The 113,268-nt window shown below is 70.3% G+C and carries 108 protein-coding genes and 1 tRNA gene (2 of these 109 running past the window's edge); 64 read left to right on the top strand and 45 right to left on the bottom strand.

Going from position 1 to position 113,268, the window contains the following annotated elements; translation table 11 throughout:
* The 3 genes in view from GCG21_RS04185 to GCG21_RS04175 are tightly spaced (at most 56 nt apart) and all read left to right on the top strand, a layout consistent with a single transcriptional unit that may run on beyond the window.
* Window positions 1-1,077 carry the 3' portion of a peptidoglycan-binding domain-containing protein gene (locus GCG21_RS04185; RefSeq protein ID WP_194164929.1) on the top strand. The gene continues 60 nt to the left of window position 1, outside the view, so only the last 1,077 of its 1,137 coding nucleotides appear in the window; its start codon lies off the left edge, out of view; it ends in the stop codon at window positions 1,075-1,077.
* Between the two features lie 56 nt (window positions 1,078-1,133).
* On the top strand, window positions 1,134-1,817 hold the full coding sequence (locus GCG21_RS04180; RefSeq protein ID WP_370517269.1) for an ABC transporter ATP-binding protein: 684 nt from the start codon (window positions 1,134-1,136) through the stop codon (window positions 1,815-1,817).
* A complete protein-coding gene (locus GCG21_RS04175; protein ID WP_152817976.1) occupies window positions 1,814-3,028 on the top strand; it encodes an ABC transporter permease in 1,215 nt (404 codons plus the stop codon). The genes GCG21_RS04180 and GCG21_RS04175 overlap by 4 nt, the downstream gene beginning before the upstream one ends.
* 133 nt (window positions 3,029-3,161) lie before the next feature.
* Here the strand turns inward: GCG21_RS04175 and GCG21_RS04170 are convergent, their stop codons facing one another.
* Complete coding sequence (locus tag GCG21_RS04170) at window positions 3,162-3,764, bottom strand: TetR/AcrR family transcriptional regulator (protein WP_152817975.1); 603 nt, start codon at window positions 3,762-3,764, stop codon at window positions 3,162-3,164.
* A gap of 176 nt (window positions 3,765-3,940) precedes the next feature.
* On the opposite strand from GCG21_RS04170, the gene GCG21_RS04165 reads away from it, so the two are divergent.
* From GCG21_RS04165 to GCG21_RS04145, 5 genes are read left to right on the top strand one after another with little or no spacing between them, the layout of a single operon-like run.
* The gene (locus GCG21_RS04165) at window positions 3,941-5,281 is read left to right on the top strand and encodes an extracellular solute-binding protein (protein ID WP_152817974.1); all 1,341 of its coding nucleotides are present in this window, start codon (window positions 3,941-3,943) and stop codon (window positions 5,279-5,281) included.
* On the top strand, window positions 5,278-6,213 hold the full coding sequence (locus GCG21_RS04160; protein WP_152817973.1) for a carbohydrate ABC transporter permease: 936 nt from the start codon (window positions 5,278-5,280) through the stop codon (window positions 6,211-6,213). Before GCG21_RS04165 ends, GCG21_RS04160 begins: the two co-directional genes overlap by 4 nt.
* Window positions 6,214-6,243: 30 nt before the next feature.
* Window positions 6,244-7,149: a carbohydrate ABC transporter permease gene (locus GCG21_RS04155; RefSeq protein ID WP_152818052.1), complete on the top strand. Its 906-nt coding sequence runs from the start codon at window positions 6,244-6,246 to the stop codon at window positions 7,147-7,149.
* Entirely contained in the window at window positions 7,146-10,232 is a 3,087-nt protein-coding gene (locus GCG21_RS04150) for a glycoside hydrolase family 2 TIM barrel-domain containing protein (protein ID WP_152817972.1), read from the top strand. Before GCG21_RS04155 ends, GCG21_RS04150 begins: the two co-directional genes overlap by 4 nt.
* 57 nt (window positions 10,233-10,289) lie before the next feature.
* Entirely contained in the window at window positions 10,290-10,760 is a 471-nt protein-coding gene (locus GCG21_RS04145; RefSeq protein ID WP_152817971.1) for a VOC family protein, read from the top strand.
* A gap of 71 nt (window positions 10,761-10,831) precedes the next feature.
* Here the strand turns inward: GCG21_RS04145 and GCG21_RS04140 are convergent, their stop codons facing one another.
* Together GCG21_RS04140 and trpB are read right to left on the bottom strand one after the other, a co-directional pair.
* Window positions 10,832-11,416 carry an NYN domain-containing protein gene (locus tag GCG21_RS04140; RefSeq protein WP_370517265.1) on the bottom strand — a complete coding sequence of 195 codons (585 nt, stop codon included), beginning with the start codon at window positions 11,414-11,416 and terminating at the stop codon, window positions 10,832-10,834.
* Between the two features lie 153 nt (window positions 11,417-11,569).
* The gene (gene trpB / locus GCG21_RS04135; protein ID WP_152817970.1) at window positions 11,570-12,769 is read right to left on the bottom strand and encodes a tryptophan synthase subunit beta; all 1,200 of its coding nucleotides are present in this window, start codon (window positions 12,767-12,769) and stop codon (window positions 11,570-11,572) included.
* A gap of 150 nt (window positions 12,770-12,919) precedes the next feature.
* Between trpB and GCG21_RS04130 the strand changes: the two genes are divergently transcribed.
* Together GCG21_RS04130 and GCG21_RS04120 are read left to right on the top strand one after the other, a co-directional pair.
* Window positions 12,920-13,525 (top strand): TMEM175 family protein, encoded by a 606-nt coding sequence (locus GCG21_RS04130; RefSeq protein WP_152817969.1) that lies wholly within the window; start codon window positions 12,920-12,922, stop codon window positions 13,523-13,525.
* Complete coding sequence (locus GCG21_RS04120) at window positions 13,522-14,313, top strand: CPBP family intramembrane glutamic endopeptidase (RefSeq protein WP_194164927.1); 792 nt, start codon at window positions 13,522-13,524, stop codon at window positions 14,311-14,313. The genes GCG21_RS04130 and GCG21_RS04120 overlap by 4 nt, the downstream gene beginning before the upstream one ends.
* 7 nt (window positions 14,314-14,320) lie before the next feature.
* Here the strand turns inward: GCG21_RS04120 and GCG21_RS04115 are convergent, their stop codons facing one another.
* The 3 genes from GCG21_RS04115 to GCG21_RS16135 all read right to left on the bottom strand — a co-directional run bounded on the left by GCG21_RS04115 (window position 14,321) and on the right by GCG21_RS16135 (window position 17,890).
* Window positions 14,321-15,235 (bottom strand): cation diffusion facilitator family transporter, encoded by a 915-nt coding sequence (locus GCG21_RS04115; RefSeq protein WP_370460160.1) that lies wholly within the window; start codon window positions 15,233-15,235, stop codon window positions 14,321-14,323.
* 10 nt (window positions 15,236-15,245) lie between these two features.
* Window positions 15,246-17,033 carry an arginine--tRNA ligase gene (argS, locus tag GCG21_RS04110; RefSeq protein WP_370517264.1) on the bottom strand — a complete coding sequence of 596 codons (1,788 nt, stop codon included), beginning with the start codon at window positions 17,031-17,033 and terminating at the stop codon, window positions 15,246-15,248.
* A 134-nt stretch (window positions 17,034-17,167) separates the two neighbouring features.
* Window positions 17,168-17,890, bottom strand: a complete 723-nt coding sequence (locus GCG21_RS16135; RefSeq protein ID WP_194164926.1) for a hypothetical protein — start codon at window positions 17,888-17,890, stop codon at window positions 17,168-17,170.
* 228 nt (window positions 17,891-18,118) lie between these two features.
* Here GCG21_RS16135 and GCG21_RS04100 point away from each other — a divergent pair, with 228 nt between their 5' ends.
* Window positions 18,119-18,640 carry a peptidylprolyl isomerase gene (locus tag GCG21_RS04100; RefSeq protein WP_152817965.1) on the top strand — a complete coding sequence of 174 codons (522 nt, stop codon included), beginning with the start codon at window positions 18,119-18,121 and terminating at the stop codon, window positions 18,638-18,640.
* Between the two features lie 13 nt (window positions 18,641-18,653).
* A complete protein-coding gene (locus GCG21_RS17195; RefSeq protein ID WP_153876970.1) occupies window positions 18,654-19,595 on the top strand; it encodes a rhomboid family intramembrane serine protease in 942 nt (313 codons plus the stop codon).
* A gap of 653 nt (window positions 19,596-20,248) precedes the next feature.
* On the opposite strand, the gene GCG21_RS04090 is transcribed toward GCG21_RS17195, so the two are convergent.
* Window positions 20,249-20,494 (bottom strand): cell division protein CrgA, encoded by a 246-nt coding sequence (locus GCG21_RS04090; protein WP_152817964.1) that lies wholly within the window; start codon window positions 20,492-20,494, stop codon window positions 20,249-20,251.
* A 93-nt stretch (window positions 20,495-20,587) separates the two neighbouring features.
* Here GCG21_RS04090 and GCG21_RS04085 point away from each other — a divergent pair, with 93 nt between their 5' ends.
* The 7 genes from GCG21_RS04085 (at window position 20,588) to GCG21_RS16120 (ending at window position 24,810) form a co-directional block, all read left to right on the top strand.
* Window positions 20,588-21,379, top strand: a complete 792-nt coding sequence (locus GCG21_RS04085; protein ID WP_152817963.1) for a DUF881 domain-containing protein — start codon at window positions 20,588-20,590, stop codon at window positions 21,377-21,379.
* A complete protein-coding gene (locus tag GCG21_RS04080) occupies window positions 21,376-22,161 on the top strand; it encodes a class E sortase (protein WP_152817962.1) in 786 nt (261 codons plus the stop codon). Before GCG21_RS04085 ends, GCG21_RS04080 begins: the two co-directional genes overlap by 4 nt.
* Entirely contained in the window at window positions 22,162-22,323 is a 162-nt protein-coding gene (locus GCG21_RS16130) for a hypothetical protein (RefSeq protein ID WP_194164925.1), read from the top strand.
* Window positions 22,320-22,949 (top strand): aminodeoxychorismate/anthranilate synthase component II, encoded by a 630-nt coding sequence (locus GCG21_RS04075; protein ID WP_152817961.1) that lies wholly within the window; start codon window positions 22,320-22,322, stop codon window positions 22,947-22,949. Before GCG21_RS16130 ends, GCG21_RS04075 begins: the two co-directional genes overlap by 4 nt.
* Before the next feature lie 192 nt (window positions 22,950-23,141).
* The gene (locus GCG21_RS04070) at window positions 23,142-24,044 is read left to right on the top strand and encodes an Abi family protein (protein WP_370517263.1); all 903 of its coding nucleotides are present in this window, start codon (window positions 23,142-23,144) and stop codon (window positions 24,042-24,044) included.
* A gap of 397 nt (window positions 24,045-24,441) precedes the next feature.
* A complete protein-coding gene (locus GCG21_RS16125; protein ID WP_194164924.1) occupies window positions 24,442-24,609 on the top strand; it encodes a hypothetical protein in 168 nt (55 codons plus the stop codon).
* A gap of 24 nt (window positions 24,610-24,633) precedes the next feature.
* Entirely contained in the window at window positions 24,634-24,810 is a 177-nt protein-coding gene (locus GCG21_RS16120; protein WP_194164923.1) for a hypothetical protein, read from the top strand.
* Here the strand turns inward: GCG21_RS16120 and pknB are convergent.
* The 7 genes from pknB to GCG21_RS04030 are packed head-to-tail and all read right to left on the bottom strand — an operon-like array spanning window position 24,807 to window position 33,223.
* Window positions 24,807-26,639, bottom strand: coding sequence for a Stk1 family PASTA domain-containing Ser/Thr kinase (gene pknB / locus GCG21_RS04060; RefSeq protein WP_370517262.1), 1,833 nt, complete (start codon window positions 26,637-26,639; stop codon window positions 24,807-24,809). The genes GCG21_RS16120 and pknB overlap by 4 nt on opposite strands.
* Entirely contained in the window at window positions 26,632-27,870 is a 1,239-nt protein-coding gene (locus GCG21_RS04055) for a serine/threonine-protein kinase (protein ID WP_370517261.1), read from the bottom strand. The genes pknB and GCG21_RS04055 overlap by 8 nt, the downstream gene beginning before the upstream one ends.
* Entirely contained in the window at window positions 27,867-29,321 is a 1,455-nt protein-coding gene (locus tag GCG21_RS04050; protein ID WP_152817958.1) for a penicillin-binding protein 2, read from the bottom strand. The genes GCG21_RS04055 and GCG21_RS04050 overlap by 4 nt, the downstream gene beginning before the upstream one ends.
* Window positions 29,318-30,814, bottom strand: a complete 1,497-nt coding sequence (locus GCG21_RS04045) for an FtsW/RodA/SpoVE family cell cycle protein (protein ID WP_152817957.1) — start codon at window positions 30,812-30,814, stop codon at window positions 29,318-29,320. The genes GCG21_RS04050 and GCG21_RS04045 overlap by 4 nt, the downstream gene beginning before the upstream one ends.
* A complete protein-coding gene (locus GCG21_RS04040; RefSeq protein WP_152818042.1) occupies window positions 30,814-32,031 on the bottom strand; it encodes a Stp1/IreP family PP2C-type Ser/Thr phosphatase in 1,218 nt (405 codons plus the stop codon). The genes GCG21_RS04045 and GCG21_RS04040 overlap by 1 nt, the downstream gene beginning before the upstream one ends.
* A 2-nt stretch (window positions 32,032-32,033) precedes the next feature.
* Entirely contained in the window at window positions 32,034-32,525 is a 492-nt protein-coding gene (locus GCG21_RS04035; protein WP_152817956.1) for an FHA domain-containing protein, read from the bottom strand.
* Window positions 32,522-33,223, bottom strand: a complete 702-nt coding sequence (locus tag GCG21_RS04030) for a DUF3662 and FHA domain-containing protein (RefSeq protein ID WP_153876980.1) — start codon at window positions 33,221-33,223, stop codon at window positions 32,522-32,524. Before GCG21_RS04030 ends, GCG21_RS04035 begins: the two co-directional genes overlap by 4 nt.
* 266 nt (window positions 33,224-33,489) lie before the next feature.
* Here GCG21_RS04030 and GCG21_RS04025 point away from each other — a divergent pair.
* A tRNA-Leu gene (locus GCG21_RS04025) sits at window positions 33,490-33,573 on the top strand.
* A 148-nt stretch (window positions 33,574-33,721) separates the two neighbouring features.
* Here the strand turns inward: GCG21_RS04025 and GCG21_RS16600 are convergent.
* Window positions 33,722-34,264, bottom strand: coding sequence for a DUF433 domain-containing protein (locus GCG21_RS16600; RefSeq protein ID WP_227993110.1), 543 nt, complete (start codon window positions 34,262-34,264; stop codon window positions 33,722-33,724).
* Between the two features lie 60 nt (window positions 34,265-34,324).
* Between GCG21_RS16600 and GCG21_RS04015 the strand changes: the two genes are divergently transcribed.
* From GCG21_RS04015 to GCG21_RS04000, 4 genes are all read left to right on the top strand, one after another.
* Window positions 34,325-34,663, top strand: coding sequence for an SPW repeat protein (locus tag GCG21_RS04015; protein WP_370517260.1), 339 nt, complete (start codon window positions 34,325-34,327; stop codon window positions 34,661-34,663).
* A gap of 107 nt (window positions 34,664-34,770) precedes the next feature.
* Complete coding sequence (locus tag GCG21_RS04010) at window positions 34,771-35,364, top strand: TetR/AcrR family transcriptional regulator (RefSeq protein ID WP_152817953.1); 594 nt, start codon at window positions 34,771-34,773, stop codon at window positions 35,362-35,364.
* 44 nt (window positions 35,365-35,408) lie between these two features.
* Window positions 35,409-36,047 carry a hypothetical protein gene (locus GCG21_RS04005; protein WP_152817952.1) on the top strand — a complete coding sequence of 213 codons (639 nt, stop codon included), beginning with the start codon at window positions 35,409-35,411 and terminating at the stop codon, window positions 36,045-36,047.
* Window positions 36,038-36,232, top strand: a complete 195-nt coding sequence (locus tag GCG21_RS04000; protein WP_152817951.1) for a DUF6186 family protein — start codon at window positions 36,038-36,040, stop codon at window positions 36,230-36,232. The genes GCG21_RS04005 and GCG21_RS04000 overlap by 10 nt, the downstream gene beginning before the upstream one ends.
* Window positions 36,233-36,602: 370 nt before the next feature.
* Here the strand turns inward: GCG21_RS04000 and GCG21_RS03995 are convergent, their stop codons facing one another.
* From GCG21_RS03995 to GCG21_RS03985, 3 genes are read right to left on the bottom strand one after another with little or no spacing between them, the layout of a single operon-like run.
* Window positions 36,603-37,238 carry a class II aldolase/adducin family protein gene (locus GCG21_RS03995; RefSeq protein ID WP_227993107.1) on the bottom strand — a complete coding sequence of 212 codons (636 nt, stop codon included), beginning with the start codon at window positions 37,236-37,238 and terminating at the stop codon, window positions 36,603-36,605.
* 56 nt (window positions 37,239-37,294) lie between these two features.
* A complete protein-coding gene (locus GCG21_RS03990; protein ID WP_194164922.1) occupies window positions 37,295-38,095 on the bottom strand; it encodes a DeoR/GlpR family DNA-binding transcription regulator in 801 nt (266 codons plus the stop codon).
* Between the two features lie 52 nt (window positions 38,096-38,147).
* Window positions 38,148-39,095 carry a carbohydrate kinase family protein gene (locus GCG21_RS03985; RefSeq protein ID WP_152817949.1) on the bottom strand — a complete coding sequence of 316 codons (948 nt, stop codon included), beginning with the start codon at window positions 39,093-39,095 and terminating at the stop codon, window positions 38,148-38,150.
* 343 nt (window positions 39,096-39,438) lie between these two features.
* Between GCG21_RS03985 and GCG21_RS03980 the strand changes: the two genes are divergently transcribed.
* From GCG21_RS03980 to GCG21_RS03945, 8 genes are all read left to right on the top strand, one after another.
* Window positions 39,439-40,488, top strand: coding sequence for a substrate-binding domain-containing protein (locus GCG21_RS03980; RefSeq protein ID WP_152817948.1), 1,050 nt, complete (start codon window positions 39,439-39,441; stop codon window positions 40,486-40,488).
* A 93-nt stretch (window positions 40,489-40,581) separates the two neighbouring features.
* Complete coding sequence (locus tag GCG21_RS03975; protein ID WP_152817947.1) at window positions 40,582-42,132, top strand: sugar ABC transporter ATP-binding protein; 1,551 nt, start codon at window positions 40,582-40,584, stop codon at window positions 42,130-42,132.
* Window positions 42,129-43,157 (top strand): ABC transporter permease, encoded by a 1,029-nt coding sequence (locus GCG21_RS03970; RefSeq protein WP_152817946.1) that lies wholly within the window; start codon window positions 42,129-42,131, stop codon window positions 43,155-43,157. The genes GCG21_RS03975 and GCG21_RS03970 overlap by 4 nt, the downstream gene beginning before the upstream one ends.
* Before the next feature lie 20 nt (window positions 43,158-43,177).
* Window positions 43,178-44,236, top strand: a complete 1,059-nt coding sequence (locus tag GCG21_RS03965) for an ABC transporter permease (protein WP_152817945.1) — start codon at window positions 43,178-43,180, stop codon at window positions 44,234-44,236.
* A gap of 1 nt (window position 44,237) precedes the next feature.
* Entirely contained in the window at window positions 44,238-44,798 is a 561-nt protein-coding gene (locus GCG21_RS03960) for an SIS domain-containing protein (protein WP_152817944.1), read from the top strand.
* Between the two features lie 38 nt (window positions 44,799-44,836).
* Window positions 44,837-46,576, top strand: coding sequence for a dihydroxyacetone kinase family protein (locus GCG21_RS03955; protein ID WP_152817943.1), 1,740 nt, complete (start codon window positions 44,837-44,839; stop codon window positions 46,574-46,576).
* Entirely contained in the window at window positions 46,570-47,682 is a 1,113-nt protein-coding gene (locus GCG21_RS03950) for a RuBisCO large subunit C-terminal-like domain-containing protein (RefSeq protein ID WP_152817942.1), read from the top strand. Before GCG21_RS03955 ends, GCG21_RS03950 begins: the two co-directional genes overlap by 7 nt.
* A 55-nt stretch (window positions 47,683-47,737) precedes the next feature.
* Window positions 47,738-48,196, top strand: coding sequence for a ribose-5-phosphate isomerase (locus GCG21_RS03945; protein WP_152818036.1), 459 nt, complete (start codon window positions 47,738-47,740; stop codon window positions 48,194-48,196).
* Window positions 48,197-48,572: 376 nt separating this feature from the next.
* On the opposite strand, the gene GCG21_RS03940 is transcribed toward GCG21_RS03945, so the two are convergent.
* From GCG21_RS03940 to GCG21_RS03930, 3 genes are all read right to left on the bottom strand, one after another.
* The gene (locus tag GCG21_RS03940; protein WP_370517259.1) at window positions 48,573-50,672 is read right to left on the bottom strand and encodes an ABC transporter ATP-binding protein; all 2,100 of its coding nucleotides are present in this window, start codon (window positions 50,670-50,672) and stop codon (window positions 48,573-48,575) included.
* Complete coding sequence (locus GCG21_RS03935; protein WP_370517258.1) at window positions 50,669-52,423, bottom strand: ABC transporter ATP-binding protein; 1,755 nt, start codon at window positions 52,421-52,423, stop codon at window positions 50,669-50,671. Before GCG21_RS03935 ends, GCG21_RS03940 begins: the two co-directional genes overlap by 4 nt.
* A gap of 145 nt (window positions 52,424-52,568) precedes the next feature.
* Window positions 52,569-53,282 (bottom strand): TetR/AcrR family transcriptional regulator, encoded by a 714-nt coding sequence (locus tag GCG21_RS03930; protein ID WP_152817940.1) that lies wholly within the window; start codon window positions 53,280-53,282, stop codon window positions 52,569-52,571.
* A 94-nt stretch (window positions 53,283-53,376) separates the two neighbouring features.
* Here GCG21_RS03930 and GCG21_RS03925 point away from each other — a divergent pair, with 94 nt between their 5' ends.
* Together GCG21_RS03925 and GCG21_RS03920 are read left to right on the top strand one after the other, a co-directional pair.
* Window positions 53,377-55,197 (top strand): MDR family MFS transporter, encoded by a 1,821-nt coding sequence (locus GCG21_RS03925; protein ID WP_370517257.1) that lies wholly within the window; start codon window positions 53,377-53,379, stop codon window positions 55,195-55,197.
* Between the two features lie 306 nt (window positions 55,198-55,503).
* Window positions 55,504-56,166 carry an ASCH domain-containing protein gene (locus GCG21_RS03920; protein ID WP_152817939.1) on the top strand — a complete coding sequence of 221 codons (663 nt, stop codon included), beginning with the start codon at window positions 55,504-55,506 and terminating at the stop codon, window positions 56,164-56,166.
* 3 nt (window positions 56,167-56,169) lie between these two features.
* On the opposite strand, the gene GCG21_RS03915 is transcribed toward GCG21_RS03920, so the two are convergent.
* Window positions 56,170-56,721, bottom strand: coding sequence for a phosphoribosyltransferase (locus GCG21_RS03915; protein ID WP_152817938.1), 552 nt, complete (start codon window positions 56,719-56,721; stop codon window positions 56,170-56,172).
* A gap of 163 nt (window positions 56,722-56,884) precedes the next feature.
* On the opposite strand from GCG21_RS03915, the gene GCG21_RS03910 reads away from it, so the two are divergent.
* The 8 genes from GCG21_RS03910 to GCG21_RS03875 all read left to right on the top strand — a co-directional run bounded on the left by GCG21_RS03910 (window position 56,885) and on the right by GCG21_RS03875 (window position 64,587).
* Window positions 56,885-57,139, top strand: coding sequence for a DUF6458 family protein (locus GCG21_RS03910; protein ID WP_370517256.1), 255 nt, complete (start codon window positions 56,885-56,887; stop codon window positions 57,137-57,139).
* Between the two features lie 146 nt (window positions 57,140-57,285).
* On the top strand, window positions 57,286-59,544 hold the full coding sequence (locus GCG21_RS03905) for an HAD-IB family hydrolase (RefSeq protein WP_152817937.1): 2,259 nt from the start codon (window positions 57,286-57,288) through the stop codon (window positions 59,542-59,544).
* Window positions 59,541-60,338, top strand: a complete 798-nt coding sequence (locus tag GCG21_RS03900; protein WP_228760031.1) for an SDR family oxidoreductase — start codon at window positions 59,541-59,543, stop codon at window positions 60,336-60,338. Before GCG21_RS03905 ends, GCG21_RS03900 begins: the two co-directional genes overlap by 4 nt.
* The gene (locus tag GCG21_RS03895) at window positions 60,328-61,053 is read left to right on the top strand and encodes a lysophospholipid acyltransferase family protein (protein WP_152817936.1); all 726 of its coding nucleotides are present in this window, start codon (window positions 60,328-60,330) and stop codon (window positions 61,051-61,053) included. The genes GCG21_RS03900 and GCG21_RS03895 overlap by 11 nt, the downstream gene beginning before the upstream one ends.
* The gene (locus tag GCG21_RS03890) at window positions 61,050-62,753 is read left to right on the top strand and encodes an FAD-binding oxidoreductase (protein WP_152817935.1); all 1,704 of its coding nucleotides are present in this window, start codon (window positions 61,050-61,052) and stop codon (window positions 62,751-62,753) included. Before GCG21_RS03895 ends, GCG21_RS03890 begins: the two co-directional genes overlap by 4 nt.
* Before the next feature lie 23 nt (window positions 62,754-62,776).
* Complete coding sequence (locus tag GCG21_RS17190) at window positions 62,777-63,439, top strand: pentapeptide repeat-containing protein (protein WP_370517255.1); 663 nt, start codon at window positions 62,777-62,779, stop codon at window positions 63,437-63,439.
* 201 nt (window positions 63,440-63,640) lie between these two features.
* The gene (locus GCG21_RS03880) at window positions 63,641-63,829 is read left to right on the top strand and encodes a hypothetical protein (protein WP_152817934.1); all 189 of its coding nucleotides are present in this window, start codon (window positions 63,641-63,643) and stop codon (window positions 63,827-63,829) included.
* Complete coding sequence (locus tag GCG21_RS03875; RefSeq protein WP_152817933.1) at window positions 63,826-64,587, top strand: hypothetical protein; 762 nt, start codon at window positions 63,826-63,828, stop codon at window positions 64,585-64,587. Before GCG21_RS03880 ends, GCG21_RS03875 begins: the two co-directional genes overlap by 4 nt.
* A 100-nt stretch (window positions 64,588-64,687) precedes the next feature.
* Here GCG21_RS03875 and GCG21_RS03870 read toward each other — a convergent pair whose 3' ends face one another.
* The 4 genes from GCG21_RS03870 to GCG21_RS16965 form a co-directional block, all read right to left on the bottom strand.
* Window positions 64,688-65,278: a GNAT family N-acetyltransferase gene (locus GCG21_RS03870; protein ID WP_152817932.1), complete on the bottom strand. Its 591-nt coding sequence runs from the start codon at window positions 65,276-65,278 to the stop codon at window positions 64,688-64,690.
* 45 nt (window positions 65,279-65,323) lie between these two features.
* The gene (locus tag GCG21_RS03865; protein ID WP_152817931.1) at window positions 65,324-66,352 is read right to left on the bottom strand and encodes an LLM class flavin-dependent oxidoreductase; all 1,029 of its coding nucleotides are present in this window, start codon (window positions 66,350-66,352) and stop codon (window positions 65,324-65,326) included.
* A gap of 128 nt (window positions 66,353-66,480) precedes the next feature.
* Window positions 66,481-68,022, bottom strand: coding sequence for a UDP-N-acetylglucosamine 1-carboxyvinyltransferase (locus tag GCG21_RS03860; protein WP_152817930.1), 1,542 nt, complete (start codon window positions 68,020-68,022; stop codon window positions 66,481-66,483).
* A 63-nt stretch (window positions 68,023-68,085) separates the two neighbouring features.
* Window positions 68,086-68,622, bottom strand: coding sequence for a TetR/AcrR family transcriptional regulator (locus GCG21_RS16965; protein WP_152817929.1), 537 nt, complete (start codon window positions 68,620-68,622; stop codon window positions 68,086-68,088).
* Window positions 68,623-68,682: 60 nt separating this feature from the next.
* Here GCG21_RS16965 and GCG21_RS03850 point away from each other — a divergent pair, with 60 nt between their 5' ends.
* From GCG21_RS03850 to GCG21_RS16115, 8 genes are all read left to right on the top strand, one after another.
* On the top strand, window positions 68,683-70,317 hold the full coding sequence (locus GCG21_RS03850) for an MFS transporter (RefSeq protein ID WP_152817928.1): 1,635 nt from the start codon (window positions 68,683-68,685) through the stop codon (window positions 70,315-70,317).
* Between the two features lie 540 nt (window positions 70,318-70,857).
* Window positions 70,858-71,118 carry a glutaredoxin-like protein NrdH gene (nrdH, locus tag GCG21_RS03845; RefSeq protein ID WP_152817927.1) on the top strand — a complete coding sequence of 87 codons (261 nt, stop codon included), beginning with the start codon at window positions 70,858-70,860 and terminating at the stop codon, window positions 71,116-71,118.
* A gap of 163 nt (window positions 71,119-71,281) precedes the next feature.
* A complete protein-coding gene (nrdI, locus tag GCG21_RS03840) occupies window positions 71,282-71,683 on the top strand; it encodes a class Ib ribonucleoside-diphosphate reductase assembly flavoprotein NrdI (protein WP_153877006.1) in 402 nt (133 codons plus the stop codon).
* A gap of 71 nt (window positions 71,684-71,754) precedes the next feature.
* A complete protein-coding gene (nrdE, locus tag GCG21_RS03835; protein WP_370517268.1) occupies window positions 71,755-73,878 on the top strand; it encodes a class 1b ribonucleoside-diphosphate reductase subunit alpha in 2,124 nt (707 codons plus the stop codon).
* 78 nt (window positions 73,879-73,956) lie between these two features.
* On the top strand, window positions 73,957-74,922 hold the full coding sequence (nrdF, locus tag GCG21_RS03830; RefSeq protein WP_370517254.1) for a class 1b ribonucleoside-diphosphate reductase subunit beta: 966 nt from the start codon (window positions 73,957-73,959) through the stop codon (window positions 74,920-74,922).
* Between the two features lie 293 nt (window positions 74,923-75,215).
* Window positions 75,216-75,752, top strand: coding sequence for an excisionase family DNA-binding protein (locus GCG21_RS03825; RefSeq protein WP_152817924.1), 537 nt, complete (start codon window positions 75,216-75,218; stop codon window positions 75,750-75,752).
* A 501-nt stretch (window positions 75,753-76,253) separates the two neighbouring features.
* Entirely contained in the window at window positions 76,254-77,180 is a 927-nt protein-coding gene (locus GCG21_RS03815) for a Ppx/GppA family phosphatase (protein WP_152817923.1), read from the top strand.
* Window positions 77,181-77,237: 57 nt separating this feature from the next.
* On the top strand, window positions 77,238-77,399 hold the full coding sequence (locus GCG21_RS16115) for a hypothetical protein (RefSeq protein ID WP_194164920.1): 162 nt from the start codon (window positions 77,238-77,240) through the stop codon (window positions 77,397-77,399).
* A gap of 30 nt (window positions 77,400-77,429) precedes the next feature.
* Here the strand turns inward: GCG21_RS16115 and GCG21_RS03810 are convergent, their stop codons facing one another.
* On the bottom strand, window positions 77,430-79,484 hold the full coding sequence (locus tag GCG21_RS03810; protein ID WP_370517253.1) for a bifunctional UDP-sugar hydrolase/5'-nucleotidase: 2,055 nt from the start codon (window positions 79,482-79,484) through the stop codon (window positions 77,430-77,432).
* A gap of 118 nt (window positions 79,485-79,602) precedes the next feature.
* Between GCG21_RS03810 and GCG21_RS03805 the strand changes: the two genes are divergently transcribed.
* Window positions 79,603-80,673 (top strand): tellurite resistance/C4-dicarboxylate transporter family protein, encoded by a 1,071-nt coding sequence (locus GCG21_RS03805; protein WP_370517252.1) that lies wholly within the window; start codon window positions 79,603-79,605, stop codon window positions 80,671-80,673.
* A 92-nt stretch (window positions 80,674-80,765) separates the two neighbouring features.
* Window positions 80,766-82,157 (top strand): mycothione reductase, encoded by a 1,392-nt coding sequence (locus tag GCG21_RS03800; RefSeq protein WP_370517251.1) that lies wholly within the window; start codon window positions 80,766-80,768, stop codon window positions 82,155-82,157.
* A 33-nt stretch (window positions 82,158-82,190) separates the two neighbouring features.
* Here GCG21_RS03800 and GCG21_RS03795 read toward each other — a convergent pair whose 3' ends face one another.
* The 3 genes from GCG21_RS03795 to GCG21_RS03785 all read right to left on the bottom strand — a co-directional run bounded on the left by GCG21_RS03795 (window position 82,191) and on the right by GCG21_RS03785 (window position 84,479).
* Entirely contained in the window at window positions 82,191-82,985 is a 795-nt protein-coding gene (locus GCG21_RS03795; protein ID WP_152817921.1) for a VOC family protein, read from the bottom strand.
* 214 nt (window positions 82,986-83,199) lie between these two features.
* Window positions 83,200-83,997: a siderophore-interacting protein gene (locus GCG21_RS03790; protein WP_152817920.1), complete on the bottom strand. Its 798-nt coding sequence runs from the start codon at window positions 83,995-83,997 to the stop codon at window positions 83,200-83,202.
* On the bottom strand, window positions 83,994-84,479 hold the full coding sequence (locus tag GCG21_RS03785) for an ATP-binding protein (protein ID WP_152817919.1): 486 nt from the start codon (window positions 84,477-84,479) through the stop codon (window positions 83,994-83,996). The genes GCG21_RS03790 and GCG21_RS03785 overlap by 4 nt, the downstream gene beginning before the upstream one ends.
* Before the next feature lie 361 nt (window positions 84,480-84,840).
* Between GCG21_RS03785 and GCG21_RS03780 the strand changes: the two genes are divergently transcribed.
* The 3 genes from GCG21_RS03780 to GCG21_RS03770 all read left to right on the top strand — a co-directional run bounded on the left by GCG21_RS03780 (window position 84,841) and on the right by GCG21_RS03770 (window position 88,418).
* A complete protein-coding gene (locus GCG21_RS03780; RefSeq protein ID WP_152817918.1) occupies window positions 84,841-85,401 on the top strand; it encodes a DUF6580 family putative transport protein in 561 nt (186 codons plus the stop codon).
* Between the two features lie 66 nt (window positions 85,402-85,467).
* Window positions 85,468-87,591, top strand: a complete 2,124-nt coding sequence (locus GCG21_RS03775) for a fused protease/ribonucleoside-triphosphate reductase (protein WP_152817917.1) — start codon at window positions 85,468-85,470, stop codon at window positions 87,589-87,591.
* An 86-nt stretch (window positions 87,592-87,677) separates the two neighbouring features.
* Complete coding sequence (locus GCG21_RS03770) at window positions 87,678-88,418, top strand: copper homeostasis protein CutC (protein WP_194164918.1); 741 nt, start codon at window positions 87,678-87,680, stop codon at window positions 88,416-88,418.
* Between the two features lie 88 nt (window positions 88,419-88,506).
* Here the strand turns inward: GCG21_RS03770 and GCG21_RS03765 are convergent, their stop codons facing one another.
* Window positions 88,507-89,421, bottom strand: a complete 915-nt coding sequence (locus tag GCG21_RS03765; RefSeq protein WP_152817916.1) for an LLM class F420-dependent oxidoreductase — start codon at window positions 89,419-89,421, stop codon at window positions 88,507-88,509.
* 58 nt (window positions 89,422-89,479) lie between these two features.
* Here GCG21_RS03765 and GCG21_RS03760 point away from each other — a divergent pair, with 58 nt between their 5' ends.
* Window positions 89,480-90,514, top strand: a complete 1,035-nt coding sequence (locus GCG21_RS03760) for an LLM class F420-dependent oxidoreductase (protein ID WP_152817915.1) — start codon at window positions 89,480-89,482, stop codon at window positions 90,512-90,514.
* Window positions 90,515-90,767: 253 nt separating this feature from the next.
* Here GCG21_RS03760 and GCG21_RS03755 read toward each other — a convergent pair whose 3' ends face one another.
* Window positions 90,768-91,448 (bottom strand): metalloregulator ArsR/SmtB family transcription factor, encoded by a 681-nt coding sequence (locus GCG21_RS03755; RefSeq protein ID WP_152817914.1) that lies wholly within the window; start codon window positions 91,446-91,448, stop codon window positions 90,768-90,770.
* Window positions 91,449-91,539: 91 nt separating this feature from the next.
* Here GCG21_RS03755 and GCG21_RS16590 point away from each other — a divergent pair, with 91 nt between their 5' ends.
* Window positions 91,540-92,124 (top strand): hypothetical protein, encoded by a 585-nt coding sequence (locus tag GCG21_RS16590; protein WP_227993104.1) that lies wholly within the window; start codon window positions 91,540-91,542, stop codon window positions 92,122-92,124.
* Window positions 92,121-92,723 (top strand): GTP cyclohydrolase I, encoded by a 603-nt coding sequence (gene folE, locus GCG21_RS03745; RefSeq protein ID WP_152817913.1) that lies wholly within the window; start codon window positions 92,121-92,123, stop codon window positions 92,721-92,723. Before GCG21_RS16590 ends, folE begins: the two co-directional genes overlap by 4 nt.
* A 158-nt stretch (window positions 92,724-92,881) precedes the next feature.
* Here the strand turns inward: folE and GCG21_RS03740 are convergent, their stop codons facing one another.
* Both GCG21_RS03740 and GCG21_RS03735 read right to left on the bottom strand, forming a co-directional pair.
* The gene (locus tag GCG21_RS03740) at window positions 92,882-93,445 is read right to left on the bottom strand and encodes an NADPH-dependent FMN reductase (RefSeq protein WP_370517250.1); all 564 of its coding nucleotides are present in this window, start codon (window positions 93,443-93,445) and stop codon (window positions 92,882-92,884) included.
* A gap of 28 nt (window positions 93,446-93,473) precedes the next feature.
* Window positions 93,474-94,154 carry a DNA-3-methyladenine glycosylase I gene (locus GCG21_RS03735; RefSeq protein ID WP_152817912.1) on the bottom strand — a complete coding sequence of 227 codons (681 nt, stop codon included), beginning with the start codon at window positions 94,152-94,154 and terminating at the stop codon, window positions 93,474-93,476.
* 85 nt (window positions 94,155-94,239) lie between these two features.
* Here GCG21_RS03735 and GCG21_RS03730 point away from each other — a divergent pair, with 85 nt between their 5' ends.
* Window positions 94,240-95,040: a deoxyribonuclease IV gene (locus GCG21_RS03730; RefSeq protein ID WP_152817911.1), complete on the top strand. Its 801-nt coding sequence runs from the start codon at window positions 94,240-94,242 to the stop codon at window positions 95,038-95,040.
* 118 nt (window positions 95,041-95,158) lie between these two features.
* Window positions 95,159-95,569, top strand: a complete 411-nt coding sequence (locus tag GCG21_RS03725) for a PPOX class F420-dependent oxidoreductase (protein ID WP_152817910.1) — start codon at window positions 95,159-95,161, stop codon at window positions 95,567-95,569.
* Between the two features lie 57 nt (window positions 95,570-95,626).
* Here the strand turns inward: GCG21_RS03725 and GCG21_RS03720 are convergent, their stop codons facing one another.
* The 10 genes from GCG21_RS03720 to GCG21_RS03675 form a co-directional block, all read right to left on the bottom strand.
* Entirely contained in the window at window positions 95,627-96,964 is a 1,338-nt protein-coding gene (locus GCG21_RS03720; RefSeq protein ID WP_152817909.1) for a sugar ABC transporter substrate-binding protein, read from the bottom strand.
* A 273-nt stretch (window positions 96,965-97,237) separates the two neighbouring features.
* Window positions 97,238-98,815 carry a leucine-rich repeat domain-containing protein gene (locus tag GCG21_RS03715; RefSeq protein ID WP_194164917.1) on the bottom strand — a complete coding sequence of 526 codons (1,578 nt, stop codon included), beginning with the start codon at window positions 98,813-98,815 and terminating at the stop codon, window positions 97,238-97,240.
* A gap of 178 nt (window positions 98,816-98,993) precedes the next feature.
* Window positions 98,994-99,947, bottom strand: coding sequence for a carbohydrate ABC transporter permease (locus GCG21_RS03710; RefSeq protein WP_152817907.1), 954 nt, complete (start codon window positions 99,945-99,947; stop codon window positions 98,994-98,996).
* A gap of 4 nt (window positions 99,948-99,951) precedes the next feature.
* Window positions 99,952-100,824: a carbohydrate ABC transporter permease gene (locus GCG21_RS03705; RefSeq protein WP_153877032.1), complete on the bottom strand. Its 873-nt coding sequence runs from the start codon at window positions 100,822-100,824 to the stop codon at window positions 99,952-99,954.
* 43 nt (window positions 100,825-100,867) lie between these two features.
* Window positions 100,868-101,752 (bottom strand): DUF1684 domain-containing protein, encoded by an 885-nt coding sequence (locus GCG21_RS03700; RefSeq protein ID WP_152817906.1) that lies wholly within the window; start codon window positions 101,750-101,752, stop codon window positions 100,868-100,870.
* A gap of 101 nt (window positions 101,753-101,853) precedes the next feature.
* Window positions 101,854-103,221 (bottom strand): acyl-CoA thioester hydrolase/BAAT C-terminal domain-containing protein, encoded by a 1,368-nt coding sequence (locus GCG21_RS03695; RefSeq protein ID WP_152817905.1) that lies wholly within the window; start codon window positions 103,219-103,221, stop codon window positions 101,854-101,856.
* Window positions 103,218-104,372: an Ldh family oxidoreductase gene (locus tag GCG21_RS03690; protein WP_152817904.1), complete on the bottom strand. Its 1,155-nt coding sequence runs from the start codon at window positions 104,370-104,372 to the stop codon at window positions 103,218-103,220. Before GCG21_RS03690 ends, GCG21_RS03695 begins: the two co-directional genes overlap by 4 nt.
* A gap of 5 nt (window positions 104,373-104,377) precedes the next feature.
* Window positions 104,378-105,271 carry an ABC transporter permease gene (locus GCG21_RS03685; protein WP_152817903.1) on the bottom strand — a complete coding sequence of 298 codons (894 nt, stop codon included), beginning with the start codon at window positions 105,269-105,271 and terminating at the stop codon, window positions 104,378-104,380.
* A 1-nt stretch (window position 105,272) separates the two neighbouring features.
* On the bottom strand, window positions 105,273-106,043 hold the full coding sequence (locus tag GCG21_RS03680; RefSeq protein ID WP_152817902.1) for an ABC transporter ATP-binding protein: 771 nt from the start codon (window positions 106,041-106,043) through the stop codon (window positions 105,273-105,275).
* Window positions 106,043-107,083 carry an ABC transporter substrate-binding protein gene (locus GCG21_RS03675; RefSeq protein ID WP_194164916.1) on the bottom strand — a complete coding sequence of 347 codons (1,041 nt, stop codon included), beginning with the start codon at window positions 107,081-107,083 and terminating at the stop codon, window positions 106,043-106,045. The genes GCG21_RS03680 and GCG21_RS03675 overlap by 1 nt, the downstream gene beginning before the upstream one ends.
* Window positions 107,084-107,280: 197 nt before the next feature.
* On the opposite strand from GCG21_RS03675, the gene GCG21_RS03670 reads away from it, so the two are divergent.
* From GCG21_RS03670 to GCG21_RS03655, 4 genes are all read left to right on the top strand, one after another.
* Complete coding sequence (locus tag GCG21_RS03670; RefSeq protein ID WP_152817900.1) at window positions 107,281-107,514, top strand: heavy-metal-associated domain-containing protein; 234 nt, start codon at window positions 107,281-107,283, stop codon at window positions 107,512-107,514.
* A gap of 1 nt (window position 107,515) precedes the next feature.
* A complete protein-coding gene (locus GCG21_RS03665) occupies window positions 107,516-109,582 on the top strand; it encodes a cation-translocating P-type ATPase (RefSeq protein WP_152817899.1) in 2,067 nt (688 codons plus the stop codon).
* Complete coding sequence (locus GCG21_RS03660) at window positions 109,575-110,324, top strand: Crp/Fnr family transcriptional regulator (RefSeq protein ID WP_370517249.1); 750 nt, start codon at window positions 109,575-109,577, stop codon at window positions 110,322-110,324. Before GCG21_RS03665 ends, GCG21_RS03660 begins: the two co-directional genes overlap by 8 nt.
* Before the next feature lie 116 nt (window positions 110,325-110,440).
* Window positions 110,441-111,325 (top strand): universal stress protein, encoded by an 885-nt coding sequence (locus GCG21_RS03655; RefSeq protein WP_152817898.1) that lies wholly within the window; start codon window positions 110,441-110,443, stop codon window positions 111,323-111,325.
* Here GCG21_RS03655 and hrpA read toward each other — a convergent pair whose 3' ends face one another.
* A protein-coding gene (hrpA, locus tag GCG21_RS03650) for an ATP-dependent RNA helicase HrpA (protein WP_370517248.1) crosses the window boundary here: on the bottom strand, window positions 111,326-113,268 show its final stretch. 2,419 nt of this gene lie beyond the right edge of the window; only the last 1,943 of its 4,362 coding nucleotides appear in the window; its start codon lies off the right edge, out of view — the gene reads right to left on this strand; its stop codon occupies window positions 111,326-111,328.

The following is a 113,268-nucleotide window of genomic DNA, read 5'->3' as shown; positions in this document are numbered from 1 at the left end:
ACTGTTACACCGGAGAATGCCATTGTACCGGAATCGATTCCAGAGCCTGTATGGGCTGAAGTGACGAATGGCACCTTGTCTGGGAGCCACACCGGGACTGGCACGGTAGTCGCGCCTGAGCAGGTCCCTATCAATATTCGCGCGGGTGAGAGAACACCAGTTGTCACTTCTCAAGCTTTGGCTCCGGGGGAGCAGGTTCGGGCGTGCGGGATCCTCGTCGAAATTTCGGACCGTCCACTGTTCGCACTCCCAGGCGAGATCCCTGCATACCGGGATCTGGTGCAGGGCGACGGAGGTGAAGACGTAGCTCGCCTCCAAAGCGCGCTGCGTGAATGCGGATATCAGATCGCTGCAGACGGTGTGTTCGGTCCCGAAACCGCCGCCACGGTACGTTTGTGGTATCGGGATAACGGGTACCGCGTGGTGGAGCGCGAGGAGATGATCGAGTTATCCGAACCGGCTATGGATGGCGTGGCAATCGAAACAGACGATGCTCCGGCCAGCCGAGCATCCGCGGCGCGAAAACTCGTCGTCGTCCCAGCGAACGAAATCGAATACATCCGCGAAGGAGCGGTCGTTACTGAGGTCGTCCCGGTTGGGACTGTCGTGGATGATCCAGTCCTTCACGTATCTGACGGTTCATACCTCTTTGAAGTCGAGCTGAAACCAGCTGTTCGTTTTGACCTCCAAGAGGGTCAAGAGACGGTGCTCGATCTTGGCGGCACCTCGATCACGGTTCCACTTCCCACGCTGCCCTCAGAGCCAACCACGGGTAGCGCCGGCGAGCCTGTCTTCGTACTACGTTTGCAACTACCGCAAGAGCTTGATCCAGGCTCGGTAGGTTCGACTGGGACCTACACGGTAGCCACCGGTACAGATGAAGTCTTCGATCGGATCGTTCCGGTGACCGCTGTCCGAACCGATCCTTCTGGGCGAACCTATGTTGTCAAGGCAGTGGCAGGATCCGATCCTGTCGCAGTGGAGGTGACCGGCGTTGCGGCTGAAGGCGGGTACGTGGCAGTCGACGGCGACTTGCAGTACGGTGACCGGCTCTGGCTTACTAACGAGATTCATTAGCAGTGGGGCCGATCCGAGCGGGCTTGTTTGCCAGGCAGGGAGTGCCTGAAGGGGTGATGATACAAGCGCCTGAGCTTATGCTGAGGGGGGTTGGTCGAAGCTATTGGCAAGGTGATACGCAGGTCAAGGCCCTCGAGAGTGTCGACCTTCGGATTGAACCGGCCGATTACGTAGCAGTGACTGGTCGTTCCGGTTCTGGAAAGTCGACACTTCTTAACCTGATCGGCCTTCTGGACCAGCCGACTGCGGGAAGATACTCGGTAGCGGACCGTGAGACGACTACGATGAGCGTACAGGCTACTGATGTGCTTCGCAGTCGGGTTTTTGGCCTGGTGTTCCAGTCCTTTCATCTGGTGGACTATCTGACCGTTTCTGAGAATGTGGAAGCCGGTCTCACGTACACCGGCTGGTCGAGATCGACGTGCCAAACGCAGATTTCCGAATCGATCATCAATGTAGGACTGCAACACCGAAGTTCAGCGAGAGCGAGCACCCTTTCCGGTGGCGAGCGTCAGCGTGTTGCCATCGCCAGGACCCTCGCCCGGTGCCCAAGCGTCCTTCTAGCTGACGAACCAACAGGCAACCTCGACCAGGCGAACGCTGACATAGTGCTTGACCTGTTCGAGATGATTCGGGCGAGTGGCGTGACAGTGCTCATGGTGACGCACGATGAAGAGACGGCGGCACGGGCGGATAGACGCCTGCGGATGCGCGACGGGCGAATCGACAATGACGCATGAGGCAAGGAGGTAATACTAGGAGACCGCGACGGATCTACTCGGCGATATCACGCCTGAGCCTGCGAACGGTCACCAGGAACCCCCTGCGGACGCTCCTTGCGACACTCGGGGTTGCCCTTGGGGTTGCCGTGTTGGTGGCATCTGTCGGGATGGCAGCGACTCTCAACGCACAGGTGAACGCCACCTTCGACAGCCTGCGTGCAACACGGATCGTGGTCCAGGACAACCGCGTGATCGTCAGTGACCCGCTCTTCGATCTTCACGGTGTTGACGATCAGCTCGCCGGGGTGCCAGGAGTTATTGCGGGCGGGTATCTGAGCACCGATCAGCAATCTGCATCAGTGCCGGTGAGCTCAAGCCTGTTTGGGCCACGGGAACAGTTCACCATCGTCTTTGCCACACCGGGGGCGTTACCAGCGTCCTTGGCAACCTTGAACGCTGGAATCTTCTACGACGCGACCTCCGCAGCTCTTAGCCAGCCGATCGTTGTGCTGGGCCCTGTGGTAGCTGAACGGCTCGGCATTACCGAAGTGACCGCAGACTCAGGTCTCATCGTTGCGGGACAACCTGTTGCGGTGGGAGGGATTCTTGCCAGTACCGGCTCTGAGCCTCAGCTGTCCGAGGCAATTATCGTGGATCCGCGTGTGGCTGCCGAACTTGGACTCCGGGTTCCGGAGGAGTATACCGCTTTGGTGCGCACCGAAGTTGGGTCAGTACGGGCTGTTGCACTTTCGCTGCCACTCACGTTGCGACCGTTTGACCCTGTGAGCGTCGGGATCTCCTACCCGCCCGAGCCCCGCGATTTGAGAGGGGGTATTCAAGAGTCACTCAACACCCTGGCGCTCGTCGCCGCAGGGTTGGCGATCTTCATCGGCGGTGTTGGCATCATGAGTGTGATGGTATCGGCTGTTGCACAGCGCACCGGTGAGATTGGTCTACAGCGCTCCATCGGCGCTCGCCCGCGTCACATCGCGGTGCAGATTCTTCTCGAAGGAAGCCTTATTGGTCTGCTCGGTGCCGTGACTGGAGCAATCTTGGGTGTCGCGGTACTTATCTGTATCTGCTTGATCAACGGGTGGCAGGCTGTTGTGCCCACCTGGGCGTGGTGGGCACCCACGTGCGGGGGCTTCCTGACTGGAGCTTTGGCCGGTCTCTACCCGGCATCCCGTGCCGTGAGGCTTAGCCCGGCGGAAGCACTTCGTACGAACTAGCGTGCGTCGCGATCGAAACACGGGGGCGCTGGTAGTACCGGGGCAAGGGAGCGGGTGCCTAACACATTCGGTGGGGTTCTCGTGCAAGGCTGTGTCGCCCAACTTGATCACAATTGGTCTTGCCCCGGCGTGCTCAGCGCTCCGGCAGGATGATGAGGGCGAGATAGTCGGCGAGGCAGCCGGCCATGTCGATCGCGGGGTCGAGGAGCCACTGATCCTGGAGGCCGTCCCACATCGCGATGATCGTCGCGGCGGCGCGCTCGGGGTCGGTGCCGGAGCGCAGCCGGCCCTGGTCGCGGAGCTCGCGCAGTTGGTCGGCGTAGGCGGTGCGCAGCCCGGCGAAGCGGGCCGTGAAGTAGTCCCGGGCCGGGTGCCCCTCGGTCATGGCCTCCCCGCACAGCACCGAGTAGAGCTCTATGAGCGAGGGGGTCGCCTCGTTGATGCGGGCCCGTCGCACGAGCGCCGAAGGGAAGTCGTGTGCCTCCTCCTCGGGCAGGCGCTCGCCGTCGATCTCGTCGCGCCGGTCGAGCACCGCGACGAGTAGATGGCGCTTCGTGGGGAAGTGGTGGAGCAGGCTCGTCTGGCTCATCCCGACCCGGTCGGCCACCTCCTGCAGGGATCCGCCGTGGTAGCCGCGGGCCGCGAACACGTCGAAGGCGGCGTCCACGATGCTGCGTCGGCGCTCGGCCGACTTCGCGTACGGTCCACGCCTGCGCCCCGTCACCCGAGTCTCCATGGCGACCACGCTACCCGGGACATGTGATCCATTCGAATCTTGAGTACTCACTCGAAATTGACGTAGGGTGGGTGCACGGGCCACCGCAGGGGGTCCGAAACCGAACGGGCTCCGGGATCACGCACCTGGCCGATGGGCAGCACCGATTCCTCCGCCCCACAACGAAGTGGCCTCACATGACATCACTGACACGAAGGCAGTTGTTGACCTTCGGCCTCGGTGCGACCGCAGCCGGCGCGCTCGCCGCCTGCGCGACCCCCGGGACGACCTCGGTCAACGCCGCACCCACGATCCCGCCGGAGCCCTCCGGCGATCCCGTCCGGCTCACGTACTGGGCCTGGCTCAAGGACCTGCAGCAGGTCGCCGACATCTGGAACGCCCAGAATCCGCACATCCAGGTCGAGACCGTCTGGATCCCGGGCGGCAACGAGGGCGGATATCAGAAGCTGTACTCCGCGCTCGCCGCCGGCGGCGGCCCGGACCTCGCCCAGGTCGAGCTGCGCGCCGTGCCCGAGTTCATGCTCGTGAACGGGCTCGTGGACCTCTCCCGCTACGGCGCCGACGCCGCCGCGCCGACCTTCGATCCCACGCTGTGGAATCAGGTGTCGTTCACCGGCGGGGTCTACGGGATCCCGCAGGACTCGGGCCCGATGGCGACGTTCTACCAGACCGAGCTGTTCGAGAAGATCGGCGCGAGGCCGCCCGACACCTGGTCGCAGTGGGCGGAGGTCGCCGCCGAGTTCCGCACGGCGGGCGCCTATATCGACGTCTTCCCGATCGCCGATCCGAGCTCATTCGTGGCGTATGCCACCCAGGCCGGCGCGACCTGGCTCACCCCGACCGACGACGGCTGGGTCATCGACATGACCGGGGAGGCCACGCTCACCGTGGCCCGCTTCTTCGACCACGCGATCGACTCCGACCTCGTGACCACGGACTACGGCCTCTACTCCCCGCCCTGGTTCGCGGCCGCCGCAGCCGGCGGGCTCGCCTCGCTCACGGACGCGAGCTGGGCCGACGCCCTCCTCGAGGGCGTCTCCGGCGCCGAGGGGAAATGGCGGGTCGCGCCCATGCCCCGGTGGGAGCACGGCGGCTTCGGCTCGAGCTTCCGCGGGGGATCCACGACCACCGTGCTCGCCCACAGCGCCCACCCGGCCGAGGCCCTCGAGTTCGCCACCTGGCTCAACGGATCGCGCGCGGGCATCGACGGGCTGATCGAGCACTGCGGCATCGGCTGGTCGGCGAATCCCGACTACATCGGCGCCTCCCGCATGCAGCCCTCGCCGTTCTTCGGCGGGCAGGACTACAACACCGACGTGTTCCTCCCGGCGTCCACGGAGCAGAACCCCGACTGGTCCTGGTGGCCGATCACCCAGCAATCCCTCAACATCCTCGCCGACGAGTTCCGGCGCAAGCCCTCCGGGCAGAGCCTCGTCGACGCCGTCGCGAACGCCGAGCGGCAGATCATCAGCGCCTTCGAGAACAAGGGCCTGAGCATCCGGAAGGAGACGGCATGAGCACCTCGACCACCACCCGTACCCCGCGAACGCGCACCGGGGCCGCCACGACCTCCGGCGGCCGCAAGCGCGCCCCGTGGCTGCTGCTCGCCCCGTTCCTGGCCGTCTTCGTGTTCACGTTCGTGCTGCCCATCGCGGCCGCGGTCGGCTCGAGCTTCGTCAAGGTCACCCGCTCGGGACTCTTCGGCGAGGCGGGGGTCACGAGCGAGTTCGCCTGGTTCCACAACTACGCCCAAGCCCTCTCCGACGGCAGCTTCCTCGCCTCGATCGGGCGGATGTTCCTCTTCGGCATCGTGCAGGTGCCCGTGATGATCGTGGCGGCAACGGTGCTGGCGTTCCTGCTCGAGTCCGCCTCGGCCCGCTGGCCCAGCGCGTTCCGGGCCGCCTTCTTCCTGCCCTACGGCGTGCCGGGCGTCATCGCCACGATCCTGTGGACGTTCCTGTACGTGCCGGGCCTGAGCCCGATCGTCGACGTCGCCTCCTGGATGGGCGTCGACATCGACTTCCTCGGCGGCGGCACGGTGCTGTGGTCGATCGCGAACATCGTCACCTGGTCCTACACCGGCTACAACATGCTCATCATCATCGCCCAGCTCAAGTCGATCCCGGTCGAGCTGTACGAGGCGGCGCGGGTCGACGGCGCCTCCCCGCTGCGGATCGCCCGGAGCATCCAGCTTCCGCTTATCGCGCCGGCGCTCATGCTCACGACCATCTTCTCGATCATCGGCACCCTGCAGCTCTTCGCCGAACCGCAGGTGCTCCAGGCGGTCTCCCCGGCGATCGACAGCCAGTACACGCCGAACCTGAGCGCGTACACCACCGCCTTCGCCTACAACGACTACAACGTCGCCGCGGCGCAGGCGGTCCTCATCGCGCTCGCCGCGTTCCTCCTCTCCTTCGCATTCCTGCGCCTGACGAACCGGAAGGGCTGACCCATGAGCACCCTCGAGACCGGCACGAACATGAGCACGACCGCCAGTCCCATCACGCCCCGCCCGCGGCCGGGGAAGGTCCGGCGGATGGCGGGCACGAAGGCCTCGACCACGATCATCGTCACCGCGATCCTGGTCCTCGTCGCGCTGTACTTCCTCATCCCCGTCTACTGGGTCATCGTCGCCGCCACGAAGACGACCGGTGACCTGTTCTCCACGAACGGCCTCTGGTTCGGCAGCGAGTTCTCGCTGTGGGCCAACCTGCGGGAGGTGCTCACCTACGACGGCAGCATCTACATCCGCTGGTTCGCCAATTCGATCCTCTACGCGGGCGTCGGCGCCGTGTTGGCGACGTACTTCGCCGCGGCCGGCGGCTACGCGCTGGCGAAGTACAGATTCCGCGGGAACACGCTCATCTTCGGCACGATCCTCGGCGGGGTGCTCGTGCCCGCCACGGCCACGGCCCTGCCGTTGTTCCTGCTGTTCAGCCAGCTCGGCATGGCGAACACCTACTGGAGCGTGCTCATCCCCTCGCTCGTCTCCCCGTTCGGGCTGTTCCTGTGCCGGATCTACGCGGATGCGACCGTGAGCGACTCGCTGCTGGAGGCGGCCCGCCTCGACGGCGCCGGGGAGATCCGGATCTTCCACGTGGTCGGTCTGCGGATCCTCACCCCCGCGCTCGTGACCGTGTTCCTCTTCCAGCTCGTGGGCATCTGGAACAATTACTTCCTGCCCCTGGTCATGCTCTCCGACACGACGCTGTACCCGATCACACTCGGCCTGAACACGTGGCTGAGCCAGGTGAACAGGCTGCCGGAGTTCTACCAACTCACCACCGGCGGCGTGCTGCTGTCGGTCATCCCGCTCGGCATCGCCATGATCGTGCTGCAGCGCTTCTGGCGCGGCGGCCTCACCGAAGGAGCAGTCAAGGAATGACGTATGTGACCGCGATCGGCCCCGGCTCGGGTCCCCGCCGCCCGGCCCGCTCGTGGCTGCACACCGACGCGCCCTCGCTCAGCCTCAACGGCAGCTGGCGCTTCCGGCTTCTGGACGGCGCCCCCGGCTCGCCCGGGGCGGGCGGCGTGCTGCCCGAGGGGGAGGAGCCGGAGGCGATGGCGCGCGAGTCCTACGACGACGGCACTGCCAACGGCTGGGGCGAGCTCACCGTGCCCTCGCACTGGGTGCTCGACCCCCGCCACGGCGCCCCCGCCTACACGAACGTGCAGTACCCGTTCCCACTCGACGTGCCGCACGTGCCCGACGAGAACCCGACCGGGGACTACCGGCGCACGTTCGAGGTGCCCGAGTCCTGGAGGGATGCGCAGTGGGTCGAGGCGATCGTGCTGCGCTTCGACGGCGTGGAGTCCCGCTACAAGGTGTGGATCAACGGCGCCGAGATCGGGGTCGGCACCGGCAGCCGCCTCGCCACCGAGTTCGACGTGACCGCCCACGTGCGGGCGGGCCGCAACACGATCGCGGTGCGGGTCCACCAGTGGTCGGCCGACTCCTACGTGGAGGATCAGGACCAGTGGTGGCTCCCGGGGATCTTCCGCGACGTCACCCTCCTCGCCCGCCCGGTCGGCGGGATCGAGGACGTGTGGATCCGCGCCGACTACGCCGCGCTGGACGAGGGCGCCGGAACGATCACCCCGGAGGTCACGGCCGGCGCGGGCGCCTGGCCGCTCACCCTGAGCGTGCCGGAACTCGGGATCTCCCAGCGCTGGGAGGGTCCCGGCGACGTGGCCCCGCTCGCGGTCGGCCCGGTCGAGCCCTGGTCGGCCGAGTCGCCCCGCCTGTACGAGGCGAGCATCGCGAGCGCCGGCGAGGAGGTCTCGCTGCGGCTCGGGTTCCGCACCGTCTCGATCGAGGGCGGTCGCCTCCTGGTGAACGGGCGCCGGGTCGTCTTCCACGGGGTCAACCGGCACGAGACCCATCCGGACCGCGGGCGGGTCTTCGACGAGGAGTTCTCCCGCACCGATCTGGCGATGATGAAGCGGCACAACGTCAACGCGATCCGCACGTCCCACTACCCGCCCCACCCGCGCCTGCTCGACCTCGCCGACGAGCTCGGCCTCTGGGTCGTGCTCGAATGCGATCTCGAGACCCACGGGTTCCAGCGCGAGGGGTGGATCGGGAACCCGAGCGACGATCCCGCCTGGGCGGAGGTCTACCTCGACCGGATGGCCCGCACCCTCGAACGCGACAAGAACCACCCGAGCATCGTCATGTGGTCGCTCGGGAACGAGTCCGGCACGGGGGCGAACCTGGCCGCCATGGCCGCCTGGGTCCGCACCCGCGACCCGCAGCGCCCCGTGCACTACGAGGGCGACCACGCCGGCGCCTACACGGACGTGTACTCGCGCATGTACGCCACGGTCCCCGAGGTCGCGGCCATCGGCAGCGACGACGATCGCTCCCTCCTGCTCGGGGCCACGGCCGCGGAGTCGGCGCGCCAGCGCACGAAGCCGTTCCTGCTGTGCGAGTACGCCCACGCCATGGGCAACGGTCCCGGCGGGCTCGACCAATACGAGGAGCTCACGCGCGCGCACGAGCGCGTGCACGGCGGATTCGTGTGGGAATGGCGCGACCACGGGCTGCGCACCCGCACCGCCGACGGCACCGAGTTCCTCGGCTACGGCGGCGACTTCGGCGAGGTCGTCCACGACGGCAACTTCGTCATGGACGGGCTCGTGCTCTCCGATTCCACCCCGACCCCGGGGCTGGCCGAGTTCAAGCAGGTCTCCTCCCCGGTCCGGCTGGCGATCGAGGAATCCGGCGGCCTGCGGGTGCAGGTGACGAACCGTCGCCACAGCACCGACACGAGCGACCTCGAGCTGCGCTGGTTCCTCGAGCGGGACGGGGAGCCGGTCACCGGCGGAACCGTGCACGCCGGCCCGGTTCCCGCCGGCGGCGAGGGCGTGTTCCCGCTTCCCGCCATGCGCATGGACGACGCCGGGCCGGGTGAGTTGTGGCTCACCGTCGAGGCCGTGCTCGCCCGGGCGAGTTCGTGGGCCCCGGCGGGCCATCCGCTCGTGTTCACCCAGCACGAGCTCGCCGCCGACTCCGGCGCCGGGGGCTCGCCCACCGGTCCCTCGGCGGCGGGCGCGCCGGCGGTCGCGACCCGGGCGGGCGCCGTCCATACGCCCGTACCGGAGCTGCTCGAGCTCGGACCGGCCACGTTCCGTCACGGGCGACTCGTCGAGCTCGCCGGCCGGCCCGTGCGCGGGCCGCGGCTGGAGCTGTGGCGGGCGCCGACCGACAACGACCGGCTCACGGGGCTCGGATCGTACGAGCACGTCGATCCGTGGACGAGCCCGCCCGATGCGGACGCCCCGGCTCACGCCGACCGGTGGCGGGCGGCGGGCCTGGACCGGATGAACGCCCGGCTGCTCGAGGCGCGCGCCGGCCGCGACGAACTGGTGGTCCGGCGCCGCTGGGCCGCGGCGAACGAGCGGGCGAGCGTCGAGACGCAGGAGCACTGGCGGCTTGCGGGCGGTGAGCTGTGGCTGCGGGCCGAGATCGTGCCGAGCACCGGCTGGGACATGCTCTGGCCGCGGATCGGTCTGCGATTCGACCTGCCGCGCGAGATCGACGCCGCGAGCTGGTTCGGCACCGGGCCGCTCGAGTCCTATCCGGACAGCCGCCGCGCCGCCCGGGTGGGGCGGTTCAGCGCCGACCTGGCGGGCCTCGCGCCGGCGTACGCCCGCCCGCAGGAGTCCGGCCACCGCAGCGACCTGCGCTCGCTCACCCTCCGGGCGGGGGACGTGGACTGGCTGCGGATCGACGCCGCCGCCGACGCGCGCGGACGTCGCCCCGGCTTCACGCTCACCCCGCACACCGCCCAGGAGCTCGACCGGGCCCGGCACCCGCACGAGCTGCCCGCGCCGGGAGCGACGTACCTGTACCTGGACGCCGCGCAGAACGGGCTCGGCTCCCGCTCGTGCGGCCCGGACGTGTGGCCCGACCACCAGCTGCGGCCGGAGGCGCGCACGCTCACGCTGTGCTTCCGGCCCGCGTGAGCGGAGCGGGGGCTATCGTCGGAGCGAGGAGCCGATGAGCCGACGAAGGGCCACGCCATGCCGGGATTCCAGGGAATCTCCCACCTCGACCTGACCGTGTCGGACGTCGAGGCGAGTGCCGACTGGTACGCGCGCGTGCTCGGCCTGAGGCGGCTCAAGCGGGCCGAGTTCGCCGACCGGATCATGATCGTGCTGCGCCACGAGGCCACCGGCCTGATCATCGGCCTCAACCAGCATGCCGACTCCCGCGCCGACGCCTTCGACGAGCGCCGGCCCGGGCTCGACCATGTGGGCCTCACCGTGGCGGACCGGGCCGAGCTCGACTCGTGGGAGCGGCACCTGACCGAGCACGGCGTCGACCACTCGCCCGTGACCGATGCCGCCTCCGGTGCGGGCACGGCGCTCGTGTTCCGCGATCCCGACAACATCCAGCTCGAGTTCTGGTGGAGCCGGCTCAGTCCATCCTGGCCTGCATTCGCCGCATCGGGCGGGACAAAGAAAAGACCCGGCCCACGAGGGGCCGGGTGAGTAAGTACTACTACGTTAGCGCATGAACAGTCCGGACGCCAGAAGCGGGAAGTTCAGAGCTGAGGCGCTCACTACCAGCCATCGGGTCTCGTCACGTTCCCGACCCGATCTGGAAGTTGATTCCGCGTGAATGTCTCTTCGTTGAGTCTCCACCACCAGTGATCGCCGACCCCATCGGACTTGTGGCCGGCGAGGTCTCCGGCCGTCCTACCGCCCCGCGGATTGACGAGTCCGACCGGGACTCGCTGACGGGCTGCCCTGATAGGAAATGCCAGGTCGCTGTCATTCGACACCACGACGGCGCCATCGATGCTGCCGGAGAGTACGTCGAGTAGCAGGTGTGCTGCGACGTTCACATCGCTGCCCTTCTCCTCGATGTGCAGGTATTGGACCATGAAGCGTGCGTCGTGAACGGACTTCCCGGATGAGTCGCGCACCATCACGGGCCACGCCGATTGCGTCACGACCGGTCGGCGGCTGACAGGGTCATTCGTGGCAAGCAGACCCATCTTGGTGCGAACGACGTAGTTTCCATACTCGATGTGGTCGACGGATCCGCTCGAGACCAAGGCCTTGAGGTACAGATCCTGATCGAAGTGGGCTGATGGATCCAGCTTTGAATCAACGCGTGCCGTGCAGTAGACGATCTTGGTCACGCACGTGTCCTGCCATGCGCCCTGCGTTCGGATCACACTCTCGACGAGTCCTCGGACATCGAGCCAACGCCACCCTTCGGTGCCGCGGCCGCAGGTCGAACGTCCGCCGTAGTACAAGTTGTAGCCGTCGACGTAGACCCCGATCCGCACGGCTCAGTCCATCCCGAGCCGCTCGGCCACGAAGTCCAGATCCTTGTCGCCGCGGCCGGAGAGGTTGACCACGAGCACATCTTCGGGGCCGAGCTCCGGTGCCATCCGGATCGCGTGCACGAGCGCGTGGCTCGACTCGATCGCGGGGATGATGCCGTCCGTGGCGCACAGCAGCTGGAACGCCTCGAGGGTCTCCTCATCCGTCGCGGTCACGTACTCGACCCGGCCGACGTCGCGCAGGTGGGCGTGCTGAGGGCCGACGCCGGGATAGTCGAGCCCGGAGGCGATCGAGTGCACCGGCCACGGCTCCCCGGCCTCGTCCTGGAGCAGGCGGGTCTGCATGCCGTGGATGACGCCGGTGCTGCCGAGGGTCATCGTGGCGGCGTGATCCCCCGGCTGCTCCAGTCCACGCCCCGCCGGCTCGACCCCGTAGATCGCGACGTCGGCGTCGTCCAGGAATGCGCTGAACAGGCCGATGGCGTTCGAGCCACCCCCGACCGAGGCGATGAGCGCGGTGGGCAGGCGGCCCTCCTTCTCGAGCACCTGCGCGCGCGCCTCCCGGCCCACGATCGCCTGGAAGTCGCGCACCATCGACGGGAACGGATCCGGGCCCACGACCGATCCGATCGCGAACATCGTGTCGGCGAAGTCGTTCGCCCACACCCCGAACGCCGAGTCGACCGCATCCTTGAGGCACCGGCCCCCGGACTCCACCGGCACGACCGTGGCCCCGAGCAGGCGCATCCGCACGACGTTGGGGTGCTGCTTGGCGATGTCGATCGCGCCCATGTGGATCTCGCACTCGAGCCCGAGCAGCGCCGCCGCGGTCGCGAGCGCCACGCCGTGCTGGCCCGCGCCGGTCTCGGCGATGAGCTTGCGCTTGCCCATGCGCTTGGCCAGCAGCGCCTCCCCGAGCGTGTGGTTGATCTTGTGCGCGCCCGTGTGGTTGAGATCCTCGCGCTTGAGGTAGATCTTCGCGCCGCCGAGCCGGGCGGTGAGGCCGCGAGCAAGGAACAGCGGCGAGGGCCGGCCCACGAAGTCGGCGAGCAGGGCCTCGTATTCGGCGTGGAAGGCCGGGTCGTCCTTGGCCTGGGCGTAGGCGGCGGCGACCTCGGCGATCGGGGCCTCGAGGTGCGGGGGCAGGAAGCGGCCGCCATAGGAACCGAAGAAGCCGGACTCATCGGCGGTGGTGAGTGACGTCATGGCCGAAGCGTAGCGCCCGGGCGAGCGTCGTCCAGCGGTGGACGTGAATCGGGGATAGCGGTGCCGGGGACCGTGTGCGAAGATTTGCGCGTGGCCACGAGTGCCGCACGTGACCGGTCCGACGGGCCGGGGCGCACGCGCATAATCTCCTTGACGGACGCGATCGTCGCGATTGCGATGACGCTGCTCGTGCTTCCGGTCGTCGACGTGGCGGACCAGTGGGATGTCGCGCATCCGGGACGATGGTTCGCCGTCCACGGGGATCTGATGCTCTCGTTCGTCCTCAGCTTTCTCGTGATCTACGTCTTCTGGGCCGCTCACGCGGCCGCATTGCGCGCTGCCGGAGACCGCTCCACGATGGGGGCCGTGCGCGTGCTCACGATGCTGTGGCTCCTCGTCATTGCGTTCCTGCCGTTCCCGACGGCGGTCGTGGGACATGAGCTCGACACGACCTCGGCCCCCTTCTATATCGGCACCATGTTTGTGCTCTCCGTGCTCACATCGACCATCGTGACCATCGCCGGTCATCACCGGAACGAGGACGACAACATCGGGTCGGATCATCGACTCGGCTGGGCATGGGTCACCACGGCCGTCTTCGGGGCGTGTGCCCTGATCAGCGCCGTGCACGCGGAGCTTGGGCTGTTCGCCCTGCTCATTCTCCTGCTCCTGCGCATCATCGAGGTCGTCGGCAGGTACCGATCGACCGCTATCCGGTTGGCGGAGACCGGACCCCGTGAGGAGGATCCATCATGAGCGTTCAACAACCGGGCTTCATCCGGGAGTCGACTCTCCAGTCACAGCCGGGAACGGCGCCCTGGTGGGTGGGGAGAAGACATCCGGTGTGGCTGGCTGTCGGTCTTGCGGCGGTGACGATGCTCCTGACGGCGGCGATCGGAGTCGGCGGACGGGTCTTTGCTCCGACCGCGGATCCGATATCGGTCCGGCTCGCCGCCGTGCTGTTCCTGGCCGTCGGTGCGTGCGTCGTCGTCGGCGGGGCCGGCGCCTGGCGCCGGGTCGGTGCGGGAGGCCCCGCCGGGTGGCGGCAGCCTGGCCTGCTCATCGTGCCCGGGATCATCGCCCTGGCCCCCATCGTGACCGGAATCGAGCTACCGGGCGGGAGCCTGCTGATTGTGCTTGTGGTCGGCTACGTGGCGACGGGCGTCTTCGAGGAGCTCTGGCATCGCGGCCTGATCCTGGATGTGCTCCGTGGGCTCGGAGTGCGCCGATCGGCCATTCTCGGTGGCGCCCTGTTCGCGGGCACCCACCTGGCGAACGTCGTGTTCGGGCAACCGATCGCCGTCACCTTGGCCCAGGCTGTCGGTGCGTTCTGCTTCGGCGTGGGATTCTCGCTCATGCGGTGGCGCACCAACGCCATCTGGCTGTTGATCGCGATCCATGCTACGGGTGACCTGCTCCTCCACATCACCGGGCTGCACGGCGGACTGCTGTGGGTCTTCCTCGTGGGCCATGACATCGCCATGGGCCTGTGGGGCCTGTGGTGCCTGCGTGGGCTCAGGGATGAGGCGAGGGTTCTCGCCTGATCACGGCTCAGCAGCCGGGCTCGACCTCGTGGGCGGCATGGCCCACGGGTTCGAGCTGGAGGGTCGTGTGGCCGAGGTCGAAATGCTGCTCGAGGCAGGCGGTCACCCGATCGAGCACGGGCCCGCACTCGGCCAGGTACTCCGGTTCGACCACGACGTGCGCCGTGAGCGCGGGCATCCCGGAGGTGATGGTCCACGCGTGCAGGTCGTGCACGTCGATCACGCCCTCGACCGATCGGATGTGCTCGCGCACGCGGGCCAGGTCGAGGCCCTTGGGGGTCGCCTCGAGGAGGATGTGGGTGACCTCGCGCAGCAGCGACCACGCCCGCGGCAGGATGAACAGCCCGATCCCGAGCGAGGCGAAGATGTCCGCCCGCTGATAGCCGGTCGTGGCGATGACGATCCCGGCCACGATCACGGCCACGGAGCCCACGAGATCCCCGAGCACCTCGAGGTAGGCCCCGCGCATGTTGACCGATTCGCGGTGGGAGCCGTGCAGGAACGTCAGCGAGATCGCGTTGGCGACCAGGCCCGCCCCGGCCGCGATGAGCATCGGGGTGGTGGCGACCTCCGGCGGCGAATCCCAGCGCGCCAGGGCCGTGACGATCACGTACACGCCCATGCCGCCGAGGATGACCGCGTTGACCAGCGCCGCGAGGATCTCCGCGCGCATGAGCCCCCATGTGCGCGAATCGGTGGCGGGCCGGCTCGCGAGCGTGATCGCCACGAGCGCGATGAGCACCCCGGTGGCATCGGTGAGCATGTGCCCGGCGTCCGCGAGCAGCGCGAGCGAGGAGGAGACGATCGCCCCGACGAGCTGGAACACCACCACCACGCCGGTGATGACCAGCACGACGATCAGCCGGGACCGGTGCTGCCCGGCGGCGGTCCCGGCTGTGGGAGTGCCGTGCGAATGGGCCATCGACATCCGCCTACATTCGCTCGGGGGCGGCGATGCCGAGCAGGTCGAGCGCGCGCGCCAGGGTCCGGCGGGTCAGGTCCACGAGCAGCAGCCGCCGCTCCCGCACCGCCCCGGAGGAGGCGAGCACCGGGCACTGGTCGTAGAACTCGGTGAACGTGCGTGCCAGCTCGTAGGCGTAGGTGCACAGCGTGTGTGGTTCGAGCGTGCCGGCCACGGTCTCGACCGCGGCCCCGAACTGGTCCAGCTGGAGCGCGAGGGCCCGCTCGGCGCTCTCGAGCGGTTCGGTCAGCGCATGGACGGCGGCGCTCGCCTCGACCTCGAGGCCTCGCTCGGCCGCCTTCCGCAGGATCGATGCGAGCCGGGTGTGCGCGTACTGCAGATAGACGCCGGTGTTGCCGTGGAAGGAGACCATCCGCTCGGGGTCGAACGTGTAGTCCTTGATCCGGTTGGAGGAGAGGTCGGCGTACTTGATCGCCGCGATCCCGGCCTGCTCGGCGATGAGGTCGAGGGCGGGGTCGTCGGGGTCGGCGCCCTTCTCCTCGGCGGCCTCGCGCACGACCGCACGGGCGGCGTCGACGGCCGCCGAGAGCAGGTCCATGAGCTTGGCCGAGACCCCCGCGCGGGTCTTGAAGGGCTTGCCGTCGGCGCCGAGCACGGATCCGAAGGGGACGTGGGCCGCGCCGACACCGTCGTGCAGCCAGCCGGCCTTCGTGGCGGCCTCGAAGACGAGCCGGAAGTGGAGCGCCTGCGGCGCGCCCACCACGTAGAGGATGCGGTCGGCCCCGAGTTCACGCACGCGGTAGCGCAGGGTCGCCAGGTCGGTCGTGTCGTAGCCGTAGCCGCCGTCGGACTTGCGCACCATGAGGGCGGCGGGCTTGTCGTCCGGGCCCGTGACCTCCTCGGAGAGGAACACGAGCGCGCCGTCGGATTCCACCGCCACGCCCGCGTCGGCGAGCTCGGCGGCCACGACGGGCAGCATCGGGTTGTAGATCGACTCCCCGGCGGCGTCGGCCGGCGTGAGCTGGAGCCCGAGCCGGCCGTACACCTCGGAGAAGAAGCGCTGCGACTGGTCCACGATCTCGCGCCAGGTGGCCAGGGTGGCCGGGTCGCCGGCCTGCAGGGCCACGACGCGGGCCCGGGCGCGGTCGGCGAAGGCGTCGTCGGCGTCGAAGCGGGCGCGGGCCCGCTTGTAGAGGCCGTCGAGCGCCGAGACCGGGGAGGTGTCGCTCAGCTCCTCGGCGCGCCAGGCGACGTCGGGGTTCTCGTCGATGAACTGGATGAGCATCCCGAACTGGGTGCCCCAGTCCCCCAGGTGGTTCTGCCGCACGACGTCGGAGCCGAGGAAGCCGAGGATGCGGGCGATGGAGTCGCCGATGATCGAGGAGCGCAGGTGCCCGACGTGCATCTCCTTGGCGATGTTCGGCCCCGAGTAGTCGACGACCGTGCGGGTCCCCGCCCGGCTCGCCGGCACGCCGAGGCGGTCGTCGTCCAGCCGTTCGCGCACCTGGTCCCACAGGGCGGCGTCGGAGAGGGTGAGGTTGAGGAAGCCGGGTCCGGAGATCTCGACCGATCCGATGAGGCCGGCCTGGCCGAGCTCCTCGACGATCCGGGTGGCGACCTGCCGCGGGTTCGCCCCGACCTTCTTCGCCAGCGCCAGGGCCGCGTTGGCCTGGAGGTCGGCGTGATCCGAGGGTCGCACGAGCGGATCGGCACCGGCCTGCTCGGGGTAGGCCGCGGCGATGGCGCGGGCGAGGGTGTCATCGAGGCGCTGGGCGAGGGAGGGCACGGAGGAGGTCACGCGACCATTCTTCCATCGCCCGGCGACCTCGCGCGCTGGGCCGACCTGCCCGTCGACCTGCCGGCCGGCACGCCGGAGGCGGCGGCCCCGGGGGGACCGCCGCCTCGCGGGGCCGGGCCGCGACCTGCCCGGGGTCAGGCCTTCTTGTCTCGGCGGGTGGCCCCGGTCGCCTTGTCGGCGGCGTCCTTCACGTCCGCGGCGGCCGCCTTCGCGTCGCCGGCGACCTCGGCGGCCTTGTCCGCGGCATCGCTGGTCTTCTCCGCCACGGCCCCGGCCGCCTTGTCGGCGGCGTCCTTGGCCTCGACCGCGGGCTCCGCGGCCGGGGCGGCGGGGACGTCGTCCCAGTACTCCTCCGCCCACGGGTCGTCGACCGGCTGGGTGCGGCGCCAGATGAGCACGCCGGCCCCGGCGACGGCCGCGCCGACGGCGGTCCAGCCGAGCACCTTGCCCACGCTGCTCTTCTTCTTGGTCTGCTCGTTCGCGGCCTTCTCCACGATGCTCAGCGCGGACGCGGCCTTGTCGGCCGCCTTGTCGGCGGCGGCGTCGGCCCCGGCCTTGGCCGCGTTCGCGGCGTCCTCCATCGCGGTGACCACGCGCGGAAGCACGGAGTCGACGAGCTTGTCATGGGCGATGTCGACCGCGCCCCTGCTCTTCTCGGCCAGCTCGGCGACCTTCGGGGCGGTCACCTCGACGCCGCTGCGCCACGCCTTGTCGACCCGCGGCCCGGCCCACTCGATCGCGGCCTCCACCTTGGGGCCCGCCCACTCCTTCGCGTCGTCGGCGAACTGCCGAGCAGCCTTGCCGGCCTCGTTCGCACCATCGCGGACCTGATCGGTGGAGAGCTTCTTCTGCGACATATCTGCCCCTTGCGTTGTCCGCCGCGTGGTCGCGGGGAGCGGTCGATTCTGTGGAACTCTCCCTATCGTGCCATCTGGAGTGTTCTTTCGCATACGGCTATCGGCGGATGCCCGCGCAGCGGACACGCGGACCCGAGCGCATCGCGGTGCCGATCGGCGGGGCCGGCGGTGTGTCGCCCGTGTGCCGCTGGTGTGCCGTCCGCGGTGGTGGATGCGAGAATAGGCGGCATGGACGCTATCTTTCACACTTCCGAAGGCGACATCGTCGTCGAGCTGCTGCCCAACCACGCCCCCAAGACGGTGCAGAACTTCGTCGAGCTGGCGCGCGGTGACCGCAGCTGGACCCACCCCGGAACCGGTGTGGAGAGCACCGAGCCGCTCTACGACGGCACGATCTTCCATCGCATCATCCCGAACTTCATGATCCAGGGCGGCGACCCGCTCGGCTCCGGCACCGGCGGCCCCGGCTACACCTTCGACGACGAGATCCACCCCGAGCTCGACTTCACCCAGCCGTACATCCTCGCCATGGCGAATGCCGGCAAGCGGATGGGCAAGGGCACGAACGGCTCCCAGTTCTTCATCACCACCGCACCGACCACGTGGCTGCAGGGCAAGCACACCATCTTCGGCAAGGTGAAGGACCAGGCCTCGACGGCCGTCGTCGACACGATCGGCAACGCCGCCACGGGACGCAACGACCGCCCCGTGCAGGACATCGTCATCAACTCGATCGAGATCGTCGACTGATTCGGCGGATCAGGTGACCGACTACCCCTCCGCCCCCAATCCCGGGTGGCGCCCCGAGCAGCCGGGCCAGGTTCCGCCGCCGTCGGCGGGATGGTCCGGCGGCCCGGGCGGCGGCACTCCGGGGTCCCCGGGGCAGGGGCAGCCGGTCTGCCCGCGTCACCCCGACCGGGTCAGCTTCGTGCGCTGCCAGCGCTGCGGCCGGCCGGTCTGCCCGGAGTGCCAGCGGCAGGCGCCGGTCGGCGTGCACTGCATCGACTGCGTGCGTGCCGCCCAGAAGCAGGTGCCCGCCCAGCGCACGGTGCTCGGCGGCCGGATCACGCCGAGCCGTCACCCCGTGGTCACCCAGGTGATCATCGGGATCAACGTGGCCCTGTTCCTGCTCGGCTACGTCGTTCCCGGCCTCACGTGGAACCTGATGTTCGCGCCCGTGGTCGGTGAGACCGAGCCCTGGCGGATCGTCACGAGCGGGTTCCTGCACGCGGGCATCTTCCACATCGCGTTCAACATGTACGCGCTGTGGATCGTGGGCCCGTTCCTGGAGAAGATGCTCGGGCGTTGGCGGTTCATCGCCCTGTACCTCCTCAGCCTCATCGGCGGCAGCCTCGCGGTCGTGGTCTTCTCGGCGGGCCCCTCGGCAGACAGCTGGTATCAGGGCGTCGTCGGCGCGTCCGGGGCCGTGTTCGGGCTGTTCGGGGCGATCGCGCTCGTGCTGCGCAAGACCGGGCGCAATGCCCAACAGATCCTCGTGGTCATCGGGATCAACGTGGTGATCTCCTTCGTGATCGCGGGGATCTCCTGGCAGGCGCACGTCGGCGGCCTCATCACCGGTGGCGTGCTCGGGCTCCTGTTCACCAAGCTGCCGCGCGAGCGTCAGCACGTCGGCGGCGTCATCGGTGTCGTCGCCGTCGCGGCCGCCCTCGTCGCGGGCTTCGTCGCGATGTACGCCGTGAAGTAGCACCCGCTCCTCGACGGCCGGCCTCCGCATCCGTGCGGGGGCCGGCCGTTCGTCGTGCGCGAGGACGGCGACCGGTCGCCTCGACGCCGTCCACAGGGTTGTCCACAGCTGTCCACAGAGACCCATGCTTATCCACAGGTTGAGGCGTCATCCTCAGGTTCATCCACGGCGACGCGGCGGATATCCACCGGTGGGCCCGCCCTTATCCCCAGTTATCCACAGCTGTGTCCACACCTGGGGATAGTCACACGGCTGTAATTCCACAGCTGTGGGTAACGCTGTGTACAGATGTACGAAGAGCCTGCGGGTGACAGCGGTCGGCGCCGAGCCCGGGCGGGCGCCCGCGGAGATCGCACCCCGCATCCTCACGTGTCTTCCGCGCTGCGGATCGACGCCATGGGAGTGCGCCCGGGTGGGGACCCGTCCGGCGGGCGGGCCGGCCGGGCGCCATGGGCACTGTGGGCGCTGCGGGCGCTGTGGGCGCTGTGGATGCGGCGTCGGTGCCGTCGGTGCGGGTGAGCGCCGCCGGGGCGGTCAGGATCGTGAGGGCCGCGTGGTCCGGGGAGCGTCGTCGTCGACGGGACCGCTGCGGGAGGGCCGTCCGGGCCGGGACCGTCATGGTCCCGACTCGGACAGGGGCGAGGGGTGGGCGCTCAGCGCCAGCGCATGGTCATGATGAACCCGGCGAACACGAGGGCGAAGCCGATGCCCAGGTTCCAGTTGCCGATGCCGGGGACGGGGTATTGACCGTTGAACACGTAGGTCGCGACGATCCAGGCCAGGCCGACGAGGCCGAGCGTGACCATGACCGGAACCCACCAGACCGGATTCGGTACGGCCTCGGTCGATGCCGGCGGCGGCGTGTAGGTCGACTTCTTGCGGGGCTTCGATTTGGGCATGCCACTACTCCTCAGTGATGCAGACTGCCCCGATTCTAGGGGAGAATGCGTTCCCCCTCGGCCACTGTCGGGATCGGCACCTACACTGGCGCCATGTCGGGAACAGTGCCGCCGCCGCACCGGGGCCGCGCGCGCCGCACCGGGCACTGGAGTCTGGCCGTCGTGGGCGTGCTCGCGGGCATCCTGTTCGCGACCAACGCGCGACTCTTCGCGGAGGCCGACACCCGCCGCCCGGAGAACCTCGTCGACCTCGTGCGGGTCGAACGGGACCGGCTCGAACAGACCAACGCCGACGTGATCGAGCTTCGAGCGGAGGTGGCCGATCTCGTGGCCTCGGCCGACGAGTTCAGTCAGGCCGGCCCCGATCCCGAGGTGGAGTACGCGGCGGGACGATCCGCGGTCACGGGACCGGGCGTCGTCGTCAAGCTGTGGGACGCGCCCCGGCGCGACACGCTGCCCCCGGGCGTTCAGCCGGACGATCTCGTGGTGCACCAGCAGGATCTCGAGGGCGTGATGAACGGGCTGTGGGCGGGCGGCGCCGAGGCCATGACGGTGCAGGGGCACCGCGTCACGGCCACCTCCTCGATCCGCTGCGTGGGCAACGTGCTGCTCATCGACGGGTCGGTCTACTCCCCGCCGTACGCGATCGCGGCGATCGGGGATCCGGCCCAGCTGCGGCGCGTGCTCGTGAGCAGCGCACCGGTGGCCCTCTACCTCGACTACGTCGAGGCGCTCCAGCTGGGCTGGTCGCTCGACGAGGAGTCGGAGCTGGAGTTCCCGGCGGCCGAGGGGTCGATCGCGATGGCCTATGCGCACAAGCCCGGGCAGGAACCCATTACCCTGCCTACAACAGAACCCTCACCTGCGAACGGGTCCACTCCATGACAGATGTGTACGACGTCTTCGAGCTCAACACCGAGCCGGAGCCGCTTCCCTCGCGCAAGTCCCGGCGTGCGCACCACGGTCGTCGGCGCGCCTCGGTCGGTTCGATCATCGTCGGCGTGTTCGGGGAGCTGCTCATCACCGCCGGCCTCATCATCGGCCTGTTCGTGGTGTGGCAGGTGTACTGGACCGACGTCATCGGCGCGCGGGAGGCCGCCGGGCACATCGAGGTGTTCGAGCAGTCGCTGCCGCCCGTGCCCGACACCGTCGCGCCCGAGCAGACCGGCGACGCGCCCGTGGCGAGCGTCAAGGAGGGGTCGATCGGGGTGCTGTACGTGCCCCGGTGGGGCGAGGACTACCGGATGCCCATCACCGACGGCGTCGGCCTCGACGTGCTCAACGATGGATACGTCGGTCACTACCCGGAGACCCAGGTGCCCGGGGAACTGGGCAACTTCGCGCTCGCCGGCCACCGGCAGACCCACGGCAAGCCGTTCCGGTACGTCGAGGAGCTCAAGGAGGGCGATCCGCTCATCGTGCAGACCAAGGACGCCTTCTACGTCTACCGCGTGAGCAGCCACGAGATCGTCAAACCCACCGACACCCGCGTGATCGCGGCGAACCCGTTCGATCCCGGGGCCGCGCCCGAGCAGCAGCTGCTCACCCTGACCACGTGCCACCCGCTCTGGTCGATCAAGGAGCGTTGGATCGTGCACGCCGAGCTCGACTATTGGACGGACCTGTCCGATGGCCGGCCCGCCGACCTGCCGGAAGGAAGTCTGTAGATGTATGGAGCACTGTGGCGCGGCCTGCCCGGGCCGGCCTGGTTCAAGGCGATCTTCCTCCTGCTCGTGGTGGCGGCGATCGTGTACGTGCTGTTCGAGTACGTGTTCCCGTGGGCCTACCCGCTCCTTCCCCTCGGTGAGAACACGATCGACGGCGCATGAGGCGCGTTCTCGTCGTCGACAACTACGACAGCTTCGTCTTCACGATCGTCGGCTACCTCGAGCAGCTGGGGGCCGTCACGCAGGTTCTGCGCTGTGACGACGCAGCCCTCACCGGCGCCTACGAGCTCGCCGATGCGGTGCTCGTCTCGCCCGGACCGGGCACGCCCGCGCAGGCCGGGCGCAGCGAGGAGCTCATCGCCGCGTGCGCTCGGGACGTGAAGCCCCTCCTCGGGGTCTGTCTCGGGCACCAGGCGCTCGCGGAGGTGTTCGGGGCCGAGGTGGGTCACGCTCCGCAGCTCATGCACGGGCGCACCTCGCGGATCCAGCACGACGGCACCGGGGTGTTCGCGGGGCTGCCGGCCGAGATGGTCGCGACCCGCTACCACTCCCTCGCCGTGCGCACCGGCACGGTGCCCGGGGAGCTGCGGGTCACCGCGACCACCCCCGACGGGGTGATCATGGGCCTCGTGCACCGCGAGCTGCCCCTGCACGGCGTGCAGTTCCACCCCGAGTCGGTGCTCACCACGGGCGGGCACCGGCTGCTGGCGAACTGGCTCGAACTCGCGGGGGTCGCCGGGGCGGTCGAGACGGCCGAGGGGTTGAGTCCGGGGCTCGCAGCGGGCTGAGTGAGTGACGGGCCCGTGTGTGCCCTGCTGAGCCCGGTCGAGCCGGGTGCGGTCCGACGCTGTGGCGCGCGACAGCGTCCTCGTTGGCTGGTGGCTGTCGGTCGGGTCGGCTAGAGTGAAAGCAATCGACCCCCTCCCAAGCCTCTCGAAGAAGCTCAAATGGGAGGGGCCTCTCTCTTTCCGGGGTGCCGTGTGAAGCCGAATCTCTCCTGGGACGAGCAGGTCGCCCTCATGGTCGGCCGGGGTCTCACCGTCGATGATGAGGCCGCCTGCGCCCGCTTCCTCGCTGTGACGAACTACTACCGGTTCTCCGGCTACGCCCGGTACTTCCAGAAGGCTCCCCATCTCGGTGACGACAACTTTCGCCCGGCCACCACGCTTGACGAGATCCGCGCCGTTTACGACGCCGACGCGGCACTACGCACTGCGCTCCTCCGACCGCTCGCGCACGTCGAGCTCATGCTCCGCTCGCACGTCGCGCGCGTCGTCGCCGACGAGCATGGTGCCTACGGCGGCTATCTCAAGGAGGGCTTTTACACCGACGTCGGCGACCGAGAGCCGACTGTCGAGTCCTGCCTGCGAGACATCGACCGTAGCAAGGACCGCCACATCCTCCGCTACCGAGGGTCCGGCCCCGACCACGCCGACTACAGCAGACTGCCGGTGTGGTCCGCGGTCGAGGCCTGGTCGTTCGGCACTCTGTCGAAGGCCATAGAGCGGGGCGCAGGTGGCGGTCTCGCCGATGCCGTCGCGACGAGCATCGGGATCGCCAAGGCCGGCTTCGCCTACCGTGTGCGGGCCTTGGTCTATCTCCGGAACCGGTGCGCCCACCACAGTAGGCTGTGGCACCATTCGGTCCTCGACGCCGGCCCAACCCCGAACAACGTCCGGACGAAGGCCAAGCGGGAAGCGGGCCAGTTCGAACCGCGCTCCGTGCTCGACATCATCGCCTCGCTTGACGACATGGCCTCACGCGGCGGGGTCGCCGAGCCCCTCCTCCCTCGGCTCGTAGCCGAGCATGACCGTGGATCCGAGTTCTGGCTGGGTCTATGCAAGCCGCAGAGTCCTCGCGACCATGCCGACGACACGCGATAGCTCGCTCCTGAAGCGTCTATGCGCGTATCGCGCGCCACGCCGGAGTTGTGTCCTGGTCGAATCACGGCTCCGGACGCGGACTCAGGAGGTCGCAGTGATCCCAGACCTATCCGCCGAGGCTCGCGGCCCTCACGCTCTCAGTACGGGATGGGATTCGGCGGCCGAGGTCGCTGTTCAGCGGGTCGATCGCCGCGACTGTCTGGTCGAGCGCACCGAGTGCCCGGAGGGACTGCGAGACGCTGCCGAATCGCACGCGGGTGACCGCGACCACCCCCGACGGGGTGATCGTGTCGCTTTGTCTCTTAATAACTGACATGCATCTGGATTCCGGACACCCGACCCGGAACTTGAAGATCAGCAGGTCATCACTGAGACCCGCGCGGTTCGGCCCTCCCCAGTGAACGTTCTGCATACGTTAAAGCGCTGGAACGACCTACTCGGCCGCACCTCGGCGGGGAAGGCCGTCCAGGGGGCGAACGCCATCGAGGGCTACCTCGTGAGCGACGGGGACGCGGTCGCGGCCATCGACGACGAACCGCCGTTGACCGCAGACGATGCCACCTGAGCCGAAATCCTCGAATGCCGTCAGGTGCTCACGTACGTGCTCAATGTGGCGACCGAGCCGGGCTTCGTGATCGATGAGGCGGAGACCATCTGGCGTCACCTGGATGAGCTGCCTCCCGGTAACCGGCTCGATGGCAGGTTGGCGGACGCGCTCTTCGATGCGCTGCTTGGATTGCGCGTGACCCGGCCGACCGGGGCCTAGCTGCGGCCCTGGTCCCCCGCGTCCCCGGCCCCATCGGTCGGGGGCGGGGACGGGTTGTCGTCCGCGGGAGGCGGCGTCGTGGTCTCGGTCTCGCTCGGCGACTCGGTCGGGGTGCTCGGCTCCTCGGTCGGCGGCGGCGGGGCCTTGGCCACCGTGAGGTTGATGCTCGAGTTGACCGGGCGCAGCCCGGAGACGTCCTGGGCGATGACCGTGCCGGGTGTCTCGTCGGACTCGAGGAAGGTCGTGGCGGCGCTGATCCCGAGGTCCTTGAGCTCTGCGGCCACATCCTCGAACTGGTCGCCCACGAAGTCGGGGATCTCGACGTTCCCGGTCGCCACGAAGATCGTGATGTCCGCGTCCGGGGAGACCTCCGTCTGGGCGGCCGGCTCGGTGCGGTCGACCGTGCCCTGCGACTTGTCGGCGATGTTCTCGGGTTCGATCGTGAAGTTGCCCGCGTTGAAGCCGGCGTCCACGAGCCGGTCCCGGGCCGCGTTCTGCTCCATCCCGGCCACGTTCGGGATCGCGATCGCGTCCGGTCCGGTGGAGAACCACACCTGGACGGAACTGCCCTCGTCGACCATCGTGCCCACGGCGGGCGACCAGCGGGTGGCGTTGCCGGCCGCCACGTCCGTGGAGGCCTCCCCGCCCTGGTCGTCGAGCACGAGCCCCTCCTCCTCGAGGAGGGCGGTCACATCGCCCTTGTCCATCTCGTTGGTCAGGGTCGGCACGGCGACCTGCGGGGTGGGCGGCGGCTCCTTGTCCTGGTTGAGCAGGAGGAAGGCGACGACACCGGCGATCACCACGCCGAGGATCACGAGGGTCCAGATCAGTCCCTTGCGGCTCGGGGGCTCCTCCTCGGCCGCCTCGTCCTCGGCAACCGGCGGGAACGGGGAGGGCTGGGCGAGTGCCGGCTGACCGAGCACCTGCGTGGCCGGTGCGGCGGCGGCCATGGCCGGTGCCTGCACGAGCCCGCCGACCGCGGCGGCCTCGAGGTCCGCCCGGAACGCCGAGGCGGAGGAGTAGCGCTGCTCGCGGTCCTTCGTCAGGGCCTTGAGGAGGATCCGGTCGAGCGCCTCGGGAACGTCCGGCGCGAACGCCGACGGCGGCTGGGGCTCCTCGCCGACGTGCTGATAGGCCACGGCCACGGCCGAGTCGCCCACGAACGGGGGGCGGCCGGTGAGCAGCTCGTAGAGCAGGCAGCCCGTCGAGTACAGGTCCGAGCGGGCGTCGACCACCTCGCCGCGGGCCTGCTCGGGGGAGAGGTACTGGGCCGTGCCGACGACGGCCTGGGTCTGGGTCATCGTGGCCGAGGTGTCGGCCAGCGCCCGGGCGATGCCGAAGTCCATCACCTTGACCGCACCGGTCGGGGTGAGCATGACGTTCGCCGGCTTGATGTCGCGGTGCACGATCCCGCTGTGGTGGGAGTACTCGAGCGCCGTGAGCACCCCGAGGGTGATCTCGATCGCCTCGTCGATCGGCAGGGCCGAGCCGTCGCGCAGCAGATCGCGCACGGTGTGGCCCTCGACGTACTCCATCACGATGTACGGCCACCGGCTCTGCGCGCCGGCCGCATCGGTCGTGACCTCCTCGCCGGTGTCGTACACCGACACGATCGCGGGGTGATTGAGTGACGCCGCCGACTGGGCCTCGCGCCGGAACCGCGCCTGGAAGGTCACATCCGCGAGCAGGTCGGAGCGCAGTACCTTGACCGCCACGGTGCGGTTGAGCCGGGTGTCGCGGCCGATATGGACCTCGGCCATGCCGCCGCGCCCAATGAGCTCTCCGACCTCATACCTCTCTGCGAGCAGGCGGGGTACGTTGTCAGCCACCTATCGGCCTTTCGTCGATCGACATCGCGGCACACGCCGCGGTGGGGGGATTCTCGCCAGTGCAGTTGCCCAGCCTACCGACCTCCGCGGCGGCCGGATGCGCGAGCAGCATCACCATGAGCATGAGAGCTCCGCCACGCCGGCCCCGCCGATTCTGCTCGGAGCCGCCCTCCCCGCGCAGTGAGCGCCGCGAGGCCGGCGGCCCGGGCGCCGGCGCATCCTCCGGCTCGGTGCGCGTCGGATGCCAGCGGGGACGCGTGGCCGCCTCCCCGGGTGGCGTCGCCCGGTTCCCGGAGGCGGGGGTCGGCTTCGTCACGGCGATCGGCGGCCGCACCGACACGTTCGCCTTGAGCTCGACCTCGGTGGGGATCGCGGCGTGGTGCCCGGGCCGGGCGGACTCCGCGCCCGGAGCCAGCTCGGGCAGGAGCTCCTCGATCATCCGCGCCAGGGAGGCGGCGCTGCGGGGGCGGTCCTCCGGATCCTTCGCGAGCATCGAGCCGATGAGGTCCCGCACCCGCGCGTCGATCCGGTCGGGCATCGGCGGCACCTCCTCGTTCACGTGCGCGAACGCGATGTCCACCTGGGTCTTGCCGGTGAACGGACGACGCCCCACGAGCGCCTCGTAGCCGATCACCCCGAGGGCGTAGATGTCCCCGAGCCCGGTCGCCGCCCGGCCCATCGCCTGCTCGGGCGGCAGGTACTGGGCCGTGCCCATGACCATCCCGGTCGCGGTCATCGGGGCCTGATTCGCCCCGAGCGCGATCCCGAAGTCGGTGATCTTCACGTAGCCGTCGGGGGTGATGAGCAGGTTCGAGGGCTTGATGTCGCGGTGCACCACCCCGCCCATGTGCGCGGTGTGGAGGCCGCGGGCGGTCTGGGCGAGGATCGGCAGCACCTGCACCGCATCGAGGGTCCGCTCCCGGGCGAGCAGGTCCGAGAAGGGCTCCCCGATCACGAGCTCCATGATGAGGTAGCCCGAGTCGTCCTGCTCCCCGTAGTCGTACATCGCGGCGATGTTCTGGTGCGAGAGCCCGGCGGCGTTGCGCGCCTCGGCGCGCAGCCGCCCGAGGAAGGCGGCATCGCCCGCGAACTCGGGGCGCAGCACCTTGGCCGCGACCCGGCGCTCGAGGTGCTCGTCGAGCGCCGCCCATACCTCGCCCATGCCGCCGATCGCGATGAGATCGAGCAGGCGGTACCGCTCGCCCAGGAGGAGGCCCTCGACCGGTTTCACTCGCCGATCACCGCCTCCATCATCGCGCGGGCGATCGGCGCGGCCACCTTCGAACCGGTGGCCTCGCCGGCGAGATCCCCGCCGTTCTCCACCACGACCGCGACCGCGACCTGCGGATCGTCGGCCGGGGCGAAGGAGGTGAACCAGGCGTGCTGATTCTCCTCGTTGCCGGTCTGGGCCGTGCCGGTCTTGCCCGCGACGTCGACGCCCGCGATCCGGGCCGGGGCGCCCGTGCCGTTGTCCACGACGTTGACCATCATCTCGGTCATCGTCGCGGCCGTCTCGGGCGAGACCGGCCGGGAGAACTCGACCGGCTCGGTCGAGGAGGTGACCCGCAGGTCCGGACCCCGTTCCGTCTGCACGAGGTAGGGCTTCATGAGCACGCCGTCGTTCGCGATCGCGGCGGACACCATGGCCATCTGCAGGGGGGTGACCCGCACGTCGAATTGGCCGATGGCCGTCATCGCGAGCTGGGCGTCGTTCTGCGGATCGCCGAGCCGGGAGCCCGTGACCTTGAGCGGGATCGTCAGGTCCCGCCCGAATCCGAACGCCTCGGCCTGCTCGGTCAGCGCCTCGGCGCCGAACTCCATCGCGAGGTTCGCGAACGGGGTGTTGCACGAGACCTGCAGGGAGTACATGAGGGTCGCCTCGCCGCCGCTGCCGCAGACGGAGCCCCCGGGGTTGTGGATCGTCGCGCTCGTTCCGGGCAGGTCGAGCTCCGTGGGTGCCGGCACCACCGAGTCGGGGCCGTAGTCGCCCGATTCGAGGATCATCGCCAGGTCGATGAGCTTGAAGGTCGACCCCGGCGGATACTGGTCGCCGCCGATGGCCCGGTTGATCAGCGGCCGGTCGGGGTCGTCGATGAGCTCCTGGTAGGCCTCGTTCACGGCGACCGTGTCGTGTCCGGCGAGCACGTTCGGGTCGAAGCTCGGGGTGGACACGAGCGCCAGGATCCTGCCCGTGGCCGGTTCGATCGCCACGGCCGCGCCGCGCTGGTCCCCGAAGGCCTCGAGCGCGGCCTCCTGTACCGCCGGGTCGACTGTGAGCTCCACGGTGCCGCCGCGCTGCTGCCCGCCCGTGAAGAGCGTGCGGATCCGTGAGAGCAGCAGGGAGGTGTCCGACCCGTTGAGCACGTCGTTCTCGGCCTTCTCCATTCCGGAGGCCTGGAACACGACCGAGAAGTAGCCGGTGATGGGTGCGTAGGCGGGACCGTCGGTGTACACCCGCTGGTAGCCGAAGGCGTCGTCGACGGGCTCGGAGAACGCGATCTCGTTGCCCGCCACCACGATCGGGCCCCGATCGCGCCCGTATTCGCGGTAGACCGAGCGGGTGTTGAACTCCTTGTTGTTCAGGGCGTCGGCGCGCCCGTACTGCACGAGGGTCACCTGCACCATGAGCGCGGCGAACATGAGCAGCACCACGACGCTGAGTCGGCGGATCGGAGTGTTCATCGCCGCAGCTCCTGGGTCGGGTACTCGTCGCCCGGGGCCACCGGCGTGACCGGCGTGCCCGGCGTGACCGGACGCTCGCGCCCGGGGCGAGCTGCGTCGTCCGTACGCAGTGCGTCGATCGCGATCGCCACGGTTTCGTTCCCGAGCGGTCCGGCCTCGGGGGCGGGGCTGCGGGCGGCGTCGGAGATGCGCAGCAGGATCGCCACGATGATCCAGTTGGACACGAGGCTCGAGCCGCCGGCGGCGAGGAACGGGGTGGTCAGGCCGGTGAGCGGGATGAGGCGGGTGACGCCGCCGACGATGATGAAGCACTGGAAGGCGATGACGAACGCGAAGCCCGAGCCGAGGAGCTTGCCGAAGCCGTCGCGCACGCCGATCGAGGCCCGCAGCCCGCGCTGGATGAGGATGAGATACATGAGCAGGATCGCCATGAGGCCCGTGAGGCCGAGCTCCTCCCCGAGCGAGGCGATGATGAAGTCGGAGTTCGCGTACGGCACGAGATAGGGGTGGCCCTGGCCCCAGCCGGTGCCGAGTAGCCCGCCGGCGGCCAGGCCGAAGAGCCCGTCGACCAGCTGGCCGGAGCCGTACGGGGCGAAGTAGACGTCCGGGTCGAGGGCGTGGAGCCAGATGTCGAAGCGGGCCGCGACGTGCCCGAACGTGTTCACGGCGAGGATCACCCCGACGGCGAACAATCCGAGCCCGATGAGGATCCAGCTCACCCGCTCGGTGGACACGTACAGCATCGCCACGAACAGGCCGAAGAACAGCAGGCTCGTGCCCAGGTCCCGCTGCACCACGAGCACGACGATCGAGGCCGCCCACACGATGAGCAGCGGCCCGAAGTCGGCGATCCGGGGCAGCTGCATCCCGAGCACCTTCGGCCCGGCGAGGGTGAGGGAGTCGCGATGGGTCACGAGATACGCGGCGAAGAAGATCGCCAGCAGGATCTTGGCGGGCTCCGCCGGCTGGAACTGGACGCCGGCCACGTTCACCCACAGCTGGGCGCCGTTGATCCGCTGGCCGATCACGGGCAGCAGCGGCGAGAGCAGCAGCAGCAGGCCGGCGCCCCCGGCGAGGTAGGGCAGCCGCCGCAGCAGCCGGTGATCGGTGAGCAGCACGATCACGGCGATCGCCGCGGCCGCGCCCACGAGGGTCCACAGCAGTTGCCGGTCGGCGGCGCCGCCGGCGCGGCCCCGGGCCACGGCGGCGAGGTCGAGGCGGTAGATCATCGCCAGCCCGAGGCCCGTGAGGGCGACGACGATCGGCACCATGACCGGGTCGGCGTGGGGTGCGCGCCACCGGAGCACGAGATGGAGCGCCACGCTCACCCCGGCGAGCACGGCGGCGTACACGGGCAGGTCACCCGGGATCTCCCCCTCCACGCCGAGGCCGACGAGGGCGAGCCCGCCCACTCCGATCGCCACCGCCACGGCGAGCAGCACGAGCTCGGAGCCGCGGCCGGCGCCCGGGCGGGCCGCGGCGACGGTGGCCATCAGCGGGCCTCCCCGGTCAGCTCGGCAACGATCGTCGTCGCATCGGCGAGGCTCACGGCGCTGATCCCGCGTTCCACCCGCGACTGCGCGAACGGGGGCAGGTCGTCCAGGCGGATGACCGTGCGCTCGGTCACGTGGGACAGCTCGACCGGCCCGATCGACTGCGGCACGCCCTGGTAGATCGCCACGTAGTCCCCGTCCGGGGCCACGAAGTACTGGGTCTGGGTCCACTGGTAGCCGAGCACCACGGCCGTGACGAGCAGCGCGAGCGGAACGAGCACGGCGAGCAGCCGCACCCACGGCCGGCGGCGAGGTGGGGCGTCGACGTCGCGGGCGTCGTCCTCGAGCTCGTCCGCCCCCGGAGCGGCCCCCGTGTGCGCCGCCACGAGCGCGGCGGCGCGGGCGGCCGCGCTCGAACCACCCCGGGTGGGCCGGGCCCGGTCGATCGCGGCGGCACCGACCACCTGCGGCACGGTCGAGGCACCGGCCGAGTCGTCGGTCACGTCGGCCACGACCACGGTGATGTTGTCCTGCCCGCCCCCGCGCAGCGCGAGATCCACGAGCTGTTCGGCGCACGCGCCGGGATCGGTCACGTGCCGCAGCGTCTCGGCGATCGTCTCGTCCGAGACCATCCCCGAGAGCCCGTCCGAACACAGCAGCCACCGGTCGCCGGCCTTGAGCTCGCGCACGGTCTCGTCGAGCTCGACCTCGTCCGTCGAATCGCCCAGCACCCGCAGGATCACGGAGCGCTGGGGATGGTTCTCGGCCTCGGCCGGGGTGATCTGGCCGGTGTCGATGAGGTACTGCACGAACGTGTGGTCCTGGGTGATCTGGTGCAGCGAGTGCTCGCGCAGCAGATACGCCCGAGAGTCGCCGACGTGGACCATCGCGGCCGTGCGCCCCGAGACGAGCATCGCCACGACCGTCGTGCCCAGCCCGGCCAGCTCGGGGCGGGCGCGGGAGTACTCGATCAGGTCCGTGTGCGCGTCGGTCAGCGCCCCCGTGAGGAGCTCGAGGATGTCGTCCGCGCCGTGGTCGTCACCGTCGAGGGCCGCGAGGTGGGCCACCGCGACCGAGGAGGCGATGTCGCCCCCGGCGGCCCCGCCCATGCCGTCGGCGAGCACGAGCAGGTTCGGGCCCGCGTAGCCGGAGTCCTGGTTGTTGGCCCGGATGAGGCCCACGTCCGAGCGCGCGGCGTAGTGGAGCGAGATCGCCATCGTCACCTGCGCAATTCGATGATCGTCTGCCCGATCCGGATCGGGGTGCCGGCGCCGAGCACGACCGGGGTCGAGATCCGCCGCGAGGCCACGAAGGTGCCGTTGGTCGACCCGAGGTCCTCGACGTACCAGGCGCCGTCGGCGGGGAAGATGCGGGCGTGTCGGGAGGAGGAGTAGTCGTCGTCGAGCACGAGCGTGCAGGAGGGGTCGCGGCCGATGAGGATGGCGGATTCGCCCAGCCGCATGCTCGTGCCGCCGAGCGGGCCGGCGGTGACCACGAGCCGGCCCAGCGCCCGGTTCGACCGGTCGGCGCGGTCGTCCTTCTCGGCGCGCTCCCGGGCCGGGCGGGTCGCGTGGACGCTGCCGCGGGCGAAGATGCGGGTGCCGAAGATGTCGCGGCGGAGCACCCCGATCGCGCTGAGCACGAAGAGCCACAGCATCGCCAGGAATCCCAGGCGCAGCACCGTGACCACGAGCTCGGAGAGGTTGCTCATCCGTCACCCGAATCGGCACCGGTCCAGAAGAGGATGCGGGTGCGCCCGATCGTGAGGGTGTTGCCGTCGACGAGCGTGGCCGCCTCGATGTGGTGGCCCTCGACGTAGGTGCCGTTCGTGGAGCCGAGATCGGTTGCGATGATCCCGTCCGGCGTGGCCCGGATCTCCAGGTGGCGGCGGGAGACGCCGGAGTCGTCGACGATGATGTCGGCCTCGCTGCCGCGGCCGATCACGGTGACCGCGCCCGTGAGCAGGTAGCGCTGGCCGTCGATGTCGACGATCGGATGGTTGCGGGCGGGCGCGGTGGTCGCCGGCGCGACCGTGCCGCGGCGGGAGGAGGAACGCACCCGGAAGCGGCCGGCCTGCAGGTCCTCGACCTCCTCGAAGGTCACCTCGACCGGGCCCACGAACACGTAACGCTGGGCGGTCGCGTGCTCGGTGGCGCTCGCGGCGAGCTCGTCGGCGAGGACGTCGGAGCCCCACGAGTCGACCTGCTCGGAGTCGGTCGGTCCGAGCTCGACCACGAACGCGTTCGGCACCACGGTGCGCCCACGGGAGAGCGCGGCGGTGCGCTCGTCCATGTCGCGGCGGATCGCCGAGGCGATGTCCACCGGCTTGAGCTCGGTCTTGAACGCCTTGGCGAACGTGTTGCTCAGGGCACGCTCGACGCCCTTCTCGAACCGGTCGAGAACTCCCACTGCGCACCTCCTCCTCATCAGCCGGGTACCCACGACACGTAGGCACCACTCAGTGCATCAGTGCACATCGTAGTTGGCTTGGTCACGCGCTGCGTTGTCGCGGGCGCGCGTGGGGGTCTCCCGGTCGCCCGGAGGGGGCCGGATGTGACGGTCTTCACCGCCCGTGGGAGCCGCCCGCGGGGATTGCGGACGGCGCCCGCTCGCCCGGTCCGGGGCTCGCCCGGGCACGTGTTAGGCTTTCGACGCTGCGGGCGACCGCGGCGCTCGCGCGAGTGGCGGAATTGGCAGACGCGCACGGTTCAGGTCCGTGTGCCCGTGAGGGCGTGGGGGTTCAAGTCCCCCCTCGCGCACGAGTGAAGAAATGGCCTCTGGCCTGCGGAGACGATTCGCAGGGCGGAGGCCTTTCGTCGTCTTCTATGCCGACGCGCGCTCAGCGCCGGGCGTGGCTCGAGGTGTGCTGCGACGCGGTCGGCCCCTGCCGATCGACGCGGATCGCACTCACGCCACGACGCGTTGGCGACGGCCGGCGGAGTCGAGTGCGGCGAACTCCAGAACGGCGAGAATGTCGTCTCGTTCAAGCTCGTCGTAGTCGGTCAGGATCTCTTCGTAGGTCATGCCGGAGGCCAGCAGTTCGAGGACGTCGTGCACGCGCAGTCGCATGCCGCGGATTGTCGGGGCGCCATGGCAGATCGACGGGTCGACCGTGATCCGGTCGAGTCGGCTGACGACATTGCTCATGGTCGAAGCGTACGCATCGCGGCTGCGGATGGGGCAGGTCCCGAGGCGAAGCCGTCGGCCCGGCCCCGAGGAGTGATTGCGGTCGATGGGGCTGTGGCAGCGTTGCTTGCCGGTGCCGCGGCCGGCACGGTTCCAGTGATCACGAGGCGGCGAGGGAGTCCAGAGCGTTCGAGTGTCGGCCGGTGTGGCGCAGTTGGAAGCCGGAACGTGACGGATCGCGTTGAACTGAAGCAACCCGAGGCTCTTGACCGACCGGTCAAGTGCGTGTGTACCATCGAAAACGACCCCCGATTCGGGAGCCATCTGACGAGAAGGAGGATGAGTTCGATGAAGAGGTGGACACGATGGCAGGACTGGGTGGCGGTGGCCGCCGGCCTGTATGCGGCCCTGGCAAGCATCTGGACGACCCCGCGTACCGGCGCGACGGTCTCCCTGATGATCGTGCTGGGCGTGCTGATGATCATCGCAGGGCTATGGAGCCTGGCCGCGCCGGGCTTCGTATCGATGGAGTGGATACTCGCAGTGCTCTCGGCGCTGCTGTTCATCTCCCCATGGGTGACGAGCTACGCCGGCATGTCCGGTCCCGCCTGGACCTCATGGATCTGCGGAGGTGTCGGTGTGATCGCCGGCCTGTGGGCGCTCGCGCCCGCGGAGAAGGTGCACCACACGACGCACGGCGGCGGCCAGGTCGCGCACGCGTGATCGACGATCGGCACGGGGCCGGTGGGAGACCACCGCCCACGTGCCCGTCGCCGAATCGAGGAACGCCCGAGAACTCGGGGGATTCCGACAACTGAACGGAGGGCGAGATGCGCGCCGAGGTCGGCACCCGCGCCCGTGAGCGGATTCTCGACGCTGCGGCTGTGCTCTTCGCCCAGCGTGGCTTCGACGGGTCGTCGACGGCGCGCATCGCGCACGCCGCGGGCGTGCCGAAGGGGCTGCTCTTCTACTACTTCCCGACCAAGCCGGACATCCTCGGCGCGCTCCTGGAGGAGCGGTTCGTGGTGGCGCCCTTCGACACGGGGCCGCTCACCGTGCGGGGCGATCCGGCTCAGACCCTCATGAACCTGAGTGAGCGGGTACTGCGCAACCACGCCGAATCGGAGATCCTGCGGGAGATCATCTGGCACGAGTCGCATACGCGGCCCGAGGTGCTCGCCGCGCTCACGCGCTACCGGCAGGCACTGAACGGTTCGATCCAACGCGCCTTGGCGGCCAGCCTGCCGGGCCACATCAACGAGGACGTGATCCGGGCAGCGGCGGCGGCGTGGGCCGCGCTCATCACGGCCCGCCCGCTCGGGGGCGAGGGGGACGGTCGCGGGGCGATCCATGCCGTGGCGAACCTGCGCGCGGTCGCGCAGCTGCTCACCGCGGGACTGCGTGCCGCGCCGGCGGGGGCGTGACGGGGCCGGCGGGGGCGTGACGGGGCCGGCGGTACAGTCGATCCATGGCAGTGACGTCGTCGCGCTCCTGGCTCGCGCCGTTCGTCGTGCTCACGCTCGTCACCGCCGTCGACGTGATCCGCGCGGCCTGGGCCGATGCGATCTTCTTCGCGGTCGCCATCGTCCTGGCCGCTGTGCAGACCCGCTCGCCCCGGCGCCCGCGGCACGCCCTCGCGGGGCGGGCCCCGATCTCAGCGATCGTGGGGACGGCGCTCGCGGCCCTCCTCGTGCTCACCTTCACCCCGCGGCACGGCCTCGGCGCCGGAGTCGTCGTGTGTCTGCTCGGCGCCGCGACCGTCACCGTCGCGGTCCTCGGCGGCTGGCCACGCGGGCGGAGTGGACTGAACGAACCGGCTCCCGCCGTGGACCACAGGCGGGGCGACGAGCGCGGCGACCCTGGGCTGCGGCGGGCGGGGCGCGCCTGGGGCGCGATCATCGTGGTCGCCGGGCTATGGGAGCTGACGGCCTACCTCACCTGGCGCTGGGGCGTGCTGGCCGACGGGATCATGCCCTCGATCTCCGACGTCCTCGACCCGATTCTCGACACCTTCGCGGGGAAGGCGGCCTTCGCGGCGATCTGGCTCGCGGGCGGCGCAGGCCTCCTGATCCGCGCTTGGCGGACGGGGGAGGACCGATGCGTCTGATCACGATCGCCGTCTACTCGCTCTGCCTCGCCGCGGCCCTCGCCCTGACCGCCTGGTCGCACCGCCATCCGGATCGGGTGACGCCGGTCGCCGGGCTGCTCGACTCGATCCTCTCCGCCCGGGCCGCCCGCATCACGCTGCTCGTGTTCTGGTGGTGGCTCGGGTGGCACTTCCTGGTCAGCTGAGCCGAGTCGAGTGCCTCATGCGTCATCCCGCACGTCGTCGTCCCGGACGGCTCGGTGGAATGCGCGGAGCCCGCCGGCCAGCCTGTTCTTGAGTGATCGGGCCCGGTCGAGGGTCTCGGTGCCGAACTGTCCGACCGCGCCTGCCCCCTCCGCACCTGTATGCCGGCCCCTTCCTTCGCGCCGACGCGGCCGCGGGCGGCCCCGACCCGTTCGAGCCCGACCCCTTCCGGCGGGCTCGGCCGTTCCCCCGCCCCCGCCAGGCCCGGACGAGCAGGTCCGCCCCACCCGTGAGCCACACCAGCGCGAAGTGCGCCTTTCCCGACCGTCCTCGTGAATTGAGGTGAGGTGAGCTGAGGTGACGCGAGGGCGACTACGCGTGCATGAGTCGGATGCCCTCGCCGAAGGTCGTGGTCCGGTCGCCCAGTTGCAGCGCGCGGAAGGTCATGGTCGCCGACTCTTCCAGCAGGAGGGCACGCCGCAGTGCCATGAGGACGTCGTCCCCGATCGTCGAGCAGCCGTGGTTGCTGAGCACGATGCAGTTGTGATCGTGCGCCTGGGCGGCGGCCCCGTCGGCCAGTTCGTCCGACCCGTTCGGGAAGAACGGCACCTGGCCGATCGACGCGACGTAGTGGGCGTGGTCGAGCGTCAGGTGGCGGATCGGCAGGTCGAGGGCGTCGAGCAGCACCGCGTACTGCGGGTGGACGTGCACGATCGCCCCGGCGTCGGAGCGCTCGACGTAGGTGCGCTGGTGGAGCTTCCACTCGCTCGAGGGGCGGTCGGCGCCGCCGAGCCGCCGCCCGGACAGCGACACGACGGTGAAGTCGGCGGGCGTGAGCCGGTCCAACTGGGTGGCGGCCCCGGTGACGAGGAATCGGTCGGATCCGGGTTCGCGGGCCGAGAGATTGCCGCCGGTGGCGTGGACCAGGCCGCGAGTGACGGCCACGTTCCCGGCGTCGACGAGTTGTTCGATGAGATGGTGCTCGGTCGGAGTCAAGATGATGGTCAAGGTGTCCCCCAAGGACGTGAAGAGGATGAGGCCGTGCGCGGCGGATGCGCGACTGGTCAGGCGACGAGCACGTTGACGCCCTCGTCGCGAATCGGTTGGAGGTCCGCCTCCGGCACGCCGTCATCGACGATGACGTCCGTGAACTCGCAGACTTCGCCGAGCCGATAGAGGGCGCCCCGGGCGAACTTCGTGTGATCCATGAGCAGGACCCGGCGCCGGGCGGCGGCCACCATCGCCCGCTTGGTGGTGACCACCCGCTGATCCTGATGGTAGAGCGTCGCCCCCCGCAGCGAGGAGGTCGAGGCGAACAGCACGTCGGCGTAGAGGTCCTCGAGGTTGCCCTCGCACATCATCCCGAGGAATGCGCCGTAACCCGGGATGAACTGTCCGCCGAGGCCGATGAGCTTCACGTGCGGGTGGGCGCTCGCCCCCTGCATGACCGGTAGGCAGTTCGTGATGATCGTCAGCGGATCGCGCTGGACGAGGTGCGGCACCACCGCGAGGGCGCTGGTCGAGTCGTCGATGATGACGACGTCGCCGTCGGAGGCCAGTTCGGCCGCAGCGGCGGCGATGCGCTGCTTCTCCTCGACCGAGTGGCCGCGCCGGTACAGCAGGTCGCTCTCGAAGCCGGTCGACCGCTGCGCGGAGGCACCACCGCGGACTTTGCGCAGAACCCCCAGCTCCTGGAGTTCGTGCAGGTCGCGATGGATCGTCATCCGGCTGACGCCGAGGGAGTCGACGAGCCGGTCGACGTTAACGAAGCCGGATTCGCGCACCGCACTCGTGATGTACTCGAGCCGATCGCCCTTCGCTCGTGGATTCGTCTCGGTGTGGTCGCGGCTCACGTCGTCGTCCAAGTTCTTCTCCTCTGGCGCTGTGGTCTCGAAACGGTGTGCGTGCCGTGGGTCATCAGCTCGAGAGTCGGGGGTGTGCGACGCGGAACTCCTCGACCTGAGCCAGATCCACGATCCCGGCGTCCGATCCCAATCCGGTAGCAACGAGACTGCCACAGGCGAGGCCGCGTTCGGCTGCTTCGGCGGGCGACAGTCCCTCGAGGAGTCCGGAGATGAAGCCCGCGGTGAACGCGTCTCCGCACCCCGTCGTGTCGACGACGTCGATCGCGTAGGCGGGCAGCACGACCTCCTCGGCGCCGGCCGGCGCGATGCTCACGCCGTCGCCGCCCAGGGTCAGCACGGTGCACCCCACGCCGTGCTCGTGCAGCCAGCCGATGATCTCACCGCGCTCCTCCGTGCCGACGAGCCACCCTGCCTCCTCGATGTTCGGCATGACGTAGTCGATGAACGGCAGGGCTGGGGCGATGAGCTCCTGGGCGTCCGGTCGCGGGCTCATGAGGAAGTCGACGGTCGTCGTCGCTCCCAACGCCTTCGCGCGCTGCAGGATGCGGGCCATGGGGGCGCCGTCGATCCCCGGCAGGATGAACGCCCCGCCGAGATGGAAGACGCTCGCCTCACCGACGACGTCCCACGGCACGTCGTCCTCCGTCAGTGCGGCGTTCGCGCCGATGACGTGCAGCGCGGGGCGGGATCCGTCGGTTCGGATGGGCAGGAGGCTCGCGGAGGTCTGCAGCGCCGGGTCGACGAGCAGGTGCTCGGTGTTCACGCCGTAGCGAGCCATGGTGGTGCGGACGAACTCGCCGATCGTGTCGTCGCCCACGCGCCCGACCGTCGTGACGTCCACACCGAGCTTCGCGAGGTTGACCGAGGGTGCCGCGGCCGTGCCGGCGACCGTGAACTTGATCTCCTCGAGGAAGCTGAGCTGCTGTCCGGGCGGCACGGCGGTGAAGGGCCAGCCGAGCGCGTCCGCGATGTGCGCGCCGAAGGAGACGACCTGTGACATGTGACTTCCTCTCGTCGGGTGGGCGGGGCGTCGTCGGACCGGGGCTTTCGTCCCCAGGCGCACGCTGTGCGCCCGCTCTCAACGTCCGGCCCGAGTGACCGGCGCGTGTGCGGTGTCACGTCGGGCGGACCGCGATGTAACAGCCGACCTGAGTAAATCACATCTACGTGCCGATCGACCACTGTCCGGTTGGATCCGCGCCATAATGCGGATGTAGCACCGGTACAGTGCGGTTCCATCGTGATCATCCTGTGACTTGACGCGTTACAATTGACTCATTACTGTGACAGCGACGTTACAACTGGGACTGCTGCACAGCCCACGACAGTTCGAAGGAGAACCCATGAAGGTTCGTATCCGCACGGCGCTCAGCGGCATCGCCGCCCTGGGGGCGATCGGAGCACTCGCCGCCTGCGGCACCACCGGCAGCCAGGACGGCGGTGCACCGTCGGGCGAGGGGAAGGACGGCCCGTACCAGATCGCCACGGTTCCCAAGGTCGACGGTATCTCGTGGTTCGAGGCGATGGCGAACGGCGTCGAGCAGTTCGACGAGGACCTCGGCGAGGAGGTCGACGCCTGGCAGATCGGCCCGGACACGGAGGATGCGGCGAAGCAGGTACAGATCATCGAAGACCTGATCGCGCAGAACGTCGACGCGATGGTGGTCGTCCCGAACGACCCGCAGGCGTTGGAGCCGGCGCTGACCAAGGCGCGTGAGCGCGGCATCGTGGTCATCACGCACGAGGCGCCCGCCCTCGCGGGCACCGAGGCGGTCGACTACGACCTCGAGGCGTTCGACAACGCGGTGTTCGGCGAGCGGATGTTCGAGAAGCTCGCGGAGGGCATGGGCGGCGAGGGCACGTTCGTCGGCATGGTCGGCTCGCTCACCTCCGAGACCCACATGGCCTGGTACAACGCCGGCATCGCCTACCTCGAGGAGAACTATCCCGAGATCACGCCGGTGACTGCGCAGCCGTACGAGGACAACAACGACGACGCGACCGCCCGGGCGAACGCCTTGGAGATCCTCCGCGCCTACCCGGACCTCGACGGCTTCGTCAACGGTTCGGTGTCGGCCGGGGCGAACTTCTCGGCCGTACTCAAGGAGAAGAACAACACCCACGTCACCGTGTCGAGCCTGTCGCTGCCGTCGGTCGCCGGGCCCTATCTCGAGGAGGGCTGGACCTACTCCGCGCAGACCTGGAACCCCGCCGGTGCCGGCTATGCGGGCAACGTGCTCGCGCTCAAGCTCCTCCAGGGCGAGACGATCGAGTCCGGCATCGACCTCGGCTTTGAGGGCTACGAGTCGGTCACGGTCGACGGCGAGATGGTCGTCGGCGACGCGATCATGATGCTCGAGAAGGGGCAGTTCCCGGACGGCTATCCGTTCTGATCGTCTGACCGCGCCGGGCGGGCCCCACGGCCCGGACCCGCCCGGCACCGCCCACCTCGGGGCGCGATGCCCCCATTCCCGGAAAGAGTTCGCATGAGTGATCCCATCCTCGTGGCGGAGGACCTGTCGATCTCGTTTGGCGATGTTCGCGCCCTCAAGGGCGTCGACGTGACGATCGCCAGAGGCGAGGTCCGCTGCCTCGCCGGCGAGAACGGCAGCGGCAAGTCCACCTTCGTCAAGATCGTCTCGGGCGTGTACGCGCCTACGGGCGGCACCGCCACGGTCAACGGCCGCCGGATCGAGGCGAATGATCCACGCGCTGCGATCGCGGCCGGCGTCCAGGTGATCTACCAGGACCTATCACTCTTCGACCACCTGAGCGTCGCCGAGAACATCGCCATGAACGCGATGCTGCACCATGGCGCCCGTCTCGTCAGCCGGCGACGCCAGCAGGAGATCGCCGCCGTGCAGCTCGAGCGGATGCGCGTGGACCTGCCTCTCGATGCGCCGGTGGGCACGTTGTCCATGGCGAACAAGCAACTCGTCGCGATCGCCCGGGCCCTGAGCCTGGACGCGCGCATCCTCTTCATGGACGAGCCGACCACGGCGCTGACCACGAAGGAGGTCAAGCGACTCCTGACGATCGTCCACGAGCTGAAGGAGTCGGGCCTCGCGATCGTCTTCATCAGTCACAAGCTGGACGAGGTCTTCGAGATCGCCGACACGATCACGGTCTTCCGGGACGGCGCCAAGGTCGGCGACTTCGCGGCCGAGGACCTGGACTCGGCGTCGCTGAGCTACCACATGACCGGCCGAGAGGTGCTGTACAACGAGTTCGAGCGTTTCCCCAGGCCCGACGACGCGACCCGGCCGCCGTTGCTCGAGGTCCGCAACCTCACCCGCCGGGGGAACTACCGCGACATCAGCTTCGCCGTGCGCGCGGGGGACATCGTCGGCCTCACGGGCCTGCTCGGGGCGGGGCGTACGGAACTCGCCCTGAGCCTGTACGGCCTGAACAAGCCCGACAGTGGCGAGATCCTGGTGAACGGCCGGGCCGTGCGGATCGAGCAACCCTGGGATGCCATCGATCTCGGCATCGCCCTCGTGCCGGAGGACCGCGGCACCCAGGGGCTCTTCGGAGAGCAAAGCACCGCGATCAACTCGACGTCGCCTCAGCTGGACAAGATCCTCACCCGGTGGCGCACGCTCGATCAGAAGGCGGAAGACGACATCGCCACGGGCGTCATCGACGAGATGCGCGTGAACAACAAGAACCCGGACGCGATCGCCGGGCGGCTGTCCGGTGGCAATCAGCAGAAGGTCGTCATCGGCAAGTGGATCGCCACGGATCCGGCCGTGTTCATCCTCGACAGTCCGACGGTCGGGATCGACATCGGCTCCAAGGCCGAGATCTACGACCAGATCCAGGCCCTGACCGCCGCCGGAATGGGCGTCGTCCTCATCTCGGACGAGCCCGAGGAGATCGTCGCGAACTGCAATCGCGTCATCGTCATGCACGAGGGCGACGTGATCGCGACCTTCGGCGACGACGACCGTCGTCTGCCCGGATTCACGGAGCGGCTCGCGGACGTCATCGCCGATCCCACCAGTGCTCAGGCCCTTGCACCAGGAGAGACCCGATGAGAAGCTCACCCTTCCGAGCGATCATGAACCGTCGTGCGACGGGCATGGAGAAGTACCTCGGCGCCATCATCGTGGCGTACGTCGTGATCGTCGCGCTCAAGAACCCGTTGTTCTTCAGCGTCGAAACCCTGTTCGACATGATCTACAGCGGCTCCGGCGTCATGCTGCTCGCCCTCGGGGTCCTGGTCGTGCTGGTCTCGGGCGGGATCGACGTCTCGTTCACCGCCGTCGCCGTCGTCTCCGGCTACATCTCGGTCAGGACGATGCTGGCGCTCGGGGTGGACGACATCCTGTTCGCCCTGATCGTCGCGGTGGTCGTCGGCCTCCTGCTCGGCGCCTTCAACGCGCTGCTCATCCACTACCTCAAGCTCTCGACGCTTATCGTGACGCTGGGAACGATGAGCGTCTACCACGGCCTCATGGCGGTGCTGCTCGGCACGACGTCGTACTCGGTCGGCCAGATGCCCGCCTCGTTGGTGGAGTTTGGATCGAGCTACCTCGTCACGATCAGCACCGACTCAGGAGTGTTCGGTCTGACCGTCTTCCTGCCGATCGTGCTCGCGGTGGCCGTGCTCACCTGGTTCCTGCTCTATCGCACGATGCTGGGCCGGTCCGTCTTCGCGATCGGCTCGAGTGAGGAGTCCGCGCAGCGCCTCGGCATCAACGTGCTGCGGACCAAGCTCTTCGTGTACTGCTACACCGGCGCGCTGGCCGGGATGATGGGGATCCTCTACTTCTCCGAGCTGAAGTACGTGAATCCCACGTCGCTCATCGGGGATGAGCTCTTCATCATCGCGGCCGTGGTCATCGGCGGGGCCAAGCTCACAGGCGGTGAGGGCACGATCCTCGGTGCCTTCCTCGGTGTCGTGATCTTCCGGCTGTTCGGCGCGACCCTCGTCTTCCTCGGGCTCAGCTCCTCGTGGAACGGCCTCTTCTTCGGAACCGTGCTCCTCATCAGCCTGGGCGTCATGTACCGCCGTCAGCGCCTGAGTGATCGCAAGAACCTCGTCTTCGCCGCGGCGTGACCCAGAACTGGAGACAGACAATGAACGCAGTCGTGCGAAAGTTCTCGCAGGACCGGAACCTCTCGGTGATCAGCGTGCTCACCCTGACGACCCTCGTGGTGCTCATCGCCACGCTGGGCGGCCGGTTCCTCTCGGCCGGCAATCTCCAGTCGATGGGCACCCAAGTGGCCGAGTTTGGCCTGCTCGCCCTGGCGATGGGCCTGGCGATGCTGCTCGGCGGGATCGATCTGTCGATCGTCTCGGCGGCGGTTCTGGCGGGGATCGTCGGCACGAAGTTCCTCGCGGGCGATGTCGTCGCCATCACGCCGGGGAACGAGTCGATGGTCATGGTCCTCGGCGCGGTCGCGATGCTCGTGACCGGGATGGCGTGTGGACTCCTCAACGGCCTCCTCATCGCCAAGGTCTCCGTGCCGCCCATCCTGGCGACGCTGTCGACGCTCATCTTCTTCGCGGGAGTGGGCATGGTGATCACCGACGGACAGAGCGTACCGGTGACGATCCCGGGCTTCGCCGAGTTGGGGGTCGCCACGGTGGCCACGGTCCCGGTGGTGTTCGTGGTCATGGCGCTCGTGTTCGTAGTCGTCGGCTTCATGCTCCGACGGACGCGGACCGGCCGACGGATCTACCTCTACGGCGAGAACAACGTCGCCCTGCGGTTCACGGGGGTTCGCAACGAGCGGCTCGTCATCATCACCTACGTGCTCATCGGCCTCATCGTCGGCGTTGCGGCGATGATCATGGTCTCGCGCGTCAACTCCGCGCGCGTCGGCTTCGGCGAGTCCTATCTGCTGCAGGCGATCCTCGTCGTCGTCCTCGCCGGGTTCGACCCCTACGGTGGGCGCGGTCGGGTCGCGAGCCTCGTGCTGGGCCTCGTGTTGCTCCAATCGTTGCAGAGTGCGTTCACGATCCTCCGGTTCGACCCCTATATGAAGACCTTCATCTGGGGCGCCGCGCTGCTCGTGATCATGGTGATCCACCACGTGCTCAACATCCGCTCGGGCCGGCGCAGTCGCGAGAAGGAGCCGGGCACACCGCCGATCGCCGGCCCGCAGCAGACGCTCGTGGACGCGGAGGCCTGAGATGTCGGACTTCCAGGCGGACGCGCGCACGGTCCTCGGCGAGCTCGGCAAGACGCTCGGCCGGATCGATGCCACCCGGATCGACGCGCTCGTGGCCGCGCTCGAGCGTGCGGGTCGCGTCTTCGTGCTCGGGGTCGGCCGCGAGGGCCTCGCCGCGCGCGGATTCGCCATGCGGCTCATGCACCTGGGCTTCGAGTGCCATTGGGGCTGGGACGACACGACGCCGAACGTCGCCGAGGGAGACACGTTCCTCCTCGTCAACGGTTCGGGCGCGATCGGCCACCTCGACTACGTGTTCGAGCAGGTGCGCGCGGCGGGCGCACAGACCCTCGTGGTCACCGGCGTGCCCGATGGGCGCACTTCGCGGGAGGCGGATCTGACGATCGCGATCCCGGCCACGGTCTACCGAGGCAGCGGCGACCTGGTGACCTCGATCCAACCGATGGGCAGCCTGTTCGAGCAGGCGACGGGGCTGATGTTCGACCTCATCGTGCTCCGGCTCGTCGAGGCGCGCGGCCTCGACTTCGATGCCCTGGCCGCCCGGCACCGCAACTTCGAGTAGCCCGAGCACGGGCGACCCTTTCCGAGCATGGAGTGACGATGACGAAGATCCACAACGACCCGGCCACGTTCACCGAGGATGCCATGCGCGGGTTCTGCATGGTCAACGAGCGATACGTCCGCGCAGTCCGCGGCGGAGTCGTCCGGCGCTCCCCCGGACCGGACGGAAAGGTCGCCGTTCTCGTCGGCGGCGGGACCGGACACTATCCCGCCTTCGCCGGCTGGGTCGGTCCCGGCTTCGCGGACGGCGCCGTGGTCGGCAACATCTTCAGCGCCCCGTCGGCCCAGTACGCGCAGTCGGTCGCTCGGGCCTCGGAGCGCGGAGGCGGGGTGATCTTCGCATACGGAAACCACGCGGGCGACGTCATGAATTTCGGGATGGCGACGCAGGCCCTCCTCGACGCGGGGGTCGACGCGCGTCAGGTCGTCGTGACGGATGACATCCATGCGGCGGGCACGGACGAGATCTCGCGCCGACGGGGGATCGCCGGGGACTTCACGGTCTTCAAGGTCCTAGGCGCGGCCGCCGAGACCGGTGCGCCGATCGACGAGGTCGAACGGCTCGGTAACCTGGCCAACAACCGCACCCGGACGGTGGGGATCGGGTTGTCGGGCTGCACCATGCCTGGCAAGGCCGAGCCGCTCTTCACGGTCGAGGCAGGCACGATGGCGATCGGTCTCGGGCTCCACGGCGAACCCGGCATCACGACCGTCGAGCTCGGCACTGCCGCGGACATCGCCCACCACCTGGTCGAGCCCCTGCTCGCCGAGGATCCCGGTGACGATCGGCGGATCGCCGTCGTGCTCAACGGCTTGGGAACCACGAAGTACGAGGAGCTCTTCCTGCTCTGGGCGGAGATCGCCCCCCTGCTCACCGCGGCCGGTTACGACCTGGTCGAGCCTGAGGTGGGCGAGATCGTGACCAGCCTCGACATGGGCGGCGTCTCCCTCACGATCACCTGGCTGAACGATGAACTCGAACCGCTATGGCGCGCCGCCTGCGACACGCCCGCCTGGCGGCGCGGGACAACGGTGGCATCGGCATCGGCCCAGACACCGACCCCGGCATCGGTCGAGGACGGCGCCGGGGCCGAGGAAGCCGCGGACGTGGTGGAGATCCCCGAGGCCACGGCCGCCTCCCTGGAGCATGCGCGCAGTGCGGTGCGCGCCGCCGAGAAGGCGCTTGCCGCGATCCGGGCGAACGAGGCCGAGCTGGGGCGGCTGGACGCCGTCGCCGGTGACGGTGACCACGGCCGTGGCATGACGCGCGGGGTGAGCGCCGCGTGCGTCGGTGCTCGGGAGGCGGCCGGTGCCGGCGCCGGGCTCGGCACCACGATCGCGCGCGCGGGCGAGGCGTGGGCGGATGCAGCGGGCGGTACGTCCGGTGTGCTGTGGGGCTCGGCACTCGGAGCCGCGGGGCGGCGGCTCGGGGATGGCGATGTCGACCCGGCGAGGGTCGCCGCCGCGGTCGAGGAGTTCGTGGGAACCATCGGAGGGCTCGGCGGAGCCCGGGTGGGAGACAAGACGATGCTCGATGCGATGGCTCCGTTCTCGGCCTCCCTCGGCGCCGAGATCGGCTCGGGACCGGGTGCAGCGGAGGCGGCGGTGCGCGCTGCTGAGGCCGCGGCTCAGGCGACGGCCGACCTTGAGCCGAGGATCGGCCGAGCCCGCCCCAACGCCGGCCGGAGCCGGGGGGCGCCCGATCCTGGCGCGGTCTCCTTCGCCCTCATCGCTCGTGCTGTGGTCGCCAGCCTCGCAGCAGAGGACGAACGGTGCTGACCGATCCCGAACGTCTGTATGTGACGTACCGGCTCGGCTCCGCCGACCTGTCCGGGACCATCGAGGCGATCAGGGTCGAGCAGACCATCGAGTTCCCGCATGATTTGGCGCGGGAGTGGATTCGGGAGACGCTCGTCGGCCGGGTCGAGGAAGTCGCCGGTGATCGGGTGACTTTCTCCTATGACCCGAGGATCCTCGAGGCCGATGGCGCAGTGACCCAGTTCCTCAACGTCGTCTGGGGCAACGTCTCGCTCATGGATGACGTTCGGGTGGTCTCTATCGAGCCGCCGCGGACGCTTCTCGACTCCCTGCCCGGGCCCCGCTTCGGGACCTTCGGGGTCCGCAGGCTCGTCGGCGCGGCCGAACGTCCGCTCCTCATGACCGCACTCAAGCCGATGGGCATGCCGGCACCCGAGCTCGCGGCCCATGCGGGCCTGCTAGCCGGTGCCGGCATCGACGTCATCAAAGACGACCATGGCCTGGCTGATCAGCCGTGGGCTCGCTGGCGCGAGCGGCTCGTCCGGTGCGCCGAGGCCGTTGCCGAGGCCAACGAGCGGACAGGTCGGTCGGCGCTCTATGCGCCGTCTCTCAACGTTCCGCTCGACCGCGTGGTCGACTGCGCCCACGCGGCGCGGGAGGCGGGCGCCGGTGCTCTGCTCGCACTTCCCGGACTCTCCTCCTTCGAGATGGTTCGTGTGCTCGCGAGCGACCCCTCGATCGGGCTGCCGGTCATCTCCCACCCCGCGGGCCTCGGCTCCTTGACCGCACGGGGAAGCCACGGCTTCGAGCCGGGGCTGATCTACGGCCTGCTGAATCGGTTGTGCGGGGCGGACCTGTGCGTGTTCGTCAGCCATGGAGGCCGGTTCGGCCCGAGCGCGGCGGAATGCGAGCGGATCCGGGATGAGTGCCGCCGCCCGCTCGGGACGGTCGAGACGTCGATGCCCGTGCCCGGCGGCGGCATGTCGATCGAGCGGGTGGGTGCTCTGTACGACACCTACGGCGCCGACGCCGCGTATCTGGTCGGTGGCGCGCTCCATCGCGGCGACCTACGAACGAATGCGAGTGCGCTGCGGGGTGCAGTCGAGCGCCTCGCGACGCAAGCCTGACGCACCGGCACGATCCACGAATCGATAGACCCTCAAGCGATTGGACACGATCACCATGACCTTCAGAATTGCCGTCGGCGCGGACAACGCCGGCTTCGAGTACAAGGAGGCCATCAAGCGGGACCTCCAGGGAGATGCACGCGTCGCCGTCGTCGTCGATGTGGGCGTCGGCGCCGCCGACGACGGCACGTACTACCCGAACGTCGCCATTGCGGCGGCAGAGAAGGTCGCCCGCGGCGAGGTCGACCGGGCGTTGCTGATCTGCGGCACCGGCATGGGGGTGGCAATCGCGGCGAACAAGGTGGCCGGGGTCCGGGCGGTGACGGCTCACGACTCCTACTCGGTGGAGCGGTCGGTCCTGTCCAACGACGCCCAGGTGCTGACCTTTGGTCAGCGGGTCATCGGCCTCGAGCTCGCCCGCCGGCTGGCATCCGAATGGCTCGCTTACCGCTTCGACGACACGTCGGCATCGGCTGAGAAGGTGGCACGTATCCGCGACTACGAGACCTCCTAGCCGGATCCACCGGCGCGTCGGGGCGCCGGTGACCGCCGCTCAGCCACCTGGGATGAGAGCCGCGCCGTCGGCACGTGCCTGGAGCGGACGGTGATGGGGCCCACGCGGCCGCCGCAGGGGCTCGCGCTGAGGTCCACCTTTCGCTCTTCACCCATTCACCGCCGGCCGCCGACCTGTGGCTGCTGAGCTCTGATGGCTGACCGAGGCGGTCACGATAGCGGCAGGCCGCACCCTGGGCGAGCTGTACCGTCCCTGCGCGAACGCGTCGAAGGGCCGATCCCACGCGGGTGCCGGCCCTTCGACGAAGGTGGGGTGGGCAGGCGTCGGGAGGTGCGTGGGATGCGGGTGGCCGGCAGCGCTCACGGGCCAGGAGTGATCAGCCCTCCTCGGACCCGGTCTGCGCCCCCTCGGCGGGCGCGCCGCTCGGCTCCGTTCCCGGGGCCCCCGCGGCGGCCGGCGGCGCGGCCGCTCCGACCGGCGCGAGGTCGGGATCGGCGTCGATGTCGACGGCAGCCCCGAGGAACTGGGTCATGTACAGGTCGTGGTACGGGCCGCGGGCCTCGAGGAGCTCGGTGTGGGTGCCCTGCTCAACGATCCGGCCGGACTCCATCATGAGGATGAGGTCCGCGTCGCGGATCGTCGAGAGCCGGTGGGCGATCACGAAGCTCGTGCGATCGGTGCGCAGGGCGTTCATGGCGTGCTGCACGAGCAGCTCGGTGCGGGTGTCGACCGAGCTCGTAGCCTCGTCGAGGATGAGCAGCGACGGGTTCGCGATGAACGCCCGGGCGATCGTGAGCAGCTGCCGCTCGCCGGCGGAGACGGCGTCGCCGTCCTCGTCCACGACCGTGTCGTAGCCGTCCGGGAGCTGCCGCACGAAGCGGTCGACCATCGTGGCCCGGGCCGCCTCGACGATCTCCTCGTCCGTGGCGTCGAGGCGCCCGTAACGGATGTTCTCGGCGATCGTGCCCTCGAAGAGCACCGCGTCCTGGAGCACCATCCCGACCCGGGAGCGCACGGCGTGGCGGCTGAGCGCGGTGATGTCCACCCCGTCGAGCAGGATGCGGCCCGAGTTCAGCTCGTAGAAGCGCATGACGAGGTTGACCAGGGTGGTCTTCCCGGCGCCGGTGGGCCCCACGATCGCCACGGTCTGGCCGGGCTGCACCTCGAGGGAGAGGTCGTCGATGAGCGGCGTGTCCGGGTCGTAGGAGAACGAGACGTGCTCGAACGCCACGTGCCCGTCGGTCCGGCGCGGCAGCTCGGCGGTGACGACCTCGGGAACCTGCTCCTCGGCGTCCAGAAGCTCGAAGGTGCGCTCGGCGGAGGCGACGCCCGACTGGATCATCTGGGCGAGCCCGGCGATCTGCCCGAGCGGCTGGGAGAACTCCCGCGAATACTGGATGAACGCCGTCGCGTCGCCGAGGGTGAGGTGCCCCGAGGCCACCCGCAGCCCGCCGGCGACGGCGATGAGCACATACGTCAGGTACGACGTGAACTGCATGAGCGGCATCATCGAGCCGGAGAGGAACTGGGCGCCGAACGAGGCCTTGAACAGCCGCTCGTTGCGCTCGTCGAACTCGGCGATCATCTCCCGGGAGCGCCCGAAGATCCGCACGAGCTCGAGCCCGGAGAAGGTCTCCTCGATGTGGCCGTTGAGGGAGCCGGTCTCCTTCCACTGGGCCTGGAAGCGCTTCTGGGAACGGGCGCCGACCGTGCCGGCGATGATCGCGCTGAGCGGCAGCGCCACGAGGGCCAGCAGCGCGAGCTGCCAGGACACGACGAACATCATGATCGCGATCCCGACGACCTGCAGCGCCGACTGGACGAGCTGACTGAAGCCCTGCTGCAACGCCTGCTGGATGTTGTCCACGTCGTTCGTCACGCGGCTCATCAGGTCGCCGCGCTGGCGGGTGTCGAAATAGGAGAGCGGCAGGTTGTTCAGCTTGGTCTCGATATCGGCCCGGAGCCTGTACACGATCCGCATGACCATGCGGTTGAGCAGGTAGCCGCTGGCCCACATGAGCACCGAGGCCACGATGTACAGCGAGAGCACGATGAGGATCTTCTCGCCGAGCAGGCCGAAGTCGATCCCCTGCCCGGGCACCACCCCGGACTTGCCGAGCATCTCGGCGTACTGGCCGTTCCCGCTCGCCTGCGCCTGCGCGATGAGCTCGTCCAGGCTCACGTCCGCGGGCAGCTTCGAGCCGATGAACCCGGAGAAGATGACGTCCATCGCCTGGCCGAGGATCCTCGGGGCGATGACCGTGAGCACCACGGAGACGACCACGAGCGCGATGACGAGGGAGAACAGCACCCGCTCCGGCCGGATGAGGCCGGCGAGCCGCTTCGCGGAGGACCAGAAGTTCCGGGCCTTCCGGGGCGGCGGGCCCTCGCTGAAGATGTCGGTGTCGCCGCCCATGAACTCCTCCTCGGGCACCTCGTTCAGAGGGCCCTCGGCCGGCGCGTCCTCCCGGGTCATCGGTCGGCTCCTTCGGTGCTGAGCTGGGACTCCACGATCTCGCGGTAGGTCTCGCTCGTGGTGAGCAGCTCGTCGTGGGTGCCGCGCGCGACGAGCACGCCCGCGTCGAGCACGAGGATCTGATCGGCGTCGCGGATCGTCGCCACGCGCTGGGCGACGATGATGACGGTCGCGTCCGTCGTCGCCTCCGCGAGCGCGGCGCGCAGCCGGGCGTCGGTGGCCACGTCGAGGGCCGAGAACGAGTCGTCGAACAGGTACACCCGGGGCCGCGCGGCGAGCGCCCGGGCGATGCACAGCCGCTGGCGCTGCCCGCCGGAGACGTTCGTGCCGCCCTGGGACACCCCGGAATCGAGCCCGCCGGGGCGGTCCCGGACGAAGTCCTCGCCCTGGGCCACGCGCAGCGCCTCCCACAGCTCGGAGTCCGTGGCGTCCGTGCGGCCGAAGCGCAGGTTCGTGGCGATCGTGCCGGAGAACAGGTACGGCTTCTGCGGTACGACGGCGACCACGCCCGCGAGGTCCTCGGTCGTGAGCGCGGTGAGCGGGACCCCGCTGATGCGCACCTCGCCCGAGGCGGGGTCGAACATCCGCGAGGCCAACTGGAGCAGCGTCGTCTTCCCCGAGCCGGTCGAGCCGACGATCGCGGTCGTGTGGCCCGGTTCGGCCACGAAGCTCACGTCGTCGATCACCAGTCGTTCCGCCCCCGGGTAGCCGAAGGAGACGCCGGAGAACTCGACCCGACCGGACCCCTCGGCGGTGAGCTGGGCCGCGAGGTCGTCGGTGAGTCCGGCGGAGTCCATGGACGGCTCCGTCTCGAGCACCTCCTCGATGCGCTCGGCGCAGACGACCGCGCGCGGGATCATCATCGTCATGAACACGCCCATCATGACCGCCATGAGGATCTGCAGCAGGTACTGCAGGAACGCGGTGAGCGCCCCGACCTCCATCTGGCCGGCCTCCACCCGGTAGCCGCCGAACCACAGCACGGCGGCCGTGGCCACGTGCAGGACCATCATGATGATCGGGAACATGAGCACGAAGATGTTCCCCACGCGCACCGAGACGTTCGTCAGCGCCTCGTTGGCGTCGTCGTAGCGCTTGGTCTCGTGCGGTTCCCGCACGAACGCACGGACGACGCGGATCCCCATGATCTGTTCGCGCAGCACGCCGTTGATGCCGTCGATGCGGTGTTGCATCTGTCGGAAGAGCGGCATGAGGCGGCCCACGAGCAGACCGACGACGACGACGAGCAGCGGCACCGAGACCCACACGAGCCACGACAGGCCGACGTCCTCGCGCAGCGCCATGATGATGCCGCCGATGCACATGATCGGCGCGGTGACCATGAAGTTGAAGGTCATGAGCACGAGCATCTGCACCTGCTGCACGTCGTTCGTGCCGCGGGTGATGAGCGTGGCCGAGCCGAACCGGCCCAGGTCGAGGGCGGAGAGCCGGTCGACCTGGCGGTACACGCTGCGCCGGATGTCCCGCCCGAGCGCCATGGCCGTGCGGGCGCCGAAGTAGACCGCGAGCACGGCGCTCACGGCCTGGACGAAGCAGACGAACAGCATCCAGACGCCCGTGGACCAGATGAAGTCGACGTCGCCGAGCGCGATGCCCCGGTCGATGATCTCGGCGTTGAGACTCGGGAGCAGCAGTGCGGCGATCGTGGCGATGAGCTGGAAGAGGATGACCAGGAGCGCCCAGCCGCGATACGGCTTGAGGTGGCTCCAGGCCAGGTGCAGGAGTGACACGGTTTCATCCAATGGGGGCGATCGGCGCGAGGCGTCGGGAGGGGGAGGTGTTTCGGGACGGAATGGCGTGATGGTGCGACGGTCTATTGTTCGGGCTTCGCCGCCGCGGCGCAATCCATATTTCGGATGAGGCGCCGGCGCGCGCTCACGCGGGCGGGGGAGGCCCAGGCGTACTCGACGTACTCGGCGTACGCGGCGTACTCGGCGTACTCGGGGGACTCTGGGGACTCGAGCCGGTCGTGGCCGGATCGAGGGCGGCGAGGTGGACCAGCTGGGCGAGGGTGGAGTCGAGCACGTCCCGGTAGCCCTGCGTGAAGCCGCCGAGAACCCACGTGCGCACGGCGCTCCGGCGCACGACGATGGTCGTGCCGGCGAGGATCCCCGGCAGGGGGCTGCGCTTGGGATCGAGGCCCATGCGGTGGGCCAGGGCGCGGGTGAGCTCGATCTCCAGGTGGGCGGAGGTCGCCCAAGCGGACTGGAAGAGGTCGCGATGGCGTGTGGCCACGCGGACCCGCTTCTCCCAGAGGTCCTCACCGCGCAGGACGCGCTCGCAGTCCCACAGCAGCACGGCGCGGCAGGCGGCGACGGGCGACTCGGATTCCGGCCGGTCGCGGAGCGTGGTCACGAGTTCGTCCACGTAGTGGGGGTCGACCCCGGTGAGCGCATCCTCCTTCGTGCGGAAGTAGTTGAAGAACGTGCGGGGTGAGACGTCGGCGGCCGCGGCGATGTCGTCGACGGTCACCTGGTCGAGGCCGCGGGAGTCCACGAGGGTGAGCGCGGCGCGGTGGAGCGCGGCCCAGGTGGCGCGCTTCTTGCGCTCCCGCAGGCCGGGGCGGTCCTCATGCGCGGCGATGTTCATCACAACCCAATATATGCATGCGATGAATGTTTGCACAATCTGCAATGACGGTTCTAGCATGAGGGCTCGCACTTCGGAAGGATCCCGCCCCCTCGTGACAGCCACCCCCGTCTCCAGGACGTCCCAACAGCCGGCCGGTTTCACCCTCACACCCGAGTCGAAGCGGGTGTTCATCGGCCTCATGCTCGGCATGCTCGTGGCCGCCGGCAGCCAGACGATCGTGTCGCCCGCGATGCCGATCATCGTGGCCGAGCTCGGCGGCATGTCCTATTACTCCTGGTTGGCGACCTCGGCGATGCTCGCCTCGGCCGTCATCGTGCCCGTCGTGGGCAAGCTCTCGGACCTGTACGGGCGCCGGGTCTTCTACATCTGGGGCCTCGTGCTGTTCATGCTGGGCACGGTGCTCGCCGGGTTGGCCGGGAACTTCTGGTGGCTCGTGGGCGCCCGGGTGATCCAGGGTCTGGGCATGGGCACCCTCATGCCGCTGTCGCAGGTGATCATCGGCGACATCATCCCGCCCCGGCAGCGCGGCAAGTACCAGGGCATCATGGGCGCCGTCTTCGGCATCACGTCGGTGGCCGGGCCGCTCGCGGGCGGATTCATCACCGACCACTGGGGCTGGCGCTGGCTGTTCTACGTGACGCTGCCGATCGGCATCGCGGCCCTCGTCTTCATCGTGAAGAACCTCCACCTCCCGCACACCCGGCGGGAGGCGAAGCTCGACGTGGCCGGGATCTCGCTCCTCACGGTCGCGCTCGTCGCCATCCTGCTCGCGACCTCATGGGGCGGGACCACCTACCCGTGGGGCTCGTGGGAGGTGCTCGGGGCGTACATCCTCGGCTTCGTGATGCTGGCGATCTTCATCCCGGTGGAGCTGCGGGCGAAGGAGCCGGTGATGCCGCTGCACCTGTTCCGGGACGGCACCTTCACCGCCGCGAACATCGCCTCGTTCGTCATCGCGATGGGCATGTTCGGCTCCATCTTCTACATCCCGGTCTACGCCCAGGGCGTCATGGGTGTGAACGCCACGAACTCGGGCCTCATCGTCATGCCGATGTCGCTCGCGATGATCCTCGTGAGCGTGGGGGTCGGGCTGCTCATCACCCGCACGGGCAGGTACAAGGGCTTCATGCTCACCGGGAACCTGCTCATGGTGGTCGGCTTCCTCCTGCTCGTCGACCTCTCCTACGGCGACCCGATCTGGCACCTGCGGATCGCGATGGTCGTGCTCGGCCTCGGCCTCGGCACCGGGATGAGCACCTATGTGCTCGTGGTGCAGAACAAGGTGCCGATGCGCGATATGGGCGTGGCCACCTCGGCCGTGCAGTTCTTCCGCAGCGCCGGGGGCACCGTGGGGATCGCGATCCTCGGCACGATCATGACCTCCCGCATGGGCCCGGCGATCGCCGGGCATCTGCCCCCGGGGGCCGATGCGGGCGCGATCGGCGGCATGGATGCGAGCAGCGTGCTCGACCCCGACAAGCTCGCGCACCTGCCGGGCCCGATCGTCGACGCGGTCCGCATGGGCATGTCGGACGCCCTCCATCAGGTCTTCGTCGTGGCCACGCCGATCGTGCTCATCGCCTTCCTCGCCACCCTGTTCATCAAGAAGCTGCCCCTGCGCGACACCCTGCACGAGCCGGCCGGGCAGCAGGTCGAGGAGGTGCTCTCCGAGGACGCCGCCCAGGATGCCGAGGATGCTGAGGATGCTGAGGATGCAGCGGGCGCAGCGGCTGTCATGGACGCAGCGGTCGCGGGAGGCACAGCAGACACACGAGACACACGAGACATAGGGGACACAGCGCACGCAGTGGACGCAGTGGACTCAGTGGACGCAGCGGACACGGTGGACACAGGAGACGCAGCGAAGGCAGACCTGCTCGAGCGCGGTGTGCTCGTCGACCGGGCCGAGTGACGCCCCGCCGGGGGTGACCGCGGGCGGCCGCGGGTGGCTACCTGACGTCGACCAGGGCCGAAGGGTTGAAATCCCGGCGCGGATCAACGATCTGGCCCTGGTCGGGCGTCGGTTCAGGGCTTAGGCCCTGGTCGGGTGTCGGTTCAGGGTTCCGGCCCTGGTCGGCGCCGCCGTTGTCCAGGCTCTCGCCGACCAACCGACCGAGCGACGTGCCGACCGAGCGACCGACGGGTCGACCCCGACGTGCCGACCGACCGATCGACGGGCCGAGTGATGTCCCGCTGCGGGCCCGCTACCGTGGCCCGCATGCCCGCTGCCCCCGACGCGACCCACACCCCTGATGTGACCCGCACCCCCGCTGCCCCCGTCGCGACCCGCGCCCCCGACGTCCCCGTTGCGCCCCGCACACCGGCCGAGCCGATCGATCACGACGCCGCCCGCCGGCTGTGGGCGGCCTACGGGGCCGCCACGGGCGCCGTCCATGATCAGACCTACGAGGCGGACACCTTCGGCGACTCCCTCGAGCTCGCGAACAGCCTGCTCGCGGCGGTCACGCACGGAACCAAGCGGGCCACGAGTTCGCTGCTCGCGGACTTCGAGGCGGCCGGCGAGGCGCCGCCGGTGATCGGCGCGCACTGGGTCGCGTGCGATGGCCACGGGGTGCCGCGGGCGATCCTGCGCACGACGGAGCTGCGCGTCGCCCGCTTCGCCGAGGTGGACGGGCGGTTCGCGCGCGACGAGGGGGAGGACGACGGCTCACTCGCCTCGTGGCGGCGCGAGCACCGCCGCTATTTCGAGCGCACGTGCGCCGCGCGTGGGGCGACCTTCGCCGAGACCGACGAACTCCTGCTCGAGCGGTTCACGCTCGTGTGGCCTCCTGCGATTGCTGATGCTGCCGATGCCGCTGATATCGGGGATACTGCTGAGATCGGGGATGCCGCCGATCTCGAGGATGCCACCGGCGCGTAGCCGCTACTCCTGCGTGACGGGCGGCTTGTCCGACCACGGGAAGGCGATCCACTGGGGCGTGTGCTTCCACGTGTAGTCCGGCTCGATCACGCTCACCGGCTTCGTGTACAGCACGGCCGAGCGCGCCTCCACGGAGATCATCTCGGTCGGGCTACCGTCGTCGTCGACCTCCGCCAGGATGCCCTTGTCGCGCACGAGGTTCATCACGAGCCGCAGCGTCTTTCCCGAGTCGGCCACGTCGTCGACCACGAGCACCTTGCGCCCGGGCAGCTCGGAGGTGTCCATGAGCGGCGGCAGCACGACGGGCTCCGCGAGCGTCTCGCCCACGCCCGTGTAGAACTCCACGTTGAGCGTGCCCATCGCCTTGACGCCGAGGGCGTAGGAGAGCGCCCCGGCCGGCAGCAGCCCGCCGCGTGCCACGGCGACGACGAGATCGGGCATCCAGCCCGAGGCCACGACCGACCTCGCCAACTCCCGGGTCGCCTCACCGAAACCCTCCCAGGTGAGGATCTCCAACTCCCGATCGGTGGCGACGTCGTCGAATGCTTTGCCCATGGACGTACTCTACGCGCGCACCGCCGCGCCCCGAGGCCCGTTCGCCCGCCCACCCGCGCAGAACCCGTCGGGCGCAGGCGTGGACACCGGCCGCCCCCGGCCGTACGTTCGAAGTAGCGCCGACCAAGCGGGCGCCCGCACGCCGAACCGGAGGTGGATCCTCGTGAGAATCGGATCGAGCATCGCCCTGATCATCATCGGGGCCATCCTGGCCTTCGCGATCTCGGACGTCGTCGAGGGCGTGAACCTCACGCTCATCGGCTACATCCTCATGGCCGGGGGGCTCCTCGGCCTCATCCTCAGCGTCGTCTTCTCGGGCCGCCGCGGCCGGACCACGACGACGATCCAACAGTCGGGCCCCGGGGGCGTGACCGAGCGCCGGACGGACTCTCGCTCCGATGGCCCACCCACCTCCTGACCTCGGCCGCCGCGCGGATTCTCGCCGGCCCGCATTCGTGACGCCGGGCGGGGAATATCACCCGTTCGCCCGCCGGCGCCCGCGCGCCGGACGAGTGTGCCCACCGTCGCGGGAATCCGCGTAAAGTGGCCGAGGTGTCCGAGCCGATGAAAAATGCCCATGTCCTCATCACGGGTGCCACCGGATTCGTCGGGCAAGCCGTGCTCGAGAAACTGCTGGCCTGCTACCCCACGACCCGCATCTCGCTGCTGGTGCGACCCCGGGGAGCCCTGAGCGCCGAGGTCCGCGTGACCAAGCTGCTGCGCAAGGCGTGCTTCACCCCGTGGCGCGAGAGCGTCGGCGCCGCGGAGGCGGACCGGATCGCCGCCGAGCGCGTCACCGTGATCTCCGGCGACCTCGGCGACGTGCCGCCGCTGCCGGGGGACATCGACGTCGTGGTCCACTCGGCCTCGACCGTCTCCTTCGACCCGCCGATCGACGAGGCGTTCGCCGCGAACGTCGACGGCCCCGTCTCGCTCTACGAGGCGCTCCTCGCCTCCGGCTCCGACCCACACGTCGTGCACGTGTCGACCTGCTACGTGGCCGGCATGCGCAAGGGGGTGAGCGAGGAACGCTCCCTCGAGCACCATGTGGACCGCGTGATCGAGACCGCCCGCGCCCTCGGGGCCCGCACCGAGCTCGAGGCGGCATCGCGCCGCCCGGCCGTGCTCGGACCGATCCTCGAGCGGGCCCGCGCCGAGCACCGCCGCGCCGGCGCCCAGGCCGTCGCGGAGGCCGCCGAGGAGGCCCGCGCGACCTGGGTGCACGACAAGCTCGTGCGCGCCGGCCGACTGCGCTCGCAGTCGCTCGGCTGGCCCGACGTGTACACGTTCACCAAGGCCCTGGGCGAGCGGGTCGCCGAGGACCTGTGGGGCCGGGCCGGCCACCGGCTCTCGGTCGTGCGACCGACGGTCATCGAGTCCTCGTTCAGGCACCCGTATCCGGGCTGGATCGACGGATTCAAGGTCGCGGACCCGCTCATCGCGGCCTACGGGCGCGGCATGCTGCCGGAGTTCCCGGCCCTGGCCGACACGATCCTCGACATCATCCCCGTCGACCACGTGGTCAACGCGATCCTGGCCGTCGCGGCCACCCCGCCCGAGCCGTCGGAGCCGAACTACTATCAGGTGGCCTCCGGCATCCGGAACCCGCTGCGGTTCGGCCGGCTCCTGCGGATCGTGCGCGACTACTTCTCGGAGCACCCCCTCAAGGACGACGCCGGTTCGGTCGTGCAGGTGGCGAAGTGGTCGTTCCCGTTCGGCCGGCAGGTCGAACGGAGCATGCGCCGCCGCGAGTGGGCGGTCGACGTCGCCGACCGGGCCGTGGGCCGGCTGCCCGCGACGAACCGCAGCCGCGAGTGGCTCTCGGGTCTGTACAAGGCCAAGCGGGACCTGGGCACGTTGCGCAAGTTCAGCGACCTGTACCAGCCGTACACCCAGACCGAGGTCATCTTCGACGACGCCCACACCCGCGCCCTGCACGAGGCGATCCCGGCGGAGTCGAAGGAGCTGCACGGCTTCGACGTGACCGAGATCGACTGGGAGCACTACCTCCAGGACGTCCACATCCCGAACGTGCCGGGCCTGACGCGATCCCGACAGGCCCGCCCGACCGCGGGCGGCGCGCCCAAGGTGCTGCCGCAGCGCACCGACGTGCTCGCCGTGTTCGACATGCACGGCACGGTCGCGGCCGCGAACCTGCTCGAGCACTACGTCTGGGTCTCGCTCGCGACCGGGAAGGGCCGGGCCCTGGCCGACCTGAGCGCCATGGTCGCCTCCTCGCCCACGTACCTGCAGGCCGAGCACCGCGACCGCGGCGACTTCATCCGCAACTTCATGCGCCGCTACGCCGGGGTGGACGAGTCCGAGCTGCGGGAGGTCATCGCCTCCCAGATCGCCCCGAGGCTGCGGGCACGGCTGCTCGAGGAGGCGGTGGCCCGGATCGCCGAGCACCGCGCCGCCGGGCACCGCACCCTGCTCATCACCGGCCAGGTCGACGTGTTCGTGGAGCCGCTCGCGGACCTCTTCGACGAGATCGCCGCCGGCTCGATGGAGAAGGACGCTGCCGGGCTCTGGACGGGCTACCTGGCCACCTCCCCGCTCGTCGACGAGGCCCGCGTCGCCTGGCTGCAGCGGTACGCCCGCGACCACCATCTCGACCTGAGCGCCTCCTACGCCTACGGGGACACCTACGCCGACCGGCCGTGGCTCGAGATCGTGGGGCACCCGAGCGTGGTCAACCCCGACACGGCCCTGTACCGGTACGCCAGGTCGAAGCGGTGGCCGGTGCTCAGCTGGACCACGACCGCCGACCGCGGACTCACCTCGATCGTGCGCTCGCTGCGCCCCGTGAAGGAGGACCGGTGAGCGCACCCGAACCATCGGTCGTCCGCGGCCGGGCCCTCATCACCGGGGGATCGGCCGGCATCGGCCTCGCGTTCGCCAAGGCGCTCGCGGCCCGCGGCTGCGACCTCGTGCTCGTCGCCCGCACCCAGGCGGCGCTCGAACGCGCGGCGGAGCGGCTGCGCACGGCCTACGGGGTCGAGGTGAGCCTCATCGCAGCGGACCTGTCCACGCGCGAGGGCACGGACGCCGTCACCACGCGGTTGGCGGCGGAGCCGCCCATCGACATCCTCGTGAACAACGCGGGCTCCGGGCTGCACGAGCCGTTCGTGACCGAGAACATGGCGGCCCACACGCGCGGGATCGACCTCATGGTCACGGCCCCGCTGCTGCTCGGGAGCGCGGCCGCCGCGGCGATGACCCCGCGCGGGCACGGCCTCATCATCAACGTCGGCTCGGTGGCCGGGCTCATCGCGATGAACAACTATTCGGCGATCAAGGCGTGGATGAACACGTTCTCCGATGCGCTCGGGCTCGAGCTCATCGGCACGGGCGTGCACGTCATGACCCTGCTGCCGGGCTGGGTGCGCACCGAGTTCCACCAGCGCGCGAAGGTGGAGGCCTCCCGGATCCCGAGCTGGCTGTGGCTGAGCGCCGACCGGCTCGCGGCCGATACCCTGGCGGCCGTGGAGAAGGGCAAGTCGCGGGTGGTGCCGTCGAAGCGGTTCAAGATCCTCGCGTGGCTCGCCTCGCACGCACCTCGACCGGCGGTGGAGTGGGCGACCTCCCGGATCAAGAAGGGACGCCGTGAGAAGTAAGCCCACCGACCGCTACCACTGGGCCTGGCATCGCGCGTTGCGGCGCGTCGCCCAGCGCGGACCGATGCGCGCGCTCATGAGCTCGCTCGTCTCGGTGCGTGTGGACGGCGAGGCGAACGTCGCCGGGCTCGAGGGACCGTTCATCGTGGTCGCCAACCACTCCTCGCACCTCGATGCACCCGTGCTCATCACCTCGCTGCCGTACTCGCTCACCCGGGACCTCGCGACCGCGGTCGCGGCGGACTACTTCTACGAGCAGAAGTGGCGCTCGACGCTCACGTCGGTCTTCTTCAACTCCTATCCCGTGGACCGGGAGGGGAGGAAGTCGAAGCGGGCGGGCCTGAGCGTGTCGCTGCTGCGGCAGGGCATCCCGCTGCTCATCTTCCCGGAGGGCACGCGCTCGCGGACGGGGGAGATGGCGCGGTTCAAACCCGGGGCGGCGGCGCTCGCGCGGGCGCTGCGGGTGCCGGTGGTGCCGGTCGCGCTCGTGGGCGCCCACGATGCGATGCCCGTCGGCCGGAACTGGCCGGTGCCGGGCCGCCCCGAGGTGCGCGTGCTCATCGGGGAGCCGGTGCGCGTGCGCAGCGGGGAGTCACTGACAGATTTCAACTCCCGGGTCGAGGCCCGGGTGGTCACCATGCACACGACCGGCACCGCGTTGCCCGCCGCCGACGGCGGCGACGAGGACATCCGTGAACAGGAGGACGAGCGATGAGCGAAGTCATGCACCACAAGTGGTGGGGTTGGGGCGTCGAGGGGATCGCGTTCACCCACGACAACAAGCCGCGGTTCGCCCCGTTCGTGCTGGAGAAGGTCGCCATCGACCTCTCCGAGCCGGGCGGGAAGCCGCCCGCGTTCGACGACATCACGGTGCCGGCCTCCCTGCTCGGCGACGGCGACGCCGACCGGCTGCGGGGGATCGTCGGCGACCACCACGTGACCACGGACGACCTCGAGCGCGTCGTGCACACCTACGGCAAGGGCCTGCGCGACCTCGTGCGCGTGCGGGCGGGTGACCTGCCCAGGGTGCCGGACGTCGTCGTCTATCCGGCGAACGAGGAGGAGGTGCGCGCGGTCGTCGACATGGTCGACGAGCGGGACGCCGTCCTCATCCCCTACGGCGGCGGTTCGAACATCTCCGGCTCCCTCACGCCGCAGGCGGGGGAGAAGCGGCTCATCATCTCCCTCGACCTCGGGCGGATGAACCGGGTGCTCGAGATCGACGAGAACTCGGGGCTCGCCCGGATCCAGGCCGGCGTGCTCGGCCCAGACATGGAGGACCAGCTCGGCGCGGCCGGCTGGACCACGGGCCACCAGCCCGACTCGTTCAAGCACTCGACCCTCGGCGGCTGGATCGCGACCCGGTCCTCGGGCATGCAGTCCGACAAGTACGGCGACATCGCCGATATCACCCGGGGGCTGCGGCTCGTGCGTCCCGGGAAGGTCGTGGAGCTGCGCCCGCTGCCGGCGACGTCGTCCGGCCCGAGCGTGCGCGAGATGATCCTCGGCTCCGAGGGCCGCCTCGGGGTGATCACCGAGGCGTGGGTGAACGTGCACCGGCTCCCGGAGAACCGCGAGGTCATCGCCTACCTGTTCCCGAACTGGGCGGCCGGCCTCGAGGCGATGCGGCAGATCTCGATCTCGGACGCGACCCCGAGCATCACCCGGGTCTCCGACGCCCCCGAGACCGCGTTCTCGCTCTCGACCCAGAAGGAGTCGACTTCGCTCGCCTCGAAGGTCGGGCCGATGCTCTTCGACCTGCTCGCCAAGCGCGGCTGGGACCTGGACAAGGTGTGCCTGAGCTATATCGGCTACGAGGGCGGTTCCGCGCTCGTGCGCTCGAACAAGTCGATCGTGGGCAAGATCGTGTCGAAGAACGGCGGGATCCGGCTCGGCAAGGGGCCGGGCGACCTGTACGACCAGAAGAAGTTCGACACGCCCTATATCCGCGACTTCCTCCTCGACCGCGGCGCCGTGGGCGACGTGTCCGAGACCGCCGCCCCGTGGGACCGGCTCGGCGAGGTGTACCACCGCGCGATGCGGGCCGCGAAGGGCGCATTCGCGGAGATCGGCGTGCAGGGCTTCGTCATGTGCCACCTGTCGCACTCGTACCACTCGGGTGCCTGCCTGTACTTCACGTTCGCGTTCCGGCCGGCCGACGTCAACGGCGAGGCCGCCCCCACGGGGGCGATGCTCGACCAGTACGACGTGGTCAAGTCCGCGATCCAGCAGGCCTTCATGGACTCCGGGGCCACGCTCTCGCACCACCACGGCGTGGGCGTGGACCACGCGCCGTGGCTCGAACAGGACCTCTCCGAGGGCGGGGTCGACCTCATGGTCGGCCTGCTCTCCTCCGCCGACCCGAAGCGCAACCTCAACCCGGGCACACTCATCCCGCCGCACCGGGAGTGGTGAGCCGGTCGGGAACGCCTGACGTGGTGAGCCGACGCCCCAAGGTCGCCGCCCCGATCATCGACGGGTTGCACCTGGTCGACCTGGCCGGCGCGATCGGCGAGGAGATCGTCGCCGGTGGGCACTACGAGGCACGTCGGTACTCCGGGGCCGACCTTTCCGGTAGTGACCTGACCGGGGTGGTTGTCAGCGAGTGCGAGTTCCTGGATCTGGCGGCCAACGAGGTACAACTGCGGGGAGCGCGGTTCGCCGAGACACGTCTCGTGCGTGTCAACGCACCGATGTTCCAGGCCGCCCGCTCCACCTGGCGCGACGCCTGGATCGAGGGTTCCCGGTTCGGCGCGGTCGAGTTGTTCGACGCTGATCTGCAATCCGTGCGCGTCTCGGATAGCAAGCTCTCGTTCGTGAACCTCCGCTCGGCGACGCTGCGGGATGTGCACTTCGCTCACTGCGTCATCGACGAGCTCGACCTCGCGCAGGCGCGTGCCGAGCGGGTCGCGTTCGAGGGCTGCACCGTGGGGCGGATCCGGTTCGATCATGCACAGCTGCGCCACGTTGATCTTCGCGGCCTTGGGCTGGGCGGGATCAGTGGGATCGAGTCGATGGACGGCGCCGTCATCTCCTCCAGGCAGGCCGCCGAACTCACGGGCCTCTTCGCGGAGCACCTGGGGATCACGGTCGCCGGCTAGATGTTTCGGGTCATGACCTTCCGAGGGGCGTCGAGCTGACAAGTTGACACGGACCCGCCACCCGGCCTGGCTAGTATCACCCGCCCTCGTCGTATACCGTGGAGACACCGATGCAGAACTGTGGACAACTCAGGCGAATCTGTGGACAGTCCTGCGGATGGCTGACTGTCGACGCGGATATCAGCGAGTGAGGAGATGATGATGAGCGCAACGATCCAACGCATCTCGCGCCAGGACGCACTGGCGCGCCAGCGCGAGATCCTGGAGGCGTTGCGCGTGAGCGCTCATGATCTGCTCGAACGCGTCGAGCGGTACGACTTCGACTTCGACGACCAGGTCCTCGCCGAGGAGTACTCGCGACTGCAGTTCCTCCTGACCGGCTCTCGGTGAGCCTCGAAGATCTCGCCGGCGACTTCGCGGATTCTCTCACGACGACGACCCGTGCCGTCGTCGGCCGTTCCTGCCCGCAATTCACTGCCACAGCCGTCGGCGACGAACCCTCGCTGTTCACGGTCTGGCAGGGTGCGAGCGCTGGTATCCCCCTGGCGATAGATGGAACGCCGACCTACCTACTCCGGGCCGAGTACGACTGCTGCCTCGATCGCGAAGAGGAGTACCTCCGTGTCGATGCGTCGCGCATGACTCTCTTCTACTCGCCCAATGAGAGCCATCGTCATGCGCCGCTGATTCGATACGAGTTCCAGCGAGCGGCGCGATCCGTCCCAGTCGCGCACTTCCACGTGCATGGCTCAGGAACGCCGTTCGATGATGGCCCGACCGACATGGATGCCGTCATTGCGATGTCCGGCGGGGCGACCCGTCGCGGCCGCGTGCGCCAAGCAGACATCGATCGCGGCAAGTACCCAAGGCACCAGGACTTCCACTACCCGCTCGGTGGTGAGCGCTTCCGCCCGTGCCTTGAAGACCTACTCGAAGCACTCATCTCCGAACTAGGGATCGACCACGAAGATGGGTGGCGCGGCGCCCTCATCGCGGGCCGCGTGGCATGGCGGCTCCAACAAACCGCAGCCGCGGTGCGAGACGCTCCAGAGACCGCAGCGGCAACACTTCGGAAGCTGAAGTACACGGTCGCAGCGCCGCCCAGTGGGCCGGTACTCAACAATATTGAACGGCTTCGCGCATTCTGAGCACCGCCACGCCCAGGCCGGCCGGAGCAGTAGGGCGGGCGCGTTGCTCGCGCGCAAGTCGTCGTGCCCGGACCTGTCAGGGTGAGTTGAGGCCAGCACCTCACAGCAAGTATGACTCGTCGGGTGAGAATGAGCTCGGGACTCCCCAAGACGCGGGTGGACGGGGCCGATCGAGGGCCTTGCTCATCCGGAAGTTGACGAGTTCGACTCCGTCTCTGACCTGGTGCTGTTCGAACTCGACGCGGAAGCCGTGGCGTTCGAAGAACGGCCGGGCGGTGAGGCTCACATCGGCGTGGAGTTCGTCCGCGGCGTACTCGCGTGCCCGCCGCTCGGCCTCGGCCAGCAGGGTGTGGGCCACGCCCCGCCGCTGCCGCTCGGGCGCCACGAACATCATGTCGATATAGCCGTGCCGGTCGACGTCGGAGAATCCGGCGACCTCGCTGCCGACCGTGGCGACGAAGCTATTCCGGGCGGCCATCCCGGCGTGCCAGCTCGCCGGCTCGCGCTCATCCGGCCGGGCCCAGGCCCGCACCTGCTCCGGGGTGTAGTCGGCCGCGGCGGTCCGCGTGATCGCGGCGAGCAAGATCGCGAGCGTTGCGGCGGAGTCCCGCTCCTCGTAGGGACGGATCCGGATCGGAGATCGGTCGCTCGGGTCGGTGGGCTCGGCAGGCACCTTGGGCTTGGTGGGCATGGGTGTCATCGTGCCACTGCCGGCCGTCCTGATTCTGGGCAGTGTTCAGCGCCAGCCGAGGCCGGGCGCCACGTGGGTGAGGATCGCGCCCAGGATGTGGGCGTTGTAGTCGACGCCGAGCTGGCTCGGCACCGTGAGCAGCAGGGTGTCCGCGGCGGCGATCGCCTCGTCCGCGCGGAGTTGATCGACGAGCGCCTCGGGCTCATCGGCGTACGTGCGCCCGAAGACCGCGCGAACCCCGCCGATCGAGCCGAATTGGTCGGCGCGGTCGCCGCTGCCGAGCAGGAGGCGGCGGTCCTCGTCGGAGGTGATCGCGAAGATCGACCGCGACACGGACACCCGTGGTTCGAAGCCGTGGTCGTGGCGCGCCCATTCGGTGCGGAAGGCCTCGATCTGCCGGCGCTGCTGCACGTGCAGGGGCTCGCCGGACTCGTCGTCCTTGAGGGTGGAGGACATGAGGTTCATGCCGTTGGCCGCGGCCCAGCGGGCGGTCGCATCCGACCCGGCGCCCCACCAGATCCGCTGCCGCAGCCCGGGTGAATAGGGCTCGATCCGCAGCAGCCCGGGAGGATTGGGGAACATCGGGCGCGGGCTCGGCTCGGCGAATGCCCGGCCCGTGAGCGCGTCGAGGGCGACGTCGGCGTGGCGCCGGGCCATGTCCGCGTCCGTCTCGCCCTCGGCGGGTGAGAATCCGAAGTGCCGCCAGCCGTCGATCACCTGCTCGGGTGAGCCGCGGGAGATCCCGAGCTGGAGCCTGCCGCCGGAGATGAGGTCGGCCGAGGCGGCGTCCTCGGCGAAGGCGAGCGGATTCGCGTACCGCATGTCGATGACGCCCGTGCCGATCTCGATGCGGCTGGTGCGCGCGCCCGCCGCCGCGAGCAGCGGGAACGGCGACCCGAGCTGGCGGGCGAAGTGGTGCACCCGGAAGTAGGCGCCGTCCGCGCCCAGCTCCTCCGCCGCCACGGCGAGTTCGATGCTCTGGGTGAGCGCGTCGGCCGCGCTCCGGGTGGCCGAGGCCGGGTGGTCCACCCAGTGGCCGAACGAGAGGAAGCCGATGCTCTTGCGTGCGCTCATGTCCGGCTCAACCCCCGGCCGGGGGCCGCTATTCCGGTAGGCACCGTGGCGGCCGGGCCCGCCGGCCCCCCGACCCGGCGCGCCCCGACGAGCGGGCCCGCTCACGCCCGGGTGAGCGGGCGCCGTCCTCAGTCCCGGAACGTCTCGATATCCGCGCCGAGGCTGATGAGGCGGTCGGCGAGCTGCTCGTAGCCGCGGGCGATGATGTCGACGTTGCGCAGCACGCTCGTGCCCGTCGCGGCGAGCATTCCGAGCAGGACCACGACGGCCGGGCGGAGCGCGGGCGGGCAGCTCACCTCGGTGCCGCGCCAGCGGGTGGGCCCGGTGATGTCGAGCCGGTGCGGGTCGAGCAGGCGCACCTGGGCGCCGAGGCGGGTGAGCTCGGTCAGGTAGATCGCGCGGTTGTCGTAGACCCAGTCGTGCACGAGGGTCGACCCGCTCGCGCAGGCGGCGATGAGCGCGAAGAACGGCAGATTATCGATGTTCAGGCCCGGGAACGGCATCGGGTGGATCTTGTCGATCGGGGCCCGCAACTCGCTCGGGTGCACGGTGATGTCCACGAGCCGGGTGCGCTCGTTCGCGCTCAGGTACTCGGGGCTGAGCGTGTAGTTCAGGCCCATCTCCGCGAGCGTGGCGAGCTCGATCTCGAGGAACTCGATCGGGGCGCGGGCCACGGTGATCTCCGAGTCGGTCACGATGCCGGCGGTGAGCAGGCTCATCGCCTCGACCGGGTCCTCCGACACCGTGTACGTGACGTCCGCCGCGAGGGCCGAGCGGCCGTGGATGCGCAGGGTCGTCGTGCCGATGCCCTCGATCCGCACCCCGAGCAGCTCGAGGTAGAAGCACAGGTCCTGCACCATGTAGTTGGGGGAGGCGTTGCGGATCGTGGTCACGCCCTCGTGCGCGGCCGCGGCCATGATCGCGTTCTCGGTCACCGTGTCGCCCCGCTCCGTGAGGACGACGGTCAGGTCGCCTCCGCTGCGCCCGCGCACCGTCGCGCGGTACGCGCCGGTCGTGGCGAGCACGTCGAGACCGAACGGGCGCAGGGCGATCATGTGCGGTTCGACCGTGCGGGTGCCGAGGTCGCAGCCGCCCGCGTAGGGGATCGCGAAGTCGTCCTCGCGGGCGATGAGCGGCCCGAGGAACATGATGATGCTGCGGGTGCGCTTGGCGGTCTCGGCGTCGATCGCGTCGAGGTCGAAGACCGCCGGCGGCACGAGCTCGAGGTCGCGTCCGTCCGCCGACCAGGTGGCCCGCATCCCGATCGAGGTGAGCACGGCGACGATCCGCTCGACCTCGACGATCCGGGCGACGTTGCGCAGCCGGGTCGTTCCCTTGTTGAGCAGCGAGGCGCACAGGAGGGCGACCGCACCGTTCTTGGAGGAGTTGACGCTGATCGTCCCGCTCAGGGGGGTGCCGCCGGAGACCCGCAGGTGGGTCGGCTTCGCCGCGCCGATCGTGACCAGATCCGCGTTGAGTGCGGCGTTGATCCGGGTGAGTAGGTCGACCGAGAGGTTCTGTCCGCCCGATTCGATCCGGGCGATCGCCGACTGGGTGGTGCCCAGGCTCTCGGCCAGCTGGCTCTGGGTGATGGCCTTGGCCTGTCGGGCGGCCCGGATGAGGGTGCCGATCTCGGTGGCGGGGGCGGGGGCTGAGGTCACAGCGGTCATAGCGGAAACGATATGTCGCTCCTCCGGGTGGGGCCAGCAACTGTGACCCGGTCGGCATGTCGCTCAGCCGCGGCGGGCCTCGAGCAGTTCGGCGACGAGGCCGCGGAGCTCGGCGATGTCGTGCCCGGTGGGGCCGCCGTGGATCGCCGCGTGGGCGTAGATGCCGTCGGAGATGAGGACGACGGCGCGCGCGACCGCCTCATCCCCCACCTCCTCGAGCACCGCCTCCCGCCAGGCCTCGTCGGCCGCGGCGAGCGCGGCGCGGGCCTCGGCGTAGCCGGCCTGGGCGAGGTTGACGGCCGCGATGTATGCGGGCTCGAACTCGGAGTCGAATTCCGCGCTCGTGCGCAGGATGTGGGCCGTGGCCCCGTCGGGGTCGGCGCGCATCTCGGCGACGTCCTCCTCCGTCAGGCGGGTGAGGTGCTCGATGAGGCCCGTGACGAGCGCGTCCTTGGAGCCGAAGTGATAGAGCAGCCCGCCCTTGGAGATCCCGGCGGCCTTGGCCACGGCCTCGAGCGTGGCGGCCCGTTCACCGCACTCGACCACGAGGTCGACGAAGGCGTCCAGCGCGCGCCGGCGGGCGGTCGGGGGGCGGGGCATGTGGCCAGTGTAACGAGAAAACTTGAACCAACCGTCCAGACGGTACAGTAACCTGGCGGCATGAGCACCGCTTCGACCGTCGGCACCACCTCCGCCGCACCGCGCGACCCCGACACCCGGGGCGATATCGCCGTTCGCCACGACTCGGCCACGCCGCGGCAGGTGGAGACCGGCGCGGGGCCGGTCCGCGCCGGCCGTCTTCCGAGTCCGGCCCGGCACCCGTGGTGGGCGCTCGTCGTGCTCATGCTGCCGGTGCTGCTCGTCTCGGTCGACAACACCGTGCTCTCCTTCGCCGTTCCGCAGCTGAGCCGGCACCTCGAGCCCTCGAGCGCGCAGCTGTTGTGGCTCGTGGACGTCTATCCACTCGTGCTGGCCGCGCTCCTCGTGCCGATGGGGGCGGCGTCCGACCGGTGGGGACGCCGGCGGATGCTGATCATCGGGGCGATCGGCTTCGGGGCGGTCTCCGTGCTCGCCGCCTTCGCCCCGAGCGCCGGGGCGCTCATCGTGGCCCGCGCCGGTATGGGCCTCTTCGGTGCGGCCCTCATGCCCTCGACCCTCGCGCTCATCCGCAATCTCTTCCCCGACGCGCGCCGCCGCCGGCTCGCCATCGCCATCTGGGCCTCGGCGTTCTCGGCGGGCGCCGCGCTCGGCCCGATCGTCGGCGGATTCCTGCTCGAGCACTTCCACTGGGGCTCGATCTTCCTCATGGCGGTGCCGATCCTGCTCCCGCTGCTCGTCGCCGGCCCCCTGCTCATCCCCGAGTCCCGCGACCCGGCTCCGGGGCGCCTCGACCTGGCCTCCGTGGCACTGGTCGCCGCCACGATGGCCCCGATCGTCTACGGGATCACCGCGCTCGCCACGGGCGGGGGCGCGCCGGTGGCGCTCGGAACGATCGCCGCGGGACTCGTCGCGGGGGCCGGGTTCGTGCGCCGCCAGCTGCGCCTCGAGCATCCGCTGCTCGACGTGCGCCTGTTCCGCAACCTCGTGTTCACCGGATCGGTGCTCATCAACCTGCTCAGCGTCGTGGCGATCGTCGGATTCCTCTTCTTCGTCACCCAGGATCTCCAGCTCATCCTCGGCCTCAGCCCGATGGTCGCCGGGATGGCGCTGCTGCCGGGTCTCGCGGCCACGGTCGTCGCCGGCCTGCTGGTCGTGCCGATCGTCTCGCGGGTGCGCCCGGGCTACGTGGTCGCCGCGGCCTTCGCCCTCTCCGCGCTCGGCTACGGCATCGCCGCGCTGAGCGCCGGGGCGGCGACGCCCGCCGTGCTCATGGTCGCCTTCGCCGTGCTCGGGGCCGGCGTGGGTGCGGGGGAGACGGTCTCGAACGACCTCATCCTCACCGCCGCCCCGCCCCACCAGGCCGGCGCCGCCTCGGCGATCAGCGAGACCGCGTACGAGGTCGGGGCCGTGCTCGGCACGACCCTCGTCGGCGGCCTCCTCACCGCACACTTCCGCGGATCGATTGCGATCCCCGCCGGGGTCACGGGCTCGGACGCCGAGGCGGCGCGGCAGACCCTCGGCGGCGCGACGACCGTGGCCGAACGCCTCGGCGGCGGCGCCGGCGACCAGCTCCTGACCGCGGCGCAGGAGGCCTTCGCCTCGGGGGTGTGGCTCACGGCCGGTGTCGGCACGGCCCTCATGGCCGGCGCGGTGGTGCTCGCGCTGCGCACCCTGCGCGGGGTGCCCGCTCGCTGACACGACGGCGCTGACACGACGGCGCCCGCTCGGGCCGCGCCGGGTGCTCTGCTCGGGCCGAGCGGGGGTGTTCGGCTCGATTCGGACTCATGCGTCGATGGTCACGCGACACGCCGACACGCGGGTGTCGCGGGGCGATTCGGGACGCGGGTCGGGGGCAGATTTCGGACTCGGACGGGCGACCCCGCCTGTGGACAGTCAGACGTCGGTCGAGGTCCGTCCACAGGGTTATCCGCAGGATGTGCACAGAAGCCCGTGGGGTGTCCACATGGAGCCCCGGCATGGTCCACAGCTGCGCCCCGGACCTGTGCACGACACGCGGACCGCGCGAAAGTGAAGACACGCCGACCACTAGGTCTTGGGGTCTCCCCGGGGGCCAGACACTAGGTGTAGTGTTGTGGTCAGTGGATGGGGCGGCGGCGAAAACCGTGCGCGAACGAAGCACATCCTTGTAATTATCATCACGAGATTCTCTTGCCCGGGTCGCTCGATCCGCACGGGGGACCGCGATCCGACACCTTGAGAAGGGGAGCCCACGCCATGGCCATCACCATCTTCAGCAAGCCCGCCTGCGTGCAGTGCGACGCCACCTACCGCGCCCTGAAGAAGCACGGCCTGGAGTACACCGTGGTCGACATCTCCACCGACGCCGAGGCGCTCGAGTCCGTCAAGGCGCTCGGCTACCAGCAGGCTCCGGTCGTCTTCGCCGACGGCGACCACTGGTCCGGGTTCCGCCCCGACAAGATCAAGGCGCTCGCGACGACGGCCCGACTGGACACCCCGGTCGCGGTCACCGCCTGAGCACCAGGCACCATCGAGCCCGCGCCGCCACAAGCGACGCGCCTCGCGGCGCAACAGCGGCCACGCCGATCGGACTCCGGTCCGGTACCGGCCCAGGGCCGGCCGGTACCAGGCCCGGGTCGGCGCAGGCTCAACCAGTCATCACCCAGAGGAGGCGTTGGTCGTGTCGTCCGTCGTCTATTTCTCCTCCGTCTCGGAGAACACCCGCCGCTTCGTCGAGCGGCTGGAGCTGCCGGCGCTGCGGATCCCGGTGCGCCGGACGGAGCCGCACCTCAAGGCGACCGACCCGTACGTGCTCATCGTGCCGACCTACGGCGGGGGCACCCCCCGGGGCGCCGTGCCCAAACAGGTGATCAAGTTCCTCAACGACCCCGACAACCGGGCGCTCATCCGGGGCGTGGTCGCCGCCGGGAACACGAACTTCGGCAGTGCGTACTGCCTCGCCGGGAAGGTCATCTCCGGCAAATGTCAGGTGCCGCACCTGTACAACTTCGAACTACTGGGCACGAGCCACGACGTGGCGCGGGTCCGTGAGGGATTGGGAGAGTTTTGGCAGCGATTCTAGAAAGTGCGCAGACGACGGCCGGCCCGACGAGCGCAGCGGATTCCGGCTCGGACGCCGCCCCCGAGGCCTTCGTGCAGCAGGGGCAGGAACTCGACTATCACGCGCTCAACGCGATGCTCAACCTGTACGGGCCCGACGGCACGATCCAGTTCGAGCAGGACCGGGAGGCCGTGCGGCAGTACTTCCTCCAGCACGTCCTGCCCCGGACCGTGCAGTTCCCGAACCTGGCCGACAAGCTCGCCTACCTCGTGGAGGGCGGCTACTACGAGGCCGACGTGCTCGATCAGTACAGCCCCGAGTTCCTGCAGCGGATCTGGGACTACGCCGACGCGCACGACTTCCGGTTCCAGACCTTCATGGGCGCGTTCAAGTACTACACCTCGTACACGCTCAAGACCTTCGACGGTAAGCAGTACCTCGAGCGCTTCGAGGACCGCACGATCATGGTCGCCCTCACGCTGGCGGCCGGCGACGAGACCTTCGCCCTGAGCCTCGTGGACGAGATCCTCGAGGGCCGGTTCCAGCCCGCCACCCCGACGTTCCTCAACTCCGGCAAGGCCCAGCGCGGCGAGGCGGTCTCCTGCTTCCTGCTGCGCATCGAGGACAACATGGAGTCGATCGCCCGCGGCATCAACTCCGCCCTCCAGCTGAGCAAGCGCGGCGGCGGCGTGGCCCTGCTGCTGAGCAACCTGCGCGAGTACAGCGCCCCGATCAAGCGGATCGAGAACCAGTCCTCCGGCGTCATCCCGGTGATGAAGCTCCTCGAGGACTCCTTCTCCTACGCCAACCAGCTCGGGGCCCGTCAGGGTGCGGGGGCGGTCTACCTGAACGCCCACCACCCCGACATCATGCGTTTCCTCGACACCAAGCGCGAGAACGCCGACGAGAAGATCCGCATCAAGACCCTCTCCCTCGGCGTCGTCATCCCCGACATCACGTTCCACCTTGCCCGGCAGAACGCCGACATGCACCTGTTCTCGCCGTACGACGTCGAGCGCATCTACGGTGTGCCGTTCGCCGAGGTGAACGTGACCGAGAAGTACGACGAGCTCGTCGCCGACGAGCAGATCCGCAAGACCACGATCAAGGCCCGCGACTTCTTCCAGACGCTCGCGGAGATCCAGTTCGAGTCCGGCTACCCGTACATCATGTTCGAGGACACGGTGAACCGGGCGAACCCGATCGAGGGCAAGGTCACCCACTCGAACCTGTGCTCGGAGATCCTCCAGGTCTCGACCGCCTCGACCTACGCCGACGATCTGAGCTACGAGCACATCGGCCGGGACATCTCCTGCAACCTCGGCTCGCTCAACATCGCCATGGCGATGGACTCCCCGGACCTCGGCCTGACCGTCGAGACCGCGATCCGGGCGCTCACCGCCGTCTCCGATCAGACCCACATCGGGTCCGTGCCCTCGATCGTGCGCGGCAACGACGAGGGCCACGCGATCGGCCTCGGGCAGATGAACCTGCACGGCTACCTCGCCCGGGAGCGGATCCATTACGGGTCCGAGGAGGGCATCGACTTCACCAACGTCTACTTCTACACGGTGCTCTACCACGCCCTGCGCGCCTCGAACCGGCTCGCCATCGAGCGCGGCACCAAGTTCGCCAGCTTCGACACCTCCACCTACGCGAGCGGGGCGTACTTCGACAAGTACACCGAGAACGAGTGGAAGCCGGCCACGGACCGGGTGACGGACCTGTTCACGCAGGCGGGCGTCGTCGTCCCCACGCAGGCGGACTGGCGCGAGCTCAAGGCGAGCGTCATGGAACACGGGATCTACAACCAGAACCTGCAGGCCGTGCCGCCGACCGGATCGATCTCCTACATCAACAACTCGACGAGCTCGATCCACCCGATCGTCTCGAAGATCGAGATCCGCAAGGAGGGCAAGATCGGGCGCGTGTACTACCCGGCGCCCCACATGACCAACGACAATCTCGAGTACTTCGCCGACGCCTACGAGATCGGCCCCGAGAAGGTCATCGACACCTACGCGGCGGCCACTCAGCACGTCGACCAGGGCCTGAGCCTCACGCTGTTCTTCAAGGACACGGCCACCACGCGCGACCTCAACCGGGCGCAGATCTACGCCTGGCGCAAGGGAATCAAGACCCTGTACTACATCCGGCTGCGGCAGCTGGCGCTCTCGGGCACCGAGGTCGAGGGCTGCGTATCCTGCATGCTGTGACCAGTCGCCGCCGTGGCGACCCATCCCTCCCCGCGCCCGCCCGGGCGCCGCTCGCGTGTATCGAAGGAGCCTGACAAAGTGGACCTCAAGACTGCGGTCGTGCGCCCGGTCAACTGGAACCGGATCGAGGACGAGAAGGATCTCGAGGTGTGGAACCGCCTCACCCAGAACTTCTGGCTGCCCGAGAAGGTGCCGCTGAGCAACGACATCTCCTCGTGGGCCACGCTCAGCGCCGCCGAGAAGGACATGACCACCAAGGTGCTCACGGGCCTCACGCTGCTCGACACGTTCCAGGGCACGGTCGGCATGGTCTCGATCCTTCCCGACGTGCGCACCCAGCACGAGGAGGCCGTGATCGCCAACATGGTGTTCATGGAGCAGGTGCACGCCAAGAGCTACTCCTCGATCTTCTCCACGCTGCTCTCGACCGCCGAGATCGACGACGCGTTCGACTGGTCGGTCACAAACAAGGAGCTGCAGTACAAGGCGAACTCGATCATCGGACTGTACGAGGGCGACGACCCGCTCAAGCGCAAGATCGCCTCGGTCATGCTCGAGTCGCTGCTGTTCTATTCCGGCTTCTACGCGCCGATGTACTGGTCGAGCCGGGCGAAGCTGACAAACACGGCCGACCTCATCCGGCTCATCATCCGCGACGAGGCCGTGCACGGCTACTACATCGGCTACAAGTACCAGGTGGCGGTGGCGCAGGAGACCCAGGCGCGACAGAACGAGCTGCACGGGTTCACCCTCGGGCTCCTCGACGACCTCATGGACAACGAGGAGACCTTCACCGAGGACCTCTACGACCCGCTCGGCCTGACCGACGACGTCAAGGCGTTCCTCAAGTACAACGCCAACAAGGCCCTGATGAACCTCGGCTACGAGGGCATCTTCCCGCCCGAGGCCGTGAACGTGAACCCCGCGATCCTCGCCGCGCTCAGCCCGAACGCCGACGAGAACCACGACTTCTTCTCCGGCTCCGGTTCGTCCTACGTGATCGGCAAGGCCGAGGAGACCGAGGACGACGACTGGGACTTCTGAGGTTCTTCGCGCCTGGCCGCCGTCCCCTCCCCGCACGGGAGGGGGCGGCGGTTCTCGTTGTGCGGGATTGGGGACGGCGTCGCTCACCTGAGGCTGTTCGGGCGGGTGCCGCGCACGACGGGCACGTGTGGCCGTGGCGTTGACGGTCAGGGTCGCAGACCAGCGGGATACCCAGCGCGACTGGCGCGTGACGCTGCTTGGCCGTTGCGCACGCGACGAGGATCCAAGGCTCTTTCGGATCTTTCGTAACGCGTGTTAGTGTGGCAACCTCCTAAGGAGAGGAAGTGGCGCACATGACCGCAGCCCACGCCCACGCTCACCCGCATCGAGACGGCGCTGACGTCGTCGCAGCGAGTCCGGAAGGTGCTCAGGATCTAGCTCGCGTCATCGACTTCGTCGACGCGCACAGCAATCGGTACGGATCGGCTCCGGAGCCGCGGTTCTACCTGTCCGGTGCTGACATCCACGAGCGGGTCGAGTTGACCCAGGAGCTGTTCACCGTCCTGAAGGCCGCGGCCGACGAACTCAGTAAGGGGCGATCGATCAGTATCCTCGCCCGCGAGCAGGAGATCAGCACACAGCAGGCCGCGGACCTCTTGGGCCTCAGCCGACCAACGGTTGTGAAGCTTATTGAAGACGGCGAATTGGCAGCGACCGTCCCAGGTAGGAGCCGCAGGAAACTTCGGCTGGCTGACGTGCTGAAATATCGCGATCTCCTCCACGCCCGCCGCACTGAGTTCATCTCTGATTCCTCGGAGGAATTCTATGACGTGGGCGAACACCCGGAGAAAGTTGCGGAGTCGTTGGAGAAGGCCCGCCGCGCGCGTTGAGTGATGAATCCGGGCCAGGGACTGGCAGACTGCATGGATGTTCAGAGCCGTACTCGACACCTGCGTGCTGGTCCCTGACTTGCAGCGCGACTTCTTGCTGCAGCTTGCCGCTGAATGTTCGTACTCGGCGTTGTGGGGCACGGGCATTCTCTTCGAGCTGGACTATGTGGGATCTTCCGGTTTTAGAGTGCGTTGATCCGATTCGTGAGTTGGCCGGGATGGAGCGCGCGCCGTAGGACGTCATGGCCGACGTTGCGGACGACATGGGAGATCTTCGGCTTCTGTGGACCTGCGTCTGGGAGGACGGGATCGCCTGGAGACCTCGTGTGGGGACGATCCTGGCTGAGGAACAGCTACTGGAGCGGGATGATGAGACCGCGGCGGCCTCGCGTAGTGCGCCGCTCGCTCCCGCACCCTCGACGACGAGCCGACGCTACGCACTCCCAAGCCGGAAGAGCCGACAATCGCTCCCGGTTCGGGTTCGGGGAGTAGGCTCGATCGATGCGGCTGGCGGTTCTGGATATCGGTTCCAACACCGTGCACATGCTGATCTTCGATGTGGTCCGCGGTGCACGCCCGGTCGCCTATGCCTCCCAGCGGTTCACGATGCGCCTCATGCGGTACCTCACGCATGACGGAAGCATCAACGACGAAGGCCTCGCCCGACTTCTCGACGCCGTGGATTCATTGATGGTCATGGCCCGGGAACATGAGGTCGACGAGATCCTGACGATCGTCACCTCCGCCATCCGTGAAGCCGTCAACGGTGACGAGATCCTGGCCGAGATCGATGCTCGGATCGATGGCGACCTGCAGGTCCTGTCCGGCGCAGAGGAGGCCGCCGCCACGTTTCTTGCAGCCAGGCGCTGGTTCGGCTGGGTCGCGGGGCAGTTGCTGGTCCTCGACATCGGTGGCGGATCGCTGGAGATCGCCGCGGGCGTGGACGAGATCCCGGACGTAGCCGAGTCCCTGCCCTTGGGGGCCGGGCGGCTGACGCGCACGTATCTCCACCACGATCCACCAACGAAGGAAGAGCTCAAAGAACTGCGGACGGCGGTGCGGGCCGGCCTCCAACCGGTGGCGGCACGCGTGCGAGAATCGATCGATCCCGACTATGTGGCGGCGACGTCCAAGACGTTCCGCTCCCTGGCCCGCCTGGCAGGCATGAGCCTGGACAGCCTGGGCAAGAACGACCGTTGGCAGATGAGCACCTCCCAACTGCGGGACTGGGTGCCGCGGCTTGCGAAGATCCCCGCCGAGCAACGCATGGAACTACCCGGAATAACGGCAGAACGCACCTTCCAGATCGTGGCCGGGGCCGTCGTGGCCGTCGAGGTGTTGCAGGCCTTCAAGATCGAGAATGTCGAGATTTGTCCGTGGGCGCTCCGTGAAGGTGCGCTCCTGCGACGCCTGGACCAAGTGGAGTAGCGCCATCCTGTCGAACGGGCGTCACGACGCAGCCATCACGATGATCGGAGTGCGCTCATGCGACGGTACCTGAACGAACGCGGTCGCGGGGATGAGGCCGGGCCCACCGAATTGCCGGAGTTCAAGCCGATCGACCCCGGACTGCGGCCCGGGGTCGATCTCGATGATCGAGAACAGATCACCGAGCTACTCGGAGAGAACGACTCGGGTACCCGCTGACGCTCTCACCCGGCGTCGCCGGGCCCGGCCTCAGGCGAGTCGGCGGCGCACGGCGAGCACCGCGGCACCCGCGAGCAGGAGCAGCGCGACCGCGCCGGCGAGCGGGCCCACCGGCGCACCCGTGTCGGGCATCGACCCGCCGGGCGTCTGGCCGGCACTCGGGCTCGTGCCCGCATCGGTCGGCGAGCCCGTATCGGTGGGTGAGGCGGGCTCGGTCGGGGAGGCCGTATCGGTCGGCTCCTGCGTGGGCTCGGTGATCGGTTCGGTGATGAGCGACCAGTTCGGCACGAAGAAGTCGTCCGGGTCGATCACCTCGTGCTCGACCGCCCAGTCGATGAGCATCTGCCGGATCTGCTGCTGCCCGTCGTAGACGATCTCCGCGTCGGCCACGTGCGGGAAGCCCGCCCCGCCGCTCTGCCGGTAGTTGTTGAGCGCGAGGATGAACGTGTCGTCGTCGCCCACAGGGGTGCCGTCCGGGTAGCGCAGATCGGTGATCCGCTCACCCACATCCTGGGAGATGTCGATGTAGTAGTCCACCCCGGCGATCGCGTCGTAGGCGTAGTCCGGCATCCCGTCGGGGTAGTGGTCGGTGGGTGCGTTCGTGCCCGTGGCCGGATCGAAGTCCGCGCCCACGGGCACCTGCACGAAATAGCTCGCCGAGTACTCGAGGTAGTCGCGCACCTGCGCGCCGGTCAACTCGACCCCGTAGAGCGTGTTCGGGAAGACGTACAGCCCTGCGATGTCGCGGATCGTCACGTCGCCCTCGGGGAAGATCGCCGTGCGGGAGAAGGGGGCGGCGGCGGAGATGATCGTCGCATCGCCGACGTCGCCGAGCGCGGTCGTGATCGCCTCGAGCTGCACGTGGTTGATGAAGTCGATGATCGGGGTGTCCTCGTAGCGGGACTTCTCCGACTTGAGGTCGGTGACCGACGTCGCCACGGGGGTGTTGACGTAGTCGATCGTCGTGGTCTGCTTGTCCATCAGCAGCTCCCGCAGCCCCTCGTCGGGCTCGCCGATCTGATAGCCGTAGGTGGCCTGCGCGTGCGGCTCGTTCCCCTCGCTCCAGTCGACCTGCCAGCCGTCCCCGTCGGGCACGAGGTGCAGGGTCGTGCGGGTGACCGACCGGGCCCAGTAGTACGGCTGGGTGAGCAGCACCTTCCCGCCGTCCTTATTCGTGACGATCGTCTCCGGGTCGTCCTGGTGGCTGTGCCCGAAGAGGATGTAGTCGATCCCCGGCACGAGATAGGCCACGTTGTTCACCACGTTCTCGTACAGCGCGGACGTGTCGTAGTCCTCGTTGGGCACCTCGCCCTTGCCGCTGTGCACGTTGAGGGCGACGACGTCGGCCTCCTCGGCGACGATCGGCACCCAGTGCCGCGCCGCCTCGACCAGGTCCTGGAACTCGAGCTTGCCCTCGACGAATTTCCGGTCCCAGACCCGCACGCCCGGCGTCACGAGCCCGATGACCCCGACCTTGACGGTCTCGCCGTCGATCTCGCGCTCGACGATCGTGTACGGCTCGAGCCAGGGCTCGCCGGTGTCGACGTCGATGACGTTCGCCCCGAGCAGGGTCGGTCCGCCGTCGGCGGTGTCGAGGTCGCGCTCGTAGGCCTTGAGCATGTCGAGGCCGTAGTTGAACTCGTGGTTGCCGATGCCGAGCGTGTCGTAGCCGATGTACTTGAACGCCTGCGACATCGGGTGCTCGGTCTCGCCGGAGAGCACGCCCGCGGCGCCGTCCCCGAGGCCGTAGTACGTGGTCAGCGGCGTGCCCTGGATCGCGTCGCCGGAATCCATGACGATGACCGACTCCGCGCCCACCTCGTCGCGGACGTCGCTCACGTAGGTCGCCACCCGCGTGAGACCGAGGATGTCGTCCTGATCCGTGTACTGCTCGTTGGCGAAATAGTCCCAGTTGTAGACGTGACCGTGGGTGTCGGTCGTGCCGAGCAGGGTGAGATCGACCCCGTCCGCCGGCGCGGCGTGTGCGGGGGCTGCGGCCAGGCCGGCCAGGATGACGGCGGCGACGATGCCACCGGCAGTGTGCTGACGCATGATGTACCTCTCGAGCGCGGTGCCGGCACGCACGTCGATGAGGGTGCCGGATGGGCGGTTCGAGGAACACTACTCATCCCGCGGCCGCCGCGGAAGGGGGGTGGGACGGTTGGCCCACGGCGCAGCGGGCAGCGCCGATAGCATCGCAGGCGTGGGAACTTCGCTGATCGCGCGCGCAGACGCTGCCGTCGCCGGCCTGACGCCGGGCTACTTCGCGCTCGTCATGGCCACGGGCATCCTGTCGGTGGGGACGGCGCTCGAGGGTTTCGCAGTCGTCTCCGCCGTGCTCCTGGTCGTGTGCATCGCGAGCTTCCTCCTGCTCGGGGCGCTCACCGTGCTCCGGCTCGTGCGTCACCGTGAATCGATCGTGGCCGACTTCCTCGACCCGGCGCGGGCCTTCGGCTTCTTCACCTACGTGGCCGGCACGAACGTGCTCGGCGTCCGGCTGTTCATGGCCGGCTATCACACGATCACCGCCGTCTTCCTCGTCGCGACCCTCATCGCCTGGATCGTGCTCGGCTACGTCGTGCCCTGGACCGCGGTGCTCTCGAAGACGGAGCGCCCCGTGGTCAAGTACGCCAACGGCACGTGGTTCATCTGGGTGGTCGCGAGCCAGTCGGTGGCCGTGGCGGCCGCCACGCTCGAACCGGTGAGCGAGGAGGTGCGCGGCGCGCTCGCGATCGTGGCCGTGCTCTCCTGGTCGGTCGGGGTGTTCCTCTACGGGGCGGCCGGGGTCATGGTCGCGCTGCGGATGATGCAGTACGAGCTCAAGCCCGTCGATCTCAACCCTCCGTACTGGGTGGCGATGGGCGCCTGCGCGATCACGGTGCTCGCGGGGGCCCGGGTCGTGGAGATGGCCGCCGCGCCGATGGTCGACGCCACCCGCGGCCTCGTGGCCGGCCTGTCGGTCGTGTTCTGGAGCTTCGCCACCTGGCTCATCCCGGTGCTGTTCTGCGTGGGGCTGTGGCGGCACTGGCGCCACCGGATCCCGCTCGACTACGAGGCCACGCTGTGGTCGATGGTCTTCCCGCTCGGCATGTACGCCGTGGCCGGCATCTACCTCGGACAGGCCGACGACCTGCCCATCGTCGGCTGGATCGGCGCCGCCGAGCTCTGGCTCGCCATCGCGGTCTGGGCGGCCGTGTTCGTGGCGATGATCCGGCACGTGTACCTCACGGTGCTCCGGCCCCGCGCGATGCCCCGCCCGGCACGCTCGGGCTGAGCGTCGCGCGAACGCGCCGTCCGAACGCTCCATCCGGTGGCGGGGCACGGCCCCGGGCGAGTCGGGTGGGCGAGCCGGGCTAGCCTGACCCCGTGACCCATGTAGACCTCGCGATCATCGGCTCCGGCTCCGGAAACTCCCTCATCACCCCCGACTTCGACGATCTGACGGTCGCGATGATCGAGGCGAACCCCGTCTTCGGCGGCACCTGCCTCAACGTCGGCTGCATCCCCACGAAGATGTTCGTCTACGCCGCCCAGGTGGCCACGACGATCCGCGAATCGGCCCGCTACGGGATCGACGCCACCCTCGACGGGGTGCGCTGGCGCGACATCCGCGACCGCATCTTCGGCCGGATCGACCCGATCTCGGCCGGCGGCAGGGACTACCGCCGCAGCGGCGAGCCGAACACGAGCCTGTACGAGGGCGAGGCGCGCTTCGTCGGGCCCCGCCTCCTCGAGGTCGCCACCGCGGCCGGCCCGGAGCGGCTGAGCGCCGAGCGGATCGTGCTCGCCTCCGGCTCCCGGCCCGTGATCCCCGCCCCCATCGCGGAATCCGGGGTGCCGTTCCACACCTCCGACACGGTCATGCGCATCGATGAGCTGCCCGCCTCGATCGCCATCGTCGGCGGCGGGTTCATCGCGGCCGAGTTCGCGCACGTCTTCTCCTCCCTGGGTGTCGCCGTCACGATCGTCACCCGCGGCCCGGCCATGCTGCGCGCCGAGGATCCCGACATCGCCGCCGCCTTCACGGCGCAGGCCGTGAGCCGCTGGGACGTGCGGCTGAGCGCCCAGGTGAGCTCCGCCGTCCGTACGCAGCGAGGCGTCCGCCTCGACCTGACCGACGGCACCCACGCCGAGGCCGAGCTCCTGCTCGTCGCGACCGGCCGGACCACCAACGCCGACCGGCTCGACCCGGCCGCCGGCGGCATTGAGACCCATCCCGACGGGCGGATCAAGGTCGACGCCCACGGGCGCACGAGCGCCGAGGGCGTGTGGGCGCTCGGCGACGTCTCCTCCGCGCACCAGCTCAAGCACGTGGCCAACGCCGAGGCCCGGATCGTCGCCCACAACCTCGCCCACCCGGGCGATCTGCGCGCGATCGACGAGCGGTTCGTGCCCGCGGCGGTGTTCACCCATCCGCAGATCGCCTCGGTCGGACTGCGTGAGGACGACGCCCGCGCCCAGGGCTTCGACGTCACCACCGCGGTCCAGGCCTTCGGCGACGTCGCCTACGGCTGGGCGATGGAGGATGCGACCGGTCTCGTCAAGCTCGTCGCCGACCGGGCGAGCGGGCGGCTGCTCGGGGCGCACCTCATGTGCCCGGACGCCTCGGTCGTCGTGCACCAGGCGATCCAGGCGATGCAGTTCGGCCTGCGGGTGCAGGAGATGGCGCGCGGGCAGTTCTGGATCCACCCCGCGATGTCCGAGGTGCTCGAGAACGCCCTGCTCGGACTCGACGTGGACTGGACCGGCGTCGTCTGACGGTCGTCTGCGGGGCGTCGGTCCGGCGGCGCATCACGGCGCCGTGCTTGACTCCATCGGGGTGCTCGCCACGAGGCCGAAGGCCTCACCGTCCGGGCCGGTCGTCAGCGCCAGCCGGCCGAACTCGAAGTCGAACGGCTCGGTCGTGATCGCCCCGCCGTGGCCGCGGACCCGGTCGGCCGCGGCGTCGACGTCGTCGACCTCGAAGCTGACGGCCCAGTACGGGGCCGTGCCCGCCTCCACCTCGCCGATGCCGCCGCTCATCGGCGGCTCCTCACCGGCCGTTCCGAACATGGCGTACCGCATGTCGCCGGGCAGGTCGTCGGAGTAGGTCCAGCCGAAGGCGGCGGCGTAGAAGGCCTTCCCCGCCGCGAAGTCGCCGACCATCGCCTCGAACCACGAGGGGGAGCCGTGCTCGCCGGTGCGGCCGAAGCCCCCGTGATCTCCCGGCTGCCACGTGCCGAAGCCGGCGCCGGTCGGGTCCGCGTAGAGCGCCATCGTGCCGAACGGGCCGACCTGCATCGGGTCCAGGACCGTCCTGCCACCGGCGGCGGTGACGGCGCGCTGGGTGGCGGCGCTGTCGGTCACCGCGAGGTAGGTGGTCCACACGTGCGGCGGCTCGGGCATCCCGTCCATGGGAGGAGCCATCCCGGCGACCAGCCGGCCACCGGAGGTGGCGTTGAGGTAGCCGCCGAACTCCTCGTCGCCGCCCTCGAACACCCAGCCGAACACGGCGGTGTAGAACTGCGTGCTCCTCGCGACGTCGGTGACCGAGAGGTCGGTCCAGGCGGGCGCGCCGGCGGGCCACGGGGTCGTGTGATCGGTCATCGCGTGCTCCAGGTGAGGGGTGGGTGAGGCGAAGTCACGAGTGTGCCTCCGCCGGCGCCGTCGCACATCACCCCCGGGCCGATCGATTTCGGGGGATCTCCTCACCCCGCGCCGCGGGGCACGTCGAACGTCGCGCGGGAGGAGGACCCGAGGAGCTCGAGACCGCGCTGCGCGGACGTGAGGGCGGCTGGACCGGCGTCGTCTGCGGGGCGCCTCAGGAGTGGGCGGCCCGCCCGAGCCGCCAGTAGCCCGAGAACGTGACGTGTGACTTCGCAACGCCGCGTTCCGAGACGAGGTGACGGCGGGCGCCGGTCGCCAGTGCGGACTCCCCGACCGTGAAGGCGTAGAGGTCGGTGGGGAGCGTGAGCGCCCTGAGCGCCGGGAGCGCCGCCGCGCCCGGGACGGCGTGCGGCTCCCGCGTGAGCCAGTGCACGGTCATCCCGGCCGGTGCGTCGACGTGCTGACGGTCGCGCTCGTCGAACAGCTCGATGAGCGCATCGCCGGTGGCGTCGCGTGGCAGGTCCCGCAGGATTCCCAGCGCCGCGGGCAGGCCGCTCTCGTCGGCGACGATGAGCGAGCGGCTCGCCGACCTCGGCTGCCAGCCGCAGCCCTGGTCGATGAGCGCCACCTCGGTGCCCGGCCGAACCGACGCGGCCCACGGGCCCGCGACGCCGCCCGGGCCGTGGTCGAGGAAGTCGATGTCCAGCTCCTCCGCCTCGCCGCGGAAGTGACGGATCGTGTAGTTGCGGATCACCGGGCGGGTGCCCTTCGGCAGCCGCAGGTACCGCAGGTAGCCGCCGAGACCGAACCGCTCCGGCAGGTTGTCGAACCGGTCCCCGGCGTGGACGGGGATCGCCAGCCGGACCCAGTGGTCGAAGCCCCGATAGGCGAGGTGGGCCAGGTCGCCGCCGGAGAACGTCACCCGGATCATGTTCGGGGTGACGCGCTCCGCGCGCAGCACGGTGGTGTGGACGAGCCCGGATTCGGCGTGAGTCACGCTGATGTTGCTCATGGATGCACTACCTCCTCGCCCTCGCCGTGGGGCGGTTCGAAGTTCGCGTGGAAGAGCTCGAGGAGTTCGTCCGTCGCCGGGAACGCATCGGGGTCGGTGCCCCGCTCCCGTCGGGCGAGCACTCGGCGGCGGCGCTCGGCCGGCGGCACGTCGAAGTAGACGAGCCGCCACCGGCCCCCGGCCGAGAGCACGAGGTCCTTATACGCGTCGCGGTCCGCGCGGCGGGGGAGCGGGCTGTCGAGCACGACGTCGCGCCCCGCCCGGAGGTGGTCGACGAGCCGGCGCTCGAGTTCGGGGCGGACCGCATCGTTGTACTCCTGGAAGTGCTCGACCGGGATGTCGACCCCGTAGACGCCGAAGCGGGAGCGCACGAGCGAGTCCATCGACAGCATCGCGTAGCCCTCGGCCTCCCGCGCGCGGGCGTAGGTGGTCTTGCCCGAGCCGGCCGAGCCACAGGTGAGGAGGACCGTGGGGGCGCGCATACCCCCAGGATGCCATCACGGCGATGGACCATGGTCCCGGTTTTGAATGACAAGACGACAGGAAGCACAACATCTAGTGGTCGTTGGATCGCGCAACCACAAGGTGTAGTGTCTGTGACTGAGAGTTCATGAATGACGCCCATGTGATTCGCGGCCGGTGGAAGAGGTCGGCGGCGAGTCCGGGTCCGCGTCGCACCGGCCTCGCCCCGCCATGCCGGCGGCCTTCCCGGCCTCCGTGCCGGGCCGCCCCACCGTCATCCGTCCAGTCCCGTCCTCAACATTTCTCAGCGATCCTCAACAGTTCTCAATCGTTCTCGACAAACCGAGCCGATCATCGATCGTCCTCGCCAAGGAGCCCGCCATGTCCACCGCCCTCCGGTACGCCGTCGTCGTCCTGCTCGCCGCAGCCTCGCTGCTGTGGCGCGACTACAACCTCAACACCTTCCTCGCCCCCGGGGCCGAGTTCGTGACCGTGCTCGCCGTGGTCTCGGCGATCCTGCTGCCGCGGGTGGTCGCGGTGGCGGTGCCGCTGCTGACCGTGGCCGTGGGCGATCTCGTGTTCGGCTCGCACTCGGTCATCTTCCTGTACGTGTGGGGCGCCTGGGTCGTCATCGCGATCGCTGCCCTCGTCATGCGCCGGGACCGGTCGCGCACGGCCACGGCCCTCGTCGGCCTCGGGATCGGTGCGGGCGCCTCCACCCTGTTCTTCCTCGTGACCAACCTCGGCACCTGGATGCTCGGCCGCGGCGAGTGGTACGCCGACTCATTCGCCGGACTGCTCACCGCCTACGGCATGGGGCTGCCGTTCTACCTCTACCCGCTCGCGGCGAACCTCGTGCTCGTGCCCGCGGCCGCGGTCGCCGCCCACGCCCTGCGCGGCCGGCTCGAAGCGCCCGCCGCCGCGCTCCAGCCGGCGCACTGACCGGCCGACTCACCGACCCCACCGACCCCACCGACCACACCGATCCCGAGACGAAAGACCGCTCCGATGCTCTCCTTCCAGCTGCCCGACTCCTTCCTCGCCCGCTTCGCCGACCGCCCCGTGCCCTGGGGCTTCGCCGATGCCGCCGGAAACTCCCTCGGCGAGATCACCTTCCTGCGCACCTACTCGCGCCAGCGCGAGGACGGATCGAAGGAGCGCTGGCACGACGTGTGCCGGCGCGTCGTCGAGGGGATGTTCTCCATCCTCGCCGACCATCAGCGCACCCGCCGCCTGCCCTGGGACGAGGCCGCTGCGCAGGAACTCGCCCAGGATGCCTACGAGCGGCTCTTCGAACTCAAGTGGACCCCGCCCGGGCGGGGCCTGTGGATCATGGGCACCCCCCTGGTCAACGAGGTCGGAAACTCCGCGCCCCTGCAGAACTGCGCCTTCGTCTCCACCGGTGACATGACGCCCGCGAACCCCGCCGCCCCGTTCGCGTTCCTCATGGAGGCCTCGATGCTCGGGGTCGGCGTCGGATTCGACACCGCCGGCGCCGAGCAGCGGCTGACCATCCACGCCCCGGTCGTGCACGCGGCGACCACGGGATTCGAGCTCGACGCCCGCGGGACGGCGTCGGCACCGGTCGTCGAGCCGGGAACACCGGTGTTCCGCATCCCCGACACCCGCGAGGGCTGGGTCGACTCCACGGTCCTGGTGCTCGAGGCCTACCTCTCGGGCGCCGACCTGCCGGTGATGGACTACTCCCTCGTGCGCCCCAAGGGTGCACCGATCCGCACCTTCGGGGGCACCGCCGCGGGGCCCGAGCCGCTGCACCGGCTGCACACCGCGCTCGCGGGGGTCCTCCACGGTCGCGGCGGCGAGCCCCTGAGCACCCGCGACATCGCCGACCTCGGCAACCTCATCGGCGTGTGCGTCGTGGCCGGCAACGTGCGCCGCTCCGCCGAGATCCTCCTCGGCCGCATCGACGACCCGGACTTCCTCGACCTGAAGAACCCCGAGGTCTTCCCCGAACGCAACTCCTACGACCCCGCCCGACCCGGCTGGGCGTGGATGTCGAACAACTCCGTGGTGGTCGACACGGAGACGGACCTGACGCCCCTCACGGGCGCGATCGCCCGCAACGGCGAACCCGGCGTCATCTGGCTCGACACGACCCGCGCGTACGGCCGGCTCGCCGACCCCGCCGATCACCGGGATCACCGGGTCGCGGGCTACAACCCCTGCGCGGAGCAGCCGCTGGAATCCTATGAATGCTGCACGCTCGTGGAGACCTTCCCCTCCCGGGCCACGTCGCTCGAGGACTACCTGGCCACCCTGCGGATCGCGTTCCTCTACGGCAAGATCGTCACCCTGCTGCCCACCCACTGGGAGCGCACCAACGCCGTGATGCAGCGCAACCGGCGCGTGGGCACGTCGATGTCCGGCATCGCCGACTTCGCCGACACCCACGGCCGGGAGGCGCTGCGAGAGTGGATGGACGACGGCTACCGGCTCGTCCGGGACTGGGACCGCGAGCTGTCGGAGCGGCTCGCGGTGCGCGAGTCGATCCGAACCACGACCGTCAAGCCGAGCGGCACCGTGAGCATCGTCGCCGGCGTCTCCCCGGGGGTGCACTGGGCGCCGGGGGGAACCTACTTCAACCGCGCCATCCGCTTCCGGAACGAGGATCCGCTCGTCACCCTCTTCCGAGCCGCCGGGTACCGGGTGGAGGCGGCCGCCGAGGATCCCGCCGGCACCTCCGTCGTCTTCTTCCCCATCAAGTCGGGCGCCCGCCGCTCCGAGCGGGACGTGCCGCTGCGGGAGAAGGCGGAGCTGGCGGCGCTCGCGCAGGCGTACTGGTCGGACAACTCGGTCTCGGTCACCTTCTCCTTCGAGCCGGAGTCGGAGGCCGACCAGATCGCCGGCGTGCTCGCCGACTTCTCCGGCCGGCTGAAGACCGCCTCGTTCCTGCCACAGGGCAACGTCACCTACCCCCAGATGCCCTATACGCAGATCACGGCCGAGGAGTACGCGGAGGCCTCGCGCCGGCTCGTGCCCGCCTTCCTCGACGCCGTCTACGACGGCGATCTCGCAACGATCGATGCGATCGGCGAGGCGTACTGCGCCACCGACGACTGCGAATTCGACGAACTCAGGATCAACTCCGAGTTCGCCGCCGCCGACGGGTGAGGCTGCGCACAGTTGGTGAGTGATCCCGTGTGGACCCGATCACGGCCGCTCATGCTCGGGGCGGTGGGTCGACTACCCTGACGAGGATGAACACAGCGATCGAACTGGCCGTGCAGGACGTGGCGGGGACCCTCGTCGCGGCCGAGGTGGGAGCGGACCGGGTCGAGCTCGGCTCGGCGCTCGGCGTCGGCGGTCTCACCCCCTCCCGCGGGGTCATCGAGGCGGCCGTCGCAGCCGGCGCGCCGCACGGGGTCGAGGTCCACGTGCTCATCCGGCCCCGCGCCGGTGACTTCGTGTTCACCCCCGCCGAGACGGCGGTCATGATCGCGGACGTGCGCCACGCCGTGGCCGCCGGGGCCGCCGGCGTGGTCATCGGCGCGCTCACCCCGACCGGCGAGGTCGACCTTCCCGCGGTCGATGCGCTCGTGGCGGCCGCGGACGGCGCGGAGGTGACGTTCCACCGAGCGATCGACGTGAGCGGCAACCTGTTCGAGGTGGCCGACACGCTCCTCGGCCACGGCATCACGCGCGTGCTCACCAGCGGGGGCGCGCTCCTCGCGGCCGACGGCACCGCCGTGCTCACCGAGCTCGTGGACCGGCTCGCCGGCCGGATGCAGGTCATGGCGGGCTCGGGCATCAACCCCGGCAACGTCGCGGCGGTCGCCGCCACCGGGGTCGACGCCGTGCACTTCTCCGCCAAGGAGATCGTCGCCGGCGACGCCCTCGCGCTCGGCTCCGCCGACGACGGCGGCTACGAACGCACCGACCCGCTGCTCGCGCGCCGAGTCGTGGACGCGCTGGCCGCGGACCTCGCCCTGAGCCGCTGACCCGCCCAGAGCCGCTGACCCGCCCAGACCGCAGCCCAGACCGCAGCCCGGTCCGCAGTCCCGGGCCGCGGCTCCGGGCCTCAGAGCCTCAGAGCCTCGCCACGACCTCCGTGGCGATGAGCTCGAGGTGGTCGAGGTCGGCGAGGTCGAGCACCTGCAGGTACATCCGCTCGGTGCCCGCCGCGCGCAGCCGGCCGAGCCGCTCGATCGCCTCGGCCGGGGTGCCGGCGATCCCGTTCTCGCGCAGTTCGCCCGGCTCCCGGCCGATGGCCTCGGCGCGGCGCGTGAACTCGGCCTCGTCGGCGCCCACGCACACGACGAACGCGCTCGAATAGGTGAGTTCGGCCGGGTCGCGCGCGATCTCCTCACACGCCGAGCGCACCCGCGCGTAGAGCCGGGGTACGTCGTCCTCACTCGCGAACGGCGTGTTGAACTCCGAGGCGAAGCGGGCCGCGAGCGCCGGGGTGCGCTTGGCGCCGTGGCCGCCGACGATGATCGGCACGCTCCGGGTCGGCTTGGGCAGGGCGGGGGAGTCGACGAGCTCGTAGTGCTCGCCCGCGTAGTCGAAGCGCCCGCCCACCGGCGTGTTCCACAGGCCCGTGAGCACCTCGAGTTGCTCGGTCAGCAGGCCGAACCGGCGCGCCGGGAACGGGATCCCGTAGGCCGCGTGCTCCTCCGCGTACCACCCGGCCCCGAGCCCGAGCTCGATGCGCCCGCCGGACATGTCATCGACCTGGGCCACCTGGATGGCGAGCACGCCGGGGTGGCGGAACGTCGCGGACGTGACGAGGGTGCCGAGCGTGATCCGCTCGGTCTCCCGGGCGAGGCCCGCGAGCGTGGTCCAGGCGTCGGTCGGGCCGGGGAGCCCGTCGGTGCCCATCCCCAGATAGTGGTCCGACCGGAAGAAGCCCTCGAAGCCGAGCCGCTCGCTCGCTCGGGCCACGGTGAGCAGGTCGTCGTAGCGGGCACCCTGCTGCGGTTCGGTGAAGATGCGAAAGTCCATGCCACCAGCCTGGCGCATCCGCCCTGCGGGCACGAATCGGATCGGTCAGGATGGGTGGATGAAGATCGGATTCCACACCGGCTACTGGTCCGCCGGCCCGCCCCCGGGGGCCGCCGAGGCGGTCGCCCGCGCCGACGCCCTCGGATTCGACTCCGTCTGGACCGCGGAGGCCTACGGCTCCGACGCCCTCACCCCGCTCGCGTGGTGGGGCGCCCGCACGCACACCGCGTTGCTCGGGACCGGCATCGCCCAGCTCGACGCGCGCACGCCGGCCGCCACGGCGATGGCCGCCCTCACGCTCGACCACCTGAGCGGCGGCCGCTTCATCCTCGGCCTGGGCGTCTCCGGCCCGCAGGTGGTCGAGGGCTGGTACGGACGCCCGTACGCCCGGCCCCTGGCCCGCACGCGCGAGTATGTCGAGATCGTGCGCTCCGTGCTCGCCCGGAGCGGTCCACTCACCGCGCCCGGGCCGCACTATCCGCTCCCACTGCCTGAGGACGACGGCGGGTCGGGTCGGGGCAAGGCGCTCACCTCGACGGTTCATCCGTTGCGCGCGGACCTGCCCATCCACCTCGCGGCGCAGGGCCCGCGGAACGTCGCCCTCGCCGCCGAGATCGCCGACGGCTGGCTGCCCGCCTTCTTCACCCCGAGTCGGGACTCCCAGGCCCGTGAACACCTGGCGGCCGGGTTCGATCGGCGCTCCCCGGAGCGCAGCCCGGCCTCCGCCTTCGAGGTGAGCGCGATCGTGCCGGTCGCGCTCGGGGCCGACGTCGAGCAGGCGGCCCGGCTCCTCGCCCCCCACGTCGCCCTCTACGTGGGGGGCATGGGCTCGAGCGAGGCGAACTTCCACCGCGAGGCGATCGCCCGCGCCGGCTGGGCGGAGGCCTGCGAGGAGGTAGCGGAGCTCTATCCGCGCGACCGGCGCGCGGCGGCCGCGGCGGTGCCCACCGAGCTCGTGCTCGACCTCGCGCTCGCCGGCTCACCCGCCGAGATCCGCGAGCAGGCGCGGCGCTGGGAGGCGACCTGCGTGACCCGGCTCATCGTGCAGACCGATCCGCGCGCCCTGCCCGCCCTCGCCGAGGCGCTGCTCTGATCGGCCTTCCGACCGGCCGTGGGCAGGGGAACGCCCGTGGGGTCCTGGATCAGGCCGCCGCACTGGACTGGGTGCGGCCCCCACGGGCGCCGATGACTGCTGGAATTCGCTGAGCGAATGCCGGCATCCGACTCAGCGGACAGTCACCTCACATGTCCCACGTTCGATCACTGCTGGGATCACCTCCTTCCTTGCGTACGCATACGCTACGTCGCCGCCCGCGCTCGCGCCAGGGATTAAACCGCGGTCGTCCTCAGGAGATTCCGGCGGGTCGGGCGCCGGCCGGGTGGATGACCACGCAGCAGCGCCCGGGGCGCGGGGCGAGCTCGGCGCGGTCCGGATCGGACCCGGCCCCGGACAGCAGGCCCCGGATGAGGGCGTGGTTCATCCCGCACACGAGCTCGCTCTGGTGTTGGGCGATGGCGTGGAACGGGCAGTTGCGCAGCGTGATGTCGCCGGACTCCGAGACCGCGGGCTCGAAGCCGAGGCCGGTGAGGGCGTCCAGGAGGTCCGCGCCGCCGTCGGCGCTGCGCGTGCCCTCGGCGGCGGCGGCGCGGGCGAGGGCAGCGGAGACCTCGCCGGTCTCGTCGGCGGCCGCGGCGCCCGCGAGCAGGCGCGCCAGCAGGGCGTAGTTGCGCGGGGGGACGCTCGCCGCGACCTCGCGTTCGGCGCGGGCGTAGAGCTTGGCCGGCCGGCCGGCTCCCGGGCCGGTGCGTCCCTCCCGGCGCGCATAGCTCACGTCGAGGAGGCCGGCGCCGGCGAGCTTGTCGAGGTGATAGGCGGCGAGGGTGCGGCCGATCTCGACGGCGGTGGCGGCCTCGTCCCGGCCGACCGGGGCGTCCTGTGCCACGACGAAGTCGTAGAGGCGCCGGCGCAGCGGGTCGGCCAGCGAACTGAGCTCGGCCAGGGCGGTGCGGGAGGTGTGCGAACTCATGCCACGAGTCTAGCAACAGCGGATCTTGACAAACAGAGGTGGGGGTGAGCAATCTAAGAACATGACAATTATTCGTTAGAAGGAGTCGGAGATGACCGAGTCAGCGTCGCGAGTGTCGAGCGCATCGAGCCGATCGAGTGAATCGCGCACATCGAGTGGACTGAGTGGACCGAGCGGGCCGGACGGCTCGAGTGGGCCGGACGGCGCGGGAGGGTCGGGCGGATCGGGCAGATCGGGCGGATCGAGCACGGTCGATCGGGTGGGCTTCGGGCAGCGACTCCGCCGCGAGCCCGCGTTCTCCGCCTACTGGCTCCTGCGGGTCGGGTTCGTGGTCCTGCCGCTGTCGATGGGGATCGACAAGTTCATCGACGGCCTCACGTTCTGGCCGGACTACCTGGCGCCGTGGATCGTGGGGATCATCCCGTTCTCGGCGGCGACGGCGATGATGGTGGTCGGAGTGGTCGAGATCCTCGCGGGCGTCGCGATCGCGATCAAGCCGCGGTATGCGAGCTATGTGGTGGCGCTGTGGCTGGCCGGGATCGTGATCAATCTGCTCACCTACTCGGGCTTCTACGACGTGGCGTTGCGCGACGTCGGCCTGCTCGTCGCGGCGCTTGCGCTCGCGCGGCTCGCCGCCGCCTACGACCGGCCGTGGGGCGGGGTGGTCGCGCGATGACCACGCTGGAGCTCGTTGCCGAGCACGTCGCCTCCGAGCGGCCCGCCGCCGACCTGGACCGGGCCGAGTTCGCGGCCGCGGAGTTCCTGCGGACGCTGGGGATCCGGCTCGACCAGCCGCACCTGGCCGCCACGCCCGGGCGTATGGCCCGGGCGTGGGCCGAGCTGCTCACTCCCCGCCCCTTCGACCTGACCACCTTCCCGAACGACGAGGGCTACGACGAGATGGTCGTCGTGCGCGACGTGCCCGTGCGGTCGGTCTGTGAGCATCATCTGCTGCCGTTCACGGGTCGCGCCTGCGTGGGCTACCTCCCGGACGAGCGGATCGTCGGGCTCTCGAAGCTCGCCCGGGTGGTCGAGTACGTCGCCTGCCGCCCGCAGACGCAGGAGCGGCTGACCAAGCAGGTCGCCGACTGGCTGCAGGAGCACCTGCATCCCCGGGCGGTCGGGGTGGTCGTCACCGCCGAGCACTCGTGCATGAGCCTGCGCGGGGCGCGGGCCACGGGGGCGGCTACCGTGACGTCCGCGCTGCTGGGGCAACTCCGTGACGACCCGCGATCGCGCCAGGAGTTCCTCTCCCTCTCCGGCATCGCCGGCTGACCCGGCGACGGCTCCGGGTGGCGGAGTAACCGCCTGGAGAAACACGTCGGGCGCGCACGAGGGGAAGTGCGCGCCCGAGCGGATCGCTGAGCGATCTAAGGCCGCTAGGGGGGACGGCCTTGGGACCTGCTAAGTGCAGATCCTGGACCCAGTATGCATCAGATCGCCAGCGCGGGCGACCCGATCCGGGAAGTTAATGTAACAAGTTCATCAAGAACCCCGGTGAGGTCGGTCGCGAGCCGGTCGGACGGCGCGAGCTCGCCGCCCGGGAAGTCCGTGAGGGTGTTCACGGCGACCTGGTTGCGCGTGGCGAACATCGAGGCGTTCGCCACGATGCCGCGCCAATGCTCGACCGCGCGGATCCCCCCGGAGGCCCCGTAGCCGACGAAGGCCACGGTCTTGCCGGCCCACTCGGGGTAGAGCACGTCGAACGCGTTCTTCATTGCGGCCGATACCGAATGGTTGTATTCGGGCGCCACGAACACAAAGCCGTCGTAGGAATCGACCGCCGTGCTCCACTCCCGGGTGCGGGGGTTCTCGTACTCGCGATCGGCGGCGCCGGGGATCGTGGCCTCGTCGAGGAGCGAAAGCCCGAAGTCGGCGACCTCGAGCACCTCGAAGGTCGCCTCGTCGCGGTCGGTGGCGTGGGCGGCGACCCAGGCGCCCACCTGGCTGCCCAGGCGTCCGGGACGGGTGCTGCCGACGATGATCGCGATCTTCACGAATGAACCTCCACAGGTAGTTACGTTTTCAACAGTAGCTCCACTGTAGGGGGATCGGATCGCCGGGGGTGCGGGCTGTGAGGGGCCTCACCGGCCGGCCGTCGGACCGTGCCCGCGCCTCGGCCTCGGCGCGGGCGAGGCCGACCGGGCAGGTGGCCAGGTGATCGTCCACGAGGCCGACGGCCTGCAGGGTCGCGTAGGCGGTCGTGGGCCCGAGGAACGTGAAGCCGCGGGACTTGAGATCGGCGGCGAGGGCCACCGAGTACGGGGTCCGGGACGGCACCTGCGCGTGCGTCTGCCACCGCACGAGGGTGCCGTCGTGGGCGTAGAACGCCCGATCGGGGGTGTGGGCGGCGAGCACGTCCCACAGCCGGGTGCCGCCCGCGTGCAGCTCCTCGAGGGCCCGCGCGTTCGTGATCGTCGCCCGGATCTTGCGCTCGTTGCGCACGAGCGAGGCGTCGGCGAGGAGGCGGGCGACGTCGTCCTCACCCATCCGCGCGACGACGGCCGGATCGAAACCCGCGAACGCGAGGCGGAACGACTCCCGCTTGCGCAGGATCGTGAGCCACGACAGGCCGGACTGGAACGCCTCGAGGCTGAGGCGCTCGAGCAGCTCGCGCTCATCGGCACCCGCCGGCGGCGGCACGGCCCATTCGTGGTCGTGGTAGCTCTCGTAGAGGGGATCACCGTCCCCGAAACACCTGGCCATGACTCATGCTCGCACGCCTGGCTCCCGGCGCCGCCGGCCGGTACGTTGACCTGTGGATGGTCCAGCAGACTGTGGAGGAGACGGCATGCCTGAGTTCGGACTGGGTTCGCACGTGGATGCGGCCGACCCCATCGCCGGCGCCCGGGAGCGCGGGGCCGCGCACGTGCAGATCTTCCTGGGCGACCCGAAGGGGTGGAAGGGGGCCGACGTGGCCTACCCGGGCGGGGCCGGGGCCCTCGCCGTGGCCGCGCGGGCGGCGCAGGTCGAGCTGTACGTGCACGCGCCCTACGTGCTCAACGTGGCGAGCACGAACAACCGGATCCGCATCCCGAGCCGGAAGCAGCTGCAGGTGCAGATCGATGCGGCCGCCGAGATCGGTGCGGCCGGGATCGTCGTCCACGGCGGGCACGTGCGGGCGGGCGAGGATCTCGCGGTCGGCTTCGACAACTGGCGAAAGTGCATCGACGGCCTCGACCAGCGCGTGCCCGTGCTCATCGAGAACACCGCCGGCGGCGACGGCGCAATGGCCCGGGGCCTCGAGCGGATCGCCCGACTCTGGGAGGCGATCGGCGCGGCCGACGGCGGTGATCGGGTGGGCTTCTGCCTCGACACCTGCCACGCGTGGGCCAGCGGCGAAGACCTGCCCGGCCTCGCGGAGCGGATCACCGCGATCACCGGCCGGATCGACCTGCTCCACTGCAACGACTCCCGCGACGCGCAGGGCTCCGGGGCGGACCGGCACGCGGGCCTCGGCCACGGCACGATCCCGGAGGCCGACCTCGTGGCCGTCGTCGCCGAGGCCAGGGCGCCCGTCATGCTCGAGACCCCCGGCGGGGTCGACGAGCACCGGGCCGACATGGCCTGGCTGCGCAAGCGGCTCGGCTGAGGACGCCGCCCGAGCAGCACATCGCGTAGTGGGGTCGATCGACCACCGTCAGGGTAGGTGATCGACCCCGCGGCCATCATGCCGTGCCCTGGCGGCACAACTGCGGTACACCTGGGAGATGGACCTCCCCGACGCGCTCGACTTCCTGCGCACCAACCACCGCGCCGTGCTCGCCACCCGGCGCCGCAGCGGCGATCCCCAGCTCTCGCCGGTGCTCGCCGTCGCCGACGAGGCGGGCCGGGTGCTCGTGAGCACCCGGGAGACGGCGATGAAGACCCGCAATCTGCGGCGCGATCCCCGCGCCTCCCTGCTCGTGCTGCCCGACGCCTTCTTCGGCGCCTGGGTCCAGCTCACCGGCCCGGTCGAGATCGTCTCGCTGCCGGAGGCCATGGACCTGCTCATCGACTACTACCGCCGCGCCGGCGGCGAGCACGAGAATTGGGACGACTACCGGGCGGCGATGATCGGCGAGCAGCGCTGCGTCGTCGTGCTCACGCCCGAACAGGCCGGTCCGACGGTGGCCGGCTGACGGCAGCGAGCGCCGGCCCATATCGGGACCGGCGCTCGCTGCGGCATCCGGCCGAGGTCAGTCGGCGATCGCCTCGTTCGCGTTCTGCTGTGCCTGTTCCAGGGCATCCGCGACCGCGAGGCGGCCCGCGAACATCTCCGGGAACACCTCGCCGATGGCGTTGAGGCCGGCGTTCGAGCGGGGGCCGACCGGTGCGGGGGTCGTGGGGCCCGCGGCGGCCTCGGCGAACGCGCTCGTGTCCACTCCCTGCTCGTCCCAGTAGGCGGTGAACGTGTCCTGGGCGTCGAGGGCGGCCGGGAACGCGGCACCCTGTTCCCCGAGCGGACGCTGCCCCTCGGCCGAGCCGAGCCAGGCGAGCACGGCGGTCGTGGCCTCGAGGTGCGGTGTGTCCGCGTTGCCGAGGGCGGCCACGCCGTGCACGACCCCGATGCGGCCCTGCGGGCCCGCGACCATCGGGGCGATCGCCCACTCGAAGTCGGTCGCGTCGGCCATCGCCGGCAGCGAGTACTGCCCGGACTGGAACAGCGCGAGCTTGCCCTGCACGAAGAGGTCGCGGCTCAGGTCGCCGTTCGCGTTCGTGTCGGCGGCGGGTGGGGCCACCTGGTAGGTGTTGATCAGGTCCACGAGGTACTGGAACGCCTCGACGCCCTCGGGGCTGTCGAACGCGTACTCGTCGCCGTTCTGGAAGGTGCCGCCGTTCTGCGCGAGGAAGTCGAGCCAGATCGCCTGCAGGTCGGCCTGGGCGTTGAAGCCCCAGACGTCGACGTCGGTGGCGTCGAAGCCCTCCTCGGTCGGGTGCTTGCCGGCGGCGTCGACCGTGAGCTTCTGCAGCGCCGGCAGGAGGGTGTCGGCCGCCTCGTCGGGGCTCCACGTCAGTGCCGACGGGTCGACGCCCGCGGCGGTCGTGAGGTCCTTGTTGTAGAACAGCGCGATCGAGTCGCTCAGCTGCGGCACCCCCCACAGGGAGCCGTCGCGCGTGTACAGGTCGACCACCGAGGGGTTCCACGCGTCATGGTCGTCGCCGAGGGCCGCGCCGATGTCGATGAGCCGGTCCTGGTCGGCGTAGATGCCGTAGTTCGACGTGTTGGTCCAGAAGATGTCGGCCATCGTGCCCGAGGAGATGTCCTGGGGGAGGCGATCCCAGTAGTTCCCCCACGGCACCACGTCGATATCGACCTTGATCCCCGGGTTCTGGTCCGTGAACTCGTCGAACGACTTCTCGTAGGCGTCCGCCGCGTTCTCGTCCCACAGCCGGAACGTCACCGTGGTGGTCTCCCCGCTCTCGTCGGGGTCGGGTTCCGCCTGCGCCCCGGGCGAGCAGGCCGACAGCGCGAGCGCGGCAGCGCCGGCGATGGCACAGGTCGACAGCAGCGAACGCCGCAGTCCGATGGTCATGTCTCTCTCCGTCCTCGGCGGTGGCGCTCGCCCCGCCCCGTCCCACGGTAACGGGAACGGGGCGTCTCGGCCCGCCGATGCCGCGAAGGGTCACCATCTGAAACGGCCGATCGCGCCTGCCCGGCCCGAACTCCCGGCCGTGCCCGGCCGACGCGAACGCCCGGCCGACGCGAACGCTCAGCCGACGCGAACGCCCGGCCGACGCGAAGGCTCAGCCGGCGAGGTGCGCGCGCCGCCGCAGCGCGAGCCCGGCGAGGCCGAGCACCGCCGCCGTCACGGCCCACGGCAACAGCGCGGGCGGGCCGGTCTCGGCCAGGGCCTCACCCGGGGGAGTCGCGTCGGGGGGGGGGGGGGCGGCGCCGCCGGGCACCCCCCCCCGCGGCGCGCGGGTGCAGGGCGGCGCGGGGGGGGGCGGGTGTCGGCCCGGGCCTCCCCGGGGGTCGTCGCTCCGGCGGAGCCGGCCCCGACGACGACGTCCTCGCCCGCGGGCTCCTCGGTGGAACCGGGCTCGTCGCTCGCCGCGGGCTCCTCCGTGGACTCGGGCTCATCCGTGGGCTCTGGCTCATCCGTGGGGTCGGGCTCATCCGTGGGGTCGGGCTCATCCGTGGGGTCCGGCTCCTCCACCGGCGGGGCGGCGACCGTGAGGCCGGTCGCGGCCTCCATCGTGACGCCGCCGATGACCGTCGTGGCGAGGACCGAGTGGTCGCCCGGCTCGGCGGTGATCGTCGCGGTGATCGAGTAGTCGCCGTCCTCGCCCACGGTGGCCGTGCCGAGGTCGGCTCCATCGAGGCTGAGCGCCACCTCGGCGCCCGCGATGGGCCACGTGCCCGAGACGACCACGTCCTCACCGGTGGCCACGGGCCCGGCCGCCGGCCCGGTCACGGCGACCGTCAGCTCGAGCACCTCGATCGAATAGGGCTCCCACGCGGGGCCGTCGAAGCCGGTGGCCCCGGGCATCACGTAGACGGGGTCGACCGCCGCGGGAAGCGCGCCGGTGCCGTCCGCCTCCCCGAGCGCCGGGGCCTGGCCGAGGAAGACGACGAACTCGAGCGGGCTGTCCTTGAAGGCGCCCGCACCGATCGCGGTGATCGACGCCGGGATCGTCACCGTGGTCAGGCGATTGCCGCTGAAGGCGTACTCGGGGATCTCGGTGATCGACTCGGGCAGCGATACCGACGTGAGCTCGTTGAACTGGAACGCGTTGATGCCGATCGACGTGATCCCCTCCGGAAGCACCAGCTCCTCGAGCGCGTTGCTGTTGAAGGCGTAGTCCCCGATCGAGGTGACCGCGGGCGGGATCGTCACCGATTCCAGCCGGTTGTCCTCGAAGGCCCGAGTGGGGATCTCCGTCAGGCCCGCCGACAGCTCCAGGCTCACCAGCGCATTGTCGGCGAAGGCCATGCTCCCGAGGCTGGTCACGGAGTCGGGCAGCACGAGCCCCGTGATCCCGTTCCCGTCGAACGCGTTGTTCCCGATCCGTTCGACCCCCGCGGGGATCTCGATCGCCGTCAACTCGTTCGCCTCGAACGCCGCAGCCGTGATCGTCACGAGCGTCTCGGGCAGCGTGACGGCGGTGAGCCCGGCGCCGCTGAACGCGCGGTAGCCGATGCCGGTCACCGGAACGGTCTCGCCGCCGCTGGTGACCTCGGCCGGGAGGGTGAGGACCACGTCCTCGCCCGTGTAGCCGGTGATCGTGGCGCCGTCCGCCGAGGTGGTGAAGGTCAGCCCGTCGGTCGTCGTGCCGGTGGCCGCGGTCGCCGCGGGGGCGCCCCATCCTCCCCATCCGGCCAGGGTGAGCAGGCCGGTGGCGGCGAGCGCGGCGAGGGCCCGGCGGGGCCGGGCGGTGGGCATGGGTCGACTACTCGTCATCATTGCCTTTCTCGGGGTCGGCGCACGGCGGTGTGGTCGACTCATCGCGCGCCGGAGCGCAGGATCGGCTCGGGACGGAATGGGCGGCCACGAGCAGACTACCAGCGGCCCCGCGCGCCGACCCCCGATCCGGCTCCCGACCACGGGTCCCGACCACGGCTCAGCGCACGCCGGTCACCCCGAGCGAGGAGGTGATCTGCTTCTGGAACGCCAGGAACAGGATGACCAGCGGCGCGAGCGCGATCGTCGTGGCCGCCATGACGAGGGTCCAATTACCCGCGTACTGCGTCTGCAGGGCGGCGGTGGCCACGGTGATCACGTTCCACTCCTCGGCCGGGGCGATGATGAGCGGCCACATGAAGTTGTTCCACTGGCTCACCACCGTGATGAGCAGCAGCGTCGCCAGGATCGGCTTGTTCATCGGGACCATCACCTGCCACAGCCGCCGCAGCACCCCGGCCCCGTCGATCTTGGCGGCGTCGAGCACGTCGGCCGGCGTCGAGCGGAAATTCTCCCGCAGCAGGAAGATCGCATACGGGGATCCGAACATGAACGGCACGACGAGGCCCGCGAACGTGTTCTTCCAGCCGAGGGCCGTCATCATCGAATACAGCGGGATGATCGTCACGACCGCCGGGATCATCAGGGTCGACAGGTACACCCAGAACAGCGCGTCCCGCCCCGGGAACCGCAGCTGCGCGAACGCGTACGCCGCGAGGATCGAGCTGAGCAGCTGCCCCGCCACGAGCACGAGGACCACCTGCACGGTCACCGCGATCGGCACGAAGAAGTCGTACTGCTCGCCGAACAGGGCCGTGTAGTTCTCCGTCGTGACCGGATCGGGCGGCGTGAGCGGCCACGTCGTGTTGAACTGGTGCGGCGTCTTGAGCGAGGTGACCACCGAGAACACGAACGGCCCGAGCATGAGCAGCGCCCCCGCGACGAGGAACGCGTAGGTGGCCAGGTTCGCCCAGAACCGGGCCACGCGCGCGGGGCGAGCGCGGCGCGCCCTCCGCCCGTCCTGCTCGAGGCGTGTGGACGACGTCCCCGCGCCCCTCGTAGGCGCGGTCGCCACGGGCGGGGGTGAGGGTGGGGTGGTGGGTTGGATTCTCATGGCGTCACGACATGTCGTAGGTGATCCGGCGCCGGAAATAGCGCTGCTGGACGAGGGTGACCGTGACGAGGATGAGGAAGAGGATCACGGCCATCGCGGCGGCCCGCCCGAGCCGGAGCGAGACGAACGCCTCGTTGTAGATGCGGGAGGCGATGACGTCGGTGCGGCCGCCCGGGCCGCCGCCGGTCATCGCGTAGACGGTGTCGAACACCTGGAAGCTCGCGATGATCGAGGTGACGGTCACGAAGAACATGGTCGGGCGCAGCAGCGGCAGCGTCATCGACCAGAGCGTGCGCGCCGGGCCGGCACCGTCGATCCGTGCGGCCTCGTACACCGACTCGGGGATCTGCTGGAGACCGGCGAGGAAGAACAGCGAGATGTAGCCCACGCTCGACCACACCTGCACGAACGCGACCGCCGGCAGCGCCGTCCCCGGGCTCGTGAGCCACTCGACCCGGTGCCCCAGCAGCGCATTGACGGCGCCGTTGGTCGGATCGAGCAGCCACTTCCACACGACGCCGAGCGCGAGCGGGGCGCACACCCACGGCAGCACGTACAGCACCCGCAGCCAGGAGGTGCCCGGCAGGTTGCGATTGACGGCGACCGCCAGGAACAGCCCGAGCGCGATCGAGGTGGGGATGGCCATGAGCGTGAACAGCGCCGTCACGAGCAGGGAGTTGCCGAACTTGTCCCACGTGAGCAGGTAGGCGTAGTTGCCCAGGCCGAACCATTCGGGCGGGCTCAGCAGGTCGTACGTCGTGAACGACAGCCCGATCACGATGACCACCGGCACGAGCAGGAACCCGACGACGCCGATGAGGCTCGGGATCAGGAGCAGGTACCCGGCGCGCGCCTCGGCCCGGCGGCGCGTGCTCACTCGACCTCCCACGGACACGAAGCCTAGTGCCGCCCGGGCGCTCTCACTCCTCGTCGAAGGTGAGCACGCGGGCGACGTCGCGGGCGGGCCGCTGTTCGCCCGCGCGCACCGCCAGATCGAGCCGGTTCTGAGCGGGCGGCAGCGGGCACGTGACGAAGTTCGTGAACGCGCACGGCAGCGCGACCGCGTAGTTGAAGTCGATCCAGTCGATCCGGGCCGGATGCGGGGCCCCGTCGTCCACGAAGTCGATCTCGACCACGCGACCGGCGCCGTAGGTGAGGTCGCCGTTCGTCGCGTCCCGGAAGTGCACGACCGGCTGGACGCCGGTGGCGGTCTCCTTGCCCAGCACGACCACCTCGTGGCTCGCGCCGGCGTGGGTGAACGTGAACGTGCCGATGTGGGGGGTGAGCTCGCGGACCCCGGCCTCGACCGTCTCGGCCTCGACGTCGCGCCGGTCGAACGGGGTGAAGACCCCGGGAATGCGCCAGCTGGGGTCGTAGTCGAAGGCCCGCACGCCCGCGTCGCCCGCGCTCGCGGCCGAGCGGGGATCGCGCACGCGCACGGCGAAGAGCCGGTTCCCGGCGTTGTCGGAACGCTCGATCGTCTCGACCTCGCAGACGCCGAAGTAGACCGGCACGCTGCGGCCGTGGCCGTAGGTCTGGTTGCGCCCGGGCACGATCTCCACGGGGCCGGTGGGGTGGGAGCCGTCGACGGCGAGCGTCGGGCCCGTGGCCGGCGGGGTGAAGATCACCCGGCCGTCCGCGACGGACCACGTGCCGGGCAGGTCGTCGAGCTCGACCCCCTCGTCGCCGGGCCGCAGCCAGTGCTGGGCGACGAGCGCCGTCCAGCCGTAGGGGCGGAACATCTCCGCGACGTGGTCGTGGCGCCACTGACGCCACTGACCTTCCAGGTGCTCCACGACCGTCATGATGACCGGGACCTCTCGTTTCGGGTGACTACTGGTGACTACTGGGGATTGCTGGTGGCTCTGGGGGACTGCCGGCGACCGGATCGAGCGACCGCCGGCGCTCACCGGGGTCGATCGGCGGCGGACCGGTGGATGAATTCGCAGACCCGCTCGAAGGAGTCCTCGCTCGCGCGGGCGTTCCCGGCGGGGGTGCCGCCGTTGGAGTAGGTCGTTCCCGAGACCGGGTGGGTCACCTCGATCCGGGTGGCCGGCAGGAACGGCACCCCGATCGTGTGACCGGCGGCCTCGTAGTCCAGGTGCAGCCGTTCGGCGGCGTGTCCGTGCCGCTCGAGGGTCGACATGACCAGGCGGGAGGCGAGGGAGGAGGGCCAGGCGCGGTCGTCGAGCCCCGAGACGCACGCGACCGGGCCGTCGAAGGCCTCGATCGGGATCCGGGTGGCGCGGGCGAGGTCGCGGTCGCGGAGGCCGTCGATGAACACGTCCGTGTGCCGGTGGGGGCGGGGGGCGCCGTCCCAGGGCTGCCAGGTCACGCCCGCGTTCGCGTGCCAGAAGTGCTCGAGCGGCTCGCCCCCGCTCGTCCACGTCGGGCCGTCCCAGCCCTCGGCCGGATCGGCGGCGCCCTGCGCGCCGAAGACGAAGGCGCCCGGCACGAACGCGACGACGCCGGCGATCTTCTCGGGGAAGCGGGAGGCGAGCAGCAGGGTGAGCTCCCCGCCCCGGGACTGCCCGCTCACGAGCGGCCGGCCACCGAGCGGGTCGCAGGTCCGCACGACGTAGTCGAGGCCGCGCTCGAAGTACTCCAGCGGGGTGCGCGAGATGTACCGGGGCAGGCCCTCGGCGCGGAAATAGCCGAGGGCGAGGGCCTGGATGCCGCGCTCGGCGTAGAGCGCCGCGCGATGCTCGTTGATCCCGCCGCCCGAGCCGTTGAGCACGATGATCGTGGGGAACGGGCCCGGGCCCGCCGGCCGGAACAGGGTGCCCACGAGGCCGTCCTCGCGCACCTCGATCCGCTCGGTCGTGGGGGAGAGCAGCCACTGCTCGACCTCGGCGTGCGCCTCGCCGATCCCGTCCGCCTCGGAGCCGGCCCCGGGGTTGGTGGGGTGCGCGCCGTCGAGGAGGCCGGTGCCGGGGACCATCGTGGCGCTGAGCCGGGTGCGCAGCGGCACGCGCGCGTCGTCGCCGACGAGCGGCCCGGCCGCGCCCTCGGGCTGCTGCGCCCAGAACGGGCCCATCGGATCGGCCACGCGGTAGTCGCCCGAGACCGGGGCGCTCGTGGACAGGTCGACGGTGCCGGCGTCGTCGGCGAGGAAGCGCGCCTGGGCCGACCACGTGCCGCCCGGGCGCTGCGTGGCCGACCGGATCGTCACGATCGACCCGGGCACGGCGCCGCTCACCCGGATCTCCCGGCGCCGGCTCAGCGGGCCGGTGCGGGGGGAGACCTCGAGCCGCAGGGCGGAGTGTTCGGTCATGATCGTCCTTCCCGTGATGCCTGTGTTCCCTGTGATGTCTGGGTCCCCTGTGGTACCTGTGTCCCCTGTGGTGCCTGGGTCCATCCGGCCCGTCCGGCCCGTGCACCGGTGAGCGCCTCGACGGCGGCGCGCGCCACCCGTAGCCGGGCGGGGGCGGCGGCGAGGGTCGCGGGGAGGGAGTCGAAGCGGGCGGGCACGTGTCCGCCGGCCGCACCCCAGTCGACCCCGAGCCCGGCCGCGACCTCGGCCGCGCGGATGCCGCCATGGGCTCCGGGATCGAGGGCGATGACCAGGGCGCTGCGGCCCGCCGGCTCCGGGCCGATGCCGCGCCCGCCGGCCCCGATCCCGGCGAGGAGTTCGACCACGAGCCCCGTGAGGGATCCGAGCCTCCCGGCCGGGGCGAGCGCGCGCACATCGGCGGCCGCCCGGACGGGGTGGCCGGCGGCGTCGAAGCCGCCCGGGCCGTCGAGGTCGGCGCCCCGGGCGCGTGCCCGCCGCAGGTCGGCGACGGTCGTCGGGGAGGTGGCGAAGTCGACCACGAGGGGCGGTCCGCCCGCCCGGGGTGCGGCGGCGGCGATCGGGTTCGTGCCGATCGCCGGTCCGTGGCCGCCCCACGGGGCCACGATGGGCGCCGAGTTCGCCAACGCCACGCCCACGAGGCCGCCGTCCGCGAGGCTGCGCACCGGCGACCCGAGGATGCCGAGCGCGCCCACCCCGGTGAGGGAGACGATCGCGTCGCCGCGCTCCCGGGCCACGCAGCTCGCCAGCCGCACGGCCGCGGCCATCGCGACGTGTCCGGGCACGCGGCGGGCGTCGATCCACGTCCGGTCGGCACCGCCCGAGTCGGGGGAGCCGGCAGAGTCGACCAGTGCGGCCGGATCGTGTGAGCCGGCCGAGCCACCCGAACGAGCCGGGGCTCCTGCGTCGCCCGAGGCGATCGGGGCCGCCGCGGCGTCGAGGCGCGCGAGTTCGCGCACGAGCATCGCGAGCCCGAACTGGGGCAGCCCGAGCAGCTCCGCCTGCAGGAGCCACCAGGTGGCGAGGTCGACGTCCGCGGGCGTGAAGGGTCCCGCCGGCGTGCGCGCCGTGAGCGAGGCCCGCAGCAGGCCGGCCAGCTCCTCCCGCCCGAGCTCGATCGACTCCTCCGGCACGGCGATCAGTACTTCACCCAGGGCACGAGCTTGCGCTCGAGCAGCCCGATGAGCAGCGTGACCACGTAGCCGAGCACGGAGATCGTCACGATCCCGACGTACATCTTCGAGACGGCGAACGTGGACCACGCACTCCAGATCAGGTAGCCGAGCCCGCTCTGCGAGCCCACGAACTCGGCGGCCGCGATGATCACGAACGCGCCGCCGGCGGCGAGCTTCGTGCCGGTGAAGATCGACGGCAACGCGTGCGGCAGCGAGACGGTCAGCCGGCGCTGCAGCGGGGAGGCGCCGTTGGCCACGGCGACGTCGTTGTACAGCGGCGGCGTCTGCATCACCCCGGTGAGGGTGTTGAAGAAGAGGTAGAAGAACACGCCGATCGCGACGATGAGGTACTTGCTCGTCTCGCCGAGGCCGAAGATGAGCAGCAGCAGCGGGAAGATCGCGATCTTCGGGATCGGCAGCAGGCTCGAGAACACCGGTTCGAGGAGCTGACGCAGCGGGCGCACCGAGCCGAGCAGGAGCCCGAGCAGCACCCCGGGCACCGCGCCCATGGTGAAGCCGATCGCGATCCGGGTCAGGGTGATCGAGGCGTCGTCGAAGAGGTCACCGCTCGTGAGCATCTCGAGGAACGTGCCGACGATCGAGGTGGGCACCGGGAAGAAGCGCTCGTCGAGCAGACCCACGCGCCCGGACACCTCCCAGATGAGCAGGAGCGCGATCGGCATGAACGGCCCGATCCGTCGGAGGAGGGGCGAGCCCTGGGTGGCGGCGACGGCCTCGACCAGCTCCGCCTCGATTGCGGCCCGGCCCGGTGCCCCGGCCTGCCCGGTGCTGCCGGTGCTGCCGGTGCCGGCAGTGCCGGTGGTGGTGTCTGTCGTCTCGGTGTGCAACTCGCTCATGTCACTCCCTCCCCAGCGCGGAAGTCTGCCCGAGCAGTTCCCACATCTGGGCCGTGATCTCGGTATAACGCGGATCCTGCCGCAGGCTGAGCAGGTTGCGGGGACGCCCGAAGGGCACGTGCAGTTCGTGGATGATCCGGCCCGGCCGGGTCGACATGACGAGCACGCGGTCCGAGAGCAGCAGCGCCTCGTCGACGCTGTGCGTGATGAACAGGACGGCCTTCGAGGTGCGTTCCCAGATGCGCAGCAGTTCCAGTTGGAGCGAGATGCGGGTCTGCTCGTCCAGCGCGCCGAAGGGCTCGTCCATGAGGAGCACGTCCCCATCGTCCGCGAGTGCCCGCGCCACGGACGTGCGCTGGCGCATGCCGCCGGAGATCTGGCCGGGATAGTAGTCCGCGAAGTCGGTGAGGCCGACCATGTCGAGCAACTCCGCCACGACCGCGGCACGCTGCCTGCGGGACCGGCCCCGCAGCCGGAGCGGGTAGCCGACGTTCTCGGTCACGGTGAGCCAGGGGAACAGGCCGTGCTCCTGGAACACGACCGCCGGCCGGCTCCCGGTGGTGATCTGTCCGCGGCTGTGCTGCTCGAGCCCGGCGACGAGCCGCAGCAGCGTGCTCTTCCCGCATCCCGACGGGCCGACCACGGAGACGAATTCACCCGCGGCGATGTCGACCGAGACGTCCTCGAGGACGACGCGGATCCCGCCCGGGGATTCGGCGTGCGGATAGGCCTTCCACAGGTCCCGTACCTCGACTGCGTTCGCCGGGTTCATCAGGACTCCTGCAGCGCCTCGAGCGCGTCGACGGCCTGCTGGCGCAGGTCGTCGCGGTAGACGTCCTCGATCCCGGAGTCGCCCTCGAACTCGAGCGAGTCCTGCTCCCGGAAGAACTCCTCCTGCGCGCGCACGGACTCCCAGTTCACCTTGCCCTCCGGGTCGACGTCCGAGAGGGCGAGCGAGGTGAGGGTCTCGACCGGCAGGTTCGTGTACTCGGCGATGATCTCCTGGGTCGCGGGGTCCTCCCAGCCGCCGCCCGCGAGCTCCTGGGTGGCCCGCAGGTACGCGGTGAGGAAGGCGACGACCGCGTCGGGGTGCTCGTCGGTGAACTCGGCGTTGAAGATGATCGCACCGAGCTCGGTGCCGGCGTGGTAGTCGATGTCGAGCAGCTCGTGCCCGAAGCCCTCGTCGGCCACGGCGGTGCTGATGGGCTCGATGGTCCAGCTCGCGTCGATCGAGCCGTTCGCCAGCGCGGGGATGATGTCGCCCGCGCCGAGGTTGACCGTCTCGACGTCCTCGAGGCTCAGGCCGACCGACGCGAGCGCGAGGCTGATCGAGTAGTAGGAGAAGCCGCTCTCGCCCGTGGTGCCGATCTTCTTGCCCGCGAGGTCCGCGCCCTCGGTGATCCCCGAGCCCTCGCGGACCATGAGCGGGGCCGGGTTCGGGCCGGACTCCGGCACCCGCGAGACGCTCGAGACGACGGCGAGCGAGGCCCCGGCGGCCGTCGCGTTGTACAGGCCTGCGGCCCAGGAGGCCCCGCCGCCGGTGACGTTGCCGGTGCTCACGTGCTGGAACGTCTCACCGGAGCTGCCGCCCTTGGCGATGAGCTCGACCTCGACGCCGGCGTCGTCGAAATAGCCCTTCTCGAACGCCACGAAGAAGGGGGCGTAGTCGGCGTACGGGGAGTACATGAAGCTGATGGCCGGGAACTCGGACCCCTCGGCCGGCTCGTCGCCGGCGGAACTGCCGCAGGCGGCGAGGGCGAGGGCGGCGGCCGTCGCGGTCACGGCTGCGAGGATACGGCGGGATGCGGTCATGAACTCTCCATGGGTGGCTGCGACTCGTCGTGGTCGTGGTCGACACGCGCTCCCGTCCATCTTGGGCCAATACCGGGGAACGAGATGCCGCGTCTCACAAACCGGGCGAGCCGCTCGTTGACGTGGGTCAAGGCGGGTCCGGGCCGTCGGCGATGGACTGGGGTCATCACATTCGATCCGGACCCGCGGAGGAAGCCATGAGCTCGATCACCCTGACCACCCAGCCGTTCACCTGCCCCAGTTGCGTGGCCACCATCGAGCGCGCGCTCGGCCGGCTGCCCGGCGTGACCGCGGTGAGCGTGCGCTTCGCCCTGAGCCGGGTGCAGGTGGACTACGACCCGGCCGCCGTGACCCCCGCCGAGATCGCCACGACGGTGACCCGGCTCGGTTACCCGGTGCTCTCGAGCGCGCCGGCGCCCGTGGCGGCCTGAGATGCGGATGCCCCGGGCGCTCACGTCCGCCCTCGACGGCCTCCTCGGCCCGCTCGGCCGTGCCCGAGTCACCCTCGCCGCCGCGGTCCTGCTCGCGGCGGCGGCCGGGGCCCACCTGGCGGGGGCCCCGGGCCTGCGCGACGGCATGCTCGTCGCCGCCGCCCTCGTGGCCCTCGGGCCGATCGGGCTGCGGGCGGCCCGGGCGCTGCGCGTGCGGGCGCTGGGCATCGACCTGCTCGTGACGGTCGCCGTGATCGGCGCCCTCGTCATCGGCGAATACGTGGAGGCGGCGGTCGTCTCCTTCCTCTTCCTGTTCGGGGCGTGGATCGAGGCCCGCACGCTCGCCCGCACCCGCTCCTCGCTCGAGGGACTCGTGGCGCTCGCGCCGACCACCGCCGTCGTGATCCGGGACGGCGCGCGCGCCGAGGTGCCGGCCGGGCAGGTGCGATCCGGCGAGACCGTCATCCTCACCCCGGGCACTCGGATCGCGGTCGACGGCGAGGTGCTCACCGGGAGCGCGAGCGTGGCCGAGGCGACGATCACCGGCGAGCCCGTGCCCGTGATCCGGACCGCCGGCGAGACCGTGTACGCCGGCACCACGGTCGAACTCGGCTACCTCGAGGTGCGGGCGAAGGAGGTCGGCGGGGACACGACGTTCGCGCACATCATCGACCTCGTGGCGCAGGCGCAGTCCTCGGCCACCCGCGGGCAGCGTTTCCTCGAACGGTTCGCGCGGATCTACACCCCCGCGATCGTGGCCGGGGCCGTGCTCACCGGGATCGTCACCGGTGACGTGGCCCTCGCGCTCACGTTCCTCGTCATCGCCTGCCCGGGGGCGCTCGTGATCTCCGTGCCCGTGGCGATGGTCGCCGGGCTGGGCACGCTCGCCCGCTCGGGTGTGCTCATCACCTCCGGCGCCGCGGCCGAGGATCTGGCCGCGGCCACCGTCGCGGTCGTCGACAAGACGGGCACCCTCACCGGCGGGCGGCCCGTGGTCACCGGCCTCGACCCGGTCGGGGCCGGACCCCTCGATCTTCTCGGACTGGCCGCCACGGTGGAAACCGCCTCGGAACACCACCTGGCCCGCGCCATCGTGGCGGCCGCAGAACGTTCCGGCGCGCCCGACCCCGGTCGACCCTCGGACGTCGTCACTCACCCCGGGCGCGGTCTCACGGCCCGGGTGGGCGGCCGGCTCGTGAGCGTCGGGCATCCCGACCTGCTCGCCGAGGCGGGTGCCCGGGTGGGCGGCTCGAGCGAGTGGATCGCCGAGCACGAGGCGGCGGGTGCGAGCGTCGTCTTCGTCGCGGCGGACGCCGACTACCTCGGCGCGATCGCGATCGCCGACGCGGTTCGGCCCGACGCCGCCGCCGCTCTGGCCGACCTTCGGGCCACCGGCATCGACCGGGTCGTCATGCTCACCGGCGACAACGCGCTCGCCGCCGGTGCGGTCGCGGCCCGGGTCGGCATCGACGAGGTACACGCCCGGCTGCTGCCGCACGAGAAGGCCGAGTTCGTCGCCCGCCTCGAGGCCGCCGGGGAGCGGGTGATCATGATCGGCGACGGCGTGAACGACGCCCCCGCGCTCGCCACGGCCCGGGTCGGGATCGCGATGGGCACGACCGGCGCGGACGTGTCGATCGACAGCGCGGACGTCGTGCTCCTCGGCGACCGGCTCGGATCGGTCGCGCACGCCCGCCGCACCACCCGGGCGATGGTGCGGATCATGAAGCAGAACACCGCGCTGGCCCTGGCCACCGTCGCGGTGCTCGTCGCCCTCGTGCTCCTGCACGTGGTCGGCCTCGCCGGGGGGATGCTCGTGCACGAGATCAGCGTGCTGGCCGTCATCCTCAACGCCACCCGGCTCGTGCGCCGCCGCGACCGGCACACCCGGATCGGCCCGAACGCGGGACGTGGCGGAGTCGCCCCCGGACCTCGACAGGAACCCGCGTTCGGCGCGCCGCAGGGATCTCTCGGCGAGGGGCCCGCGCCCGCACCGACGGTCACGCCCACCCCCATGCCCGATGGCGGAAGCGGCGATGACCATGTTGCCTACACTCGTCGTGACTGACGCTCCCGCATCCGAGGAGGACCGCATGACCGGCGCGACCGACGACGTGACGGACGGGGACGGCGTGACGGAGCCGGACACGTGCGTGGCGATCGTGCCCGTGTTCTCCGCGCTCACCCCGGCCGAGCAACTCGAGGTCGCGCGGTTCGCCCGCCCCGTACGCCGCGCCCGGGGCGAGCTCATCGTGCGACCCGGCGAGACGTCGTCCCAACTGCTGGTCGTGCACCGGGGGCGCGCGAAGATCTCCCACGTCTCCCCGCTCGGGCAGGAGCAGCTGCTGCGCGTGCTCGGCCCCGGCGACTTCACCGGCGAGAGCGGCTTCCTCACCGGCGCGGCGCCGGAGTACTCGGTCACCGCGCTCGCCCCGGTCCAGATGTGCGCCTTCGACCACGCGGACCTCGCCGCGCTCGTGCGCGCCTATCCGAGCATCGCCGTGCGGATGCTCGAGGTCGTCACGCGCCGCCTCGATCAGGCCGAACGGATGCTCGGGCAGGTGAGCATGGACGTGGGCTCGCGCCTGGCGGCCTACCTGCTCGACCTGCCGGCGCGGTGGGGGGCCGGTGGCACCGCCACGGTCGACCTGCCGCTGTCGAAGAAGGACATCGCCGCCCTGCTCGGCACCACCCCGGAGACCCTGAGCCGGCGGCTCGCGGGCCTCGCGGAGGCCGGCACGGTGCGGCTCGACGGCCCGCGCGTGCACATCCTCGACCCCGGTGAACTCGCCGCCCGCGCGCACGGCTGAGGCTCCAAGGTGTGACCAAGGATGCGTGGACTCACCCCCGCGACGCTGCTAACTTCGAGGCACCGCCACCGCCGGCGATCGCCGGCTGCGGATCACCCCGGGCCGAAGGAGACACCATGCGTTTTGTCGTCGGATATGCGCCAGATCGGCGCGGTGCGGATGCGGTGCGGCTGGCATCCACGCTCGCCTCGAACCGCGGTGCCGCGCTCGACATCGTCGCCGTGCTGCCGGTCGAGCACTACGACTCGCTCTCACCCGACCGGTCGTATCAGCTCGAGCTCGAACGCCAGGGCCACGAATGGCTCGAGCAGGCGCTGCAGTACGTGCCCGCCGGGATCAAGGCCACCGGGCACCTGCGCCGCGCGGAGTCCATCGCGGAGGGGCTCATCGCCGCCGCCACCGATCCCGAGCTCGGCGAGACCGCGGCCGCGATCTCGATCGGCGCGACCCACCGCGGCATCCAGGGCCGGTTCACGCTCGGCTCGGTGGCCTCCGGGCTGCTGCACGCCGCCCCCGTGCCCGTCGCCCTCCCGCCCGCCGGGTACCCCGGTCACCCCACCGTCACCCGCGTCACGTGCGCGACCGGAAACCGCGAGGGCGCCCAGGCGCTCCTCGAGGTGGCGATCGACTCGGCCGCCGGGCGGCGCGTGCCGCTGCGGATCATGTCGCTCGTGGCCCTGGGAGCCGGCCAGTCCGACGACCGCGGTGACCGTGCCCTCTTGGAGGAGGCCGAGCTCCATGCGGGCGCGCTGGCCGAACGGGCGGCCGCCGACCTGTCCGAGGCGTCTCCGGTCACGAGCGTCATCGGCCGCGGGAAGTCACTCGAGGAGGCCGCGCAGAGCCTCGAGTTCGAGCCGAGCGAGATCGTCATCGTGGGCTCCAGCAGGCTCGCCGGGCCGCGCCAACTGTTCATCGGCGCCTCGGCCCGCAAGATGCTGCGGGCACTGCCGGTGCCGATGATCGTCGTGCCCCGCGAATACGACTTCACGGCCCGCCCCTAGCTAGGCCTCGGCGAGGGCCCGCCGGATCCGCTTCTCGCTCACGGTTCCCACCGTGCCGAGCTGCTGGGCGAAGAAGCTGACCCGGAGCTCCTCGAGCTGCCAGCGCACCGCCGCCAGCGCCTCCCGCCGGCCCGGATCCGGCGCCGGGCCGTGCGTGGCCGCCTGGGTCGCCGCCCACCAGGCCTCGGTCAGCTCGCCCACGATCCAGGCCTTGTCGGCGTCCACGCGCGGATTCTGGGCCGCCTTGCGCACCCGATGCTCGGCGGCGGCGAGGTAGCGGCCCAGGTGCGGCAGCCGCTCCGCGGGCGTGCTTGCCACGAAGCCGGGGGCGAGCAGCGCCGCGACCTGCGCCTTGACGTCGGTGAGCGTGTCGAGCAGGGCGAGGGAGGTGGTGGCCGTGATGGTCTTCTCGGTCGCCCGGGCCTGGGTCAGGATGGCCGTGACGAGCCGCGCGACCGCGTAGATCTCGTCCTCGAGCCCGTCCCGCAGCTGCTGCTGCCGGCGCGCGAACGCGGCCGCCGTCCGTACGCCCGCGAGGTCCGCGCCCGCGCTCAGCCGCCGGATCGCGGCGATGTGCAGATCGCTCACGAGCGCCGCGGTCGAGCGGTCCGGACCGCCGGCGAGCGTGAGCGCCTCGGCCGGGCTCCACCGGCTCGTCACCCGGTTCGTGGGCAGCGCGAGCGTGATCGCGAGCAGGTGCAGCACGCCGTCCCGGTGCGCCGGCGCCTGCGCGGCCTCCTCCGAGAGGATCCGCAGCGCGATCTGCCCGGGACCCGTCCCGGCCGTTTCGTGCACGATCGCCGGATAGCCGCGCACCTGTGCTCCACCGGCCGTTCGGACCGTCCCCGGCGCGCCTCCCGTCACGGTCCCGAGCCGCGTGGAGACGACGCCCGGCAGCTCTCCCCACGGCTCGCCCGCGGCCGTGGCCGGCCAGGCGGTCAGCGGCGCCTGCTCGATCGGCCCGCTGACCGGGCCCGGCGCGTCGCCACCCTCCTCGGCCGTGCCGGCCGGTCCGCCTGGATCGCCCGCGTCGCCCGCGTCGCCCGAGGGGCCCGCCGGATCCGCGAGCTCCGCCGGACTGGGCAGGTCGGACTTCCCGGCCCGGCGGCGGGCCTCGGTCAGTGCCGTTCGGACGGCGGTGCGCACCGCCTCCCCGGATTCGCGGGCGAGCTCGTGCTGGAGGGCGGCCAGGTCGGGCCCCTCGGACAGGAGCGCGCGGTGCCCGCTCCGCTCGGTGTGCACGCGGAACGTCATCCGCAGATGCGCGGGCAGCTTCGAGGGGTCGATGTCGGCGACCGGCACCTCGACGCCCCGCACCCGCCGGGCCGCCGCCGCGAACGCCTCGGCGAACGAGGGCCCGGCCGCCCCGGGGGCGGCCCCCTCGGCGGCGGCGCGGGCATCCGGCAGCGCGGCGACGATGAGCCGCGCCGTGTCCGGGGCGGGCACGAGCTGGACCCGCACCCGCTTGGGCAGCGCCCGGATCGTGGCGATCGTCAGCTCCTCGATCATCCCCGGCACGAGCCAGTCGAACCCGCCCGGGCGCACCCGCGGCAGCACCGCGATCGGGATGTGCACGGTCACGCCGTCCGCGTCCTGGCCGGGGGAGAACTGGTAGGTGAGCGGCAGGGTGAGATCCCCCTGGTGCCACTGCTCCGGGAAGGCGTCGGTGTCGAGGGTCTCCGCGCCGGGGGTGAGCAGCTCCGGGGTGAAGGTGAGCAGGTCGGGATCGGTGCGCCGCGCCTTCTTCCACCACGAGTCGAAGTGGCGGGCGGTCGTCGCGCTCTCGGGCAGCCGCGCGAGATAGAACTCCACGAGCGCCTCCGGATCGGCCACGATCTCGGGCCGGCGGGTGCGCGCCGCGAGGTCCTCCGCGCCCGCGAGCAGCTCCGCGTTCCGGTCGAGGAACGCGTGCCGGGAGCGCCACTGACCCTCGACGAGCGCGT

It is taken from the genome of Pseudactinotalea sp. HY160, from assembly GCF_009372055.1.
GTDB lineage: Bacteria > Actinomycetota > Actinomycetes > Actinomycetales > Beutenbergiaceae > HY158.
This window is presented reverse-complemented; position numbering and strand designations above follow the sequence as displayed.

Bases quoted from the DNA above. Each gene is read 5' to 3' on its own strand.
- GCG21_RS03890 (WP_152817935.1), top strand. From the start codon at position 61,050: ATGAGCGAAGTCATGCACCACAAGTGGTGGGGTTGGGGCGTCGAGGGG.
- GCG21_RS04000 (WP_152817951.1), top strand. From the start codon at position 36,038: ATGCGTCTGATCACGATCGCCGTCTACTCGCTCTGCCTCGCCGCGGCC.
- GCG21_RS03860 (WP_152817930.1), bottom strand. From the start codon at position 68,022: ATGACCGCTGTGACCTCAGCCCCCGCCCCCGCCACCGAGATCGGCACC.
- GCG21_RS03765 (WP_152817916.1), bottom strand. From the start codon at position 89,421: ATGGACTTTCGCATCTTCACCGAACCGCAGCAGGGTGCCCGCTACGAC.
- GCG21_RS04155 (WP_152818052.1), top strand. From the start codon at position 6,244: ATGAGCACGACCGCCAGTCCCATCACGCCCCGCCCGCGGCCGGGGAAG.
- GCG21_RS16130 (WP_194164925.1), top strand. From the start codon at position 22,162: ATGTATGGAGCACTGTGGCGCGGCCTGCCCGGGCCGGCCTGGTTCAAG.
- folE (WP_152817913.1), top strand. From the start codon at position 92,121: ATGACCACGCTGGAGCTCGTTGCCGAGCACGTCGCCTCCGAGCGGCCC.
- GCG21_RS03730 (WP_152817911.1), top strand. From the start codon at position 94,240: ATGCCTGAGTTCGGACTGGGTTCGCACGTGGATGCGGCCGACCCCATC.
- GCG21_RS03775 (WP_152817917.1), top strand. From the start codon at position 85,468: ATGCTCTCCTTCCAGCTGCCCGACTCCTTCCTCGCCCGCTTCGCCGAC.
- GCG21_RS04150 (WP_152817972.1), top strand. From the start codon at position 7,146: ATGACGTATGTGACCGCGATCGGCCCCGGCTCGGGTCCCCGCCGCCCG.
- GCG21_RS04085 (WP_152817963.1), top strand. From the start codon at position 20,588: ATGTCGGGAACAGTGCCGCCGCCGCACCGGGGCCGCGCGCGCCGCACC.
- GCG21_RS03985 (WP_152817949.1), bottom strand. From the start codon at position 39,095: ATGTCACAGGTCGTCTCCTTCGGCGCGCACATCGCGGACGCGCTCGGC.
- GCG21_RS03880 (WP_152817934.1), top strand. From the start codon at position 63,641: ATGAGCGCAACGATCCAACGCATCTCGCGCCAGGACGCACTGGCGCGC.
- GCG21_RS03945 (WP_152818036.1), top strand. From the start codon at position 47,738: ATGACCTTCAGAATTGCCGTCGGCGCGGACAACGCCGGCTTCGAGTAC.
- GCG21_RS03710 (WP_152817907.1), bottom strand. From the start codon at position 99,947: ATGAGAATCCAACCCACCACCCCACCCTCACCCCCGCCCGTGGCGACC.
- GCG21_RS03700 (WP_152817906.1), bottom strand. From the start codon at position 101,752: ATGACGGTCGTGGAGCACCTGGAAGGTCAGTGGCGTCAGTGGCGCCAC.
- GCG21_RS03930 (WP_152817940.1), bottom strand. From the start codon at position 53,282: ATGAACATCGCCGCGCATGAGGACCGCCCCGGCCTGCGGGAGCGCAAG.
- GCG21_RS03780 (WP_152817918.1), top strand. From the start codon at position 84,841: ATGTCCACCGCCCTCCGGTACGCCGTCGTCGTCCTGCTCGCCGCAGCC.
- GCG21_RS03915 (WP_152817938.1), bottom strand. From the start codon at position 56,721: ATGGGCAAAGCATTCGACGACGTCGCCACCGATCGGGAGTTGGAGATC.
- GCG21_RS04045 (WP_152817957.1), bottom strand. From the start codon at position 30,814: ATGGCCACCGTCGCCGCGGCCCGCCCGGGCGCCGGCCGCGGCTCCGAG.
- GCG21_RS16600 (WP_227993110.1), bottom strand. From the start codon at position 34,264: ATGGCTCCCGAATCGGGGGTCGTTTTCGATGGTACACACGCACTTGAC.
- GCG21_RS03795 (WP_152817921.1), bottom strand. From the start codon at position 82,985: ATGACCGATCACACGACCCCGTGGCCCGCCGGCGCGCCCGCCTGGACC.
- GCG21_RS03980 (WP_152817948.1), top strand. From the start codon at position 39,439: ATGAAGGTTCGTATCCGCACGGCGCTCAGCGGCATCGCCGCCCTGGGG.
- GCG21_RS16115 (WP_194164920.1), top strand. From the start codon at position 77,238: ATGCGACGGTACCTGAACGAACGCGGTCGCGGGGATGAGGCCGGGCCC.
- GCG21_RS03920 (WP_152817939.1), top strand. From the start codon at position 55,504: ATGCCCGCTGCCCCCGACGCGACCCACACCCCTGATGTGACCCGCACC.
- GCG21_RS03940 (WP_370517259.1), bottom strand. From the start codon at position 50,672: ATGACCCGGGAGGACGCGCCGGCCGAGGGCCCTCTGAACGAGGTGCCC.
- GCG21_RS04170 (WP_152817975.1), bottom strand. From the start codon at position 3,764: ATGGAGACTCGGGTGACGGGGCGCAGGCGTGGACCGTACGCGAAGTCG.
- GCG21_RS03790 (WP_152817920.1), bottom strand. From the start codon at position 83,997: ATGAGCAACATCAGCGTGACTCACGCCGAATCCGGGCTCGTCCACACC.
- GCG21_RS04145 (WP_152817971.1), top strand. From the start codon at position 10,290: ATGCCGGGATTCCAGGGAATCTCCCACCTCGACCTGACCGTGTCGGAC.
- GCG21_RS03680 (WP_152817902.1), bottom strand. From the start codon at position 106,043: ATGAACCCGGCGAACGCAGTCGAGGTACGGGACCTGTGGAAGGCCTAT.
- GCG21_RS03960 (WP_152817944.1), top strand. From the start codon at position 44,238: ATGTCGGACTTCCAGGCGGACGCGCGCACGGTCCTCGGCGAGCTCGGC.
- GCG21_RS04050 (WP_152817958.1), bottom strand. From the start codon at position 29,321: ATGAACACTCCGATCCGCCGACTCAGCGTCGTGGTGCTGCTCATGTTC.
- GCG21_RS03975 (WP_152817947.1), top strand. From the start codon at position 40,582: ATGAGTGATCCCATCCTCGTGGCGGAGGACCTGTCGATCTCGTTTGGC.
- GCG21_RS04040 (WP_152818042.1), bottom strand. From the start codon at position 32,031: ATGGCGATCTCGCTCCACTACGCCGCGCGCTCGGACGTGGGCCTCATC.
- GCG21_RS03685 (WP_152817903.1), bottom strand. From the start codon at position 105,271: ATGAGCGAGTTGCACACCGAGACGACAGACACCACCACCGGCACTGCC.
- GCG21_RS04100 (WP_152817965.1), top strand. From the start codon at position 18,119: ATGGACGCTATCTTTCACACTTCCGAAGGCGACATCGTCGTCGAGCTG.
- GCG21_RS04005 (WP_152817952.1), top strand. From the start codon at position 35,409: ATGGCAGTGACGTCGTCGCGCTCCTGGCTCGCGCCGTTCGTCGTGCTC.
- GCG21_RS04160 (WP_152817973.1), top strand. From the start codon at position 5,278: ATGAGCACCTCGACCACCACCCGTACCCCGCGAACGCGCACCGGGGCC.
- GCG21_RS03735 (WP_152817912.1), bottom strand. From the start codon at position 94,154: ATGGCCAGGTGTTTCGGGGACGGTGATCCCCTCTACGAGAGCTACCAC.
- GCG21_RS04175 (WP_152817976.1), top strand. From the start codon at position 1,814: ATGAGGCAAGGAGGTAATACTAGGAGACCGCGACGGATCTACTCGGCG.
- GCG21_RS03965 (WP_152817945.1), top strand. From the start codon at position 43,178: ATGAACGCAGTCGTGCGAAAGTTCTCGCAGGACCGGAACCTCTCGGTG.
- GCG21_RS03755 (WP_152817914.1), bottom strand. From the start codon at position 91,448: ATGAGTTCGCACACCTCCCGCACCGCCCTGGCCGAGCTCAGTTCGCTG.
- GCG21_RS03655 (WP_152817898.1), top strand. From the start codon at position 110,441: ATGCGTTTTGTCGTCGGATATGCGCCAGATCGGCGCGGTGCGGATGCG.
- GCG21_RS03725 (WP_152817910.1), top strand. From the start codon at position 95,159: ATGGACCTCCCCGACGCGCTCGACTTCCTGCGCACCAACCACCGCGCC.
- GCG21_RS16135 (WP_194164926.1), bottom strand. From the start codon at position 17,890: ATGTCGCAGAAGAAGCTCTCCACCGATCAGGTCCGCGATGGTGCGAAC.
- trpB (WP_152817970.1), bottom strand. From the start codon at position 12,769: ATGACGTCACTCACCACCGCCGATGAGTCCGGCTTCTTCGGTTCCTAT.
- GCG21_RS03815 (WP_152817923.1), top strand. From the start codon at position 76,254: ATGCGGCTGGCGGTTCTGGATATCGGTTCCAACACCGTGCACATGCTG.
- GCG21_RS16965 (WP_152817929.1), bottom strand. From the start codon at position 68,622: ATGCCCCGCCCCCCGACCGCCCGCCGGCGCGCGCTGGACGCCTTCGTC.
- GCG21_RS03770 (WP_194164918.1), top strand. From the start codon at position 87,678: ATGAACACAGCGATCGAACTGGCCGTGCAGGACGTGGCGGGGACCCTC.
- GCG21_RS04075 (WP_152817961.1), top strand. From the start codon at position 22,320: ATGAGGCGCGTTCTCGTCGTCGACAACTACGACAGCTTCGTCTTCACG.
- GCG21_RS04010 (WP_152817953.1), top strand. From the start codon at position 34,771: ATGCGCGCCGAGGTCGGCACCCGCGCCCGTGAGCGGATTCTCGACGCT.
- GCG21_RS03870 (WP_152817932.1), bottom strand. From the start codon at position 65,278: ATGCCCACCAAGCCCAAGGTGCCTGCCGAGCCCACCGACCCGAGCGAC.
- GCG21_RS16590 (WP_227993104.1), top strand. From the start codon at position 91,540: ATGACCGAGTCAGCGTCGCGAGTGTCGAGCGCATCGAGCCGATCGAGT.
- GCG21_RS03760 (WP_152817915.1), top strand. From the start codon at position 89,480: ATGAAGATCGGATTCCACACCGGCTACTGGTCCGCCGGCCCGCCCCCG.
- GCG21_RS04035 (WP_152817956.1), bottom strand. From the start codon at position 32,525: ATGAGCAACCTCTCCGAGCTCGTGGTCACGGTGCTGCGCCTGGGATTC.
- nrdH (WP_152817927.1), top strand. From the start codon at position 70,858: ATGGCCATCACCATCTTCAGCAAGCCCGCCTGCGTGCAGTGCGACGCC.
- GCG21_RS03670 (WP_152817900.1), top strand. From the start codon at position 107,281: ATGAGCTCGATCACCCTGACCACCCAGCCGTTCACCTGCCCCAGTTGC.
- GCG21_RS03785 (WP_152817919.1), bottom strand. From the start codon at position 84,479: ATGCGCGCCCCCACGGTCCTCCTCACCTGTGGCTCGGCCGGCTCGGGC.
- GCG21_RS03955 (WP_152817943.1), top strand. From the start codon at position 44,837: ATGACGAAGATCCACAACGACCCGGCCACGTTCACCGAGGATGCCATG.
- GCG21_RS03665 (WP_152817899.1), top strand. From the start codon at position 107,516: ATGCGGATGCCCCGGGCGCTCACGTCCGCCCTCGACGGCCTCCTCGGC.
- GCG21_RS04120 (WP_194164927.1), top strand. From the start codon at position 13,522: ATGAGCGTTCAACAACCGGGCTTCATCCGGGAGTCGACTCTCCAGTCA.
- GCG21_RS04090 (WP_152817964.1), bottom strand. From the start codon at position 20,494: ATGCCCAAATCGAAGCCCCGCAAGAAGTCGACCTACACGCCGCCGCCG.
- GCG21_RS03865 (WP_152817931.1), bottom strand. From the start codon at position 66,352: ATGAGCGCACGCAAGAGCATCGGCTTCCTCTCGTTCGGCCACTGGGTG.
- GCG21_RS03715 (WP_194164917.1), bottom strand. From the start codon at position 98,815: ATGCCCACCGCCCGGCCCCGCCGGGCCCTCGCCGCGCTCGCCGCCACC.
- GCG21_RS03720 (WP_152817909.1), bottom strand. From the start codon at position 96,964: ATGACCATCGGACTGCGGCGTTCGCTGCTGTCGACCTGTGCCATCGCC.
- GCG21_RS04080 (WP_152817962.1), top strand. From the start codon at position 21,376: ATGACAGATGTGTACGACGTCTTCGAGCTCAACACCGAGCCGGAGCCG.
- GCG21_RS03905 (WP_152817937.1), top strand. From the start codon at position 57,286: ATGAAAAATGCCCATGTCCTCATCACGGGTGCCACCGGATTCGTCGGG.
- GCG21_RS03850 (WP_152817928.1), top strand. From the start codon at position 68,683: ATGAGCACCGCTTCGACCGTCGGCACCACCTCCGCCGCACCGCGCGAC.
- GCG21_RS04115 (WP_370460160.1), bottom strand. From the start codon at position 15,235: ATGGCCCATTCGCACGGCACTCCCACAGCCGGGACCGCCGCCGGGCAG.
- GCG21_RS03695 (WP_152817905.1), bottom strand. From the start codon at position 103,221: ATGACCGAACACTCCGCCCTGCGGCTCGAGGTCTCCCCCCGCACCGGC.
- GCG21_RS04165 (WP_152817974.1), top strand. From the start codon at position 3,941: ATGACATCACTGACACGAAGGCAGTTGTTGACCTTCGGCCTCGGTGCG.
- GCG21_RS03675 (WP_194164916.1), bottom strand. From the start codon at position 107,083: ATGACCGCATCCCGCCGTATCCTCGCAGCCGTGACCGCGACGGCCGCC.
- GCG21_RS03970 (WP_152817946.1), top strand. From the start codon at position 42,129: ATGAGAAGCTCACCCTTCCGAGCGATCATGAACCGTCGTGCGACGGGC.
- GCG21_RS04180 (WP_370517269.1), top strand. From the start codon at position 1,134: ATGATACAAGCGCCTGAGCTTATGCTGAGGGGGGTTGGTCGAAGCTAT.
- GCG21_RS03825 (WP_152817924.1), top strand. From the start codon at position 75,216: ATGACCGCAGCCCACGCCCACGCTCACCCGCATCGAGACGGCGCTGAC.